Below are 114,368 nucleotides of genomic sequence, written 5' to 3' on the forward strand. Positions count from 1 at the left end.
TCTTGATGCAGCAACTCCAATGGCGCGAAGAGTTGGACGAGGCACGCTCTGCAGAGGACGCGAATGCCATGCACGCGCTGGCGGAGATGGTGGAGCAGGCGCGCGAGCAGGCATTGTCACGTTTGGCCGCGCTTCTCGACGCAGAGGGCGCTGGCCCGGCAACAGTCGTGCGGCAGGACCAAGCTACACGCGAGGCGGCAACGCTCGTGCGGGTGTTAATGTTTGTGGATAAATTCCGCCAAAGTCTGGCGCCGTTGCAGCCTCGAGCTGCAAGCCAGTCGTTTATATCGGCAACCTGAGTTGCCCATTCAACGCGCTCAGAAAGGGCGCTTTTTGCTGCATGCCTCTCCTCCAAATTTCTGAACCCGGCCAGTCCCCCGATCCGCATCAGAGGCGGGTGGCCATCGGCATTGATCTTGGCACCACGCATTCACTCGTCGCCGTCGTGCGCAGTGGTGTGGCTGAGTGCCTGCCTGATGCGCAGGGTCGCGTCTTGCTGCCATCGGCTGTGCGCTACCACGCAGAGGGTGCGCCCACGGTTGGCTGGGAGGCGCTGGCAGCAAAAACCGCGGACCCGCAGGGCACAGTCGTATCGGCAAAGCGGCTGATGGGCCGCAGTCTTGCCGATCTTAGCCCGGCCATGCATCTTCCCTATCGATTCGCCGAGCAGCCCGGGATGGTGGGAATCCAAACGGTCCGGGGGGTAAAGACACCGGTGGATGTCTCGGCCGATATCCTGCGCGTGCTCAGGCAGCGCGCTGAAGATGCGCTCGGCACTGATATCGTCGGAGCTGTGGTGACCGTGCCCGCGTATTTTGACGACGCGCAGCGTCAGGCAACCAAGGATGCCGCGCGCCTAGCCGGGATCAATGTGTTGCGCCTGATTAACGAGCCGACGGCAGCCGCCGTCGCCTATGGATTGGATGATGCTGCCGAGGGTGTGTACGCTGTATACGATCTGGGTGGCGGCACATTTGACATATCGGTTCTGCGCCTCACGCGCGGCGTCTTTGAAGTCATGGCTACCGGTGGCGACACCTTCCTGGGAGGGGACGACTACGACGCTTTGCTGGCAGCCGAGATTGCGACGAAGAGTGGCCTTTCAACCCTTGATCCTCATGCGCGAGCGGCACTGCTGAGCGTCGCGCGAAATGCCAAGGAGAAACTCAGCAGCCAGGACACGGTCCGCGTCGACGTGGGGCTGCCGTCCGGCGAACGTGTGGCCCAGACGATCACGCAAGAGGATTTCGCGCGGTGTACCCAAGGGCTGACAGAGCGCACGATTGCGCTGTTGCATCAGGTGTTAGGCGACGCTCAGGTTAGCCCCCCGGACATCGCGGGGATCGTGCTCGTGGGAGGTTCGACGCGGATGCCAGTGGTGCGCCAAGCCGTGCGCCGATTCTTTGGGCGCGAGCCCATGGTTGATCTCAATCCAGATGAGGTTGTGGCTGTGGGTGCGGCGCGCCAGGCACATGCGCTGGCTGGCAATCACAGCGAAGAAGACCCGCTGCTGCTTGACGTCATTCCGCTGTCGCTTTGCCTCGAAACAATGGGGGGGTTGGTCGAGCGCATCATTCCGCGTAACACCACGATCCCGACTGCGCGTGCGCAGGAGTTCACAACATTCAAGGATGGGCAGACAGCGATGTCCATTCACGTCGTGCAGGGGGAACGCGAGTTGGTCGCCGATTGCCGGTCGCTTGCGCGTTTTGAACTGCGCGGCATTCCACCAATGACGGCGGGCGCCGCACGGGTCCTCGTCACGTTTCAGGTCGACGCCGATGGGTTGTTGGAAGTCAGCGCACGCGAGCAAAGCACTGGTGTGCAGGCAAAGGTGGAGGTCAAGCCGAGTTATGGCTTGAGCGATGCGCAAATTGCTGACATGCTGCAAGCGAGCTTTGCCGCGGCGGGTCGGGATGCCGCACAGCGTGCGCTGCACGAGGAGCAAGTGGATGCCGAACGCTTGCTCGACGCCACCCGCAATGCCATGCGCGCCGACTCGGATTTGCTGAGCGCGGAGGAGCTGGATCGTATCCATGCGGCGATGGCGAGCGTCGCCCAAGCTTCCCGCGGCGAGGACCATCTTGCCATTCGCAGCGCGATCGAACAGCTGGCGCACGTGACCGAATCTTTCGCTGCGCAGCGCATGAACCGCAGTATCCGCCGCGCTTTAGCCGGGAAAAGCGTTTCCAGCTTGGCCGGTGAGACACACGCGCTTGACCAGGCGGCCCCTAACGAGCCTTAAATCCATGCCCGTGATCACCGTTTTGCCGCACCATGAGTATTGCCCAGAAGGCGCAAGGGTTGAGGCCGAGCGCGGCACCTCCGTGTGCGAGGCGCTGCTCGAGCACGATATTCCAATCGAGCATGCCTGCGAGATGTCGTGCGCCTGCACAACCTGTCATGTGATCGTTCGCGAGGGTTACGCCTCGTTGGGGGAGCCTGATGAGTGTGAGGACGATTTGCTGGACCGCGCTTGGGGTCTTGAGCCGACATCACGCCTATCGTGTCAGGCCATCCTGAGCGATAAGGACGTCACGATCGAAATTCCCAAGTACTCGATCAATCACGCCAAGGAGTAGGGCGCGGAGTGATCTGCACGCGTGCGTGTGGGCGCGGGAGCAATGCGGTTACTCGTCGACATCCGCGCGCGTTAGGTACCACGCATATGGCTGCAAGTCCAGGGTGAATTCCTTCGAGGTTGCGAGAATCATCGGTTGGCTGGAGTGTTCGCGTTCACGCAGCCCGGCACGGGTCAGAATCTTCACGGTTTCGGCTGGGCACATGAACTCCAGCGAGACGCTGCGATGGCCCTGGATCCGTGCCTCCCGCATCAGCGCGCGCAAGAGTATGGGCAGGTTTCGGCCTTCGGGGCCCGCCGCCAGAAGATCACGAACGTGCAACACTCCGCCATCAGATTCACACACCGCGTATCCGAGGATTTGGTCTGTTGCGGGTTTGCTCACCACGAAAAACCGGTAGCGGTGCCATGGTTTGGGTGCAAACCGCCACGCCAGAAAAGCGCGGTCGCGTATGCCCATGACTTGCCGGTCGTTGCCTGGTCGCGTCGCCCACAAAGCGTTGAAACGAGCATCGGGTTGGTCAACCCAAGCCGCCGAATATGACCCCGGCTGAAACAGTCGGGGCAGCAAGCCATGGCGTAAGCGCAGCAGCATATCGAGTGCTTGACCTGCCACCACGCGTGTGCCAGCGGGCAACCAGCGCGGAAGGTAGTCGCGGGTGCGCAGCACGCGAACGTAGCGCGACATTCCCCTCAACACCTCATAGCCGGCCCGCCTGACAACGGGCAGCGATTTGGGGTTTGGGAAACCATACAGCAGACCATATTGCCTCAGCCCTAGCTGCAATACGCTGCGTTGAAGGGTCAGAGCCGGAAACAGGGTGCGGTGGTGTGCGTCGACTGCGAAATCCGCCATGAGCCCCGCTTCGACCAGATGCTCGCCTATGCGAAGCTGTCGGCATGCGAGCCCCGTTACTCCGACGGCTCGCGGCTGGCACACGTCACGAAGCAGGAAGATTTCGGCACGGCGCACAGGGTTGCAACGATAGAACCAGTCGAGTTTGGTGGCACGGCGCTCGGGGTGCCCGAGATTGTCTGACCAGAGGCCGACGATCTCCTGGGCCTCCGCGTCGAGGTTTGCCGCCTCAACCCGGTAGCGCTCTTGCCCTGGCTGCTCAGGCACAGCTTGAAACGCTGGCATTTGCCGGCGTGCGCCGGCGGGCCATCAAGACGCGAATGTTGCCGTCTGTGTCGCAGACGGTGTCCACCCGGTCGAATTCGAAGTTCTTGCGCAGCAGTTGAAGCATGGCGGCGCCTTGGCCTAGGCCAACTTCCATACCCAACCAGCCGCCCGCGCGGAGCAATGCGGGGGATTCCCGCATCAGGCGCATCAAGATGCCGACGCCGAACGGGCCGCCGTCGAAGGCCAGAGTTGGTTCATAGCCAATGATCTCGGAAGGAAGGGTGTCCACCTTGGCCGTAGAGATGTATGGCGGAGCTGATATCACCATGTCGATGCGCCCATGGTAGTCGGGTGTATCGAACGGCGAAAGGAGGTCTCCATGGTGGAAGCTCACCTGTGGTGCCAGGCCCAGAAGCGAGGTGTTGTTGCGTGCGAGTTCCAATGCGTCCAACGAGAGATCGGCTGCATGCACATGCGCTCGCGGGTCCGCGTGCGCCAACGCGAGGGCGAGGTTGCCCGATCCGCAGCATACGTCGACGATGCGCACGCGGCCATTCATGGCGAGAAGTTCCCGTTGGCGGGCCAAAGCCGCCAGGCCCAGCATCTCGGTTTCTCGCCGGGGGATGAGTGCTTGCGGGCTTGCCAAAAGATCCAAGTTCATGAAGCGCTGGCGGCCGGTGATGTACGCCAATGGCATGCCCTGCAAGCGCTGGGTGATCAGCGCATCCAGGGTTGCCAATTGCTCGGAATTGAGGTTTGGCAAGCTGCGCTCCGTCGCCTGCGCTGCAGACAAGGCGGTTCCGGCTGCAAGATGCCATAGCGCACGCAAGGCCGCATTGGGGGTTTCCTCGGGTTTATCGGGCAGCGCGTGCAGCGCTTGCTCCAACTGCAAGTACCGCTCGGCGAAGCGCCTGCGGCTCTCATCTGACAGGTGCTCGCTCTCGGCCTGCGTGAGCATGGATGCTGGGGCGCTGATGTTCACGATGTGGAGTGCGTTGCCGAGGTGAGGATGGGCTCAACCAGTTGCGCGGGTTGGTGCAGGTAATGCGTGCTTCGCCGCTTGGCGTCGATGTCCGCGTAGATCTGTTCGGCCTGAACGGTCGACAATCCCAGTGCTTGCGCGAGTTGCCCCGCAGGCAGGCCTTCATTGCGGGCCCAAAGCGCCAAATCCATCCGCGCCCAAGGCAGGGCAAAATAAAATTCATCCTGGCCCTGCGGCAAGCTGTATGTATCCGTAGTGGGCGTGGCGGTGCACACGGACTCGGGCAGGCACAGATGCCGCGCAAGGGCGTAAATTTGGGTCTTGTAAAGGTGAGCAATGGGCTTGAGATCCGCCGCGCCATCGCCATTCTTCACGAAGAAACCCTGGTCGAATTCGAGTCGGTTGGGCGTACCCAGGACGGCGTAGTTGAGGCGGTCGGCATGGTAGTACTCGACCGTCTTGCGCACGCGCTGCTTGAAGTTGGTTGCAGCAACAATTTGAAGGTATTCACGCAGCGGCAGTCGCGCACGCGCCGTCACTCCTTCTGGATCCTGGACGACGAGATCAAAGAAATGGACCTTGCCGTCTTTGCTGCTTGCAATGACGATCTTGTTTTTCCAATCGGAGTCATACGCAGGAAACAAGGATCGGATCGCTTCGTCGCGCCGGGCATAACAGCCCAAGGCCGTCAACGCCGGTGCGATGTCTTCGGTTTCACAGCGAAGACCGAGGTGCGCGCCTACAGCGGCACCAAGACTTGTGCTCTGGCAACTGGAGTCTTGTTCCGGCATCAACAGGCCCAGCACCTTATTGGGACCGAGTGCGCGTGCAGCAAGCGCAGCGCACACGGAACTGTCCACCCCACCCGAAAGGCCCAGCACGACGCCGCGCTTGTGCATGCCTGCGAGGGCGCGCCGCATGAAAGCAGTGATGCGTTCGACCTCAAGCTCGTAGTCCAGATCAAATACGGCCGGGCTAATCGAGACCTGGCTCGGCGCCCCCTCGGTTTGAGCTGCAGCTGGCACTGAAGTGACCGCGCGCTTTGCGTCTTGGCACCCACGCTGGGGAAGTTGCCTGGTCATGCTGCAAGCTGCGCGTGGCGCTTACGCCCTACATAGGCGGCAATGGCTTCGAGACTGTCGAGGTTTTCCGGAACCATTTCCGCATCCTGCACCTGAATGCCAAAGCACTCCTCAAGGAACAGGATAAGTTCGAGGATGCCGGTGGAGTCGACGATGTGTAGATCGAGCAGCGAATCCGCATCCGAGAACTGCTCAGAGCCCGAACCCATGATGAAGTTGTCGTCGATATAGCGTCGGACCTGCTCTTTGACGTCGCTCATAGTTGTTTCTCCCAATCGTGGATCATTGCGCCTCGCTTGCCGCAAAGGCCTAGCGAAGTCCGATTTTCTTGATTTTTCCGGTGTTCGTGTGTGGCAGGCTATCCACGAACTCCACGCGCTTTGGGACCATGAAGCTCTCCAGGCGCGTGTGGCAATGCTTCAACACGTCGCGCTCGCTGTAGGTGCTACCAGGTACGAGGACGATGAAGGCTTTCACGGCTTGTCCAAGCAAGGCGTCGTCGACCCCCACCACAGCGACTTCAACTATGCCTGGCAATTCATAAAGAACGTTTTCAACCTCGCGTGGGCTAACTTTCTCGCCACGGCTCTTGATGATGTCGTCCCTACGCCCCACAAAATAGAGCCAGCCCTCTGCATCGGTGCGAAAGATGTCACCGGAGTACAGCACGGTCTCGAATGCACTAGGTCCGGGGCGCAGACGCTCAGCGGTCTCTGTGGGTTTGTTCCAATAGCCACGCATCACGTGGCTGCCTCGCACGACCAGTTCACCGGTGCTGCCATTGGGTAGCCGTGTGCCGGCCTCGTCCACCAGCCATACCTCTTCGTTTGGCATTCCGCGCCCGACACTTGTTGGGCGGATGTCAAGTTGTTCGGGGGGCAGGTAGGTCACCCGCTTGCATTCGGTCAAGCCGTACATTGAGTAAAGAAGGGCTTGCGGAAAGAGTGCGCGGATGCGGCGAATCTGGGTTTCGGACAGGGCGGCGGCGGTGTTTGTAATCAGGCGCAGGTGGGAGAGGTCAAAATCAGCCAGGTTGTCAAGCGCCATGAGCAACGCGAACATGGTGGGGACACCGGGGAACACCGTGACTCGCTCGCGCGCCATGGTCTGTAGCACATGCACAGGGTAAGTGAATGAGCGATCAAGGACCACGGTGGCGCCGAGCTTGAAGGCCATGAGGATCTGGTAAAGGCCGTAGTCGAATGCCAGAGGCAGCGCGCAGGCGATGACGTCGTTTTCCCGAAGGCCCAGATACTGGCTGACGGACTCCTGAGCAGACACCATGTTCAGGTGCGTAAGCATCACCCCCTTGGGGTGGCCAGTGGATCCAGAGGTGTAAATGATGGCGGCCAGATCCTGGTCGATCGTGTTGCGGTCAGGCGCGGGAAGGGCTTCGCCGGCCGGCAGCGCAGGAGGGTAGCTTAGGAGCTCGGTGCCGTTGAATGTGGATCTCTCTGCAGCACCAACCGTCCAGCATGCACGAACGCCGGGTGCGTGGGAAAGGGCATCACGCACGACCGGCGCTAGCGCGGTTTGCGTGATCAGCCCGCTTGCGCCAGCATCGTTCAGCATGTAGGCGAGCTTGTCAGCCTTGGTTAGCGTATTGACGGGCATGAACACGGCGCCAACCTGCAGTACGGCAAATATCGCCGCAACCATGTCCTCCGAGTTGTCGAGAAACAAGGCGACCCTGTCACCGCGCGACAGCCCTTGCGCACGCAGACTGACCATGAGACCTCCGGCCCGCGCAGCGATATCCGCGTAACTGCTGCGCCGGCCTTGGCACACGAGTGCCGTTTTCGCGGCAAGGCGCGCGGCGGTGGCTGAAAAAAAATCGTGGAGCAGCACAGGATGGAAGTCAACTGAAAACGTGGACTTCATATTATGCAAACGCGGCTATGACAGGGCGGGCATTTTTTCGTCCCGCGTTTGCGGGATCGACGTGTCCATAAATTGGCTGTGGAGAAGCATTGTTGACAGCACGCCGATGAAGGCCATGTTGTCGGCAAAGCCGATGGCGCGCCCGGCCCGGCATTTGGCAAACAGCTTATCTACCGCCTTGGGGTCGAAATAGCCGGCGTCGCTAATCGCCCTGGAGCTCATCAAATCGGCCACATAATCAACGGGCTCACCATTCTCGAAAAAACTCTGGCTGTCGGGCGCGCGGTAGGGCTGCTTTGTGCGGGTGCGGATCACCTCGGGAATGAGCCCGCGCACCGCGCGTTTGAGTAACCATTTTTCGGTCAGCCCCATGAGCTTGTAGCGCGGCGGCAACCGGTTGCCGAAGGCAATGAGCCGGTGGTCGAGGAACGGAAAACGCCCTTCGACAGAATGAGCCATGGCCATCCGGTCGCCCTGGGAGCACAGAAGGTAGCCACTCATCAGTGTGTGAGCCTCGATGTACTGATCTTGGGCCAACGGTTGCCAGCGCTGGAAATCCGGCGGGACCTGGGCCGCGATGGCGTGCAGTGCGCTCCAATCTCCCAGTTGCGCACGCACGTCGGGAGCAAGGAATTGCCAAGTGCGCTGCGTCGTGTTCCAGCGGGGCAGGTGGCCAAACCCTGGCTCGTCCAAATGTTCCGCACCGTCGGCAAAAAAGCGCTGTGCCAGCGTCCGGCTTGCCGCAGGGGAGTGACGCAGGTAGGGGTAGAGTCGTTCTAGCAGCGCCCCGCGCCAAGCCGATTGCGGCTTCCTGGCCATAAAGCGACGGACTCTTGCCTCCTTGAACAGGTCGTAGCCGCCGAACACTTCGTCGGCGCCCTCTCCGGTGAGGACCACCTTATAGCCGCTTGCACGGACATGCGCAGCCAGCAGCATCATGGGTACTGGGGCAGAGCGCAGGATGGGCGATTCCGCATGCCATACAGCTTGCGGCAGTGCTGCGGCAATATCCGCGCGCGTGCAGCGCAAGGTGGTGTGTTCACAGCCGAGGTGATCAACAAGGATGCGCTGCTCGGCGCTTTCATCGAACTCGGCGTCGTCGAAGGTGAGGGAAAAGGTGCGCAGGGGAGCGCCGGTAAACCGGCGCACAAGGGTGGCGACGATCGCTGAATCAAGTCCACCGCTGAGATACGCCCCAACGGGCACATCGGCTCGCAGTTGTAGGCGCACGCTGTCAATCAGCAGCTCGCGCAGCGCCTCGGCTGCGTGGTCGGCGCTGGCATAGGGCTCGACCCCGGACTCGCAGGGAAAGCTCCAATCCCAATAGCGCCAAGTGCGTGAACCTCCCGCATCGACTGCCATGCACTCACCGGGGCCCAGGTTGGACACGCCTTCGAAGATGGTGTTTGCTGGCAACGGTGCCCAGGTCGTGAAAATCTCGCCAAGGCCCTGCGCGTTTAACCGGCGTGGTACGCCCGGTAGGGCGAACAACGCCTTCACTTCTGAGGCAAAGGCGAGCTGACTCCCTGTGCGCGTGAAAAACAGTGGGCGAATGCCTACACGGTCACGCGCCAAAAGTAGGCGCTGACGATTTGCATCCCACAGCGCAAAGGCGAATTGGCCGTTGAGGTGGTGCACGCAGGAATCCCCATACGCCAGATAGGCCTGCACGATAACCTCGGTGTCCGAGCGCGTGGCAAAGCGATGCCCATGCCGCTCCAACGATGCGCGCAGCTCCACATGATTAAAAATCTCTCCGTTGAAGCTCACCCAGACCGCACCGTCGGCACTGGACATGGGCTGTGCGCCGCCATCCAAATCAATGATTGAAAGGCGCGCATGGCCAAGCGCGACGGGTCCCTCGGCGTGAAAGCCCTGTGCATCCGGACCGCGGTGGCGCAGGCGGGCGATCATGCTGCGTACGCGCTCCAAATCGGGCGGGTGTCGGAAGTTCAGTAGGCCTGCGATGCCGCACATTTGCGCGATGCTGTTGAAGGTGTGTAGGGTGATTTGCGCATCTTAGGGGCGTGGCTACGTCGCGACACCCCGCATTCAAGGTCTGACTGCAAAGTCTGGCCGATGCGTTTACCTTTGCTTACGATGCCAGCCCCTTGTCATGCGCGCACGCGGCCGCACAATCCAGGCATCACTTTCTCACGCTGTGAAGGCACCATGGATACCCAGACGATCGACCAGTTTTACCAGCAAGTGCAGGCACAGGATCAATCCATCGCGCAGGAACTGCAGGCCCTCGCAGGCAAGTTGCAGGCTGCGTCGCAAGGCGGCAACTCCGACGCACGCGAATGGCTGCTTGACCTGCGGGAGGTGGCGTTGACGGTCCAGGCCCAGCAGCAACAAATGACCCAGCTGCTTCAAGCCATTCACGCGATGTGGCAGAACCAGCAGACCCAGCTTCAGGCCATGCCAGCCGCTATGCAAGGTGGCTACGTGCCGCAGGCGATGGGGCAGAATGCCGCCCCGCCGGCCTTTGGTCGGCCTGGTGGAACGGGGGGACTGATGGGTGCCCTCAGCGGTTTTCTCGGATCCGGCTTTGGCCAAGCCATGGAAATGGGTGCGGGAATCGGACTGGGCGAAGACCTTATCAACAAGCTGTTTTGACCGTGTTGTGCCACGTCGGCACAGTTACACCAACCCCTCAAATGGCAGAAAGTCAACCATCTCGCCCGCTCGTACGCTGCCTTGATCGTGATGCAACACGAGGAATCCGTCGGCTTCGCTCATGGAGCGCAGAATTCCAGAGCCTTGGTCACCGGTGATGCGAGCGCTGTAGCGGCCGTCGGGCAGGGGGTGAATCACAGCGCGCTGGAATTCAGTTCGCCCGGGGCGCTTGCGCAAGTCGGCCTGTGCCACCACGGGTAGAAGCGGCAGACTTTTCGCCTTGGCGCCCATCATGTGAAGGAGAGCATCGCGAACGAAGTGATAGAACGTGACCATGACGGCCACTGGGTTTCCCGGAAGGCCGAAAAGCACCGCGTTATGGCCGCGGCTTGCGATGCGGCCAAAGGCCATTGGCCGGCCTGGGCGCATGGCGATGCGCCAGAATGCCACATCACCAAGTTTGGCCATGATTTGCCGCATGTAATCGGCCTCGCCCACGCTCACCCCTCCGGAGGTGATCACGGCGTCCGCATTTTCGGTTGCGAGACGCAGCGCGCTTTCCAGTAATGCGGGATCATCCCGCACCACGCCCAAGTCAAGGACCTCGCATCCCAAACGCTGGAGCATGGCCCACAGGGTATAGCGGTTGCTGTCGTAAACGCTGCCGGGCTCCTGTGGCTGGCCTATGGAGCGCAACTCGTCGCCGCTTGACAGAAAGGCTACGCGAAGTCGGCGCCACACCATGACCTCCGCTTGGCCGAGCGAGGCAATGAGACCGATATCGGCCGGGCGCAGAAGCCTTCCGCTGGACACCGAAGGTTGACCGGCGCGAAGGTCCTCTCCCCGTTTGCGGGCGTTGTCACCTTGCTTGAGTACGCCTGGCGGAATATGCACCGCATCGCCGACGACTTGGCAAAATTCCTGAGGCACGACGGTGTCACATCCACCCGGAAGCACGGCGCCGGTCATGATGCGAACACAGGTTCCGGCAGGCACAGCTCCCGTGAATTCGTGCCCTGCGAGCCCTTTGCCCACCACCCGCAGGACTGCGGCGCCATCGGCTCCGAGGTCGGCCCCGTGCAGCGCATAGCCGTCCATGCCCGAGTTGTCATGCGCAGGCACATCCATCGGAGCAACCACGTCCTCGGCCAACACGCGACCTAGGGCGGCGCGAAGATCCACGCGTTCGGCCACGCGCAAGGGCTGCACGAAGCGGCCGATAACTTCCTTTGCCATCGCTACGGGCAGGGCTTTGGGGTCGTAGCCGCCAACGCAACTGATGATTTGAGCAAGATCGGGTTCAAGGGCAGCGGCCGTGGGTGCGGAATCTTCGGTCATGGCGTTCGGCTCAGCGGGTCGCACCACGCGTGGGGAGCGTTGTCTGTTCCAAGGCGCGTAGCTCGGATATCGAGTTGACGTTTTCGAATGCTTCAGTGTCATCAAAATCGACCTGGACTGTGCGCAGGGTGGCGGTCCAGGCATCGATCTTCCTGCCGCCGGTATCGAGAAACGCAGTCAGATTCTCGAGGAGCGCCGCTTGCAATAGGCAGAACACCGGCTGCGTGCGCCCGCCGGCGCGTGCCATGGCGACCTGGGCCGAGGCAGCATTGAGGCCGTTGGCAAGGCCACGCGCGAGGCTCATCGGAAATTGTGGGCAATCGCAAGGCACGGTGAGCAAATAAGGCGTTTCACAGTGGGCAAGACCAGTAGAGAAACCAGCCAGCGGGCCCGCATACTCGCCCGGGTCCGCGTCGGGCCAGACCGGTACGCCGAAGGCTTCGTAGGCGGCAAGGTTGCGGTTGGCGTTAATCAGCACCGTGCCCACTTGCGGTTGCAGACGCAGCAGCGCATGCATCGCCAGCGGTAGTCCACGAAACGGCTGCAGCCCCTTGTCTTGGCCGCCCATGCGCGATCCGCGGCCGCCAGCGAGGATGAGACCAGTGATGGATGTCGGGGCGATCGGATCGGTCATGGTCGGCTCCGGGGCGGCGAACTGCGGCGCGGCTACGCGCTTCGCTGGCTATATTACGTCGGTTCTCAAGCGCGGCCGGCTGGGCGGCGATCGGCTGAATCAGCGCACGACGTCTCTTGGGAACAAGCAATGCAAGTCGAAAGGCTCACGGCGTCTCAAGCAGCGGGCGGCCGCATGGAGTCTGCATAACGTGGGCGCGCCTTCATCAGTGTGACGATTAGGCAGCCCAAAGCCACGGTGAACACGAATGTGGCGTCGAATAGGGCCAACCCCACGGCCATCAGATCCACGACTTGCAGCGACTTTTCCTGGGCCATATCCAAGGGCCCGGGGGCCCGTGTCAGGTGCATCCACAAGGCGCCGAAGGCGGGCAGTATGACACCAGCAAAATAGGCTGGAATCAGCCAGCGGGCGATCACAACCTCCAAGCCCGGCAGCACGGGGCGGAAGGGGTCCCTGGAGTGTTCACGATTACTCACGGCAGTGCGATCAAAACCTGGTGGCTGGCGTGGGGGTCAGCCCCCGATGTAGGACATTTCCACCCGGCGTTCCCCCCGCAAGGCTTCGGCAGCAGGTGTGCCCCGCAATTCCGAATAGCGGTCTTCGCGCACGCCCCAGACCTGGGCCACAGCCGCCGCCAGATTCTCATCACTCACCGCGACGATCCCCTGGGCGGCGTCGCCGCGCAGAAGTGCCCGCAGGTCATGACCGTGCGTGGCAAACAGGCAAAGATAAAGTTTGCCCTCCATCGACAATCTGGCGCGGTTGCAATCGCGGCAGAATGCGTGGGTCACGCTGGAGATGGCGCCAATTTCCAGACTTCCGTCATCGAGCATCCACCGCTCGGCGGTTTCTCCCTGCACACTGGGATCCAGTGCATGCATGGGATGACGCGCAGCGATACGCGCAAGCACTTCGCTTGAAGGCAGCACTTGGTCCATACGCCAGTGGTTGGTGTTGCCCACGTCCATAAACTCGATGAAGCGCAGCACCACGCCCTTCGACCGGAAATGATCGACCATGGGCAGGATCTGGTCATCATTGACGCCGCGCTGCACCACCATGTTGACCTTGACTGGGCGTAGCCCCGCGGCCTGAGCCGCGTCTATGCCGTCGAGAACCGCGCGCACAGGGAAGTCCATGTCATTCATGCGGCGAAAGACGGCATCATCCAGCGCGTCGAGACTGACCGTGATTCGGGAAAGCCCTGCCTGAGCCAGCGCCTGGGCCTTGCGAGCCAAGATGGAGCCGTTCGTGGTCATCGTCAGCTCCACGGGACTGCCACCCGGTGTGCGGATTTTCGCCAGCATTGCGACCAAATCCTCCACGCCCCTGCGCAACAGAGGCTCGCCTCCTGTGATGCGCAGCTTGCGCACTCCAAGATTCACGAAGATACGGGCGAGCCGGTCGATTTCCTCGAAACGCAGAAGCTCCGCGTGGCGCAGGAACTCATAGTGCGCGCTAAACACGTCCTTCGGCATGCAGTAGGTGCAGCGAAAGTTGCAGCGGTCTGTGATCGAGATGCGCAGGTCGTGTAACGGCCGCCCAAGTCTGTCGGCCAAAAGGCCCACGGGAGCCTTTTGATTCGCGGGTACGCGCGGTACGGTGGAGGCGTACCGATGGTCGAGGATGGGAATGGTGCGTTCGGACATGCTGCCATTATCGGCAAAGCGGAGCTTTGCGTGGGCATTCGGCATAAAAGCCGTACGAACGGCCGGCGCGAACTTCGCGTGGCGGCGTTGTTGCGGCGCCGCATCGCTCGTACCATGCACAGGATCGATCGCATTGCCGCCCATTCTCCGGCGGCGATAGACGCTCAACGGGAGGCACGACGCATGGCTTACACAATCGACTTATCAGGCCGGGTGGCCTTGGTCACGGGCGCATCCAGCGGCCTAGGTTGGCAATTTGCCCGCGCTTTGGCGCAGGCCGGCGCCGGCGTGGTGCTGGCGGCGCGGCGCACGGAGAGGTTGAAGGAGTTGCGCGCGCGTATCGAGGCCGAAGGCGGCGACGCTCACGTCGTACGGCTTGACGTGACGGATATCGCCAGCATCGGATCGGCCGTGGCGCACGCGGAGACCGAGATGGGCAACATCGACATTTTGGTCAACAACTCAGGCATGTCGGTGGCTCGCAAACTGACCGACATCACGCCGGACGACTACGACCGCATGTTCGATACCAATACGCGTGGGGCGTTCTTCGTCGCGCAGGAGATTGCCAAGCGCATGATCGCCCGCTCCCAGGGGGCTGCGCCTGGCACTTGGGCCGGGGGGCGCATCATCAACGTCGCCTCCATGGCGGGGCTGCGAGTGCTGCCGCAGATCGGCGTGTACGCGATGACCAAGGCCGCGGTGGTGCACATGACGCGCGCGATGGCTCTGGAATGGGGGCGTTTCGGCATCAACACCAACGCCATTTGCCCCGGGTACATCGACACCGAGATCAACCACAGCCATTGGCAGACCGACGCTGGCCAGAAGTTGATCCAGATGCTGCCGCGCAAGCGCGTGGGCAAACCCGAAGACCTCGACGCCGTGCTCTTGATGCTGGCCAGCGGGCAGAGTGACTTCGTTAACGGCGCGGTGATTGCTGCCGACGATGGCTTCGGTGCTTGAGGCTTGGTGGAGCGACTTCATGCGCCTAACCCTGCCCGAACACAAAAAGTGGGTCTTCGAGGCCACCGTTCCCATCCGCTGGGGCGACATGGACGCGATGGGCCACGTCAATAACACCGTGTACTTCCGCTACATGGAGATCGCCCGCCTGGATTGGTTGACCAGCCTAAGCTTGGGGGCGGCTCCGCAAGGGCAGGGACCAGTCGTGGTCAACGCTTTTTGCAACTTCCATCAAGAGTTGCGCCACCCAGGCAATGTTGCTGTGCGCATGTTTGTGGCCAACGCCGGGCGTAGCAGCTTTGACACGTATTACGAGCTTCGGCGCAGCGACGATCTCGCAACCGTGTACGCCAGTGGCGGCGCCAAAACGGTGTGGATTGATTACGCCCTTCGAAAAGGCGCACCACTTCCCGATTCACTGCGACGTCTGATCGCGGATTGACACCCATTCGGAGACCCACATGAATCCATCGGCCAGCAAGCAGCCCGCAGAGTTCGTGGAGATGAACGAGCCGCTTTGGAGGCCCGGCCCCGAGCGCATCGCATTCGCTCATGTCACGGCGTTTCGCGATTTTGTGAACAGACGCCACGGGTTGCAACTTGCAGACTATGAAGCGTTGTGGCAATGGTCCACCTCTAATCTGGGGGATTTCTGGGCTGCTGTGTGGGACACATCCGATGTCGTTGCCGAGACCCGCGGCGACCCGGTTTATGTGTCTGCGGCCAGCATGCCGGATGCGCGCTTTTTTCCCAACGCACGTTTGAACTTCGCACAGAATCTGCTACGCCGGCGTGACGACATGCCGGCCCTGCTTTTCTGGGGCGAGGACAAGGTGCGGCGTGAAATGACCTGGCGCCAGCTGCATGATGAAGTCTCGCGGATGCAGCAGTGGTTGGCCGGCCAGGGTGTGGGCCCCGGTGACCGAGTGGCAGCCTACCTGCCTAACATGCCCGAGGCTGTCATTACCATGCTCGCGGCTTCTTCGCTCGGGGCAGTATTCACTTCCGCTTCCCCCGACTTTGGTGCGCAAGGTCTATTGGACCGCTTCGGCCAGGTCCAACCGAAGGTGCTGGTGGCCTGCGATGGCTACTTTTATGGCGGCAAGACCGTGGATGTGCGAGACAAGCTCATGCAGGCCGTGCCGCAATTGACCAGCCTGAGCGCCGTGCTGGTCGTGCCTTATGTGGCTGCGGCACTCGACCTGCCGATCGATGTGTCGGCGGTGCCCAAGGCACAAACATGGAACCAAGCGCTGGCGCCGCTCGTAGCGGCGGAAGTTCTATTCGTGCAACTGCCCTTCGATCACCCTCTGTACATTCTTTACTCGAGTGGCACCACGGGCGTTCCCAAGTGCATCGTCCACCGCGCCGGTGGGGTCCTGCTCAAGCATCTCAGCGAAATGCGTCTGCATGCTGACGTGCATGCGGGCGACCGGGTTTTCTACTTCACCACCTGCGGTTGGATGATGTGGAACTGGCTGGTCTCGGCTCTCACCCAGAGCGCCACGCTTTGTCTGTACGACGGCTCGCCCTTTGCGGCGGAGGGCAACGTGCTCTTCGACTATGCGGATGCGGCCGGATTTACCCATTTCGGTACCTCGGCCAAGTACCTTGAGGCGCTGAACAAGGCATCCCTTTCCCCCGCGAAGACCCACAAGCTCGCAGCGCTGCGCAGTGTTTTTTCCACGGGCTCGCCTTTGGTGCCTGAAGGTTTCGACACGGTGTACGAACGCATCAAGCGCGATGTCTGCCTAAGTTCCATCTCTGGTGGCACTGATTTGGTGAGTTGCTTCACCTTCGGCACACCCACACATCCGGTGTGGCGCGGGGAAATCCAGGCAGCCGCGCTCGGTATGGCGGTGGCCGTCTACGGGGAAGATGGCAAACCCCTGCCTGAAGGTGAAAAAGGTGAGTTGGTGTGCACCCAGCCTTTCCCGACCATGCCGCTTGGCTTTTTGGTCGACGGAAGTCTGGAGAAGGGTCGAAGCCGATACCTTGACGCCTATTTCACGCGCATGCCAGGGGTGTGGCACCACGGCGACTACATCCAGCGCACGGTCCACCAAGGCTACATCATTTATGGGCGGTCCGATGCGACGCTCAACCCCGGAGGGGTGCGTATCGGTACTGCAGAAATTTACCGGCAGGTTGAAAAGCTTCCCGAAGTGATGGAGTCGCTGGTGATCGGCCAAAATTGGCCGCCCGGCACCTACAACGATGTGCGGGTGGTGCTGTTTGTCAGGTTGCGCGACGGACTCGTGCTTGATGACGCGCTGATCGAACGCATAAAGCAGACCATCCGCGTCAACACAACGCCTCGCCACGTTCCAGCGCGCGTCGTGCAGGTGCACGACATTCCGCGCACCAAGAGCAACAAGATCGTTGAACTTGCCGTGCGCAACCTGGTGCATGGAGAACCCGTGAAGAATCTCACCGCGCTGGCCAACCCGGAGGCGCTGGAAGAGTACCGGCAGATGAAGATCTCGCTTGAAGCCTCCTGACTGGAGGCGGCTGGCGTTCGCGGCATTTCACCGCGCCCATTGCGCCGTCCATGCCGCCCACAGCATGCGCGTCGGGGTAAGGCTCAGGCGCTGATTCAGCAGGGCATATTGATCGCGCTCCATCTCGCGCAGCAGGGCATGCGCCATGCGGGAAAGCGCAATGCCGGGCAGCGCCGCTTGACCCATGTCCCGCGGGCGTAGCGTGTCGGCCCTTACGAGGGCCGTGTGGGCCCTCGTTGCTGCGTGCGCCAGGAGCGCGCGAACCTCGCGGGTTTCGTCACAGGCGAGCAATTGGCGTGCCTTGACCCCAAGCGCAGCCAATTCGTCAACGGGAAAAAAAATCACGCCGCGTCGCGCGTCGCGCCCCACGTCGCGCACCATGGCTACTTGGGCGAGTGCTACGCCAAGCGCCGCGGCCCAGTCCAACGCAGCAGATGTCCCTTGGCCTGCGAGTTGGCACGACACGCGCGCGACTTGCCCCGGCCCGCAATCCAGATGGTTTTCAATGCCAATCCAGTCGAGCCAGCGGTTCTGTTGCAAGCTGGCCCGGACATGCGTGATCGCCTGAAGGAGTGCGCCAGGAGCCACGCAAGCCTCCAGCAGGGCCGGTTGCAGTTGGAGCAGCAGGGGATGGTCGGGCCGATCGTCCTGGCAAAGGCGTACCTGCGCTTCCCACCAAGCGAGCTTGGCCGCGGCCACGGAGGGTTCCGACACCGTGTAGGGGATGCTGCGCACCGCGCGCCACCAGGCCTGGAACAGCAGGAGATTTCGCCGTCGCGCAGCGGGTTGGTTCAGGGTGGCGTAGTACCAGGCCGTTCCCCGTGGCGCAAGACCTAGGTCCGATTGAAATTCAGGGGTCATGGGGCAGCGCGTGTGTGAATGGATGCCACTGAGTCAAGCGCGCGGCGGGGTACAGGATAAAATAATATGTTTGTCGGTGGCAGAACACGCCCCCATCGCCTGCCCTGAGTTGGCGGGCAAGGACGGGCGCGGGTAATCGGCGCAGCATGCGCATGGCCCCTGCGAGGGTGGCGAAATTGGTAGACGCACCAGGTTTAGGTCCTGACGCCTTCACAGGCGTGGGGGTTCGAGTCCCCCTCCTCGCACCACAGCATCCTCATTCATTTTCACGATCGGATTTCCCATGACAGCCGTAGAAACTTTGGATAAGTTGCAGCGCCGCATTACCGTCTCTGTGCCCAAGACCGAATTGCAGAGTGAGGTGTTGGCCCGCCTGAAAAATCTGTCACGCACGGCGCGTGTCTCCGGCTTTCGTCCGGGCAAGGTGCCCTTGTCGGTGATGCAAAAGCGCTACGGCTCTTCGGTCGAGGCCGAGGTGCTGCAAGACAAAGTTGGCAGCGTGTTCTATGAAGCCGTTAATGCGGCGCATGTGCGTGTCGCCGGGATGCCAGCATTCACGCCGCACGAGGCCACCGATGGTGCCGATGCATTCGCCTTTGATGCGGTCTTTGAAGTCTACCCTGACGTGATCCTGGGTGACCTCACCAGCTTGGAATTGGAACGTGCCACGTGTAGCGTGGACGATGCTGCCATTGACAAGACGATGGAAATCCTGAGGAAGCAACGTCGTACCTTTCAGGAGCGTGCCTCTGGCGATAACGCTGCGCGCGATGGTGACCAGTTGACCGTGAATTTTGTGGGCAAGATTGACGGAGTGGCCTTTCCCGGTGGCAGTGCCGATGACTTTGAATTCGTGTTGGGCGAAGGCCGCATGTTGCCCGAGTTTGAGGCCGCCGCCCGCGGTGCGCTGCCAGGTTCCACGGTGGAGTTCGATCTCCATTTCCCCGACGATTACCAAGGGCGCGAAGTGGCGGGAAAGACGGCGCGATTCTCGCTTGACGTGATCAAGGTCGAGGCGCCCGTATTGCCTGAACTCAACGGCGATTTCGCCAAGGCATTGGGGGTTCCCGACGGCGATATTCAAAGGCTTCGCGATGACATCCGCAAAAATCTTGAACGTGAAATTGCGACGCGGCTGACGGCGCGTAACAAGCGGACCGCAATGGATGGGCTGCTGAAGGTCAATAGCGTGGACCTGCCGTCGAGCGTGGTCAACAGTGAGATCGAGCAACTGATGCGCGCCGCGCGCCAGGATTTGCAGTCGCGCGGCATGAAGGACGTCGAGAAATTGCCGCTGTCTCCTGACATGTTCCGTGAGCAAGCTGAGCGTCGCGTACGCCTCGGGCTGATCGTGGCCGAACTTGTCAAGGAAAATGAACTGCACGCCAAGCCCGAACAGGTGCGTGGCCATGTGGAGGCGCTGGCCTCTAGCTACGAAACCCCGCAAGACGTGACGCGCTGGTACTACGGTGATCCGCAGCGCCTGTCCGAGGTGGAATCGATCGTTGTCGAGAATAACGTGGCCGAGTTCGTCTTTAGCCAGGCCAAGACGACGGAAAAGTCGCTGAGTTTCGACGAGGTTATGCAGACGGCTTGATCGCCGTCGAGATCCGGGACAAGCCGCCCGCTTGCCGCTTGAGCGGCGGTCGGGCGGTTTTTTGTTGCGCACGCATCACTTGACACCCCTTACCGACAGGTTTTGTGAGGCTTAGCATTGCGCTCGCCTGTGCCATGCTAACCTTGCCCCATTGCTTACCAATCTCGATCCATGAGCGCCATCGAAACCCAAAATCTTGGCATGGTTCCTATCGTCATCGAACAAAGCGGACGAGGGGAGCGGGCCTATGACATCTACTCGCGCCTGCTGCGCGAGCGCGTGATCTTTCTTGTTGGGCCAGTCAATGACCAGACCGCAAACCTCGTTGTGGCCCAATTGTTGTTTCTGGAGTCGGAAAACCCGGACAAGGACATTTCGCTCTACATCAACTCGCCGGGCGGCTCTGTGTCGGCGGGCATGGCGATCTACGACACGATGCAGTTCATCAAGCCAGACGTGTCCACGCTGTGCACAGGTATCGCTGCGAGCATGGGCGCTTTTCTTCTCGCTGCTGGCGCCAAGAGCAAGCGCTATTCCCTGCCCAATTCCCGTGTGATGATTCATCAGCCGCTGGGTGGCGCCCAAGGCCAAGCGACTGACATTGAAATCCAGGCGCGTGAAATTCTCTATTTGCGCGAGCGACTCAACGCCATTCTTGCCGAGCGCACCGGGCAATCGATCGAAAAAATCGCACAGGACACCGACCGGGACTTTTTCATGTCAGCGGATCAGGCCAAGGACTATGGCCTGATTGACGAGGTCATTGCCAAGCGCGCCTGAGCGCCGTCCCCCATCCAGATTTGCGAGTAGCGAGCCATGGCTGACAAGAAAACACCCGCAGGCGAGAAGATCCTCTACTGCTCCTTTTGCGGAAAGAGCCAGCATGAAGTAAAAAAGCTCATCGCGGGCCCATCGGTGTTTATCTGCGACGAGTGCATCGACTTGTGCAATGAGATCATCCGGGATGAGGCCGTAGGATCCGAGAAGGCAGATCGGCTTGGTAAGTCGGACCTGCCCATCCCCCAGGAAATCAAGGATATTCTCGACCAGTACGTGATCGGGCAGGAGTCCGCCAAGCGGATTCTGTCCGTGGCCGTGTATAACCATTACAAGCGCCTGCAGCATGCGGGAAAGCCTGGCGAGGTTGAACTGGCCAAGAGCAATATCTTGCTCATCGGACCAACCGGTTCGGGAAAAACGCTTTTGGCCCAGACCCTTGCGCGAGTGCTTAACGTGCCATTCGTGATTGCCGACGCCACCACCCTGACCGAGGCGGGCTACGTGGGCGAAGATGTCGAAAACATCATCCAGAAGTTGCTGCAGAGCTGCAATTACGAGATTGAAAAGGCTCAGCGCGGCATTGTTTATATTGACGAGATCGATAAAATCTCGCGCAAATCTGAAAATCCATCGATTACTCGTGATGTCTCGGGTGAGGGCGTGCAACAGGCGCTGCTCAAGCTGATCGAAGGTACGATGGCTTCTGTGCCACCGCAGGGTGGGCGCAAGCACCCCAATCAGGATTTCATTCAGGTCGATACCACGAATATCCTGTTTATCTGTGGTGGTGCCTTTGATGGGCTGGAAAAAATCATCCAGAATCGTTCGGAGAAGTCCGGGATCGGGTTTTCAGCCACGGTGCGATCCAAGACGCAGCAGAGTGTGTCCGAGACGTTCCAGCAAATCGAGCCTGAAGATCTCATCAAATTCGGCTTGATCCCCGAGTTGGTCGGACGACTGCCCGTGGCGGCGACACTTTCCGAACTTGACGAGGCGGCCCTTGTTCAAATCTTGACAGAGCCGCGTAACGCCCTGGTCAAACAGTACCAGAAGCTGTTCGAGATGGATGGCGTCAAGCTGGAGTTCCGACCATCGGCGCTTTCCGCAATCGCCCACAAGGCTCTGCAGCGGCGCACCGGCGCCCGTGGCCTGCGCTCGATTGTTGAGCAGTCATTGCTGGAGACCATGTTCGAGATCCCCAATCTCAAGGGTGTAACGAGTGTGATGGTGGATGAAAACACGGTCAATGTCGGTGGCAAGCCTCTGCTCACATTTGAAGATCCTCCCAAGGCGGCGGGTGCCTGAACGGTTTGCCCGTCGGAGCACGCGGGCTGTCTTGTAATTCGGGCAACTCGCCCCATTTGTTGACCATTACTTTCCAGGGTGCTCCCCATGGCTGAAACCCAAAATTCCCCGACCTTGGCCACTTCCGCGGTCCCGCTTCTGCCATTGCGTGACGTGGTCGTTTTCCCTCATATGGTCATCCCGCTGTTTGTGGGTCGACCCAAATCCATCAAGGCGCTGGAGTCGGCCATGGAGGCCGGCAAACAGATCATGTTGGTCGCGCAAAAGACAGCAGCCAAAGATGAACCGAAGCCCGAAGATCTGTTCGAGATGGGCTGCATGTCCACAATCCTGCAGATGCTCAAGCTGCCCGACGGCACCGTAAAGGTGTTGGTGGAGGGCGTGCAACGCGCCAAGGCCAGCCAGGTTGAGGACAACGGTGATTTTTTTGTGTGCGAAGTCGAATTGGTGGAAGCGCCAAGCGAGGCATCTGCAGAGTCGGAGGCACTTCGCCGCGCGGTCGTGACGCAGTTTGATCAGTATGTAAAGCTGAACAAGAAGATTCCGCCGGAAATTCTCACCTCCATTTCCGGCATTGACGATCCAGGTCGTCTGGCGGACACCATTGCTGCGCATCTGCCGCTCAAACTCGAACATAAACAGATGGTGCTCGAGTTTGCAGACATTCACGCCCGCTTGGAAAATCTCCTCGAGCAACTGGAGCGCGAGGTCGATATCCTGCAAGTTGAAAAGCGTATCCGCGGGCGAGTCAAGCGCCAGATGGAGAAGAGTCAGCGTGAGTATTACCTGAACGAACAGGTTAAGGCGATCCAAAAGGAGCTCGGTGAAGGCGAGGAAGGGGCCGACATCGAGGAACTGGAGAAGAAGATCAAGGCCGCGCATATGCCCAAAGAGGCGCGCAAGAAGGCCGATGCCGAGCTCAAAAAGCTGAAGCTTATGTCGCCGATGTCGGCAGAAGCGACAGTGGTGCGCAACTATTTGGATGTGCTTGTCAACCTGCCCTGGGCAAAGAAGTCGAAGGTGAAGCATGACCTTGCCTTCGCCCAGCAGGTGCTTGATGAAGATCATTATGGTCTTGAGCGCGTCAAGGAGCGCATTCTTGAATATCTTGCCGTTCAACAACGCGTGGACAAAGTCAAGGCGCCTATCCTGTGCCTGGTCGGGCCTCCTGGGGTGGGCAAGACATCCCTGGGTCAGTCTGTGGCGCGGGCAACGGGTCGCAAGTTCGTGCGCATGGCTTTGGGTGGCGTGCGTGATGAGGCCGAGATCCGCGGGCACCGTCGCACCTACATTGGATCCATGCCGGGTAAGATCCTTCAAAGCCTGAACAAGGTTGGGGTGCGCAATCCGCTATTCCTTCTCGATGAAGTGGACAAGCTTGGGATGGATTTCCGCGGCGATCCATCATCGGCGTTGCTCGAAGTGCTCGACCCCGAGCAAAACCATACGTTCAGTGACCATTACGTCGAGGTGGATTTCGACCTGTCTGACGTAATGTTCGTCGCGACCAGTAATTCGCTGAACATCCCGCCTGCGCTGCTCGACCGCATGGAGGTGATACGACTCTCGGGTTATACAGAGGATGAGAAGGTCAATATTGCTCAGCGGTATTTACTGCCCAAGCAGATGAAAAATAACGGGGTCGATGCGTCCGAGCTCGACGTCACCGAAGACGCGATCCGTGGAATCGTGCGCTACTACACCCGCGAGGCTGGCGTGCGTTCATTGGAGAGGGAGATCTCGAAGATCTGCCGCAAGGCTGTCAAGGGCCAGATGCTGAAAAAGTACGTCGGCAAGGTTGTTGTCACGGGCGAGAACTTGAATGAGTTCCTTTCCGTGCGACGCTTCAATTTCGGCCTCGCCGGTCGCGAAAACCAGGTGGGCCAAGTCGTTGGACTCGCGTGGACTGAAGTCGGAGGCGAACTGCTGACCGTTGAAGCGACGAAGATGCCTGGAAAGGGAGCGATCATCCGTACAGGTTCGCTTGGCGACGTCATGAAAGAGTCCGTTGAGGCGGCGCGTACAGTGGTACGTGTGCGCGCAAAGCGCCTGGGTATCAAGGATGAGGTCTTTGAGAAGTTTGACCTTCACATTCACGTCCCCGAAGGCGCTACGCCCAAGGATGGGCCAAGCGCGGGGGTGGCAATGACCACAGCTATCGTGTCGGCCCTGACGGGAATCCCGGTCCGCGCGGACGTCGCCATGACCGGCGAGATCACGCTGCGCGGCGAAGTGCTGGAAATCGGAGGCCTGAAGGAAAAGCTTTTGGCAGCGCATCGTGGCGGGATCAAGACCGTCTTGATCCCAGAGGAAAATGTCAAGGACTTGCAGGAGTTCCCTGAGAACATCAAGAGCAACTTGGAAATCATCCCAGTCAAATGGATCGATAAAGTGCTTGAGCTGGCTCTGGAACGCGCGCCAGCCCCCTTGCCGGAAGAACCTGTTCCTGCGGTGCCTGCGGCAACCGGTGCGGCCACAGATTCGCCTGTAGTGGTCGACGCTTCCACGCGGCATTGAGGGTCGAAGGCGCGTGAGCCCCACAATTTTCTGGCGGGTAGGGCTTGCGCGTTTACCGCTGCATGCCTTATGATTTCGCTCTTTGCTTGTGGGGGTATAGCTCAGCTGGGAGAGCGCTTGCATGGCATGCAAGAGGTCAGCGGTTCGATCCCGCTTACCTCCACCACTCAGCAGCAGTCGAAATTGAGTTGTACAAGTCCTGTCCCCTTCGTCTAGAGGCCTAGGACACCGCCCTTTCACGGCGATAACAGGGGTTCGAATCCCCTAGGGGACGCCAGCCCTAACAAGCTGAGCAGCAGTAATAGCAGTTGGAGTGGTAGTTCAGTTGGTTAGAATACCGGCCTGTCACGCCGGGGGTCGCGGGTTCGAGTCCCGTCCACTCCGCCAAAATTAAAGCCCAAGTCAATCAATGACTTGGGCTTTTTTATTTTGAGTCGCGGTAAAGATTCGGTGATGACGTCGGCAGCCGTTACCGACGCAGGATGGCTGCGTAGTCGGGACGCAGCGGGTACAGCCAGATGTCCTTGATGGGCAGCGCCTGTTGGTGCGAGAGGCTCTTCTTGCCGCGGCCGGTTGTTTTGCCCACGAGGACCCAGTTGGCGGCCTTGTAGCAGGTGCCTTTGTGCCTGGGGCTTTCGACGAAGGTCTCCAGCATCACGGGCGAGTAGCCGTAGCGCTGCTGCCAGTCTTTGGGCAGGCGACGCGCGGCGAGGGCCAGGATCTTCGAGGCAAGCCCTTTGGACTGCACCCACGGCAGGATCAGGAAACGCGTGTTGTTGACGACGCGCTGCAGGTTGTTCTGCCGCTGATCGTGATTCCAGCCGATGAATCGTTCGCGATCGGCCAGCTTCCAGGCGCTGGCGCCGAAGCTCAGCAAGGCAACGAGCCGGTCGCCAGCGTAGACGTTGTAACGGATCTGGCTGCCCGACATGGGCGTGTAGCCCAGGTAGTGGTAACGCGCCACATATTCGTTCCACAGCCTGGAGGCCGCGCCGACACCGGCGACCACCTCCAGGCGCAAGGCATCCAGAGCATGCACGGGCATGTCGATCGCACCTTGCGCATCGGTGGCCGGTGTGGGGTCGAACTGCGCCCGGCGCCGCGGGTGAGGCATCTGTGAGGGTGGCAGCGTGATCAAGCCGTCAGTCTGCATGCGCAGCATCGCCACGCGGCAACTCATGTCGCTGAGGCGTCCATCAGGGCGGCGCCAGTCGATCATCTCGCACACCCTGCGCGACAGCGGCGCGCGCTTGAGCTGGGGGTTTTGCGCCATCAGCCAGGCGATGGCGTCAAGCTCCTCCTGCGTGAACACGCGCCCGCAGTACCGTTTGTTCATGAGCTGTCGATTGTTGCGCAGGCCACGCCGCGCATCGCGCTCAGCCGGGCCTCATCCATCCGCCAGGGCAGGAAGCGGTCGAGGTCCGCCGGCATGCAGCCGCCCGCGTGTGCGCAGGCATGCAGATACGCGCTCAGCCAGGTGCGCGGATTGATCCCCCAGCACTTGAGCGTACCCAACACGCTCATCATCGTGGCGGCCAGCTGCCCCGACCACTGGCTGCCCGAACCATAGAAGTTCTTGCGCCCGACCACCGCGGGCCGCAGCGCGCGTTCGGCGGCGTTATTGTCCAGGTCGATGGCGGGATGATCCAGGAACAGGATCAGTCCCGCCCAGTACGTGCGCAGGGTACGCAGCACCTTGTGCGCCGCGCCTGCCAGTGCCGTGTCGGCCAACTCATCCAGGCAGCGCTGCTCCATCGAGGCCACCAGCGCGCGCGTCTCGGCATCGCTGTCCTTGAAGGCAGCGTCGCCATCCGCCCATTGTTGCCGCCGCCGGGCGTGCAAGGCGTACAGCTCGCCGATGAGCCCGACCCATCCCATGGCCCAGTCCCACAGCGCCGGATAATCATTGGCCGCGCGCAGGAAGTCGCGCCGCTGGTGCGCCCAGCAGATCGACAGCTTCACCCCCGGGTTCAACCGGGCGAACTTGCGGTACGAGGCGTAGCGGTCGACACTGAGAATCCCCTCGTCCACATGGTTGAGTGCGGCCGCCGGCACCGAGGCCGAGCGTGAAGGATCGAGCACAAAGCACACCGCAGTGGCCGACTGAAACACCCACAGGTACCAGCGATGCCCGACCTTGCCGGGCTCCTCCTCGAACACCTCCCAGCGTGTCTCGTCGGCATGCCAGTGCGAGCCACGTCGCAGCTCATCCAGGCCAGCCTCGGCCACCGGCCCCAGCAACGGCCACAGCATGCGCAGGCCCTCGGTGAGCGTGCCCTGCGCGATGTGCAGCCCATGATCGTCCCAGTCCTGCAGCAGCCTGTGGCTGGGCTGCCCATAGAGAAACTTCGACAGCAGTGCCTCCACCCAGACCGACACGCCCAGCTTGCCCCGTGGGATGAGTTGCGCCGGCGGCGGCGCCGTCACGATGCCGGGAAGTGCGCCGCAGCAGCACAGCGGCCGGTAGCGGTGCCGACGGACGATGCGGCGGTACGCCTTGACCTCGATCTCCAGAATCTCGGCATCCTGCGTGCCGGGAAACGCGCTCAGCCCCAGGCCGCAGCGTGGGCACGTCGTCTGCAGCGTCACCTCCTCAACCCTGGCCGGCAATCCGCCCAGGCGCGTGCGGCCGTGACCACGCCGCCCACGTTGCTGGCCCCGCGGCCGTGGAGGGCCAGCGCTGACCTGGCACACCGCATTGATCCGGCGCGACTGTTCCGTCTTGGCGCCAAACACGCGCAGGCGAAGATCGCGGATCTGCGCCTGCGCGGCCTCCAGCGCCGCCTTCAACTCGGCTTCACGCTGCGCAAATCGCGCCTTCTCGGCCTGATGCCGACGTTCCACGAATTCGATGCGCGCCACGGCTCGCGCATGCAGGGATCGGTATGAACTTGCCCGCTGCACCAACTCGATGTGCTCGCGCCTGGTCAGCGTGACCAACTCCTGGTCATAGGGTTTCGGCGTCGGCCGTCTTGCGTCGGGCACCGTCCCGATCGCCGAGTCCAGGTCTGCGGCTGTGTCGTTCACAGCAAACAGGGTACGGCGAAAAAACTTCTGTGTCCAGCACGTTCTGCTCGCGACTCGGTCAGCCTACGTCATCACCGAATCTTTACGAGTCGCGCTCGCTCTTACCCTGGCACTTACTGCATGACGCGGCTAGCGATGGTCAGTGCGTCTTGCGTACCAATGCATGCATGCAGCCATCTTCTGTGGCGAGAGCGTGCACTGCATAGCGAGAATACAGCAGGTAATAGCTGATGGCTGCTCGGAACCAGGAGTGCGCCTTGCCGCCGAACTCCATGCTGAAGTACGCAATCGGCTCTTGCATGGCGGCGCGCCCGAGGCATGGCTCCAACTTCAGCGCACATCGAGTGCCAGTTCGGCGAGCCGCCCGAGCCGCCCGAGTCGGGCGGGGAGGTCGCGGTCGAGATAACGCCTCACATCCATAGGCGGGGCTCCACATCCATGGGCTGCAATAGCGACGGAGGCGCTCAGGGCGGCGCTGGAGCGAGCAGTCTGACGTCGACGCCTGCCGCGAGCGCCTGCACCTCGGCGCCGTCGAACAACTCGGTGCCCGGTTGCGCTGCGGTCGCGCTGCCGCAGGCAAGTCCCAGCCGCAGCGCCTGCGCGGAACCGCCGCCTTGGGCGAACGCGGCGATCAGGCCGGCGACCATCGAGTCGCCCGCGCCAACGGTCGACTGGACGTCGACTTGCGGAGGCCAGGCATGGCGCACGCCTTGGGCGTCGGCTAGCACGGCGCCGTCGGCGCCGAGCGACACGCAGACATGCGTAACGCCCGTAGCCTGCAAGGCGCGCGCTTCGCGCTGCACGTCGTCGAGAGTCGGCAGGGCGCGGCCGACGAACTCCTCGAACTCGTAGCGATTGGGCTTGATGAGGAAGGGCTTGGCCTCGATCGCGCGGGCAAGCGCCTCACCCTGCATGTCGACGACGACGCGCACGCGCGGGCCGAGTGCGCGCATGATTCGGTTATAGGTTCCGGCGGAAGCGCCCGGCGGCAACGACCCGGTCAGCACGACGTAGCCGTCGTCGGCGAGGGCGACGACGTCCCCGACGATCGCATCGAGCGTTGTGTCGTCGATCGTCGGGCCCACGCCGATGACTTCGTACTGCGCGCGCGGATTACGCGCTTCGATGGTGACGTTGATCCGCGTCTCGCCGGCAATGTGCCGGCAATGCGGGTTTGCGATCTGCTTGGCGACCAGGTGCTCAAGCAGCGCGCCGGTCTCGCCGGCGGCGACGAAGAAGGCGTGCACCGCAATGTGCAGGCGAGTGAGCGCGCGCGCCACGTTGATGCCGTTGCCACCGGGGTCGAGCCGGTAGGCGGAGGCGTGGACCTTGCGGTCTTCGACAAGGCGGTCGATCTCATAGGAGATGTCGACGCTCGGATTGAGCGTCAGGGTGAGCACGCGCGGTGCAGGGGACGGGGTCATCGGATCGATCCGGCGGGCAGGGGTGTTCCACGCGGCTATTTTCATCGTTTTCCGGCCCTTCATGCGAACTGCGGACGCACGCCTGCCAAGCTGCGCAACCACCTGAAGTTGTAAGACGTCATGGTCAGGGTCAGACACTGATCGACCTTCTCCCGCGTGCCTACCATGACTCGGCGGAGCGTCCCGATCGTCTTGCCCCAGCCGAAACACTGCTCAATGCATTTGCACTGGCTCATTGCGTAGCCACCGTGCCGTGCTGTGCGCAGGTCGATCCCGCAGCAACCCGTGTGGCTGGTGCTTCTGGCGACTCGCCGCGTGACGTTCCTCTCGCGCACGCCTTGACCGAGCCGCAGGCGCTTACCCTGTTGGCGCCGTACTGCACAGAGCAGTCCCGCCGACCGGACACTGACCATCAGCGAGCGATGCAACGCGGTCACCAGACATAGGAACCTTGAGCCAGTCCTGAGCCTCCGAAAGTTGGCGCATGTCTGCCCAATTGCGCAATTTGTCGTCAGCGTCAAATGTCCGTGCGCCAGTACATCGCCCCGGTTGGCTGCACGGAGGTGAAGGCCATTGCCCTCGCGCAAGCGGTAGGGCCGCTCTTGTGGGCGAGCACGACGCAGCGCAGCGTCGGACAGGAGATTGAGTGCAATTCCAGTAACTCTCCAGAGAGGAGTTGTGTTACTGGCTAGCCTACTCGCAGCGGCGCTGACAACAGCAGCGATTCCGATTCCGTACGATTGCCTGAGAGCCTCAGAAATGTCGAACCGCTTGATTCCAAAGATTTCTTGCAATCAGCTGGACTGGTTGGCAATGTCGAGCAAGATGCTGATGGTGCCGGGAGGGGGACTCGAACCCCCACGCTTTTAAGGGCGGCGGATTTTGAGTCCGCTGCGTCTACCGATTCCGCCATCCCGGCAAAGTGGGCCATTATTCCATAATCGTGAGGTCAACGCCGCGGGGCGAGCTGTTTCTTGTTCCTCAGGTTGCCCGAGGAACATCGCGTCGGGCGCCGCCTCATCCTGTGTTGCGCAGGCCCGCAGCGATGCCATTGATACTCAGGTGGATGCCACGCTTTGTACGCTCGTCGGTCTGGCCATCCCGGAAGCGGCGCAGCAGCTCGACTTGCAGGTGGTTAAGGGGATCGATGTACGGAAAGCGGGCGCGGATGGAGCGCGCTAACGTGGGATTCGTTTCAAGAAAACCATTCCAACCGGTAATGAGTCGCATCGCCTGAACGCTTCGCTCCCACTCCTGTTCGATTGCAGCGAACACCTGCTTGCGCGTGCGCGCCTCCGGTACAAGCTGCGCGTAATGCGAGGCGACAGCCAGGTCGGTTTTGGCCAGCACCATGTCCATGTTCGAGAGCAAAGCGCGGAAGAACGGCCATTGCTTGTGCATACGTGCCAGCAGTTCAGCTCCGGTTTCTGGATGTTCCGCGATGAACGCTTCCACAGCAGAGCCAAACCCATACCACCCAGGCAGAGCAACCCGGCACTGCCCCCAGGAAAAGCTCCAGGGGATTGCACGCAGGTCCGCGATGCTCTGACTCGCCTTGCGCGATGCCGGTCGGCTGCCGATGTTAAGTCCCGCAATTTCACTGATGGGCGTGGCCGCATAAAAATAGTCCACGAATCGCACGTTGCCGTACACCAGTTCTCGGTAGGTTGTGATCGCCTGTTGCGACAGCGCGGCAGCCGCCTGCAGAAATACTTGCGGAGCGCCGGCTCGTACGCCTTGGCGCTGCTGTGGGGAATCGCTGCCCTTGGCGCGAGTGGAGAGCAGCGTCGCCTCAAGCGTGGCCGCGACCAGGGTTTCCAGGTTGTGGCGCCCAATTTCGGGATTGGCGTATTTGCTGGAAATCACCTCGCCTTGCTCAGTCAGGCGAATGCTGCCCCCCACTGTCCCCGCTGGCTGGGCCAGAATGGCCTCGTAACTTGGTCCACCGCCGCGCCCCACACTGCCTCCGCGACCATGGAAAAGGCGCAATCGGATGCCATGATTAGCTCCAAGCTGACCGAACAGCTCCGCGAGGGCCACCGATGCCTTGTGCAGTTCCCAATTGGAGGTGAAATAGCCGCCGTCCTTGTTGCTGTCGGAGTACCCCAGCATAATTTCCTGCAGGGCGTACGAATGCTGAACCAGTTCAGCCATACCCGGCAGCGCGAAGAAGCCACGCATGATGTCGGGTGCATTGCGAAGATCGTCGATTGTCTCGAACAGCGGCACAACCAGCAGCTCTGCATTGGCCCCGGGCCTGCCCAGGGTTCCATGGAACAGGCCGCATTCTTTCTGCAGAACAAGAACTTCAAGCAGGTCGCTGACGCTTTCCGTGTGAGAAATGATGGTCTGGCGGATGGCGTCCTCACCGAGCAGCAGGCGCGCGTCGCGCGCCTGCTCGAACACGGCAAGCTCAGAGCGTGTCCACTCCGAGTACCCGGCATCGGGCACGCGCAGCGGACGAGGGTCTTGGAGGGTGCGCAGTAACAGCTCAATGCGCTCGGGTTCATCCAGCCCGGAATAGTCGCTGCACAAATGCGCGGCTGCCAGAAGCTCGCGGACAACCTCCTCATGCTTGTCCGAGCTTTGGCGCAGGTCGATGCTGGCCAGATGAAAGCCGAACACCTCGACGGCACGAATCAGCGGATCGAGCCGGGGGCGCGCCAGAGCTTCGGCATGATGGCCAGCCAGCGAATCGCGCGCGATTCGCAAGTCGGTGGCGAATGCCTCAGCGGTTGGGTAGGGGTCCGCCTGGCCCACCTCGTGACGCAGCACCTCGGCTGCCCCGAGTTTTCGCAACGTGGCGGCAAGGCGCGCGTACACGCCAATGAGCGCACGTCGATACGGTTCATCCTTGCGATGTTCCGAGTTGTCGGGCGAGGCTTCAGCGAGTGCCAGCAGGGCGGGGCTCGCTGAAGCCAGCATGAGGGAGACGGAAAGCTCCGCCCCCAGTGCATGGACCTGGTTGATGTAGTACTCAAGAGCCGTCCGTGCTTGCAATCGCAGCGCATAGGCCAAGGTCTCAGCGGTTACGAAGGGGTTGCCGTCACGATCGCCGCCGATCCAGTGACCCATGCGAAAAAACGGCTGAAGCCTCCAGGGCCTGCCGTCCGGGCGGGGGAACAGCTCGTCAAGATCCTGCTCGAGTTCAATATACAGGCGCGGCACCTCGCTGAAGAATGTGCTGTCGTAATACGACAGGGCGTTCTTGATCTCGTCCGATACCCGCAGCTTCGTGTAACGCAGCAAGCGTGTCTGCCAGAGCTGGGTGATGCGCGCACGCAATTCGGCGTCGATGTCGCGCTGACGTCTGGGCGCAAGCGGTTGGTCGCGCTCGGCTAGCAGTCGGGCAATCACGCGCTCGGCGTCGAGAAGGCTCTTGCGCTGCACTTCGGTGGGGTGCGCAGTCAGAACTGGCGAGATCAGGGCATGCGCGAAAAACTCGTCGAGTTGTGCCGCGTCAAAACCGGCCTGGCGAAGCTTGTCCAGCGCGGCGCGGGTGCTCCCCGCTGGAGGTTTGTCGCCAGATAGTTCGTGTGCGTGGCGCCGGCGCAGGGCATGCCGATCTTCGGCAATGTTGGCAAGAATGGAGAAATAGCTGAAAGCACGAATCACGCTCACCGCTTGATCGCGCGACAAACCCTGCAGGAGCTTGTCGAGTGCGCGGCGCTGGCGGGTGTCGCCCTCACGATGGAACGCGACCGACAACTGCCGTACCTTTTCCACAGTGTCGTACATGGGTTGACCCTCCTGCTCGCGGATCACCTCGCCCAGCAGGCGGCCAAGATGGCGGATGTCGTCGAAGAGGGCGGTGTCGGAATGTGAATCGTTGGAGCGGGCGAGCATGGTATCGAGCATGGTGTGTCGAATAGACGCACGGAACGCAAAGCGTCATCGGAGGCAGCAAGAACCATGCTAGCAGCGGCTGGGCGTGTTTAGGACACGCTCGGAGGCGATCGCAATTCGAGATTGCGTCAGCACCCATTCGTAGCGCCGAGGCTGTGGCGTCGCTGCTACGATTCCATCATGTGTGCCGCGATCTCTCAATCTCCATCCGTCCCGCCCCGCCTTGTCATTGCCACACGCGAAAGCCGCTTGGCTTTGTGGCAGGCGCAGCATGTGCAAACACTATTGGGCAAGCTTTACCCCGGCTGCCAAATTTGCCTGAACGGGATGACTACACGCGGCGACCAGATTCTTGACCAGAGTCTATCCAAGGTTGGCGGTAAAGGCCTGTTTGTCAAGGAGCTGGAAGCGTCCATGCAGGCAGGGGAGGCCGACTTGGCGGTGCATTCCCTCAAAGACGTACCCATGGAGCTGCCTGACGGCTTCCTGTTAACTGTAGTCATGCAGCGTGAAGATCCAGCCGATGCCTGGGTATCCGCTCGAGCACCGCACTTTACCGCATTGCCGCAAGGGGGGGTGGTTGGCACCTCAAGCTTGCGCAGAGAGATGCAGATTCGCGCGTTACGGCCCGACCTGCGTGTGTTGCCGCTGCGGGGCAACCTGGATACGCGCCTTCGCAAACTTGACGAAGGACAGTACGACGGCATTGTGCTGGCGGCCGCTGGTTTGAAGCGCTTAGGGCTGGCCGGCCGCATCCGAGCGTTAATTGACACGTCCGAACTGCTGCCGGCCGTGGGGCAGGCGGCGCTTGGTATCGAAATCCCCAAGGGGCGCGCCGATTTGGCTGCAGTGCTTGCGCCGTTGAATCACCTGCCGACTTATCTGTGCGCCACCGCGGAACGCGCCGTCGCGCGTGCCTTGGGCGGTAACTGCAGTACACCGTTGGGCGCATACGCGCAGTGGTCTGGTCCCGTCATGCACCTGCGTGCCCTTCTCGGTCTGCCAGACGGCAGCCGCATGTTGCGTGCAGAGGCATCTGCTGCCGTGGACTCGGCCTCAGCGGCCGAAGCCTTGGGGCTGGAGGCCGTGCGGCAACTGCATGGGCAAGGTGCTCAAGCCGTGCTAGATCAGTTGCAGGTGGTCTGAGCAGGTTACCCAGGCGTGGCCCATACGAGTTCTGGCCATGCTTCCCCTTGTGATCACACGCCCCGCCGCCGATTTCGAGCTTGATGCGCGCGAGCGCGAACTGAGCGACGCAGGAATCGAGTTGCGTTGGTTCCCGCTGATCAAAATCATGCCTCCCCGTGACCCGGGGCCAGCGCGGCAGGCGCTGGCGGCACTGCACAGGTTCGATTGCGCCATTCCCGTCAGTCCCACCGCCGTGCGTGCCACCTTCCATATGCTGGAGGGGCCGTGGCCGGCGTCTTGCGCCGTAGGTCTCATCGGGCCCGGAAGTCGCGCAGTTTTCGAGCAGGCGCTGCGCTTGCGCAACCAGCAGCCGGAATCGGTGAGTTTGGTGTCTGCCCCAGCGGACGCGGCTGAATCTGAAGGCTTATGGATCCGATTGCAAGCACTGCGACCACAGGGCTGGGCAGGCGCCAAAGTGCTCCTGTTGCGCGGTGGCTCGGGGCGGCACTGGCTGGCCGACACGCTTGTGGCCGCAGGCGCCCTCGTGCAGTTTGTCGATGTTTACCGCCGGGAGGCACCACCGGCTGATGCCGTAACCCTCTCGGCGTTGCGCCGCTTGTTGACGGCGCCCTCAGCTTGGCTGCTCACTGCGTCGGAGGGCGTGCGCAACCTCCAAGGCCTTTTGGCCGCCGGTGGCTTGCGGGCCAAGGAGGTTCTTGCAACCCAAAGAGCCCTTGTCATTCATGCACGGATCGCGGAAGCGGCAGCCGCAGCAGGGTTTGGACGAGTTGATGTATGTTCACCAGAACCATCCGCCATCATCCATGCACTGGCATGAGTTAATCTCCGGGCGAGGGCTGGCTTTGCCCCACCCCGCCTGGCCTTCAACAGGGATCCAACACTTCGCTGCATTTCGAACCTCGGTCTTCCCTAGAATCAACTGCATGTCAGAGCCGAACCCGCAATTTCCCCAGGGCGCAGATGCCTCCCTTGAGCCGATGGCCGCTGGCGCGCAGACCTCTGCGGAGCCGACGTCCGACGACATTGCCGCTGCCGACCCGCAAAGACCCCCACTCGGCGTTCCACCCGGGCAGGATGCGCACCTGTTGGCCGCCGAACCGCAGGGGTTGGGAAAATTTTGGGTGGCACTCGTGGCTGTGGTCGTGCTGGTGGGCGTGGTGGCTTGGTGGCTGGACGGACGCCTGTACGCGACGCAGGCCGAGATTGCCAAGCGGCTGCAAGGGGCGAATACCGCATCGATCGAGGCTCGCACGCTGGCGAAGCAGTCTGCAGATATCGTGGGCGCGTTGAATGCACGCGTCGCCGTGCTGGAATCTCGTGAGCAGGATCTTGCGGCGCAGCGCATGGCGCTGCAACAGCTCTATCAGGACTTTGCCAAGAGCCGCGACGATGCCTTTCTGGGGCAGACGGCTGAGCTCATCGCGTTGGGGCAGCAGCAGGCTGAACTTACCGGAAGTCTGAGCCCACTGGTGAGCACGTTGGAATCCTCCGCGGTGAGGCTCAAGCGTGCCAACAGTCAGCGTGCCCAACTGGTGTTGCGCGCTGTGCAGGTGGACTTAAGCCGCCTCAAAAGCAGCGTGGCACCGGACATTCCCGCTGCCGCACAGCGTCTTGACGAGCTGGCGGCGTTGATCGACCAGTTGCAAACTCGCGCTTCAGCCGCGCCCCCGGAGGGCAACGCGGCGCAGCAGCAGGGAACCGCTCATGACCTCAGCCCCGTCGCGCGAGGCTGGGCGGCGTGGCTTGGACATTGGACGCAAGCTGGTTGGGAGCAGGTCCGCAGGCTTGTGAGCATCACTCGCATTGATCATCCTGAGGTGCTTCTGATGTCGCCGCAGCAGGCTGACTACCTGCGGGAAAACCTCAAGCTACAAGTGCTCAACGCGCGGTTGGATCTTTTATCGCGCAATGCCTCAGGTTACCGCGCTGACATGCGAGCGATCGTCTCCAATCTGCACAACTATTTCAATACCAACCAGGCGCGCGCACAAATGGCCCTGACGCTGGCACGGCAGGCCGAGCAGGTCGACCTCGCGGCGCAGCCTGCGGCCAATCTTGAATCGCTGGCGGCGCTGGCCAATCTCGGGCTTGGGAGCAACTGATGCGGTGGCTGGCATGGGTGGTCGCGCTGGCGTTGGCTGCTGCCCTGCTTGCGATGGCGGCAAGCGGCAGGCCTGGCAATGTGGCCATCCTGCTGCCGCCGTATCGCATCGATCTATCACTGAATCTGACGGTCTTGCTGCTGTTGGTCGGATTTGTGTTGTTCTACGTCGCTATACGAGCATTCAGTTTGCTTTTGGGTTTGCCGCGTGCTGCGGCATTGTTCCGTTCGCGGCGTCGCAAGGAGGTCGCGGCTAAAGCATTGCACGAGTCCGTCATGCACCTGCTGGGCGGCCGCTTCCGTCGCGCGGAGAGGGCAGCGGGCAAGGCCGCTGAGACTGACGCCTTCAAACCCGGTGCTCTTCTGACGGCGGCACAGGCGGCTCAGGCGATGCAGGCGTATGACAGGCGCGACGCTTACCTTGAAGCGCTGCCGCCGGCAGCGCGCGAAACCGGAATCCTGTTACAGGCGCAGTGGCAGGTTGAGGCTCGAGATGTCGAGGCTGCGCAAGCCGCGCTGCGCCGCCTGTCAGGCGGCATGCAGCGTCGTACGCAGACGATGCGCCTGGCATTGGCAGCTGCCCGTGCGCTCAAGGATCACGGCGAGGTTTTGCGATTGGCCACCACTCTGCGCAAGCACCATGGACTGCACCCGGCGGCTGCGCAGGCGATGCTCCACGTCGCCGCGCTCGGCCTTATTCGCCAAGCGAATCACGACGCCGAGGCTTTGCGTCCGTTGTGGAAATCCTTTGATCCAGCGTTGCGGCACGATCCGCAGATCGCAGCGGCGGCAGCTCGCGGGTTCTATGCGGCGGGCGAATCAGCCCAGGCGCGTAGCCTGCTGGTTGATGCCCTGCGTGCGTCCGACGCGGAGCCGGCTGCGCTAATGCCGGCACTGCGTAGCATGCTGTCGGGGATCGACGCAGGTTTTGTCGCTCAGGCGGAGGCCTGGATGGATCGCTGGCCGCAAGAGGCACAGGCCACCTTCCTTGCCGCGAGGGCCTGTGCGGAGCTCGAACTCTGGGGCAAAGCGCAGCAGTACCTGCACAAGGCGCTGGATCAGTGCCAGCCGGACGAGCGCAAGCTCCGCGGGCAGATTCACGCTGCTCTCGCTCGCCTGCAAGAGCGTATCGAAAGGGAAGGTCAAGCAGCACGGCACTGGCGCCTAGCCGCACAGGACTTGTCGACCGATGACGCCAGCGCAGGCGGCAGCATCTAGCCCGTGCTGAATTTTGAGCGCCTGGCCGTGATGCCGCATGGCATTTCCCGGCTATTCGCAGCCATCGTTCGGGAACGGTTGTTGTGGATGTTCGGCTTGTTGGCCATCGGCCTTGCGCTTCTCGACCCGCGTCCCTGGGCTCAGTATCGCCACTGGCTCGAACTGCCCACACTCCTGGGTTTGGTGGGGCTGCTGGTCACCATCGAAGGCATACGTGTCAGTGGTTATGTCCAACGCGTGGCTAAAGCAGTGGTCCACCGCACCCATAGCGTGCGAGCCCTGGCGCTGTGGTTGGTGCTGGCGGCAGCTTTATTGTCGATGGTGCTTACCAACGACGTGAGCTTGTTCCTTGTGGTGCCTCTCACCGTGGCGCTCGGTCATGAGAGCCCGCTGCCCGTGCGGCGGCTCGTGATATTTGAGGCCTTGGCCGTGAACGCAGGTTCCACTCTGAGTCCTATCGGCAATCCGCAGAACCTGCTGCTTTGGCGTCATTCGGGCCTGTCGCTTCCGGCCTTCGTGCGCCAAATGATGCCAAGTTTTTTGGTCATGCTTTCGCTGCTTTTGGTGCTGACCTGTTTCATGTTCGCATCCCGGCCGCTTCACGCGGAGGCCGGTCCGGAAGACGAAGGAGCGCGGCCATGGCCTGCGCTGGGCATTGTTTCGGCAGGGCTCCTTGTGGGGGTCGTCGGCCTACTGCAGTTGGGTTCCGCGGGAGTTGCTTGCGCCATGGTGCTGCTGGTTTTCGCGCTTGCCTTTCGCAGCGTTCTCATGCGGGTGGACTGGATGCTATTGGCCACCTTTGCCGTGATGTTTGTTGGTTTGGGGCATCTGGCGCAATGGTCGTTCGTGCATACGCTGGCGCAGGTTCCCGACTGGCGCCAACCCCTTGTCCTGTATCTTGGCGGCATTGTGCTTTCACAACTCGTGAGCAATGTACCGGCCACGGTTTTCCTGTCACACTACACGGCCAATACGATGGCGTTGGCCGTGGCGGTCAACGTCGGCGGCTTTGGACTCGGGATAGGATCTCTTGCCAACCTCATTGCGCTGAGGCTGGAGGGCAGCCCTGGTGGTTTGGCTGCCTTTCATCGCATCAGCGTGCCGTTCTTGCTTGCATGCGCGCCCCTGGTGTGGACAGCACAGTGTTGGCTGGCGTGAGCAAGGGGCTGGCTGCCATGTCAGAATTCGTGCAGGAGAGCGCTATGACCTACCTTACCCTTGAACAAACGATTGGCAACACTCCGCTCGTGCGCTTGCAGCGTATTCCGGGCGCGGAGAACGTGCGGCGCGGCAATGTGATTCTTGGCAAACTCGAAGGCAATAACCCCGCCGGGTCCGTGAAAGATCGGCCGGCCTTGTCGATGATTCGGCGCGCGGAGGAACGCACGCAGATCAAGCCTGGCGACACACTGATCGAGGCGACCTCGGGTAATACCGGGATCGCGCTGGCAATGGCTGCGGCAATTCTTGGCTACCGAATGGTATTGATCATGCCGGAGGATCTCTCCATTGAGCGTGCACAAACCATGAAGGCCTATGGGGCCGAGCTGATTCTCACGCCCAAGGACGGCGGTATGGAATACGCGCGGGATCTCGCTGAACAGATGCAGCGCGAGGGCAAGGGATTGGTGCTGGATCAGTTCGCCAACCTTGACAATCCGCGCGCACATTATGAGACGACTGGCCCAGAAATCTGGCGCGACACCGAGGGCCGCGTCACCCATTTCGTTTCGGCGATGGGCACAACGGGCACCATCACCGGCGTATCGAAATACCTTAAGGCCCAAAACGATGCCGTGCAGATCGTGGGTGCCCAGCCGGAGGAAGGCTCGCGCATACCGGGAATCCGCAAATGGCCACAAGAATATCTGCCGAAGATTTATGAACCCCAGCGCGTCGACCGGATTGAGTATGTCAGCCAGGCTGCTGCCGAGAATATGGCTCGCAGACTCGCTCGCGAGGAGGGGCTGTTCGGCGGCATCAGCGCAGCGGGCGCTTGCGAGGTGGCGCTACGCATTGCTCGTGAAGTGGACAACGCGACCATCGTATTCATTGTCTGCGACCGGGGCGACCGCTATCTGAGTACCGGCGTGTTTCCGGCCTGAGGGAAGCCCGCCAAGTGTGGTGCCTGCGACTGATTCGCAGGGAATAAGGGCGAAGCGAAGCGCGCGCGGCGCAACCCGGGAGTGTGCGCTTTGCTCTTGTTGCGTGGCACACCTGCCGATCCAGGGAATGCCGACGGTCTTTCACAAGCGTGGCCCGCCATTTGTGTGCCTCGGATTTCATGCCGGAAGATCAAGGCCGCGTTCGTGCGCTCATGGGTATGGCCAGCGAGCGAGGCAAAGTCCGTCACGGCGCGAGCAGGGCCACGCGTGGGTAGCCATTTCCTCCTGGGTGTGCCGTTGGATTGAGCAATTCCACCGCGCATCCCGCGATACAGCGCGCAAGCGCTTAGTCGCGGGAGCATTCACCTTTTACAATTGTCAATGGAACGAGACACTTACGAAGGATTCCCATGAGCAACGGCGCGGCGGTGGACAAGGTGGACGTGGAGGTCGACGCGCGTGGCTTAAATTGCCCATTGCCCATACTGAAGGCGAAGAAGGCGTTGGCTGGCATGCAAAGCGGCCAGTTGCTTCGCGTGCTGGCCACCGACCCCGGGTCGGTGCGAGACTTCCAAGCCTTCGCGAAGCAAACGGGTAACGAACTCGTGGAGCAGAGCCAGGGGCCTGGAACCTTTGCTCACGTAATGCGTCGACGGTAAGCAGCGGCCTGGCCGCCTTAGGCGCTCGGCACGACGTCGCTAAAGTTCAGACACACAAATTCAAGCCTTTGAGAAAGGCGGCGAAGGCCGGGCCGGTCTCGGGGTGGTCGAGGCCAAGCTGAACTGTCGCCTCGAGATAACCCGCCTTGCTGCCGCAGTCGAAACGGCGGCCGACGTATCGATAGGCATAGACCGCCTCTTCACCAAGCAACGCGGCAATGCCGTCGGTGAGCTGGATTTCACCGCCCGCTCCCGGTTGGGCATGGCGCAAGTGGTGAAACACCCGCGGGCTCAGAATGTAGCGGCCCACGACCGCCTGGGTGGTCGGTGCGACCTCGGGCGCAGGTTTCTCCACGATTCCGGTGATCGAGGTCAGCCCTGGCAGGATTTCCTGCCCGCTGACGATACCGTAGCGACGCGTCTGTTCGCGAGGGACATCCTCGGTGGCCAAGATGCTTCGTCCGTGGCGGCCATGAAGCTCAACCATCTGGGCCATCACAGGCGGGCTTCCCACCAAGAGATCATCGGCCAGGAGCACGGCGAACGGCTCATTGCCCACGAGGCGCTCGGCGCATAGCACCGCGGCCCCCAAGCCATTGGCCACGGGCTGTCGCACGAACACGCATTGCACGTCTGCCGGCTTGACGCTGCGTACCAGATCCAGAAGTGCCTGCTTGTTCGCCGCAGCGAGTTCGTTTTCCAACTCATACGCTGTATCGAAATGATCCTCGATCGCCCGCTTGTGGCGCCCCGTGACGAAGATCATCTCCGTGATCCCGGCCGCATAGGCCTCCTCGACTGCGTACTGGATGAGCGGTTTATCCACGACAGGCATCATTTCCTTCGGCGTGGCTTTCGTGGCGGGCAGGAAGCGGGTGCCGAGACCGGCAACAGGGAAGACAGCTTTGGTGATGGCTTGTGACATGGTCAGATGGTTTGAGAGGGATGGCCGCAGGATAGCTCCGGCATGTGAAGCTCAAGATTCCAAGCAGATCAGGCCGCGGCCAGCGGCACGCGGTCGAGTTGTTCCTGCACTTTGGCAAGAAGGTCATGAAAGTCGCTCAAGCGCCTGCGCTCTTGCTCAACGACCGCCGCTGGCGCGCGTTCGACAAAGCTGGCATTGCCGAGCTTGCTTTGTGCCTTGGCAATTTCGGTTTGCAGTCGCGCGACTTCCTTGGACAGACGTTCACGCTCGGCCGCCATGTCGACTTCGACGAACAGGGCCAACCTGCTTTGGCCTACGACCATGGTCGGCGCCGCCTGCACCGCGTCGGCCCAGGAATTTTCATCGGTGAAAAGGCGAAGCTCCGAAAGCTTGCCAAGGGCCATGACCGCGGCACGGTGGCGTTCAACGAGCGAGGTGTCGCCACACGCCAAAAGGGGTAGCCTTTTCGCTGGCGACACGCCCAGTTCCCCACGCAGATTGCGGCAGGCATCAACCACCTGCTTGAGTGCTGCGATTTCCGCCTCCGCCGCAGCATCGATTTTCTCCGGTTGGGCCTGCGGGTAAGACGCAATGCAGATTGAAGGACCCTCACGCCCGGCCAGCGGGGCTACCGTTTGCCAGAGTTCCTCGGTCATGAAGGGCATGAACGGATGGGCCAGGCGCAATACAGCCTCAAGCGTGCGCACCAGCGTGCGACGTGCCGCGCGTTGCTGCGCGGGTGTTCCAGTCGTGATCTGTACCTTGGCAATCTCGACGTACCAGTCGCAATACTCGTCCCATACGAACTGGTAAATGGCCTGTGCTGCAAAGTCCAGACGGTAGTCGGCGAAACCTTGCGCGACCTGTTGTTCGGCGCGCTGCAGGATCGAGGCGATCCAGCGGTCAGCCGCTGAGAAATGCATGTAGCCTTCGGGTCCACAGGAGTCGTTGCACACCCCCAAGCCACGGTCAAAATCCGACAGTCCCTGCACTTGCATCAGCACAAAGCGGGAAGCATTCCACAGCTTGTTGCAGAAATTGCGGTAACCCTCGCAACGCTTGGCATCGAAATTGATGTTGCGCCCGAGGGTGGCCATCGAAGCAAAGGTAAAACGTAGTGCGTCTGCACCAAAGGCCGGAATGCCTTCAGGAAATTCCTTTTCCGTGGCTTTGCGCACGGCTGGTGCCGTCTCAGGCCGGCGTAGGCCAGTCGTACGCTTTTCAAGCAGAGGTTCAAGCGCGATGCCATCCATGAGGTCCACGGGGTCTAGCACATTGCCCTCGGACTTGCTCATCTTCTTGCCGTGTGCGTCCAAAACCAGGCCATGGATATAGACATGGCGAAACGGGACCTTGCCTGTGAAATGGGTGGTCATCATGATCATGCGTGCCACCCAGAAAAAAATGATGTCATAGCCCGTGACCAATACCGAGGATGGCAGAAACAGGTCCATTTCCTGCGTTTGGGCGGGCCAGCCCATTGTGGAGAATGGCACGAGTGCTGATGAGTACCACGTGTCAAGAACGTCCGGATCGCGCCTGAGAGGGCCTGTGTATCCGGCGGCCTCGGCCTTGGCGTGCGCATCTTCCTCGCTGCGCGCCACAAATATCTCGCCACCATCGCCATACCACGCGGGAATCTGGTGGCCCCACCAGAGCTGGCGCGATATGCACCAATCCTGGATATTGCGCATCCACTGGTTATATGTGTTGACCCAGTTCTCGGGCACGAATTTCACCTCGCCGCTCTCGACTACATCGATGGCCTTTTGCGCGATACTCGTTCCGTCGGGCCCCGGTTTCGTTGTGGCGACGAACCACTGGTCGGTGAGCATGGGCTCGACGATCTGCCCAGTGCGTGTGCAGCGCGGCACCATCAGCTTGTGCTTTTTCACTTCCCCCAGCAGTCCCTCAGCCTCGAACGCCGCAACGATCCTTTTGCGGGCCTCGAAGCGGTCAAGGCCGCGGAACGCGGCGGGTGCCTGGTCATTGATGGTCGCATCCAGATTCAAAACCGAAATCGTGGGCAAATCATGCCGTTGCCCCACCATGTAATCGTTGAAATCATGCGCCGGAGTGACTTTCACGACTCCAGTGCCGAAGTCCTTGTCGACATAGGCGTCGGCAATGATGGGCACCAGTCGCCCAGTGATGGGAAGCCTGACGTGCTTGCCGATCAGATTGCGGTAACGCGCATCGTCCGGGTGGACCATCACTGCGGTGTCGCCAAGCATCGTCTCGGGCCGAGTGGTGGCTACGAGGAGCGAGCCCGAACCGTCCGCCAGGGGGTAACGCAAATGCCAGAGAAAGCCATCTTCTTCCGCGCTTTCCACTTCCAGGTCACTTACCGCGCTGCGCAACACCGGATCCCAATTCACCAGGCGCTTGCCGCGGTAGATCAGGCCCTGTTCGTGTAGCTGAACGAAGGTCTCCACTACCGCCTTGGACAACTTGTCATCCATGGTGAAGTACTGATGGGACCAGCTTACCGAGTCACCCATGCGGCGCATTTGGCTCGTAATGGTGTCGCCCGATTGCTCCTTCCATTCCCAAATCTTGCGCACGAATGCGTCCCGCCCAAGTTCGTGCCGGGTCGTGCTGTTTTGCTGCAGTTGTCGCTCCACAACGATCTGCGTGGCGATGCCGGCATGGTCAGTTCCGGGCACCCAAAGGGTGTTGAATCCCCGCATGCGGTGGTAGCGCGTAAGCGCATCCATCACCGTTTGATTAAACGCGTGCCCCATGTGAAGCGTGCCGGTCACGTTGGGTGGGGGAAGCTGGATGCAGAAGGAAGGGCGTGTGGCATCCAGCGTGGGCTCAAACCAGCCGCGCTGCTCCCATTGCGCGCTCCAGCGCGCTTCGATGTCTTTGGGCTCGAACGATTTAGCGAGTTCTGTCATTGATGGGATCGATACAAAGTGGTCGATTAATCCGCAGGCGCGCGTTACATCAAAAGATGCTCGCCTGCATTATTCTGACCGAGGATGACGTAATTCACCTTGCGGATATCTGCCAACTGCGTCCCTCCCGCGTAGGAGATGGAGCTTTGCAGGTCTTCTTCCATCTCCCTGAGCGTATCGGCAAGCCGGCCCTTGATTGGCTCCAGGATGCGCTTGCCCTCGACGTTGCGCCGTTGGCCCTTGTTGAACTCCGAGGCGCTTCCAAAGTACTCCTTGTAGAGCTGGCCATCGACTTCCACTGTCTGCCCCGGAGATTCCTCGTGCCCGGCCAGCATGGATCCGATCATGACCATCGAGGCGCCGAATCTCACGCTCTTGGCAATATCGCCGTGCTCCCGGATACCGCCATCCGCAATAATTGGTTTGGTCGCCACGCGTGCACACCACTTCAACGCCGAGAGCTGCCAGCCGCCGGTGCCGAACCCGGTTTTCATCCGCGTGATGCACACCTTGCCCGGACCAATGCCCACCTTGGTTGCGTCCGCGCCCCAGCCTTCCAGGTCAATCACTGACTCTGGCGTGCCAATGTTGCCGGCAATGATGAAAGTTCGCGGAAGGCGATGCTTGATATGGGCGATCATGTGCTGCACGCTGTCAGCATGGCCGTGAGCGATATCAATGGTGATGAAGTCAGCGCCAAGGCCCTCGGCAGCAAGCTTGTCGACGACGTCCCGGTCCGAAGGCTTGACCCCCAGCGAGATGGATGTGAACAGATTCGCTTCGTGCATCTGCCGCGCAAACGCCACGGCGTCAACGTCGAAGCGGTGCATGATGTAAAAGTAACCTTGAGCGGCCAGCCAGCGCGCAATGTGTGCATCGATCACGGTCTTCATGTTTGCGGGCACGATAGGCAGCCGGAACTTGCGCCCACCAAAGGTCAGGGACGGGTCGCACTCAGCCCGGCTCCCCACGCGACAACGCCTGGGAAGCAGCAAAATATTCTCATAATCGAAGATGTCCACGGTGCACTCCGATGCAAGCCCCGTTTCGGGCGCTTGCGCACGCAAAAAACCGGGCGCGCGCAGAAAAGATCGGGCGCAACCCGGGTGAGACATTGTAGGCTCCGCCAACCTTGCTGCGCAGGCCTGTGCAGCGGCCAGACGCGGACCGCGCCACCTAGAATGGCGGCATGTCCGATCTATTGGCTCACCTCAATCCAGAGCAGCTTGCTGCTGTCACGCTGCCACCGGAAAACGCGCTAATTTTGGCGGGTGCCGGAAGCGGGAAAACACGTGTCCTGACCACCCGTATTGCTTGGCTCATCTCAACCGGGCAGGTGTCGCCGGCCGGGATCCTGGCGGTGACGTTTACCAACAAGGCGGCAAAGGAGATGCTTGCGCGGCTGTCGGCCATGTTGCCCATGCCCGTGCGTGGCATGTGGGTGGGGACATTTCACGGCCTATGCAATCGGTTTTTGCGGGCGCATTGGAAAGCGGCTGGTCTGTCGCAGACGTTCCAGATTCTTGACGCGCAGGATCAACTCTCGGCTGTCAAGCGACTGCTGAAAAGCCTGAACGTGGATGAGCAGCGCGCGCCGCCCAAGCAGGTGGCTTGGTTCATCAACGACTGCAAGGAAAATGGCATGCGCGCGAAGGACTGCGATGTGCGCGATGCCCAGAGCCGCCTGTTGGCAGAGATCTACGCAGCCTACGAGGCGCAGTGTCAGCGCGAGGGTGTGGTGGACTTCGCCGAGCTGCTGCTGCGCACATACGAGGTGCTTCGCGATCACGCTGACATCCGCCAGCATTATCGGACCCGTTTCCGCCATGTCCTGGTCGATGAGTTCCAGGACACGAACCGTCTGCAGTACCAGTGGCTTAAGCTGCTGGCCGGGCCGGGGGACAAGCAAGCGAGCAGCGTGGTAGCCGTGGGTGATGACGACCAAAGTATCTACGCCTTTCGCGGGGCGAATGTGGGCAACATGGATGACTACCAGCGCGAGTTCCATGTGCACCGCATTATCAAGCTCGAGCATAACTACCGTTCGCACGCCAACATTCTTGATGCTGCGAACTACCTCATTGCGCACAACGCCCGCCGCTTAGGTAAGAACCTGAGGACCGATGCCGGCGCAGGCGAGTTGGTCCGAGTGATCGAGCAGCCCACGGATCAGCAGGAAGCAGCTTGGCTCGTCGAGGAGATCCGTCTGCTGCTGCGCGACGGATTTTCGCGTGACCAGATCGCCATTCTCTATCGCTCCAACGCGCAGTCACGTGTGATTGAAGGGGCGCTGTTCAATGCAGCGATTCCCTACCGTGTCTACGGTGGCCTGCGCTTTTTCGAACGCGCAGAAGTCAAGCATGCGCTTGCCTACCTGCGCCTGCTCGACAATGCCCAGGACGACAACGCATTTTTGCGTGTGGTGAACTTTCCTCCGCGCGGAATTGGCGCACGTACCCTGGAGCAGTTGCAGGATGCCGCTCGATTGCGCCAGGTGCCCCTTGTCGATGCCATCTCTGCGCTCGGTGGGCGGGGCGCCGCGAGCCTCCAGGCTTTTGTCGAGATGTTGGCTAGAGCTCGCGCGGACTGCGCAGCATTGTCCCTTCCGAATCTTGTGCGCCATGCGCTGGAACTCTCGGGGCTGCTCGCGCATTACCGCAGCGAGCGCGATGGGCAGGACAGGGTGGAAAACCTCGAGGAACTGGTCAACGCTGCTGCTGCTTTCGTCACGCAGGAGGGCTTCGGGCTGGACGCGGAGGCACTTACGCTGCAGCCGCTGTCGGAGCAGGCGCTGAGCAACCTTCAGGCCGTTGATCCCGCCACGGGTGAGACGCTGTCTCCGCTGAGCGCTTTTCTCACCCATGCCGCGTTGGAAGCGGGTGACAATCAGGCGCAGGCCGGACAAGACGCAGTGCAGATGATGACTGTGCATGCCGCCAAGGGTCTGGAGTTTGACGTTGTTTTCATTACGGGACTCGAAGAGGGTTTGTTTCCTCATGAAAACGCGATGAACGAGGCCGATGGCATCGAGGAGGAGCGAAGACTGATGTATGTAGCCATCACCCGCGCGCGCAAGCGCCTTTACCTGAGCCATGCGCAAAGCCGAATCTTGCATGGCCAGACGCGGTACAACCTGCGCAGCCGCTTCTTGGAGGAACTGCCCGAAGGCACGCTCAAGTGGCTTTCAGGCCGGGCCGTGGGTGGTGGATTCGGCCCATCCATTGGATTGAGCATTCGCTCGCCATGGCAGGATGCACCGGCCGCGCCGTTCACACCGGCGGAGAATTTTCAACCGCAATCGACGCCCGGCTTGCGCGTCGGTCAGTCGGTATTCCACACCAAGTTCGGTGAGGGTGTCATCCTGACACTTGAAGGTCGTGGGGCGGACGCCCGCGCCCAGGTGCGCTTCAATCGGCACGGCCCGAAGTGGCTGGCGCTCAGCATTGCCAAGCTCACAGTGGTCAATTGACTCGTGACCCTTGGCAGGTCAGCTTCGTCTCAACGCTTGACCACGACTGGGGAATCCGGCAATTCATTTCGCTTGGCGCCGCCCGAATTCGGCGCATGCTCGGCAAGCAGTGTGGTCAGCCCGGCGATGCCACGGAGAACAGCTTCCAGGTGCCGGCCCGCGCTGAGTTGCTCTTCCATGTCTTGGCATACGGACTGCCATTGTGCGGGGGCGACCTTCGACGTGAGGCGGCGGTCGCACACGATTTCCACTGCGTGCTCAGCGAGTAGAAGGTAGATCAACACCCCGTCGTTGTGTTCGGTATCCCACACCCGCAACAGCGAGAACAGTTCGACTGCGCGCTGGCGGGGCGTGACCCCGCGTAGCAATTCGGGCCAGTCCAGCGTGCCCTCGATCGCCACGCGGATTTCGCCTCCGTGCAGGCGTTCGGCGTCATGCACGGCCTGCGTGATGGCCTGCATTGCGCGGCGGGGGAACAGCACGTGTACCCTCGCGGCGGGAAAGAATGCGTGGCGCGCAAAGCGTGCCAGATCGCTACTTACCATCGTCCCGATGCGCCGCCGCCGCCAAAGCCCCCGCCGCCGCCGGAATAGCCCCCGCCAAGACCTCCCCCGCCCCCGCCAAAACCGCCTCCGCCGAAGCCTCCGGGCCAGCCGCCAATGCGGATGCCGCTGAATACGACAACAAACGCAATCAGAGCGGCCAACAGCCCCAACAAACCTGAGCCGGCGAGCAACCACCCAGTTACGCCAGCAACAGCAGCTGAGGCGCCTGCACCCAGCAGCCGGCCGAGCGCGGCGCTGAGCGCATGGCCGAGGATGATGGCGCCGAATATGATGAACAGGCCGAGTTCGATGGGTGACCCCTGCTGTGAATGCGCCCGCTGCACTTGGGCCGGCGCTGGCGGAAGCGCTTCGCCTTCGATCAGTTGCATCAGCCGCGCTACCCCAGCCTGGATTCCTCCGTCATAGTCGCCAAGGCGAAATCGCGGCGTGATGTCCTCGGCGATGATGCGCTTGGCACTGGCGTCTGGAATCGTCCCCTCCAGTCCGTAGCCCACCTCAATGCGCACTGCATGGTCATCCTTGGCGACCAGCACCAGCACGCCGTCGTCGACGCCTTTCCGGCCCAGCTTCCAGATGCCGGTGACGCGAATTGAGTATTGCTCGATGCTCTCCGGTCGCGTGGTGGGCACGATAAGTACCGCGATCTGGCTCCCTTTGCGCGCCGAGAACCCCACGAGTTGTGCATCCAACTGCTGAACCTGTTGCGTGCTCAAGGTCCTTGTGAGATCAGTCACCGGTGCGGTGAGGGGCGGAACGGCAACCAGAGCCCACGCAGGTACCAGCGACGAAAGCCATAGGAGCGCGCCCCATAGCAAGCGGGAGGCAGTATGCCGCATCATGATCGAACTCGGGCGGAGCAAGGCCGCCCTCAATTCGATGCTGCGGGCTTAGGTCTTGGCGCAACAGTGCCAAAATCGACCTTGGGGGGTGTGGCGATCACGCTTTCGTTGTCGACCGTGAAGCTTGGCTTGGTCTTATAGCCGAGCGCCGTGGCCGTGAGGTTGCTCGGGAACTGACGTACCGTGTTGTTGTAGGCCTGCACCGCCTCGATATAGCGCATGCGGGCAACGGTGATGCGGTTTTCCGTGCCCTCGAGCTGCGCTTGCAGGTCGCGAAACGATGCGTCGGCCTTGAGTTGCGGATAGTTCTCGGACACAGCGATGAGGCGCGACAGGGCACTGGTCATCTGTTGTTGAGCCGCCTGAAATTTGGCAAAGGCTTGCGGGTCGTTCACGAGTTCAGGCGTGGCGCTGACCGAACCGACGGACGCGCGCGCCTCTGTCACGGCCGTAAGAACTTCCTTTTCATGGCTGGCGTATCCCTTGACCGTTGCGACCAGGTTCGGTACGAGATCGGCTCGGCGCTGGTATTGGTTGAGTACCTCAGCCCACGAGGCTTTGACCTGCTCGTCCTGCCGCTGCAGAGCGTTGTAGCCGCAACCACTGAGACTTGAAGCAAGCAGAAGCAGGGCGGCAATTAGACGGAGTGGTCGCATGATGGGCCTCGCTGTTCGGCACGGATTTGTGACATACCGAAGCATACGGTGTCATTTTGCGTCGCGCTCAGTTTGGCTCTTGCGCAGTGCTTGGAGGTGGCGCCGCGACGTCTGGACCAGGGCCAGGAATCAGGCTGCGCACGCTTGCATAGAAAGAAAGAATGAAGGCGAGAAACAAGAACAGCGCCACGGGCAGGCTTAGTAACGTGGCGGCTTCCGCGCTGGCTCCGGCTAACTGGGCCAAAAGCACGATGATGATGGGGACGGCGGAAAAGAGCAGGAACCACTGGATGCTATAGAGCATGAACGCGCGCAGGTTGCCTAGCACGATGATGAAGCTTGTGAAGAGCGCCTGCCACGGGCCCATGCCCCACCAACTCACCAAGGGCGGGGCGAACCAGAACGCCATGGACACCGGCACATAGGCCAGCGTTGCCAGTAATGCCGCGATGCGCAAGGCCCCGCTCTTGACTAGCGCGGCAGACGGCATGGCGCCAAACAGTAGCAGTCGCAACAGCGCGCCGCCGTCCACCCAGGATGCAAGCGCTAGAACGCCAACGACGGCCGCCGTATAGAGTACGCCGAGCATGAGCAAGGCGCGGACACGTGGGCGAGCCGTGCGTAACCCAGCCAATAGGACTGTGGGCCACACCGTTTCGCCCACGGCGATTTTTCGAGAGGCAAGCATGAAGCCCAAAGTGGCAATCTGCACAACCAGGAGTGGAACCAGCCCGCCGAGCACCGGTAGCATGGAGAACAGGCCCACCGCGAGGATGTAGCTACTCATCATGAGCAGCACGCTCCAAGGTTGGCGCAGTAGCCAGATGAAACCCAGCTTGACCCAGCTCAGGCCCTCGCGGGCGGGGACGGTACGCAGTTGCATGGTGGTTGGGGGTGATATGGTGAACCCGGGCGCAGCGGGCGGCGCCTGGCTCAGACTGGCGCGTGTTTGGCCTGCGCCGCTCGCACTCGCTGGCGCAGCACGCGCTCGAAATGAGCGGGATCGTGGGGTTTGAGCAGGTGAGCATCGCGCGGAAGATAAAAGTCCGCCAGACGAGAGGCCCAAAAGCGCAGCGCTGCAGCGCGCAGAGCAGCGGGAAGAAGGGCGATCTCTTCGGGGCGCAGGCGACGGACCTGTTCGTAGGCGCTGATCATGGCCTGGGTGCGCTCAGCATCCAGGACGCCGGAAGGCTGGACAATGCACCAGTCGTTCAAGGCGACTGCCAAGTCAAATACCCATGTATCGCATCCCGCGAAATACCAGTCGAAAACGCCTGACAGTACGCCATTGTCGAACAGCGCGTTATCGCGGAACAGGTCGGCATGCACCGCGCTGCGCGGCAGGCGGCTGTACGCGGGGTCCTCTGCGAGTGCGATCTGATAGGCAAGTTCCGCCTCCAGCAAAGCTCGCTGTTCGGTGTTCAGGTAAGGCACGATCCGCGGAACGGTTTCACGTTGCCAGGCCAACCCGCGCAGGTTGGGTTGTTGCAAGGGAAAATCCACGGCTGCCAAGTGCATGCGGGCCAAACAGGTGCCGATCTGGGCACAATGCGTGGGGTCCGGCTGCAATTCGCTGCGGCCGGGAAGGCGCGTGACCAAGGCAGCTGGTTTGTGCTTGATTTCATGCAGGATGCGGCCTTCACGGTCAGCCATCGGGTCCGGCACGGGAATGGTGTGTGTGGCCAGATGGTGCATCAACCGCAGATAAAACGGAAGCTGTTCGGAGCGCAGGCGCTCGAAAAGCGTAAGGACAAAGCATCCGCGTGTAGTCGTGACGAAGTAATTGGTGTTCTCAATACCGCTCGCTATTCCTTGCAGTTCGGTAAGTGAGCCGAGATCAAAGCCAGCCAGGAAGGCTCGGACGTCGTTTGCCTCGAGTGGAGTGAAGACAGCCATGGACGAAGTCAGGACAGGCGCAACGCGTGTGGTGCGCAGGCCGCGCAGTGCACTGGCGCATGGGTATGACGTGGGAGGCGGCCCTGCGGGCGGGCCAAGATCATTTGAACGTGCCGATGGTCCACTGCGCGCGGCCCTGCATGTTTGCGGGGTCTGTGCTGGACGAAACATCGGGCGGCACGACGTTGTAGGCAGCGCCTCCGTGAAGCGGTTGCACATGAATCACGGTGGTCGCGCCACGGACCTGCCGCTCTTGGATGCGCATTGCACGATCCTGCGTCACTTGGTTGCGCACGACAGGTTCGGGATATTTGGATTTGGGCTGCGTGTCGGCCAAGCCGCTCTTGGGCGAAGGGCGAACAGGCGAGTCAACCTGCGCCCACGCGTCGCTCCATGCAAGAGAGACGGTCAGGACCAAGCATGCGGCACGGCGTATGGATCGAGCACAGTTCATGGAGTGAATTTTAACGGCGCGCCAAGGCAGCACTGTCGCTCGCGGCCGGAGTGCGTCCCACCAAAGGTCCGGCCATGCGCTGATAATCCTACCCATGACGCACCAATCCGACAACGCTCCGACTTTGCTGCTGGTCGACGGCTCCAGCTACCTCTACCGCGCTTTTCACGCAATGCCCGATCTGCGCGGCCCACAGGGTGAACCCACCGGCGCGCTTTACGGCATGGTTGCCATGTTGCGGCGCCTGCGCGAACAGTACCCTCCCACCAAGGGTTATCGCCTGGCGGGGTGCGTTTTTGATTCCAAGGGCCCCACCTTTCGCAACGCCATGTACGCCGATTACAAGGCCCAGCGCGCGCCGATGCCTGAGGAATTGGTGCAGCAGATCGAACCGATACACGAAGCGGTGCGCCTCATGGGGTGGCCGCTGCTCGAAGTGCCGCACGTCGAGGCTGACGACGTAATTGGCACGCTGGCGGTGCGCGCGCATGCCAGGCGTGTGCGCACCCTTATTTCCACGGGGGACAAGGATCTTGCACAGTTGGTGAACGACCACATCAGTCTGGTGAACACGATGAGCAACGAGGTTTTGGACGAGCAGGGCGTGCTGACCAAATTCGGCGTTCCGCCGAGGATGATTGTCGACTACCTCGCACTGGTGGGTGACAGCGTGGACAACGTGCCTGGGGTCCGCAATGTCGGCCCCAAGACAGCCGTGAAGTGGTTAAGTCAATATGGCTCGTTGGAGGGCGTGGTCGCCCATGCCGAAGAAATCCCAGGTGCGGTAGGGAAAAACCTGCGAGAGGCACTTGCGTGGCTGCCTACGGCGCGCAAGCTCGTGACCATCGCTACGGATTGCAGCCTCGATGGTTACGTGCAGGATTTCGACGCCGATCTGTGTCCGCAACCCGAAGATGCTGCCGCGCTCATCCCATTTTTTCAGCGCTACGGACTCAAGAAGTTCTTGCACGAGTTGCAAGCTCAGCGACCCTCGCGGCAGGGCTCTCTTCTTGCTGACAGCGGGCTGAACCATGAGGGCGCCGCCGATTTGCCCGCCCAACCCGCGCAACGCGCCGGGCACTATGAGACGGTGTGCACGTGGGGGCAATTTGAGGCATGGTTGGCGCTCGTTGATAGCGCCCCGCTCACGGCTTTGGACACGGAGACAGACTCGCTCGAGCCTATGCGCGCGCGGCTGGTGGGGCTGTCGATATGTGTCGAACCAGGACACGCGGCCTACATTCCGCTCGCGCATGCTTACCCTGGGGCGCCTGCCCAGTTGCCCCTTGATGCAGTCCTCCAGCGTCTCAAGCCCTGGCTGGAAAGCGCTGCAAAGCCCAAGTTGGGCCAAAACAGCAAATACGATCGCCATGTGCTGCAAAATGCCGGCATCAACGTGCGTGGTTACGTCCATGACACGCTTCTGCAAAGCTACGTGCTTGAGGCGCACAAGACGCACAGCTTGGACAGCCTGGTGGTGCGGCACCTCGGGCGTAACGACACCTTGAGCTATGAGCAGGTCTGCGGCAAGGGTGCTAGCGCGATTACTTTTGACCAAGTCGCGCTTGACCTTGCGACCCGGTACAGCGGTGAGGACGCTGACCTGTGCATGCAGGTCCACCGCACTTTGTTCCCGCGTATCGAGGCCGACGCCGGGTTGGCACGCATCTACGAACTGGAGATCCAGGTCAGCCGCGTGTTGCAACGGATGGAGCGTACCGGGGTCTTAATCGATGCAGCGGCGCTGCATGTGCAAAGCGCGGAATTGGCCGCCAAAATGCACGATCTTGAAACCCGTGCCTACGCTCTGGCCGGTGGGCCGTTCAATTTGGCCAGCCCCAAGCAGATCGGCGAGATTCTTTTTGATCGGTTGCAACTGCCGGTGCAGAAAAAGACGGCATCGGGTACGCCGTCCACGGACGAGGAGGTCTTGGAAAAGTTATCTGAAAATTACCCATTACCGCGCGTCATCCTTGACCATCGCGGCCTTTCTAAGCTCAAGAGCACGTATACCGAAAAGCTGCCCCTTATGGTCAATGAGACAACCGGGCGCGTGCACACCAATTACTCGCAAGCCACTGCTGTGACCGGCCGGTTGGCGTCGAACGAGCCGAACCTGCAGAACATTCCGGTGCGCACGACCGAAGGTCGGCGTATTCGCGAGGCCTTCATTGCCCCAGAAGGCTGGTTGATTGCATCGAGTGATTATTCCCAAATTGAGTTGCGCATCATGGCGCACCTGTCCCAGGATAAGGGGTTGTTGGCAGCATTCGCGGCCGGCGAGGACATTCATCGCGCCACGGCTTCAGAGATTTTTGGCGTTACGCCCATCGAGGTTAATGCTGAGCAGCGCCGGATGGCCAAGGTGATCAATTTCGGGTTGATCTACGGCATGAGCGCATTCGGTCTTGCGCGTAATCTGGGGCTGGAACGCGATGCGGCCAAGCTCTACATCGACCGCTACTTCGCGCGCTACCCCGGGGTTGCGGCCTATATGGAACGCACACGTGCTCAAGCCAAGGCCACGGGCTTTGTGGAGACGGTGTTTGGCCGTCGCCTTTGGTTGCCCGAGATCAACTCTCCAAATGGCCCTCGGCGTGCCGCCGCCGAGCGTGCCGCGATCAATGCGCCGATGCAGGGGACCGCGGCAGACCTTATCAAGATGGCGATGGTTGCGGTGGACAGCGCATTGGCGCGCGAAGGATTGCAGACCCGCATGGTGATGCAGGTTCACGACGAGCTCGTGCTTGAAGTCCCGCTCGACGAAACCGAGTGGGTGCGCACCGAGATTCCTCGGTTGATGGCCGGCGTGGCCAGACTTGATGTTCATCTCTTGGCAGAGCTCGGCATGGGCAGAAACTGGGAATTGGCGCATTGATCATTTGCTCGCCCATTCCCCTGCCTCGCCCGGCCCGACGCACAGCGTCGCATCGGCGAAGCCGTCCGGGCGGGAGGGGGCAAGCGGGCGGTTTTCGCTTGTTGTCCTGCGTTTAGCTGGATCAACTCACAGGATTGCAACGCCGCAAAGTCACGCTCAAGCTCAACCCCAACGCCGCGCAGCTTGCGGCGTGGACGCCACTGCACCTGAGCGATACGCGCCAGCTCAAATCGTCGCAGCGCTGCTCGGCGTGCTGGGAGCTCGTTCCCAAGACGCTCAGCCAGCGGACGCAGTGTGCCCGCACTGCGGGCACGTCATGCCGCGCGACCGCAACAGCGCGTTGGTCGTTCTCATCGACGCGCATGCAGCGCAGCAAATCCCTTTTCGGGACACGCCTGGAACAGGCGTGGCGGCGAGACCCAAACCTCGACCCCGGCAACGGGCCAAGTCGAAATCCTTGGCCCACGAAACCCCCTCGACAGCGCCATGCATCGAGCGGCGGGAGAGTTCATCCTCGACACCTCGATCTTGGTACATCGATGCATCTCAGGAACGGGGAAGACCCTTTGTCCAACGGACCGCTTCGGCGAGCGCTGAACTCATTCGTTAGGCCGCATGCCGCATGCCGCATGCCGTACGCGGTCCGTGTGTATTGCCGTAGTCACTCTTGTAGGAGAACAGCGATGACACTTATCGGCGCGCTCAAGGAGTCACCAGCCAATCTCACGGCCGCCTCGAAATTCACCTCAGCCTGCCGCCTTGTGTACCTGGCATCAGGTTCGTTGCTCCTGTTGTGGCCAGCGGCAGTTCAGAAGCTCTTTCTTGATCCGGCATTCGTGGAAAACGAGGCCACGCTCACGCGCCTCCTTGGAATGACCGTGGCCATGATTGGATGGCTCTATATCTTCGTGGGCCGGTCTGGCGGCAGGCAGGTCGTCGCGGCGTCAATTCTTGATCGCATTGTCCTCGTGCCGCTCGTCCTCATATCTGCTGCAGTCAATGGCGTCTTTCCCCACACGCTGCTGATGTTTGCCGTGCTGGATCCCGCGCTGGCGCTTGTCGCATGGCGCTTGCTATCACGAGACGGCTCTCGGACCGCGCGGTCATGACTGACGCGGTACCCGGCCTAGAACTTCGCAAGTCAGTGACATTGAGATCTCACCGCCTTTGACTTTCGCCACCGCGTGCGCGCAAAGGTCGGGGATTCCCACGGCGCTCACCCCGGCATCGAGCCGCGGTGGGCCACTTCGGTGGGTTCCTGCGGCCGGCGGCATGGCTGCACCTCTGAATTCGCAGGCGATCCGGGCGTGTTCCGCCTTCAATCCAGGTTCAATCGAAAGCATTGAGCAGACCGACCGCAAGCCCCTCAACGATGTCTGCGACGTCCGCGCCATTCTTCCCCGCCCCGGGCGGCTGGGCTTGTCCTGCATCTGGTCAGCGCACCACCAGCACCGGTATTTTTGTGTGCGAGAGTACGCGCGCGGTCTGGCTCCCCAGCAGAGCAGAGGTCAACCCTCCGCGGCCGTGGGAGGACATTACGATCAGGTCGCAGTGCTCGCGCTCAGCGACCGCGAGCAGACCGCGCCAAGCCAGCGTGTCTTCCTGCACGGCAGTGTTGCAGGCGATGCCGGCGGCTTTGGCCGCATCCGCAACCTTTTGCACAGCTGCATCAGCCTGAGCGCGGATGGCTTCCTGCCAACCCTCGATGCCGGTGGGCATGACTTCAATGGCGCCGATATAGGGATAGAGATCTACGACCGAAACGGCCGTCACCTTGGCTCCATTCGCCTTCGCTTGTTCAATGGCAATGGGAATAGCTCGCTCAGCAAACTCCGAGCCGTCTGTCGTAATGAGGATGTGTTTGAACATGAAAATCTCCAAAGATCAGGGAAAACCGGCGAAGCTGGCAGAGTGACACAGTGCCGACGAAAAGGCAGCGGCGTTTAACGCTCAGCGCACCACTAGGACCGGCAATTGGGAGTGAGTAAGAAGCTTTTGTGTCTCGCTGCCGAGGAGCACGGCCTGGACGCCGCGTCTCCCGTGCGATGCCATGACCACCAAATCGCATCCTTTCTCGTTAGCCGCCTCAAGGACAGCCTTCCACGGGTGGATGTCCTCGGAAACAACGCATTCACAGCCCACGCCCGCTGTCTTGCAGGCGTCCACCAACGGTTGAAGCGCTGCCTCGGCGGCCTTCGTGGTGCTAGCTCGGTATTCGTCGGCCGTGATCGGCACGGATTCGGCCAGACCTGAGTAAGGATAGGGGTCAGTCACCGTCACGCCCACCACAGCCGCGCCGCATTGCTTGGCGAGTTGCACGGCCGGCGCAATGGCCTTGGTTGCTGTCTCTGAGCCGTCGGTGGGGACCAGAATCTTCCTGTACATCACATTCTCCTTGGTTGGCGAAAGATCAAGACGAGAGAATATCTTGCGTCTAGCGGCCCTGTCGGGCTTTGATCTGATGCAACGTTTGCGCGTGAAACACGATTAAGTGTGGGCCGATTGCCCGATTAGGCCGCCGGATCCTCGATTTGTGTGCCACTTACCATGGGGCGATCACGGTCCGCGCACCATTCGCTCCAAGAACCAGGATAGAGCAAAGAGCCTCCCAGCCCGACGTGATCCAGAGCCAGGATGTTGAGGCAAGCGGATACGCCCGACCCGCACTGGTTGACGATCTCATGGGGTTTGCGCTTGCCCAGCACAGCCAGCCATTCGGTGCGCAGGGCGTCGACAGGCTTGAAACGTCCGTCACTCTGCAAATTATTTCGGAAAAAGCGGCACACAGCGCCGGGAATATGGCCAGCCCTGGGGTCAAGGGTTTCGCCTTGCCCGGCATAGCGCTCTGGCGAGCGGGCGTCCACGAGCAGACGCTGGCCATGGCGCAGGTTGGCCAGTACATCGCCCACCTGAACGAATCCAACAAGCGCGGGTCGGGCCTGAAAATCCCCAACGGGTCGCGGAGCAGGCGTTTCGGTCTGGGACGTTCCGCCTGCTGCGATCCACGCCTGCCAGCCGCCGTCGAGCACGGCGACCCGCTCATGACCCAGCCAGCGCAGCAGCCACCACAGGCGTGCTGCGTAAGGCCCCTGTGCGCGATCGTAGGCGATCACCTGTTGCCCATCGCGTAGGCCCCGTGCACGCAGCAAAGCAGCGAAGGCGTCCCGGTCGGGGAGCGGATGACGACCGTTGTGCCGGCCAGGCGAAGACGACAAATCGCGATCCAGATGAAAGTGAACCGCGCCCGGAATATGGCCACTGGCGTAGTCGTGTGCCCCGGCAGCAGGGTCGCTGAGCTCGTGACTGCAGTCGGCGACAAACGCCTCTGAGAGAATCTCCTGCAGCTGCGACGCGGAAATCAGAGTGTGATGGTAGGTCATGGAAGGGTGGCACCGGTCAGGAGTCCTTGATTATGCCTTCGCGAAAGGTATCTGGATTCCTCGGTCGCAGGCTTCGGCCCATTCCATGCGCTCTGTCTTTGAGCCGGAGCCCCAAATCTTCTCTGGATAGAGGTTTTCCCATCCCCTCGATCGGAACGTCCGCGATCCGCAGCTCATGACGCGCGCATGGCTTATGGCGCCTTCAGGGCGGACAGGGGGTTCTCGGGAGCTTCGGGCATGGTTGCCATTCCGACTGCACATTCCGCCAACAACTCCATGGCCGTGCCGGCATTGCGAGTGAAGGCACGACGTTGCGCATGACCGTCTTGGCCTGGCGTGCCGATGCGCTGTTGCCGCCACGTCAATGGTCAATGCGTCGTCGTGTTGGCCGTACTCTCGTTTATAGAGGTGCATGAACCGCTGCGGGTGTTGCGTTTTGCCGTCGCCGTCGCGGGTTTGGCTTCGAGCCGCTGCGGCCCCGCGTGAGCCTTTTACCGGCGTCGCTGGGCTCGACCGGCGAGTACCGTTCAGGATCACGCGCTGGCGTTGTTGATGAGTCACGGCGCAGCCGGGTCGATGCCCCCTTGGCTGGGCTTCCTCAATGCGCGCTGCCGTGCGCGGCCCGGTCTCGCCAGGGCGATGGACCGCCGGTGCCAGGCCCAAGCAGGACGAGCAGGGGCGCTGGCAGCGCAACGGCGAATCCGCCAAATCGGAGCTCAATGCCGCGACCCTGCGCTCAGCGTTGGGCAAGACGAACGCCTTTTCGACATGCAAGGCGCTGCGAGCGGGCAAGCGGTGCCTGACCGTGTCGGCGCAACACAGCTCGCAGGACTGTGCGGCGTACGGCCATTTTTATCGGGACAGCCGGCCCACGCAGGCCGCTTTGGTCTGTCCGCGCTGCGGGTATCAGGACAGCGCCGACGCCAACGCATCCCGCGTGATTGCGCAGCGTGGCGTGGATGAGGTCCTCGCCGGATCGTGCCGGGAGCGCGATCGCTAGCGCACGATGCGCCTACGGTTCAAGGTCCAACCCGGGTTGGAACGATCCGAAGTCACGCCCATGGAGACCACGGTCAGTCCGGACGTCCGCCATGCCGTCCCGCCCGGGTCGGTGAAGTGTGAAACCCCCGCGAAAACGCCATGCGTTGTCGCGGGGGAGAGCTCAATGTACAGGCCTTGCCCTCAAAGCGGCTTCATGCAACCGTGCCCACCTTGTTGCGGTACCACTCGTGGAAATGACGCATGCCGTCTTCCATAGGGGTCTGGTAGGGGCCGGCTTGATCATCACCCCGTTCCATCAAGGCGCGGCGTCCAGCATCCATGCGTTCCGCGATCTCATCGTCTTCCGTGCAGGTTTCCATGTAGGCCGCGCGTTCAGCCTCGATGAATTCGCGTTCGAAGGCAACGATTTCCTCGGGGTAGTAGAACTCAACCACATTCAGCGTCTTCTGGGGGCCCTGCGGATACAAGGCCGACACCACGAGTACATGTGGGTACCACTCCACCATGATGTTGGGATACAGCGTAAGCCAGATCGCACCATGTTCGGGCGGCACACCTTGGCGGAAATTGAGTACGGCCTGGTGCCATTTCGCGTAAACCTTGCTTCCGGCCTTGCTCAATGCGTTGTTGATGCCCACGGTCTGCACGCTGAAAGCAGTCCCGAACTGCCAGCGCAAATCATCGCAGCTCACGAACTGCCCTAACCCGGGGTGGAAGGGGGCGACGTGGTAGTCCTCCAGATACACCTCGATGAAGGTCTTCCAGTTGTAGTCGCATTGGTGCATCTCGACGTGGTCAAGCACATAACCATTGAAGTCGAGGTACGCGCCAGCCTGCAAGCCCGCTAATGCTTGTGCCACATCGAAGCCGTTGCGTTCGAAAAGGAGCCCGTTCCAACTTTGTGGCTGGGCGTAGCGCTGTAAATGCAAGCAGGGGTCTTCGTTGAAATGGGGCGCCCCAATCAATTCGCCATCGAGCTTGTAGGTCCAGCGATGCAGAGGGCAAACAATATTGCGGCCGGTTTGACCGCGTCCCTTGAGCATGACGGCCTGGCGGTGACGGCACACGTTGGAGAGCAGGTCAACCGATCCTGCAGCATTGCGCAGTAGCACGCGACCGTCGCCTTCGTGGGGCAGCGCATAGTAATCACCGGCGTTCGGCACGGCGAGTTCATGCCCGAGATAGCGTGGCCCGCCATCGAAGATGAGCTGTTTCTCCTTCGCATAAAGCTCGGCGTCAAAATATGCCGTGACCGGCAGTTGGGTTTTGCTCGGGGCCAGATGCACGCTCAAATCCGACATGATGGGCTTCAAATCTCCTGAAAAATCAAATAAATAACGCAAGTCAATTGTAGACCGCCCCGGCTATTCCGAGGTTGGCTATGGCTGGCAGTGTGGCTTACGCCCTAGCCGATAAAATGCCGTATCACCTTTTCCCTTGATTGAGCCAGCCCTGCCGCATCTGTTGATTCGGTTTACGGCGGCATTCCCGCTACAGCCATGAATGCAAGCACGCGCAAACAGACCCTGGTCGATGTACAGCCGGCCAGTTACGAGGACGCCACGGCGGAGCTGGAGCAACTCGTGCAACAACTCGAGTCCGGTCAGATGAGCCTTGATGACACACTGAAGTCGTACCAGCGCGGAGCCGGCCTGTTGCGTTTTTGCCGCGAGAAGCTCCAAGCGGTGGAGCAGCAGATCCAGATGCTGGATGGAACAGAGCTCAAGCCATATGCAAATGACCGCGCCCCCGGCAATTGATGGCATGCCGGATTCTGATGCGCCTGGCGCAAGGCTTTCAATGATGCGAGACTGGGATCATTCGGAAGCCCCATTGCAGGATGCGGAGCCTGCGTTCGACGCCTGGGTGCATACACATGTTGCGCGAATTCAGTCGCTGATTGAGCATCATGTTCCCGGGTGCTCTGCGGCCAGCCCCGCTTTGGCCGAGGCAATGCACTATGCGGCGGCCCTTGGGGGCAAGCGTATACGGCCCCTGTTGGTGTGGGCGGCGGGCGAATGCTTTGATGGTGAACCCGCGGCGCTGGACGCGGCGGCATGCGCGGTCGAACTCGTTCATGCCTACTCCTTAGTGCACGATGATTTGCCCTGCATGGACAACGACATCCTTCGCCGTGGGTTGCCTACGGTACACGTGCAATTCGGGCAAGCCATGGCACTATTGGCTGGCGATGCGCTGCAAAGCCGCGCATTTGAGGTGCTTACGTCCAACCCAGCGGTGCCGCCCGCGGTACAAGCGCGCCTTTGCGCCTTGCTGGCAGGGGCCATTGGTGCCGATGGCATGGCAGGCGGGCAGGCTATTGATTTGGCCGCGACTGGGCATGTGCTTGGCGCGAACGCGCTGACCGACATGCATCGGCGCAAGACGGGCGCGTTGGTCAAGGCAAGCCTGCTGATGGGACTGGCATGCGGGAGCAGCGAGATCCTCATCGACCCTGTCACCGCGCATTGTGAGCAATTGCTCAGGCGCTACGCCGATGCAATTGGCCTGGCTTTCCAAGTTGTGGACGACGTGCTCGACGCCAGTAGCGATTCGGCCACGCTGGGCAAAACCGCTGGCAAAGACGCGCAGCAGGGCAAGGCCACCTTCGTGACACTTTTGGGCTTGGAGCCGGCTTGGGCCCTGGCTCGGCAACTGCTGGGCGAGGCGCTAGGTGCGATTGATGCGCTGCCACCAGCCCAGCGCGCACGTGCTGGGCATCTAACTGCACTTGCACAGCGCATTGTGTCCAGGAATCATTAAACATGGAACTACTCAACCGTATCCAGGATCCGCACGACTTGCGCCGGCTCAAACCCGACCAATTGCCGCAACTGGCGCAGCAATTGCGGCAGTTTATTCTTGACACGGTCTCGCGTACTGGCGGGCATTTGTCATCAAATCTGGGCACTGTGGAGCTGACGGTAGCTCTGCACTACGTGTTCGATACGCCGCAGGACCGCTTGGTGTGGGACGTAGGACATCAGACCTATGCGCACAAAATTCTGACGGGTCGGCGCGAGCAGATGGGAACATTGCGGCAGTATGGCGGCATTTCCGGGTTTCCGCGCCGCGAAGAGTCTCCCTATGACACGTTTGGCACAGCGCACTCATCCACGTCGATCTCGGCAGCGCTTGGCATGGCGCTGGCTGCGCATAGCAAAGGCGAGCGACGCAAGGTGGTGGCCGTGATCGGCGACGGCGCGTTGACGGGTGGCATGGCATTCGAGGCGTTGAACAATGCCGGCGTGCACCCAGAGGCGGACCTGCTGGTGGTGCTCAATGACAATGACATGTCGATCTCGGCTCCGGTAGGAGCGCTTAATCGCTATCTGGCGCGCCTGCTGTCGGGCCGCTTTTACGCAAGCGCGCGAGATGCGGCCAAACAAGTTCTGAAAGTTGCGCCTCCGCCCCTGTTCGAGCTGGCACGACGACTGGAAGAGCATGCCAAGGGCCTGGTGGTGCCCGGCACACTGTTCGAGGAGTTCGGCTTCGACTATATCGGCCCAATCGATGGCCACGACTTGAGCGCACTTGTGCCCACGCTGCAAAACCTGCGCGAGCGTAGCGGACCGCGGTTGCTCCACGTTGTGACCAAGAAAGGCTACGGCTACAAGTTGGCCGAGGCTGACCCCATCACGTACCACGGCCCAGGCCGATTCAACCCGGTTGAGGGGATCAAGCCGCCCGCTGTGGCACCCAAGCCGACTTACGCGCAGGTTTTCGGGCAATGGCTTTGCGACATCGCGGTCAAGGATGATCGCTTGGTCGCCATCACTCCGGCGATGTGCGAGGGGTCCGGCCTCGTTGAGTTCTCCCAGAAGTACCCCGGCCGCTATCACGACGTGGGCATTGCCGAGCAGCATGCTGTCACCTTCGCAGCGGGTCTGGCGTGCGAGGGACTCAAACCGGTCGTTGCTATTTACTCCACCTTCCTTCAGAGAGCCTACGACCAGGTTATCCATGATGTCGCCATACAAAACTTGCCCGTCCTTTTCGCAATCGACCGCGCCGGGGTGGTGGGGGCTGATGGCGCAACGCACACTGGCGCATTTGACATACCGGCACTGCGCTGCCTGCCTAATGTCACACTGATGGCGCCAGCTGACGAAGCGGAATGCCGGCAGATGCTTTGTACCGGGTACAGCCTGAACGGACCTTCGGCTGTGCGTTATCCGCGTGGTGCCGGGGTGGGGGCGCAGGTTAACCGCGCCGATATGGGCGTGCTGACTGTTGGCCGCGCGCAGTTGCGGCGAGCATCACAGGCGCCGAGCGGCCGGCGCATTGCCATACTCGCTTTTGGACCAGTTCTGTATACGGCCTTGAGAGTTGCCGAGTCACTGGATGCTTCAGTGGTGAACATGCGATTCATCAAACCACTGGATGTCGAGTTGTTACACCACATGGCGCAGACCCATGACGCCCTCGTGACGGTGGAGGAGGGCGCTGTACTTGGGGGCGCAGGTTCAGCTTGTATTGGGGCATTGCAGGCGCGGGATTCGCACACGCCCGTACTAAGCCTGGGTTTGCCGGACGCCTGGCTCGAGCATGGTGACCCTGTCCAAATTACGGCCGCAATCGGCCTCGACGCGGCGGGTCTCCTGCACAGCATCCACGCCCGATTCCCTGACATCGTGGGCGACCTACCTGGACCACTTCAACGCGCGGCCAATGCTTAAGGCTCGTGTGAACGTGGCTTACTCGCCGGCAAGCGAAGGAATAGGGTTGGCCACGATAATTGGTCAAAACTCAGTCAACCAATTCGTCGTCCATGCCTGAGCGGACGAGACCTGTCCCGACCATGAACAAACCTCTCGAACTTATCCCCGATATTCAGAGCGGCACAGATGACCGTCGTATCGCCATCCAGCGTGTAGGGGTCAAAAGCCTGCGCTATCCACTGGTCGTGCGTATGGTTGACGGAAGCGCGCAGGCAACGGTAGCCATGGTCGATGCCGATGTGGCCTTGCCGGCTAATAAGAAAGGCACACACATGTCGCGCTTCGTCGAAGTGCTCGAGGGGTTGGTCGAACCGCTGGACCATGCCGGGTTGGTTGCTTTGGCGCAGACGATGCGCCAACGTTTGCAGGCAGACGCAGGGCAGATTGCATTTCGTTTTCCCCTGTTCATACGCAAAACCGCTCCCGTGAGCAAGGTACAAAGCTTGATGGATTACGAGGCGGTCTGGATCGCACGCGTCGATGGCCCAAAGACACAAATCACCGCAAGCGTGCAGGTTCCGGTGAAGGCGCTGTGCCCCTGTTCGAAGGAAATCTCGGATTACGGTGCGCACAACCAGCGGTCACACATCACCATCGCGGTTGACCTTCTGGAGCCACTGGCTTTTGAGCGGCTGATTCGCATCGCAGAGGAAGAAGCGTCGTGCGAAATCTGGGGCCTTCTCAAGCGGCCCGACGAAAAATACGTTACCGAGCGTGCCTACGAAAACCCCAAGTTCGTCGAGGATTTGGTGCGCGACGTCGCAGCACGCGTGCAAAAGGATCTGCGCATCGAGCATTTTGTGGTCGAAGCGGAGAACTTCGAGTCGATCCACAACCACTCGGCTTACGCTCGAATCGAGGGGTGATGCGCGTAGGGCAGCTCTGCGCTGAGGTTGATTAGGCCTGTCCGAGAAGAGCTTTGGCGCGTGCCGATGCCTGTGCCATATCGGCCCGTCCAGCCAGGCGAGACTTGAGGATGCCCATCACCTTGCCCAATTCCTGTGGGCCTTTCGCGCCAGTGTCTTTGATCGCGGCGCGAATTTCCCCATCGAGCGCATCTTCGCTCAAACGCTCAGGCAAATAGGGCTCCAGCACCGCGATTTCAGCACCTTCCTTCGCGGCGAGATCGGACCGGTTGCCAGCTTCAAATTGCGTGATCGCGTCTCGCCGTTGTTTGATCATCTTGTCGATGATGGAAACGATGGCGGGATCGTCCAACTCCACGCGCTCGTCGACTTCCCTTTGCTTCATCGCGGCCAGCAGCATGCGTATCGTGCCCAGACGCTCAGCATCCTTGGCCCGCATTGCCGCCTTCATGTCGTCTTGAATGCGTGTCTTGAGGTTCATGATGAGAAAAAGCCCGCAGACATGCATGATTTGCGGGCAAGATGGACAAACGATGTTTGCATGGCGTCACTCACGATGGCGAGCAAAAGATAAAGCCCCTCGTGATCTCACGCAGAGCCGGTTGTGCCCGGCCCGAGAAGAATCAGTACAGGCGCTTGGGGAGCATGTGGCTGCGAATGCGCTTGTAATGGCGCTTGACCGCAGCGGCTTTCTTGCGCTTGCGCTCGGCGGTGGGCTTTTCATAAAACTGGCGTGCGCGCAGATCCGTCAACAGGCCGAGTTTTTCAATCGTGCGCTTGAAGCGGCGCAGGGCAACATCGAAGGGTTCGTTTTCTTTGATGCGAATCGTGGTCATTGCAAACAGCTACCTTTCAGCGAAGTCTGGGCGCGGACTACTGAACTACAAGTCTCGGCGTAATCAGGAGAGGGTGAAAAAACCGGTAAAGTATACCAATATCCATCCAGTAGACGTTGAACTAATTCCGGCGACCACGTCAATGCTGGTACGACTCATACCAATGTCTCCAGAGCACAACAACAAATTGGCTTCGTCCCACGCACCTCTTTGCATCTTAGGGCTCGAAACTTCATGTGATGAAACCGGCGTTGCGGTCTACCACAGCGAGCGCGGTCTGCTCGCACATGCTTTGCATTCGCAAGTGGCCATGCACCGGCTCTATGGTGGTGTCGTACCAGAGCTGGCATCGCGCGACCATATCGCGCGCACGCTGCCGTTGATTGAGCACACACTCACAGAGGCGGATTGCACGCTGGCAGACCTTGATGCCATTGCCTACACGCGTGGTCCCGGGTTGGCAGGGGCACTGCTGGTGGGGGCGGGGCTCGCCACCGCCTTGGCGATGGCGGCGGACAAGCCCCTCATTGGCATCCACCATCTCGAAGGTCATCTGTTGTCGCCCTTGCTGTCGGATTCCGGGTTGACCTTTCCTTTCGTGGCCTTGCTGGTGTCGGGTGGCCATACCATGTTGCTGGACGTGATTGCGCTTGGCGATTACCGGCTCTTGGGGGAAACGGTGGACGACGCTGCGGGCGAGGCGTTCGACAAATCAGCCATGCTTCTCGGTCTGGGCTATCCGGGTGGGCCAGAGCTGGCCCGTATGGCATCTTTCGGAAATCCGCAAGCTTTCGCGTTACCCAGGCCCAAGTTGCATAGTGGCGACCTGGACTTTTCCTTCGCGGGGCTAAAAACCGCGGTGCTGACCAAAGTCAGGCAATTGGGTACCAATAGTTGTGAACAGAGCCGCGCAGACCTCGCGGCCGCCACCCAGGAGGCAATCACCGACGTCCTGGTGAGCAAGGCGATGGAGGCGACGCGGCTCACGAACCGGTCGACTTTGGTGGTGGCAGGGGGCGTCGGGGCAAATCGTCGTTTGCGGGAAAAGCTCGATCAGGCTTGCATGAAGGCCGGGAAGCATGTGTACTACCCTGATCTGCAGTGGTGCACTGACAATGGACCGATGATCGCATACGCTGCTTGCCGTAGGTTGCAAGCTGGATTGGCGAGCGCGAGCCGGGATTACGCCTTTGATGTTCGCCCGCGCTGGGACCTGGCAGAGTTGGTTTCCACCGCCAGCTTTGAGCATCGTGCAACCGCAAACTGAGTGGGGGCGCTCGTCTGGGCGATGGTCAGACTTCCCACACGCCCAAGGGCTTAAAATCGTAATCTTCGCCACTGCTGGCGTGGCCACGCGCGTTGCAGATCACGCGGGTGCTGCCTGTCTGGTAGTCATGTCGGCAATGCAAGTGGCCGTGAATCCATAGGTGGCAACGTTCAATAAGGTCATCGTAGGCGTTGCAGAAGCTGGCTGTGGCGCCGTTCACCGGATACCGAGAATCCGTGCTGCGCAGGCTTGGCGCAAAATGGGTGACGACGACGGTCCTGTCATACACGCCAGCCACGCTGGGTGGTGCTTGCAGCGCATTCGTTAGCCATTCTTTATTGCGCAGGCCTTCTTGGCGCAGGGCTTCAGCGTCCATTGGCAGCCCGTATCGCGAGGAGCGCTGGACTTCCTCGATGAAATACCGAGCGGCGCGCATGCAACGCTGACGTTCTGCAGCGCCAAAAAGGTCGAAGTCGTTCCACAGCGTAGTGCCGACGAAACGCACCAGCTGCTCACCGAAGCGCATGACCACGGTTTCGCGCTCGAGCATCGTGATGCCGAGCCGTTCGCAGCGCGTGCGCAGAGCTTTCAGCGTGGAGTCGAAATCCTTGTTGTCGAACTCATGATTGCCGGCGACGAACAGGACGGGCACAGGCCAGTTGGCGAACAACTCCAAGCCGTCGTGATGGGCGTCAATGTCTCCAGCCAGGATCAGCGCGTCCGCAGTGGGCGCCGGCGTAGGCGCGAAGGTTTGCGTTTCAAGGTGGAGGTCAGAGAGAAGTTGAAGGCGCATGTCCGGAGCGCGGATCGGCGTGGTTGGATTGGGCAGGCTTTCGATCGCCGCCAATGTACCCGCAAATGGCCGGCAATGGCAGGGGATGCGGCGGGGCCTCGCTCGAAATGAGGCGATGGTGTGAAGTTGTTCACATGACGCCAGGAAAATGTGTCTTCTTCCCGCTTTGTCTTTGTCCTTTGTGTAAATCACGGCGCTTGCAGCGTGCGCGCTATCCTTCCTCGGCCTGAACAAATGCCCGCGCGTTCCCCTTCCTCGCCCGGCCCGACGCACAGCGTCGCTCAGGCGAAGCCGACCGGGCAGGAGGGGGTCAAGCGGGCGGGTTTCGCTTGTTGTTCGGTCTTTGGCTGGATAAAATACCAGTATGCAACGGCGCAAAGTCACGCTCAAGCTGTATCCCAATGCCGCGCAAGCTGCGCGGCTGGAGGCGTGGACGCGGCTGCACTGCGAGTTGTACAACGCGGCACTGGAAGAGCGCATCGACGCCTGGCACAAGGCCAGGAAGTCCATCTCTTACTACGAGCAGCAAAACGCGCTGCCACAGATCAAGGCGGATCGGCCTGAGTTCGTGGAGCTCGGCAGTCATGCCTTGCAGCAGACGCTGCGGCGGCTGGATCTCGCCTTCCAGTCGTTCTTTCGCCGGGTCAAAGCTGGTCAAACGCCCGGATTCCCTCGGTTCAAATCCGCGAAGCGGTTCGCGGGCTTTGCCTATCCCGACCCGGCTGGCTGGAAGCTCATGCAGCACGGCGGCCGTGGTGCCACGCTTCGGTTGGGAAGCGGCGATGCGGCCCTGTCTATCCGGGCGCGCGGGCGTCACCGCTTTGGGGTTGAGGCCAAACCCAACGACATCACCCTCACGCGCAAAGGTGGTGGGTGGTTCGTGTCGGTGACGCTGCGCGTGCCCGAGTCGGCCTGTGCGCGGCAGCGCGCGGATGATCAGCGCCGTGGCGTGGACTTCGGTGTCACCCACTGGGCGACATTCGACGATGGACGGACCATCGATAACCCGCGCTGGGTGCGCGAGGAACTGCCGCACCTTGCCGCGCTGCAGCGGCAGCGCGCCAGGAAGAAGAAGGGATCGCTGCGCTTCAAACGGCTCGGGCGTCGCATCGCACAACTGCACGACCGGATTTCCAATCTGCGCCGGGACTTCGTGCAGAAGGAAACAACCAGGATGGTGCGGCAATGCGCCGTCCTGGCGACCGAGCAATTGGCCCCGAAGACCATGAGCCGCAGCGCGAAGGGCACGGCGGATGCACCGGGCCGTCGCGTGCAGCAGAAGGCCGGACTCAACCGGGAAATTCTCTCGGCCGCGTTCGGCATGGCGCATCCGATGCTCGCGTACAAAGCGGAAGAAGCTGGTACGCGACTGCATCTGAGCAATACGCGCCAGATCAAACCGTCGCAGCGGTGCTCCGCCTGTTGGGAGATCGTGCCCAAGACGCTGAGCCAACGCATGCATGTGTGCCCGTGCGGGCACACGGCGCCGCGCGACCAGAACAGCGCAATGGTGGTGCTCATCGACGCATTCAACACGCAGGACACGTCTGGGACGGGCGTGGCGGCGAGACCGAAACCTCTGCCACGGCAACGTGGCAAGTCCAAGTCTGTGACCCGCGAAACCCCCACTACAACGCTATGCGTTTAGCGGCGGGAGAGTTCATGCGACTTCCCGTCATCAGGTAGACTTATGGTTTTCACGGCGCGGAACGGTTTCTTCTGCGTTCGCTAGTCTTTTTACAGGAAACTTTGCAGATGAGTCTCGACAAGAGCAACACGGCGCAAATCGTCGCCGACAACGCGCGTGCGCCCAAGGACACGGGATCCCCGGAGGTCCAGGTGGCACTGCTTACAGCCCGCATCAATGAATTGACCGGGCATTTCAAAACCCATGCGAAAGACCACCACGGGCGCCGTGGGCTGCTCAGGATGGTGAGCCGTCGTCGCAAGCTCCTGGATTACCTCAAGTCCAAAGATGCGGAGCGTTACAAGGCGCTGATCGTCAAGCTGAGCCTGCGCAAGTAAGGTGGTGGATGAGCCTGGGCGCCTGCGTTGAGTTTTCGACCCAGGCGCCCTGTTGTTGTTCGGGGCGCATGGCGTTCATGCGCCGTTTTGATGAGGGAGGTACTGCTGTGTCATTCCAGGACAGCTTTTCGCCAAATTGCACGGATGAAGAGTTGCGCTGGAATGGCATTGTGCTTCCCGCCTGGCCTAGCCCCTCAAAGGTTGGGTGCTGAATGGGGTGCGGGAATTGTCCCCTGCCTATGAAATGGAGTTCACGATGTTCAACAAAATAACCAAGACTTTTCAGTGGGGTGCGCATACGGTCACCCTCGAGACCGGCGAAATTGCTCGGCAGGCGGGCGGTGCGGTATTGCTGAATATGGACGACACCGTGGTGCTCGCTACTGTGGTCGCGGCAAAGACGGCGAAGCCGGGGCAGGATTTTTTCCCGCTCACGGTCGATTACATCGAAAAGACCTACGCGGCAGGCAAGATCCCCGGTGGGTTTTTCAAGCGAGAGGGGCGACTGAGTGAAAGTGAGACGCTGACGTCGCGCTTGATCGATCGCCCGATCCGCCCGCTGTTCCCTGAGGGCTTTTACAACGAGGTGCAGGTGGTCATCCACGTCCTGTCACTCAACCCTGAGGTCGAGGCGGACATTCCGGCGATGATCGCGGCAAGCGCCGCACTGTCTGTTTCGGGTATTCCATTTGACGGCCCGATCGGTGCGGCTCGCGTGGGCTATATCAACGGTGCGTATGTGCTTAATCCAAGCAAGGCGCAAATGGCCGAGTCGCGGCTTGACCTCGTCGTTGCGGGCACCGAGGCAGCCGTGCTGATGGTGGAATCCGAGGCCGAGCAGCTTGCGGAAGATGTCATGCTTGAAGCGGTGATGTACGGCCACCAGCAGATGCAGTTGGCGATTGACGCCATCCATGATCTCGTGCGTGAAGGTGGCAAGCCGGCATGGGACTGGAAGCCCGAGGCGCGCGACGAGGCACTGATCGCCCGGATTGACACAGTCGCGGGCGAGGGGCTGCGTTCCGCCTATAAGATCACGCAGAAGCAGGCGCGAACCGATGCGCTGCGCCAAGTTTATGCTCAGGTGCACGAGGCCTTGGCTGCCGACGGGGCCGTGGTGGATGCCGCCAAGGTGGAGTCCATTCTTTTTGACATGGAGGCGCGCATTGTGCGCGGCCAGATCCTCAACGGCGATCCGCGCATCGACGGTCGTGATACACGCACCGTACGCCCGATCACGATTCGTACCGGGGTGTTGCCGCGTACACACGGCAGCGCGTTGTTCACCCGGGGCGAAACGCAGGCATTGGTCGTCGCGACCCTAGGTACCGATCAGGATTCCCAGATCATCGATGCCCTTGGGGGCGAATACCGTGATCGTTTCCTCCTTCACTACAACATGCCTCCGTTTGCCACGGGCGAAACGGGCCGCATGGGCTCACCCAAGCGCCGCGAAATCGGGCACGGTCGTTTGGCAAAGCGCGCGCTGCTCGCCGTGCTGCCCAAGAAGGAGGATTTCGCCTACACGATGCGCCTGGTCTCGGAAATTACCGAGTCCAACGGCTCCTCGTCGATGGCGTCCGTCTGCGGTGGGTGCCTAAGCCTGCTTGATGCGGGCGTCCCGTTGAAGGCACACGTGGCTGGCATCGCAATGGGTCTCATCAAGGATGGCAACCGTTTTGCGGTCCTCACGGATATCCTCGGCGACGAAGACCATTTGGGAGATATGGACTTCAAGGTGGCCGGGTCGGCCATCGGAATCACCGCGCTGCAGATGGACATCAAGATTCAGGGCATCACCCGCGAGATCATGCAGGTGGCACTGGCGCAGGCGCGCGAGGGCCGTATGCACATTTTGGGCTTGATGCAGCAAGCCGTGGGTGGTGCGCGCGCCGAGGTCTCGCCCTACGCGCCGCGCCTCTACACCATGAAGATCAATCCTGAACGCATCCGCGACGTAATTGGTAAGGGCGGCGCCGTGATTCGCGCGCTCACCGAAGAAACGGGCACGCAAATTGATATCGCCGAAGATGGCACCATTACCGTGGCCGCTACCGATGCGCAGCAGGCCAAGGAAGCCATGCGCCGGATTGGCGAACTTACGGCCGAGGTTGAAATCGGCCAGATTTATGAAGGCACTGTGGTCAAGCTGCTCGATTTCGGTGCGCTGGTTAACGTGCTTCCCGGCAAGGATGGCCTGCTGCACATTTCGCAGATTGCCAATGAGCGCGTCAACAAAGTCTCCGATTATCTGCAGGAGGGGCAGAAGGTGCGCGTCAAGGTCATCGAGACGGATGACAAGGGCCGTTTTCGTTTGTCGATCAAGGCATTGTTGGGGGATGGCGAACCAGCTCCGCAGCCCGCGAGCGTCGAGCCTCAGCAATCCTGAGATTCAGTAGCGTGTGGATAGCCACTTAGCGCGCTTGCCATGAACATGCTCGTTGCCGAAATTACTAAACCTGGGCCACCCGATGTGTTGCGCTGGGTGGATCGCGCTGTGCCCGAGCCGGGGCCTGGGGAGGTTTTGTTGCGCGTGCGTGCGTTCGGGATCAATCGTCCCGATATTCTTCAGCGCAAAGGGCTTTATCCGCCACCGCCTGGAGCTTCGGATATCCCGGGTCTAGAAGTCTGCGGCGAGGTGATCAAGGGTGATCTCGCCGGGTCCGATCTGTACGCAGGCCAGAAGGTGTGCGCATTGCTCACAGGGGGAGGCTACGCCGAATTTTGCGTTGCCCCTGTTGGGCAATGTCTGCCCGTACCCGAAGGGCTGAGTGACGCCGAAGCCGCTGCCATACCCGAGACCTTCTTTACCGTTTGGCACAACGTGTTTGAGCGCGGCGCGCTCAAACCCGCCGAGCTGATTTTGGTGCAAGGGGGGGCAAGCGGCATTGGCACGACAGCGATTCAACTGGCTCGCGCCATGGGTTCTCGAGTCTGGGCTACCGCGGGCTCCGATGAGAAGTGCAAGGCTTGCCTGGAGCTGGGTGCCGAGCGAGCGATTAATTATCGTTCGCAGGATTTCGCCGAGCAGGTGCGCGAGCACACTGATGGACGAGGGGCCGATGTTGTGCTCGACATGGTCGGTGGCGATTATGTTGCCCGTGAGGTCGGTTGTCTGGCCGAGGACGGCCGCTTGGTCATCATCGCGGTTCAGGGTGGGGCGACAGCTGCGTTCGACGCCTCGCTGCTCATGCGCCGCCGCTTAACCATCACGGGCTCCACGCTGCGCGCGCGTAGCGTGGCGTTCAAAGCTGGCGTGGCAAGGGCGCTCCGCGAGAGGGTTTGGCCGTTGATTGCTGCTGGGCGCGTCCGGCCCCGCGTACATGCGGTGATGCCGGCCGAACGGATCGCCGAGGCCCATGCATTGATGGAAAGTGGTCAGCACATCGGCAAGATCGTGCTGACTTGGCCCTAATAGACACAAGCCGTCAAAAGGAAACAATACGACATGCGTCGCAAGATGGTTGCTGGAAACTGGAAGATGCACGGCTCGCTCGCTGCCAATGAGGTTCTCCTCGGCGATCTCACTGCGGCGTCTGCACGGCTCACTTGCGATGTCGTGGTCTGCGTGCCTTTTCCCTATCTGGCACAAGCGCAGCGAAGGCTTGCAGGCAGCGCGATCGGACTTGGCGCACAAGACTGCTCGGTGCACGAGCAGGGCGCCTACACCGGGGAAGTCTCAGTCGCAATGTTGCACGAATTCAGCTGTGGCCACGTCATCGTGGGCCATTCTGAGCGCCGGGCGTATCACGGGGAAACTGACTCCGCTGTAGCGGCCAAGGCGCAGCGTGTGCTTGCAAGCGGGATGACGCCGATTGTCTGTGTGGGTGAGACCTTGCAGCAACGCGAGCGAGACGAAACTGAAGCCGTGGTGGGTATGCAGCTTGATGCCATCCTGCATCTCCTGGGCGATCGTATGCACGATCTGATCCTTGCTTATGAACCGGTTTGGGCCATAGGCACGGGGCGCACAGCAAGCCCCCAACAAGCTCAGGATGTCCACGCATTCATCCGCCAGCGAGCTCAAAGGCATTGCCAAGGCGCGGCCCGAACGCGCATCCTCTATGGCGGCAGCGTCAAGTCTGCCAACGCCGTCGAGCTCTTTGCGCAGCCTGATATCGACGGAGGCTTGATTGGAGGAGCGTCACTCAACGCCGTCGAGTTTCTCGCCATTGCTGACGCGGCAAGCGCTGCAACCTGAGGTTGGACACGGTCCTTCACCTGATTTTCATCATGCATATCGTTCTCAATCTAATTCTTATCGTTCAAATTCTCGCGGCGCTGACCATGGTCGGCCTGATTTTGATGCAACACGGCAAAGGCGCTGACATGGGGGCGTCGTTCGGTTCCGGTTCCTCAGGCAGCCTGTTTGGTGCCACCGGCTCGGCGAACTTCCTCAGCCGCAGTACTGCAGTCGCCGCTACGGTGTTTTTCGCGTGCACCCTCGCGCTGGCGTATTTCGGAAATCTACCGGGCGATAGTGGCGGGTTGATGAGCAAACTTGCAGGGGCGGGGAGGCCGTTGGTTTCCGCGTCTGCTCCTGCTGGGGCCGGGCCATCGGCCGCCAGTGCGCCCGCGGGCATTGCCCAGATCCCTGGCGCCGGCGAGGTTCCAGCTGCGGGCAAGGCACCGGCGGCGCGCGCAAGCGACGTCAAGCAACCTTGATGGTGCAATGCACAACACGTTTTTTGCGGGGTGTCAACCCCTCGCAGGCTGGAAACTTGCCATCGCGCAAATGAATCAGAACAGACGTTGCCTGAACCTTCCCAAGGCCGTTAAAATATTGAGTTTGGTCGCATAAGTGCCCGGTTACATACGATTTATGCGATTGCGTCTTGCCGACGTGGTGAAATTGGTAGACACGCTATCTTGAGGGGGTAGTGGCGAAAGCTGTGCGAGTTCGAGTCTCGCCGTCGGCACCAAGTTTGTTGCAGTACATCAAAGAAAGAACAACGGATCCCGCGTATGGTGTACCGGGAGTGAGTGGGTGGGTTGGTCGCGAAACGCCGGCCAGCTTGAATCAACGAAGCCACAAGGAGGAGAGCCTGATGTTTCTCGAGCAGTACTTGCCGGTTTTGCTCTTCATCCTGGTTGGTATCGGCGTGGGCATCGGTCCCTTAGCGCTGGGCCGTCTTCTGGGTCCGAGTCGCCCCGATAGTGCAAAGAACGCCCCCTACGAATGCGGGTTCGAGGCGTTTGAGGACGCCCGTATGAAATTTGACGTGCGTTACTACTTGGTCGCCATTCTTTTTATCCTGTTCGACCTCGAGATTGCCTTCCTTTTTCCCTGGGCTGTCGTCATCAAGCAGGTAGGTCCCATGGGTTTTTGGGCGATGATGATCTTCCTGTCCATTCTGGTGGTGGGCTTTATCTACGAGTGGAAGAAAGGAGCGCTGGACTGGGAGTAATCTGAGCCAGCAGCCAAGGACCAATTATGAGCATTGAGGGTGTACTGAACGAGGGCTTCATCACTACCTCGGCTGACAAGCTGATCAACTGGACACGCACAGGCTCGCTCTGGCCCATGACCTTCGGGCTTGCCTGCTGCGCAGTTGAGATGATGCATGCAGGTGCGGCACGCTATGACCTGGATCGCTTCGGCATCGTGTTTCGCCCGAGTCCACGGCAGTCTGATCTGATGATTGTCGCCGGCACGTTGTGTAACAAGATGGCGCCCGCACTGCGCAAGGTCTACGACCAGATGGCAGAGCCGCGGTGGGTTCTCAGCATGGGGTCGTGCGCCAATGGTGGCGGCTACTACCACTACTCGTACTCAGTTGTGCGCGGGTGCGACCGAATCGTGCCGGTGGACGTCTATGTGCCCGGTTGTCCACCAACGGCCGAGGCGCTTCTGTACGGTTTGATTCAGTTGCAGAACAAGATTCGCCGCACGAACACCATTGCGCGCTGAGCGCAGTCTTTCGCATCACGACCGCCACTGCCCGATGCCCAGCAAACTCGAACAGCTTCAGCTCGATCTCCAACAGCAATTGGGCGCGCGCATTGCGTCCTTGTCTGTGGGGAAGGGCGAAATGACAGTCGATTTACATCACGCTACCTATCTGGAGGCATGCAACATCCTCCGCGACCATGAGGCCCTGCTGTTCAAGCAGCTCATTGATCTCTGCGCGGTGGATTACCAAGGTTACGCGAATAGCGCTTGGTCAGGGCCGCGCTTCTGCGTGGTGTTGCACCTCCTTTCCATCGATCACAACAAACGCGTACGGGTGCGTTTATGGTGCGCTGATGACAGCCTTCCCGTGGTGCCTTCGGTTTGCGACATCTGGAGCAGCGCCAACTGGTACGAGCGCGAGGCTTTTGACCTGTATGGTGTCATCTTTGACGGGCATAACGACCTACGCCGTATCCTGACCGATTATGGTTTTATCGGCCATCCGTTCCGCAAGGATTTCCCGATCAGCGGCACTGTGGAAATGCGGTACGACCCTGAGCAGAGGCGCGTCATCTATCAGCCCGTGAGCATTGAACCGCGTGAAATTGTCCCGCGCATCGTGCGCGAGGCCGGTTATGGTGGTATGGGCTCCGCTAAACCGGCAGCCTCCACGACCTGAACGCCATGGCTGAAATCAAGAATTACACCCTCAATTTCGGACCCCAGCACCCCGCCGCGCATGGCGTGCTGCGGCTGGTCTTGGAACTTGACGGCGAGGTCATACAGCGTGCGGACCCGCATATCGGGCTTTTGCATCGGGCGACCGAAAAGCTGGCCGAAACACGCACCTACATCCAGGCGTTGCCTTATATGGACCGTCTCGATTACGTGTCCATGATGTGTAACGAGCATGCGTATGTGCTGGCTATCGAGAAGCTGCTGGGCGTGGACGTGCCGATTCGTGCGCAATACATCCGAGTGATGTTTGCTGAGATCACGCGTCTGCTGAATCATTTGCTCTGGCTTGGCGCGCATGGCCTCGACTGCGGCGCGATGACGATCTTCCTGTACGCGTTCCGCGAGCGTGAGGATCTGTTCGATATGTATGAGGCTGCCTCAGGTGCGCGCATGCACGCTGCCTATTTCAGACCCGGTGGCGTGTACCGTGATTTGCCTGAGCAAATGCCGCAATACCGTGAGTCAAGTGTGCACGGTCCTCGTGATGTGAAGGCCTTGAACGCGAACCGGCAAGGTTCCTTGCTCGACTTCATCGACGATTTCACGCAGCGCTTTCCCAAATACGTTGATGAATACGAAACCCTCCTGACCGACAACCGCATCTGGAAGCAGCGCACGGTGGGTATTGGCGTGGTGTCCCCAGAGCGCGCCCTGCAGATGGGTTTCACCGGCCCCATGCTGCGTGGCTCCGGCATTTTGTGGGATCTGCGCAAGCACCAGCCCTACGATGTCTACGATCGTGTCGATTTCGATATTCCAGTGGGCAAGGGCGGCGATTGCTATGACCGATATCTCGTGCGCATGGAAGAGATGCGGCAGTCGAACCGAATCATTCAGCAATGTGTCACCTGGTTGCGTGCAAACCCGGGTCCAGTCATCACCGACAACCACAAGGTGGCGCCCCCATCGCGCGTTGAGATGAAGACCAGCATGGAGGATCTCATTCACCACTTCAAGCTGTTTTCCGAGGGGTTCCATGTGCCAGAGGGACAGGCCTACGCTGCGGTGGAACATCCCAAGGGCGAGTTTGGCATCTACATCGTGTCGGATGGCGCGAATAAGCCCTTCCGTCTGAAAATCCGTGCTCCCGGTTTCCCGCATCTGGCGGCCATGGACGAAATGTCGCGCGGCCACATGATCGCGGATGCCGTGGCCATCATTGGCACGATGGATATCGTGTTTGGCGAAATCGATCGGTAAACCTCATGCTGTCAGAACCCACCCGCCAGCGCATCGACCGCGAACTGGCCAAGTATCCCGCAGACCAGCGGCAGTCGGCGGTCATTGCGGCACTTTCCATCTTGCAGCAGGAGCGCGGATGGATTTCACCGGACACCGAGAGCGAACTTGCCGCGTATATCGGGATGCCACCAATTGCCGTGCACGAGGTGGTGACCTTTTACAACATGTTCAACACGAAGCCGGTCGGGCGCTACAAGCTCAACGTTTGTACCAATCTGCCGTGCCAGTTGGGCGGCGGTGCGCGGGCCATGCAGTACCTCAGTGCAAAGCTGGGGATCGCTCCTGGAGAGACCACCAACGACGGCATGTTCACGCTGCAGGAAAGCGAGTGTCTGGGTGCCTGTGGCGATGCTCCAGTGGCCCTTGTCAACGATCGCCGGATGTGCAGTTTTCTCAGCAATGAGCAAATTGACCGCTTAATTGAATCGCTGTGCCACGAAGCCAAGCAAGGGGGCGTGGCATGAAATTCGGGACCTCTACCGGCCTTGAAACCTGCTTTCACGGTCGCCATGTCGAGCCACAAATCTTGCGGGGACTGAATGGCAAGAACTGGGCTCTGCACGATTATGCGGAGCGGGACGGCTACAAGGCTTTGCGCAAAGTCCTCGGCGTGGACGGCCACCCTGGCATGACGCCAGAGCAGGTGATCGCTGAGGTGAAGCTCTCAGCCCTGCGGGGTCGCGGTGGCGCTGGCTTTCCAACAGGGCTGAAGTGGAGCTTTATGCCCCGACAGTTCCCGGGCCAGAAGTACTTGGTGTGCAATTCGGATGAAGGGGAGCCTGGCACCTTTAAGGATCGCGATATTCTGCGATTCAACCCGCATATCGTCATTGAAGGCATGGCCATTGCAGCCTATGCGATGGGAATCAGCGTCGGCTATAACTACATTCACGGCGAGATTTTTGAGGACTACGAGCGCTTCGCGGAGGCGCTCGAAGAAGCACGTGCCGCTGGATATCTCGGCAACAAAATTCTTGGTACGGACTTCAGCTTTGAGCTCCACGCCTCGCATGGATTCGGGGCCTACATCTGCGGCGAGGAAACCGCGCTGCTCGAATCGCTTGAGGGCAAGAAGGGGCAGCCCCGCTTTAAGCCACCGTTTCCGGCCAGCTTTGGTCTGTACGGCAAGCCGACCACCATTAACAATACCGAAACCTTCGCGGCGGTGCCTTGGATCATCCGCAATGGCGGCCAGGCATATCTCGATGTAGGCAAACCCAATAACGGTGGTACCAAGATTTATTCAGTTTCGGGAGATGTGGCCAATCCCGGCAACTACGAAGTGCCCATGGGCATGCCATTTGCAAAGCTGTTGGCTCTGGCTGGCGGTATGCGCGAGGGCAGGGCGCTGAAGGCGGTCATTCCTGGCGGCTCGTCGGCACCGGTGCTTCCGTCAAGCATCGTGATGGACTGCACCATGGACTACGACTCAATCGCAAAAGCCGGCTCCATGTTGGGGTCGGGGGCGGTCATCGTGCTCAACGATACGCGCTGCATGGTCAAGTCGCTCGAGCGACTGTCGTACTTCTACCAGCATGAATCCTGCGGCCAGTGCACGCCTTGTCGCGAAGGCACGGGCTGGCTTTATCGAATGGTTCACCGAATCGAACATGGCCAGGGCCGGCCCGAAGATCTCGATGTGCTGAACTCGGTTTCTGACAACATCGCTGGACGCACCATCTGTGCCCTTGGGGATGCGGCGGCCATGCCCGTGAAATCGTTCATCAAGCATTTTCGAGCTGAGTTCGAACATCACATTGAACACAAGACCTGCATGGTGCACGAGCATGTTTAAGAACGGGACGGAAATCCTGATTGCCCTGCCGCATCGTATGCACACGAGGTTGATACGACATGGTTGAATTGGAAATCGATGGTCGAAAGGTCGAGGTGCCCGAGGGCTCCATGGTTATGGAGGCGGCGCACAAGCTTGACATCTATGTTCCTCATTTCTGCTATCACCCCAAGCTGTCCATCGCGGCCAACTGCCGTATGTGCTTGGTGGATATCGAGAAGGCGCCCAAGCCACTCCCCGCTTGCGCCACGCCGGTCGCGCAGGGCATGATCGTTCGCACCCATTCCGACAAGGCTCTGCAGGCGCAGAAGGGTGTGATGGAGTTGCTGCTGATTAACCACCCCTTGGATTGCCCCATTTGTGACCAGGGCGGTGAATGCCAATTACAGGACTTGGCCGTGGGCTACGGGGCATCGACGTCTCGCTACCACGAGGACAAGCGCGTGGTGTTCCACAAGAACGCTGGCCCGCTTATCGCCATGGAGGAAATGACCCGCTGCATTCATTGCACCCGATGCGTGCGCTTTGGTCAGGAAGTGGCCGGCGTGATGGAACTGGGTATGGCCATGCGCGGTGAGCATTCTGAGATCACCACATTCCTTGAAGGCTCCATCGACTCGGAGCTTTCAGGCAACATGATCGACATTTGTCCTGTGGGCGCACTAACCAGCAAGCCCTTTCGATTTGCGGCCCGGACGTGGGAGCTCACCCGGCGCGCGTCGGTCAGTCCGCACGATAGCCTCGGCACGAATCTCGTCATGCAGGTGAAGAACAACCGCGTGATGCGCGTGGTGCCGCAGGAAAACGAGAACATCAACGAGTGCTGGATTTCGGATCGCGACCGGTTCAGCTACGAAGGTTTGAACAGCTCCGAGCGACTCACCCAGCCGATGATCCGCGACGGCGATCAATGGCGGGACGTGGATTGGCCCACAGCCCTATCCTATGTGGCCAATGGTCTCAAGCGCATCATTGATGCGGGCGGGCCGGGGCAGCTGGGCGCGCTGGCGTCCCCTGTCAGCACGGTCGAGGAGCTTTTTCTGGTTAGCAAGTTGGTGCGCGCGCTTGGTAGCGAAAGCGTCGACTTCCGTCTGCGTCAGTCCGACTTCTCGCAGGATGGAGACAGTGACGACCGCATTCCCTCTTTGGGCCTACCGGTCGCCGATGTGCGCCATCTTCAGTCGGCGTTGATCGTTGGATCGTTGCTGCGCAAGGACCATCCCCTGCTTGCCGCCAAGCTGCGGCGCGCGAGCAAATCCGGCGGCAAGATCAGCGTGGTGCATGCTGCTGACGACGATCTCCTGATGCCACTGCACGCCCGACTCATCGCGCCGCCGAGTGCATGGGTCAACCGGCTTGCTGAGGTGGCTGCGTGCGTGGCGGACCAGGCCGGCGTCGCTCGTCCTCAAGTTCTTGAGGGAATGCAGCCATCCGAGGATGCGCAACGCATCGCGCAGAGTCTGCTATCTGGCGAACGCAAGGCGGTTCTGCTTGGGAACGCGGCGGCCCAGCATCCGCATGCACGTGATTTGGACATCCTGGGGCGCTGGATCGCCGAGCACACCGGTGCAAGCTTCGGCTACACGGTGGAAGCGGCGAACACCGTGGGGGCATATTTAGTCGGCGCCAAACCCGGGTCCGGCGGCCTGAATGTGGCGCAAATGGTGCAAAAACCCCCGGCGGCCATGCTTCTTTTGGGCGTCGAGCCCGAGTTCGACATGCAGGACGGCGCTGCCGCAGCAGCAGCAATGCGCGCGTGCGGTTTTGTTGTGGCGCTATCCGCCTACCGTGGCACGGTCGCCGATTACGCCCAGGTCCTGTTGCCGATTGCGCCCTTCAGCGAAACCGCGGGCGCGATCGTCAACTGTGAAGGGAGTTTGCAGACGTACAGCCCGGTCGTTGGACCGGTCGGACAGTCGCGGCCTGCGTGGAAGGTGCTGCGCGTCTTGGCCGATCAGCTCGGCTTGCCGGGTTTTGAGTACGACACCGTGGAAGCCGTGCGCGATGCCGCTTTGCATGGCGTGAACATTGCAGAGCGCCTTCAGTCGCACACCGGAACGGAATTGCCCGCCTCCCTTGCCTTGCAGGGCGAGGCGCGAGGTTTGAGCGATTTTGAGCGCCTTGCTGAAGTGCCGATCTATTTCAGCGATGCAATCGTAAGGCGCGCCGCTTCGCTGCAGCAAACCCGCGATGCACGCTTGGCAGGGCAGATCGCGCTCGCCCCTGATGCATGGCAGCGGCTCGGGCTGCAGTCCGGGGACCGTGTGAAGGTGCAGCAGGGAGCCGCCACCACCGAGTTATCGGTGAGGTTGGACAATGGCTTGGCGACGGGCGTGGTACGTATTGCCGCGGCGCACCCCGCCACCGTTGGCCTCGGCCCCATGTTCGGCGCAGTTTCTGTGCACAAGGCCTGACCCATGCTTGAAGCCTTCAACTCCGGTGGATTGAACCTGCTCGGCCCAGTCGCGTGGCCCGTGATTTGGACCATCATCAAGATCGTTGCTATCGTGCTGCCGCTGTTCATCGCGGTCGCCTACCTCACGTTGTGGGAGCGCAAGCTCATCGGGTGGATTCAGGTTCGAATCGGTCCTAACCGCGTCGGACCCTACGGACTTTTGCAGCCGATAGCCGACGGACTGAAGTTCATATTCAAGGAAATCATCGTACCCACGCAGGCAAGCCAGTTTTTGTTCATTCTGGGACCCATCATGACGATCATGCCGGCGCTGGCTGCATGGTCCGTCATGCCTTTCGGGCCGGATGTGGCGCTGGCTAACGTAAACGCCGGGCTCTTGTTGCTCATGGCCGTGACCTCGCTGGAGGTCTACGGTGTCATCATCGCGGGGTGGGCGTCCAATTCAAAGTACGCGTTCCTGGGCGCCATGCGTGCGTCGGCGCAGATGGTCAGCTACGAGATCGCCATGGGCTTTTGCCTGGTTGTCGTATTGATGGTGTCTGGCAGCCTCAACCTCACGCAGATCGTGGTTGGGCAGGAGCAGGGCCGTTTCGCCCTCATGGGACTGAATTTTCTTTCGTGGAATTGGCTGCCGCTGTTGCCTATCTTTGTTGTTTACCTCATTTCTGGGATTGCGGAGACCAATCGCCACCCATTTGATGTGGTCGAGGGTGAGTCGGAAATCGTGGCCGGCCACATGGTCGAATATTCCGGCATGTCGTTCGCGCTGTTCTTCCTTGCGGAATACGCGAACATGATCCTTGTTTCGTTCCTCGCCACGATCATGTTTCTTGGCGGGTGGGACGCGCCACTGTCGTTCCTCGGTTTCGTCCCAGGATGGATCTGGCTCGGCATCAAGGCCTTTCTCGTAGTGTCCATCTTTCTGTGGGTGCGTGCGACGTTTCCGCGTTACCGCTACGACCAGATCATGCGTCTGGGCTGGAAAATCTTCATCCCCGTCACCTTGGTGTGGCTGGTGCTGATCGGCGCGTGGATGCAAACCCCTTGGTCGATTTGGCACTGAACGGAGTACGAACATGGCCGCCGTGCGCGACACCTTCAACAGCTTTTTCCTGGTCGAACTCTTCAAGGGGCTTGCCCTCACCGGCAAGCACGCCTTCCGACGCAAAATCACGGTGCAATATCCCGAAGAGAAGACGCCGATGTCACCCCGGTTTCGCGGCCTGCACGCGCTGCGCCGCTACCCGAATGGCGAAGAACGTTGCATTGCGTGCAAGTTGTGCGAGGCTGTGTGCCCAGCGCTGGCGATCACGATCGAAAGTGACCAGCGCGCTGACGGCACGCGCCGCACCACTCGATATGACATTGACCTGACCAAGTGCATTTTCTGTGGCTTCTGCGAGGAGAGTTGCCCCGTGGATTCCATCGTGGAGACCCACATCTTTGAATATCACGGCGAACAGCGCGGCGACCTGTACTTCACGAAGGAGATGCTGCTGGCTGTAGGTGACCGTTACGAACACGAAATCGCGCCCAACAAGGAGGCCGACGCCCAATATCGCTGAAGGCTCTCGGGGCCGTCCGGGATGCCGCGCCTTCTCACGCGCCAGGCTCCCGACCGCGCTCTTGCCTCGCATGCGGCCCTGTCTGCGGTGTCGAACTCCCTACTTGCTATGACCATCCAAACCGCGTTGTTTTACATCTTCGCCGCAGTTCTTCTTTTTGCCGCGTTCCGCGTCATTACGTCGCGCAACCCGGTTCACTCGGCGCTGTATCTGGTCTTGGCATTCTTCCAGGCGTCCACAATCTGGATCCTGCTGAGAGCGGAATTCCTTGCGATCGTGCTCGTCCTGGTTTACGTGGGCGCCGTCATGGTGCTGTTTTTGTTCGTGGTCATGATGCTCGACATCAACCTCGACCGATTGCGACAGGGCTTTTGGCGATTCTTCCCAGTTGCCGCCTTGGTCGGCGTTTTCATCGTGCTGGAAATGGCTGCAGTGCTGATGCAAGCGTTCCAGATCGGGGGGCAGACTGCGGCGGCGCAAATCGGCGGACAGCCCGCTTCAGCAGCGGCGCACGCCCTTGCACAGATGCCCAACACGAACGCGCTTGGGCTGGTTGTATACACGCATTACCTGTACCCGCTCGAGATTGCAGCGGTCATTCTCTTGGTGGCCATCATCGCCGCCATTTCCCTGACTCTGCGCCGTCGCAAGGATACGAAGAGCATTCAAGTCTCCGAGCAGCTCAAAGTGCGGCGACAAGACCGCGTGCGTTTGGTCCAGATGAAGCCAGAGGGCAAGGAGTAAGCCATGTTGGGATCACTTAGTCTCGCGCATTACCTGGTGCTCGGCGCCATCCTCTTTGCCATCTCGGTGGTTGGTATCTTTCTCAACCGGCGCAACCTCATTGTCCTCTTGATGGCCATCGAGTTGATGCTTTTGGCGGTGAACCTCAATTTCATCGCCTTTTCGCACTACCTGCAGGACATGGCCGGTCAGGTGTTCGTGTTCTTCATTCTCACCGTCGCAGCGGCCGAGTCGGCCATTGGCTTGGCCATTCTGGTGGTGTTATTTCGCAATCTGTCCACGATCAACGTGGATGAACTCGACCATCTCAAGGGCTAAGGCATGGCAGGCACGCTCAATCCCACGCTTTTGCTCGTCATCGCGCTGGCGCCGCTGGCGAGTGCGATCATCGCCGGTCTATTCGGCAAGGCAATCGGCCGCGCTGGTGCACACACGGTCACCACAGGTAGCGTGGCGATTTCTTTCGCCCTTTCGGCCTGGGTCCTGATACAGGTGGTGGGCGGTGCCCACTACAACGGGACGGTCTACACATGGATGCAGGTTGGCTCGCTCAAGATGGATGTTGGATTCTTGATCGACAGCCTCTCGGCGTTGATGATGGTAGTCGTGACCTTTGTCTCGCTGTGCGTGCATGTCTACACCATTGGCTACATGGCCGATGACCCCGGATATCAGCGCTTTTTCTCCTACATCAGCCTGTTCACCTTCAGCATGCTGATGCTGGTCATGAGCAACAACATGCTTCAACTGTTCTTCGGCTGGGAAGCCGTGGGGCTCGTGTCCTATCTTCTGATCGGCTTCTGGTACACGCGGCCATCTGCGGTGTTCGCCAACATGAAGGCCTTCATCGTTAACCGCGTGGGTGACTTTGGATTCATACTCGGCATCGGTCTGGCGCTGGCCTACACCGGTAGCCTGAACTACAACGACATCTTCGCCAAGGCGCCAGAGCTTGCCAAACTTCATTTCCCGGGCACGGACTGGATGCTCATGACCGTGATGTGCATCAGCCTGTTCGTGGGAGCAATGGGAAAAAGTGCGCAATTCCCGTTACACGTGTGGCTCCCCGACTCCATGGAGGGTCCCACCCCCATATCCGCGCTGATTCATGCCGCCACGATGGTGACTGCCGGCATCTTTATGGTGGCGCGCATGTCGCCGCTGTTTGAGTTGTCTGATACGGCGCTGTCCTTCATCTTGGTGATTGGCGCAATCACGGCGCTGTTCATGGGCTTCCTGGGGGTCATCCAGAACGACATCAAACGGGTGATCGCATACTCAACGCTTTCGCAGCTGGGTTACATGACTGTGGCCTTGGGCGCCTCAGCCTACTCGGTGGCCATCTTCCACCTCATGACCCACGCCTTCTTCAAGGCGCTGCTGTTTCTGGCTGCGGGCTCCGTCATCATCGGCATGCATCACGATCAGGATATCCGCCACATGGGCGGCCTGCGTAAGTACATGCCCATTACCTGGATCACGTTCCTCATTGGATCGCTGGCGCTGATCGGAACACCATTTTTCGCCGGCTTCTATTCGAAGGACAGCATCATCGATGCGGTTGCGGCCAGCCATCTGTCTGGATCCGGATTCGCCACGTTTTCCGTGACGGCCAGCGTGTTTGTCACGGCGCTTTACTCATTCAGGCTGTATTTCCTAGTCTTCCATGGTGAAGAGCGCTTCCGCCACGTGCCTGGACATGACGAGCACGGCGGGCAGGATCATGCCCACGGCCACGGCTCCCTGGAGCCGCGCGAGTCTCCATGGGTCATTACGCTTCCGCTCATCCTTTTGGCGATCCCTTCAGCAGTAATCGGCTACGTGACGATTCAGCCTCTGCTGTACGGCGGGTTTTTCAATGGAGCCATTGTGGTGAACGCGGCAGCGCATCCGGCCATGACCGATTTGCGCGAGCATTTCCACGGTCCCCTACAGATGGCACTGCATGCGGTGAGCACGTTGCCGCTTTGGTTGGCAATTGCAGGTGTGGCCGTTGCGTGGTACGCATACATGGTGAATCTGGCCTTTCCAGCCGCGGTGCAGCGCATGTTTAAGCCCGTCTACATTTTGCTTGATCACAAGTATTACATGGACTGGATCAATGAGCACGTCATTGCCGCAGGGACCCGGCTGGTCGGCAAGGGGCTGTGGAAGGGCGCTGACGCAGGCTTTATCGACGGTCTTGTGGTCAACGGTACGGCGCGCATGATCGATGTCGCCGCCGGTCTGATTCGGCAGTTGCAAACCGGCTTCCTTTACTACTACGCATTGGCCATGGTGGCGGGCGTGGTCGTATTCATGTGGCTATTCGTTCCGGGCAAGCTGCTGTCCGGCTGGTTCATCCGATAAATCCAACAGGGCCCGCGGCTTCGTTCAACCTTATGCAATCGCTACCCTTGCTGAGCCTGTCCATCTGGACGCCCATCGCCTTTGGCATCCTGATATTGCTGCTCGGGCGGGATTCCAACGCTCCGGCTATGCGCTCATTGGCGCTTGCCGGAAGCATTTTGAGTTTCCTGGTCACAATTCCGCTGGTCACGAACTTCAACCTGGCCGACGCAGGCATGCAGTTTGTCGAGCGTGCGCCGTGGATCGAGCCGTTTAACATTCACTACCACCTCGGGATCGACGGTATTTCGCTATGGTTTGTCCCGCTTACCGCCTTCATCACGGTCATTACGGTGATCGCAGGCTGGGAAATCATCACCGAGCGCGTAGCGCTCTACATGGCCTCATTCCTGATTCTTTCCGGGTTGATGGTTGGCGTGTTTTGTGCACTCGATGGCATTTTGTTCTACGTGTTCTTCGAGGCAACTCTGATCCCGATGTACCTGATCATAGGAATCTGGGGAGGACCACGCCGCGTGTATGCAGCGTTCAAGTTCTTTCTCTATACGCTCCTTGGATCGCTGCTGATGCTTGTGGCGCTCATCTATCTTTACTTCCAGTCCGGCGGTAGTTTCAACATTCTTGACTGGTACACGGTTCCGCTATCCAGCGTGGCGCAGGTCCTGCTTTTCGTGGCCTTCTTTTTCGCATTCGCGGTGAAGATCCCGATGTGGCCGGTGCATACGTGGTTGCCCGATGCGCACGTGGAAGCCCCCACGGGTGGCTCCATCGTCCTTGCCGCCGTCATGCTCAAGCTTGGCGCCTACGGTTTCGTGCGGTTTGTGTTGCCCATCGTGCCCGACGCAAGCCACGAACTGGCTCCGATCATCATCACGCTATCCATCATTGCGGTCATTTATATCGGCCTGGTGGCCATGGTGCAAACGGACATGAAGAAGCTGGTCGCCTATTCGTCCATCGCGCACATGGGTTTCGTCACGCTTGGCTTTTTCCTGTTCTCCAACCTTGGCGTGCAGGGCGGCTTGATGCAGATGATCTCGCACGGCTTTGTCTCGGGTGCGATGTTCATGAGCATTGGAGTGTTGTATGACCGCATGCACACTCGTGCAATTGCCGAGTATGGAGGCGTCACGACGGTCATGCCCCACTTTGCCGCATTTGCCGTGCTGTTCGCGATGGCCAACGCTGGATTGCCTGGCACAAGTGGTTTCGTCGGCGAATGGATGGTGATTCTTGCCGCTGTGAAGGGCAATTTCTGGCTCGGCATGTTGGCTGCCACGACCTTGATCCTCGGCGCCAGTTACACGCTGTGGATGGTCAAGCGCGTGTTCTTTGGTCCCGTCCGCAACGACCACGTGGCTGCGCTGAAGGACATCGGATCGCGTGAGTTCGTCATCTTGGCTCTGCTCGCTGCTGCGGTCCTGTGGTTCGGCTTGTACCCCAAATTCTTCACCGACCCCATGCAAGCCAGCGTCACCCAACTCCTGCAGCATGTGGCTGCCTCCAAACTGCAGTAAACCGCCTACCTGATGATGAACTGGATTGCGATCTACCCCGAGATCTACCTGCTAGTCATGGCCTGCGTGGTCATGCTCGCCGACCTGTTTTTCAAGGACGCAGACCATCGCGTGGCATACGGGCTCACGCTCCTTACACTGCTCGTGCTGGCTGTCATGAGCGGCGCCTATTACGCATCGGGCCTTGAGGTATTCGCCATGCAGCGCATGGTCATCGTCGATCCGATGGCCATGTTGCTCAAGTTGTTTACAACTGTGGCCACTGGCATCAGCCTGATCTACGCGCGACGCTATGCGCTGGACCGCGGCATGTGGGGTGGCGAACTCTTTAGCCTTTCGCTGTTTGCGCTGCTGGGTCAGTTCGTCATGATCTCCGGCAATAACCTGTTGATGATCTATCTGGGCCTTGAGCTATTGTCGCTCGCGCTATATGCACTCGTGGCGCTGCGGCGCGATTCGGCCCTGGCGACCGAAGCAGCAATGAAGTACTTCGTGCTGGGGGCATTGGCCTCCGGTTTCTTGCTCTACGGTATGAGCATGATCTATGGCGCTACCGGGTCCCTGGATTTGGGCGTGGCGTTCAAGACGATTGCCATGGAGCCGATCAATCGTGCCGCGCTGGTCATGGGGCTCGTGTTCATCGTCGCCGGCGTTGCCTTCAAGTTCGGCGCAGTGCCCTTTCACATGTGGATTCCCGACGTGTACCAAGGTGCGCCCACGGCTATCGTTCTACTGGTGGGCGGGGCGCCCAAACTGGCGGCCTTTGCGATGGCCATACGCTTGCTGGTCGAAGGCATGTTCCCGCTGGCCGTAGACTGGCAGCAGATGCTGATGGTACTGGCGCTGCTTTCCATCGTCGTGGGGAACTTTGCGGCTATTGCGCAGACCAATCTCAAGCGCATGCTGGCATATTCGACGATTGCGCAGATCGGATTTATGCTGCTAGGCCTGATGTCTGGCATGATTAATGGCAACGGCATATCCGCATCAGTCGCCTATGGTGCGGCAATGTTTTATCTGGTCATTTATGTGCTCACGACACTGGGGACCTTCGGAGTCATCATGTTCATGGCCCATCAGGGTTTTGAAGCCGAAGATCTGAAGGATTTTGCCGGGCTTGGCAAGAGCCACCCGTGGCTCGCCGGCGTCATGGCGTTTTTGATGTTCTCGCTTGCCGGGTTGCCCCCCTTTGCGGGTTTTTACGCGAAATTTGAAGTTCTTTCCGTGCTCCTGGCCACTGGCCGTGTCTGGTTGGTGGTCGTAGCCGTGGTGCTCTCGGTGATTGGCGCTTTTTACTATCTGCGCATGGTCAAGACCATGTATTTCGACGCGCCAACGCGCGAGCACCGCGTTCAGGCTTCGCCCGTCGCTTGGGCTCTGATGTCGCTTAACGGGTTGGCTGTGTTGGGCCTGGGTATCCTGCCGGGCGGCCTGATGACCTTGTGCTATCAAGCCATCGCCAACACACTGCATTAAACGCAGACGTCACTGGAATTTCTTGCTTATGCAATCCTCTGCTGTTTGGCTCGTCCTGGTGCTTGCAATTATTGGTGCCAACCTTCCATTCCTTTCCAACCAGTTTTTCCTGGTATTCCCCCTGAAAAGGCCGAAAGGTTGGCTCCTGCGCGTGGCCGAGGTCGTGGTGCTGTATTTCGTCGTTGGGGGCTTATCGTTGAGCCTGGAGTCTCGTCTGGGACAGATCTACCCTCAGCATTGGGAGTTCTACGCCGTATCAGCCTCGATGTTCCTGGTCTTGGCTTTCCCAGGCTATGTGCTGCGCTATCTGATGCGGCGCGTGGAAAGCTAGCCTGGGGCGAGATCCTCAAATCGACGTGAGTCAAACTGAGCCGTCCCATCTTAAGGAAACCCAGGTCTCCACGGAGCGGGTGTTTGATGGGCAGTTTCTTCATGTCCGGCGCGACACCGTGCGTCTGCCCGACGGTGTGCTCGCGACGCGGGAATACATCAAGCATTCGGGCGCGGTGATGGTCATTCCGCTGCTGGACAATGGACGCGTCTTGATGGAGCGGCAGTGGCGTACCCCGATGGGCCGTGTGATGGTTGAGTTTCCTGCAGGCAAGCTTGATGCCGGCGAGTGTTGGCAGTTCTGTGCCCAGCGTGAACTGCGAGAAGAGACCGGGTACAGTGCGGCACAATGGGCTTATATTGGCGCCATTAACAATGCGATTTCCTACTCGGACGAGGCGATTCATTTGACATTCGCGCGTGGCCTCAAAGCGGGCAGGCAGCAGCTTGACGCGCACGAGTTTCTGGAAGTGTTCGAGGCTGAGCCGGCGGACTTGCTCAGCTGGGTTCGAGATGGAACGGTGACCGACGTTAAAACTGTCATCGGGGCGTTTTGGCTGGACAAACTGCTCAGCGGACAATGGGAGTTGGCTTGGCAGAGTCTGGACGCCGCGGCGACGACGTGAGGGCCTGGCCGGGTTGAAGGCGTGCGCACTAGCTGTGCGCCCGCCCCGTCGCAAGCCAACGTGCCCAGTCCTGAAACCCAGCTGCGCTTGCCTTGGTCACGGCTGCATCCCAGTCATAATCAATCGCAATCAGTGCTGCGCTCCAGCGCCCCGCACGACGTTCGCAAAGGGCATAGCGCGCGTGCGCTCCGCCAGTTTCGATGATATGGATGCCGCCGTGGTCATCGTCGAAAGCTGGAAGGCCGACGCTACCCGGATTGACGATCAGAGTGGTTCCCTGATTCACGACACGAGGCTGGTGGCTGTGGCCGCAGAGCAAAAGGGCCGGTGCCTCGAAGCCCGCCAGCCGCTCGGCGATTTCGCGCTGCGTTGCCATGCGTGCACCGAGTGCTCCTGCGTCAGGCGTGACCGTTTCCAGCAAATAGTCAACATCGCTGCCAGGCCTTCCATGCACCATGCGTACATCATCCGCGGGTGCCGAGGTTGCTGGAAGGCGGGCGAGCCAATCGCGTTGTGGCTGGGTAAGCGCGTCAAAGGCGTACCGGTCGGCGGCGTCGCCAGGTAAGTGAGCGCAGGCGAGCAATTGCCGCTCGTGGTTGCCAGTGATGGTCGGCCAATTGTGGTGCATCAGCAGTTCCGCTGTTTCGCTTGGCCACAAAGGGCCGCTCACCAAGTCGCCACAATTGACAACGATGTCCGCACCACGCCGCGCCACGTCGAGGAGCACAGCCTGGAGCGCAGGCAGGTTTCCGTGAATATCAGATACCACGGCAATGCGCAGAGTAGGACTCATGGGCGGCGAAAATGTGGGTAAGGGGTGCGCTGATTGTGGCATGGCACTGCCGTGGTTGCACAGGCGGTCACCGCAGCGAAGGTCCGCCAATAGGCTGGCAATGCGAAGGTCATCATGTGTCCGGCTTCCCAGTCGATGCCGTCCATGGGCCGTCCGCGAGCCAAGGCGTGGACACCAACCGCTTCTCGCAGGGGCGCCTGGGCTTCATGGCCCATGAAGGCAGCCGCCGTGCGGCAAAGTGAGCCGAACCAGGCGCAGAGGCGTGATTGGGATGCGCATTGCAGATGGCGAGGCCCCGTGGCTGCATGCGGAGCAAGGGCGGATGGTCTGGTCTGTTCGATGAGATCACGAATCGAGCACCGGCTGCGGATTGTGCATGGCCGCAGCACGATTTGCGCGCGCTTGAAATAATGTGGGCATGCGAACCCACCACACATTGAATTTCAACACCCTCGTCTTGCTCGTCTTGCCACCATTCTTCTGGGCGGGCAACGCCGTTGTCGGTCGATTGATGGTGGGACAAATCCCGCCGCTTGCACTTAGCTTTTACCGCTGGTTTTTTGCGTTTATTGTGGCTGTGCTCTTTACTGCCGTGCCGCTGTGGCGCAGCCGCACGATTTTGCGACGGCAATGGGTTGCGTTGGCAAGGATGGGTTTTCTTGGTGTGGCCTGCTACAACTCGTTGCAGTACGTCGCCCTGCATACCAGCACGCCGCTCAATGTGTCATTGATCACGTCCGCAGCTCCCGTGTTTATTTTGCTCATTGGCGCTCTGTTCTACCGAGAGCCGATTGGGGCCGAATCGTGGTGGGGGGCTGCACTGTCGATCGCAGGGGTCGGTGTAGTGGTTACGAAAGGGCATCTGGCACACTTGCTGCAACTGCATTTGGCAGCCGGCGACATCATCATGTTGGTCGCCGTATTCTTATGGGGCTTTTACACTTGGGAACTGCGCCGCCGTCCGCTGGGTTTATCGCCATTCGTCTCGCTGACCGCACAGATGGCCTGGGGCACGCTATTCATTGCGCCGTTTGCGGCGTTCGAGCATTGGGGGTTGGGGGAAAGCACGCAGTGGGGGCTGTCGGTGGCGCTGGCGATCGCCTACGTGGCCGTTCTGGCCTCGCTCCTAGCCTACGTGTGCTGGGGCACGGCGGTGGCGCGCACAGGAGCACAGATTCCAGCGTATTTCGGCAATCTGGCCCCAATTTTTGCGGCGTTTCTGTCCTACGTGTTCCTACATGAGGGTATCGCGCTCTATCATCTTTTCGGTGCCGCACTGATCTTTGCTGGCATTCACGTGGCGTTGCGAGCGCGACCGCGAATGTCGCCGGCACGCTGACCATCATGGCCAGGCCGAGCTGCGTGTGGATGCCACCAATCCCTTTCGTCCCAAGACGGTAGACATCTCTGCCCGTTTCCTGCGGGCGGCAGCGCGCGCAAGGCCGCAAAAATATCAGGGGCTCTCTGCGCCGAGTCTCGCGCCGTGCTGCGGGCGCTGACTTGGCTGATGCGGTCCCTCATCCTTCTTGCGACGCCAGCGACCCTGAGACGGATGCATTTCACCGGGGTTTGGATGGTGGGAAGGCGCAGTTGATGGGCTTTGGAATCCGCGCTTGCGCCCGCTTGCGCCCGCTTGCGCCCCTATGCTCGGCGATGACTCGCGTGTCAAGGGTCAATCACCGCTGCGCAGACGTCCGTAGGAGCCGCGGCGACATGGCCGACGACTGGAATCATCTTGATGCCCGCCGATGCTACGCGGCATGGGGCAGCCATCACACCGCAGCCTGACAGAGCGGCTGTGGCCATCAGCACGGCAATCGTCATTTTGACATTGGGGCTATACGTCATGGTTAGATCCATTTCAGGTGTTTGGTGCCTATGCGTCGCAGATCGCTCATGCCTGCGCCGCAGCCACTGCAGCGTTGCCGAGTTCGATGACTGCCAGAGCGTAGAGCGCAGAGTGGTTGTAACGAGTCACAACGTAGAAGTTATCGGTTCCCAGAATGTAGTCAGGTTCGCCATCTGCATTGGGTAATTGCACCACGGAGAGCTTGCCCCCATAATCCAGAGCGCGGGGTGGGAGGGGCAGGCCTGCGGCCTGCAATTGTGGCGCGCTGAAGCTCGGAATGATGTCAGGCTCGAGAAGCCGTGCCAGTGTGTCGGGTGCAATGGAGTGCGGCATCACAAGCGGAAAATGCGTGGGTTTGTCCCGTTGCCAGCCGTGTTCCGCCAGAAAGTTGCCCACGCTGCCAATTGCGTCGGCGGGGTTTTCGATGATGTCAATCTTGCTGCCGCCATCAAAATTCAGCGCGTAGCGAAGGATATTTCCCGGCATGAACTGCGGCATGCCAATGGCGCCCGCATACGAGCCCTTCACCTCGGCGGCGTCAAAGTCATTCTGGTGGCACCAAAGCAGATAGTCGCCGAGCTGAGCACTGAAATAGCCGCTGCGGTCTCTGGGCGCAGTGGTCGGAAAGTCCAGTGACAGCGTCGTTAGAGCGTCCAGGACGCGAAAACTGCCCATGTTGCGACCGTAGATCGTTTCGACCCCGAGGATCCCGGTGACGATGGCGGGGGGCACGCCGAAGCGGCTGTCCGCCTTGCGTAGCCACACGCTGAATTCCTGAATGAAGTCCGACCCAGCACGAATGCGCATGGCGTCAACAAAGTGGCTGCGGTACACGGCCCAGTTCTTCTGCTGTGGTTTGCCGGGGATGATGAGACGCACCACTTCTGGCTGGAATCGTGCCCGGCCGAGTTGGCTGGCGATCCACTTTCGGTCCAACTCGGTTTGTTGCGCCAGCCGTGCGGCCAGTTGTGGCACGCGCGGCGAATCGGCATAGCTCGGCGTCGACGCAATGTCGGCTTCACTCGCGGGAGAATCAGAGCCCTGTGCAAACGCCATCCTCGGAAGCCAAGTGGCAGTCAGGAGGGCCAAGGCACAGCGCAGCGCGTGACGGCGCTGGAGGCAGCGTGAGGCAGGGGGTTGAGAGCGATCCATGACGACGGGAGCCGGACGTATGAGTGTAATCAGCCACCATCGCCGTTTGGCACCCCGCTCGGATGCCAAAGGCTGTCGCGCGCTTTATTAGGATGCGACTCCGAAGCGAATTTCTTCGCGAGATCAGGAGAATGCGCAAGCTGCAAAATAGATCGCACCGACTTGGCGATTCGAAAGATAGCCTCGCCGGGGCAGGGTTGGAAATTTTCGGTTGACTGTTTCTTCCACTTTTCTCAGCGCCGACTCTTTGCCTCGATCTGCTTCAGTGTTTTCCGGTACAGATCTGGGTGCGGCTTGCCGATCCGGATAGCCTCGGCGATGGTGCCCTGCGCGGCCGGAAAGTCCCCTGCGGCGAGCAGGGCTTGGGCGAGATTGTTCAGTGGGTCGCCATCATCCGGATGGGCGCGGGAGGCTTGGGCGAAATACACGGCGGCCTTGGCATAGTCTTTTTGGGCATAGGCCAGATTGCCCAACCCCATCATTGCAATCCACGCTTTGGGCCAGCGCTCAAGTGCGGCGTGATAGGCCTCGCGTGCTGCCTCGGGTGCCACGCCCTCCAGCGTTGACGCGGCGTTGAGATAATCGAATTCAGTCACATTGGCCGGGAACTGTCCGGGCCGAAGAACAACGAAGGCCCAGCGCCCCCCTGGTGCCCACGACCGATCGAACTGCCCGATTGACAGCACCAAGTTGCGCGCGGTGCTCGAATGCAAAGTCACGGTGTCGGCAGCAAGGTCGTACCCTGTTACGACCGCGAAATGCCAATCCTGCGCACCGATACCCACCTTCTGCAACGCGACGACCGGGATCCCGGCAGCGACTTGTGCGAATAGTGCTGCGAGCTTGCCAGGCAGGACGTAAGCCAATCGACCCGCGCGGCGTGTCGCGCCGAGCATGTCAAATTGCAGTGTGCCATCCAGCTTCGGTGTGTAAAGCTGAGGGAGCAACTGCTCAGGCGAGGTCTTCACGCCTGAGTACCCGAGTGCCGCTGCCAAAGTCGCGGGACCGCAGTAGTTACGGTCGTCGGCATAGAAAGGAACCCCTTCGACACGCGCGCTGCGCGGCAGACCAGGGGAAGCCTCAACCAGACTGCCGTTCAAGTACTGCGCCTTGTAGGGCTCTGCGCCGGGCGGCAGCGCGCACCCGCCGATCATGCAGCATCCGAGCACGGCGACCGCAAGCGCCCCCCGTGGAATCAGGCTGGCGTGTGGACGTGCGAATTGCAAGGCGTTTGGTTCGCAGGCTGCATTCACACCGCCAGCACCACCAAGATGGCAACCAGCAGAATGATCACCATTTCCTGAAAACCGAGAGCACCCGCAGCAGGCATGGTCTTGATCTTTCCGGCAAGCTCCGCGACCTCGCGATCGCTCAGCGCTGCCAAGCGCTGCTGCGTGACCTCGCGGCTCAAGCCCATTTGCTCAAGCTTTTTCTGCACATCTGCCCGGGCCAGGAAGACGTTTAGTGTCTGGCGATCCTGCGCCAGGGTCGAATCGGGAGCCCCCGCCGCTTGCTGAGCAAGTTGTTGCGTACTGATGAGTTCGGCCTTTGCGGCGGGTGCGGCGGCGAGCAGACCCACGCTGAGCAGGGCAATGACAACGTGGCTGGACAGGCGTTTGGTGTTCATGGCGGGATCTCCGGGAAGAAAAGCATGAAACAAATCACATGACACACATCACGATGTGAAGTTTACGGCAGACCAAGGACACCTGTGTCGGCTTCGCCTGCGCTCGCCGCACCCGCAACCTGCCGGTTTAACGGATGCATCGTCCTGCGACCCCCTCCGGGCGCCGGCTTGGATCCACCCCGAAGCCATGAGCACCTTCGCGCAATTTATTGATCGCAGTTGACGTCCTTGGGCGGAGATGTGGGAGGCTCCGGCCGTGGCATGCCAAGCGCTCTTCACGGTCTTGCGAAGAGCGCTCCTTATGCCTGCGCCGAAGAACTGCGGCAGGTCACGGCAGTCGGAGTCGACGGATCGCCAGCCGCAGCTCAACAAGCCTGCGCGCATGGCGCTTGCCGTTGTCGTCCGGGGGCTTGGCGTAGCGCCAGAGCTCAAGCGCGTTGAGCAGGTTGCAGGCGTCGGTAATGGCGGCGGGCGACAGGCCGCTTTGGCGAAGGCGCGCCCCCAGGCTTTCAGGCGTGTCGGCGGCGGTGCTCTTAATGCCCATTTGTGCAAGCCGTTTGCGCAGGGCAGCATAGGCGGCATCCCAAGGATGCACTTTGCGGCGTTCCCATACGAGAAACAGGCCCGTGAGGCTTACGGCCGCACTAAGCGCGGCGATTGCCAGTGCCGAGAGCTGGCGCCAATCAGGCTGGCCCATGCCGAGGTTGCGCAGCAGAGCACTTTGGCGGCTTTGGCTGTAGTCCAGCACCCATTGGTTCCATGCATTGTTGAATGCGTCTGACAAATTCCTCAGGCGCAGCAGCAGCGCCGTATCGCGCGGGCCGAGGGCAACGATGCCCAGCAGCGGTTCACGCGCGGCCAAGGTGAAGCCACTGCGGTCCACGCGCGAGGGATCGACCATCGCAGTGGGGTCGGCACGCAGCCAGCCTCGGCCGGCGATCCAGTATTCGGCCCAGGCATGGGCGTCGCTCTGCCGCACGACCCAAGTGTGGTCGATCGGGTTTTCGCGCCCGCCTTGGTAGCCCGTGACGATGCGCGCCGGAATGCCCGCTGCGCGCATGAGCACGACGAAGGCCTGGGCATAGTGCTCGCAAAAGCCTATCCGGCGATCGAACAGAAAGTGGTCGATCTGATTGGGCCCGCGATAAACACCGGGCTCAAGGCTGTAGCGGAATGGCTCGCTCCGAAACATCTGAAGAACGGCTTGTGCAACTTGGAGTTTGGTGCCGCCTTCACGTTGAATCGTGCGCGCGACGTGCTCACCAAAGGCCAGGGTGTGCGGATTGTCCCCGCGTGGCAGTTGGATGTCGGCCTTGAGGCCTGTCGTCCGGACGTCCTTCCCATAGGCGAAGCGGGGGTAAGAGGTCAGATCGTAACGGGTGAGCTGGGAGATTGGCCGGCTTGCCACCAGATCCAAGGTGGGAAGCTGCACCACATGGGCTTGAATCGGGCCTTTCAATACAGGTGCCCTCTTGGGCGCATCCAATGCGAACACGAAAGGCCGCTGGGACGGTTCCAGCGTGACTGTGTAATGCACGGCGGGTCCATCCGCGAGGAAGTCATGGGGACCGTCGGGCCGGGGCGCAGTTTGGGGCAGGGTGGCGTGTTGCGCGCTCCATTGCCGGCCATTGAACTCCGTGAGAACTGGACCGCGCCAGTACAACTCCCGCTGGGGCGGGCGCACGCCGTGAAACTGCACACGGAAGGCCACGCTGTCATTGCTCGCCAACTTGGCGATCGAGCCCGCGTCCATGCTGTCAGACAGGCCAGCCACGCTTTGAGCAGGGTCCGGTAGCGCCCACAGAGGGCCTGAGAAACGCGGAAAAAGGACAAAAAGCAGGACCATCGTGGGTGTCCCCAGAGCCAGCAGCTTTGCTGTGAGCAATAGACGCTGGGTCAACGGCGGCTGGCCCACGGGCAAGTTTGCATTGATGAGCGCAGTGACCCATCCCGATGTTGCCACCACCATCCAAGCCGCAGAAAGTGCGGATTGCGAGTACAGAAAATTCACCACCACGGCGAAAAAGCCGAGGTAGAAGAGCACATAAGTATCGCGGCGGTTGCGTGTCTCCAGAGCCTTGAGACCAAGTAGAAGGCTGATAAGTGTGACGCCGGGATCGCGCCCGAAAATCGTGTGGAACTGCAACATCGCACCGCCCAGGGCGAGCATCAAAACCAGCGCCAGCAACCATCGTGGCGGCAAAGGACGGTTGCGCCACGCCAAGAATGCGCGCCAGGCAAGAAGCCCGGCCGAGCCAGCAATCGCCCACGCCGGCATGTGGGCGCCCAGCGGCATCAAAGTGATCGTTGCCACCACAATCAGAAACAGCGTATCGCGCGCGCCACGGGGCAGGCTGCGAAGATCGGCGATCCAATGGTCACGACGGCCACGCGAGGGCGTTGCTAGCATGCTTTGACAACTGCAAAGCCGGCCAGCGCACACAGGCACCGCCGCGTGTGGGCGGCACCATTGGCGGGCGGGATGATGCAGCCCGGTAGGCGAAGACCATAAGGGTGCGGCGCCAGCGAGGCGGTTAATACCCAGGCGCAAAGGCGTGACAAACGCGCTTCGACGGTCAGCGCGGCGGGCAGATCAGCCCACTCCAGCCAGTTTTCCAGCTGGGTTGCGGAAGGAATCGCCGCGCGCACAATCAGATCCTCGGTGGCCCCCCTTTTCCAAACCACATGGTTCAGTGGGTCTCCGCGCCGGTACGGGCGCAGTTCGTCAAGTTCGTCGCCCGCCATCGGCCGCGCTGGCGTTTGGGCGCTCGCAGGCGCGGGCTTTGGCGCCGGCACGGGTGGAGCGGGGCTCTCCGGCGCGGGATAGACGCAAAGCGATCCAGTGGGCCGCCACAAGCTCCAGGCACGCCACAGGCCGAGCGGATAGCGACTTTCGATCGTCAACATCGGCCAAGCTTGGATCCCCCGTCGGGCCGGTGTCCAGGGCAGCGTGAAGCGCGTCATTGCATCGCCCCCCAGGTCGATCGCGTGCCAGCCCTGCTGGTCGGCGGCGAGCTGCACGCCCCAACGCTGTCGTCCCGGGCTGGACAGTTGCAGGCGCAATGCACCGGGATGGCCCACATGGAGGTGGGCATTATCGGGCATGTGCGCGGCAAGTTCGAGTCCACGCAGATTGTTGTGCGTGATCTGCAGGGATGCCAGAGCGCTGCCAGCGAGCAGAAAGGTGAGCAGATAGCCGAGATTGAGTTGGTAGTTAATGGATGCCACCAGCAGCACCAGTAGGGTGAGCCCGAAGAACCATCCGGCGGGCGTCGGTAGGATGTAAACGTTGCGGTGTGCGAGAACGGTCTGGGCCCCTGGGGGGTGCCGGGTTTGCGCCCAGCGGGCAAAGCGTTCGCGCAACCATCCAGTGAGTCTTGGGAACACCGTGTGTATGCCGTGCATGACTCGAATGCGCGCTGCGTAATCAGATCGGAACCTGCTGCAGCAGCTCCGCGATCTGACCCTGCACTGCCTCGCGCGAGCCTGCAGAGTCGACGGTGGGCTGCAGACGGTGAGTGGCCACGGCGGGCAGAACAGCCCGCACGTCCTCGGGGCTGCAATAGTCACGTCCATGCAGCAAAGCATGCGCGCGGGATGCACGAAGCAGAGCAAGTCCGGCACGGGGACTCAAGCCGATGGCGAAACGACGTGGAGCGCGCGTGGCAGCAAGAAGGCGTTGCACGTAATCCACCAGAGCCTCTGCTACATGCACAGCCTGCACCTGCCGCTGCAAAGCCGAGAGGCTCTGCACATCGAGCAGTGCCGGAAGGCGGGCTAGCAGGGTGCGGCGGTCTTCGCCCAAAAGCAGGGAGCGCTCTGCGGCACTATCCGGGTAGCCAAGAGACAGGCACATGAGGAAGCGGTCGAGCTGCGATTCCGGTAATGCATAGGTCCCGCGTTGATCGTGCGGGTTTTGTGTCGCCAGCACGAAAAACGGGGATGGCAGCGCACGAGTGACGCCATCGATGCTAACTTGCCGCTCTTCCATTGCCTCAAGCAGTGCACTTTGCGTCTTGGGCGGAGCGCGATTGATTTCGTCCGCCAGCAACAGTTGGGTAAATATCGGTCCGGCGTGGAAGCTGAAAGCGCTGCTGTTGCGGTCATAGACTGTTACGCCAAGCAGGTCCCCTGGCAACAAATCGGACGTGAATTGCACACGCGAGAAATCCAGTCCAAACGTATGGGCCAGGGTGTGGGCCAGAGTTGTCTTGCCTACACCGGGTACGTCTTCGATGAGCAGATGGCCGCCTGCGAGAAGGCAGCACACGGCGAGTTGGGCCTGTGTGCTCTTGCCGACAAGCACGCAGTCGATCTGCGCGACCAAGGCACCAAGTTGAGGGTTCATTGAGGGATCGAGCGGTGCAAAGCGCGCTGTAGCACAATAAATCAAGATTGTGCCTATCTGTTCCGAGGGTATCGCGGGACAGGGCATTGGGAAAAGAGCCGAAGAACGAGGAGACGCCATGCGCACTGGGTATTACACCCACCCCGATTGCAGCCTGCACGAGATGGGGCCGCATCACCCAGAATGTCCGGCCCGGCTTGCCGCCATTGAAGACAGGCTGCTTGCAGCAGGGCTGGATTGGACACTCGCGCGTCCCGAGGTGCCCTTGGCTGACGAATCGGCACTTGAATTGGCGCATAGTGCGCTGCACATCGCCGAATTGCGTGAAAAAGGGCTCACATGCGACGGCTATGCCTGGATCGATCCCGACACCATCATGAATCCCCATACTTGGCAGGCAGCGAGGCGCGCGGCTGGAGCGGCCATCGCCGCCACCGACGCCGTGCTTGGAGGCACTCTGGACAACGCATTCTGCGCCGTGCGCCCGCCTGGTCACCACGCGATGCGGGACCAATCCATGGGGTTTTGCTTCCTCAATAATGTGGCGGTGGGCGCTCGCCATGCGCTGGACGTGCACGGCCTGCAGCGCGTGGCCATTGTTGATTTTGACGTCCACCACGGCAATGGCACGGAAGACATCTTCGCGGGGGATGAGCGGGTACTCATGGTCAGCTTTTTTCAGCATCCCTTTTACCCGTTTACCGGTACTGACCACCCAGCCTCAAATATGCTCAATGTGCCCGTGCCGGCATACTCGGGAGGAGCGCAGGTTCGTGAGATCGTCCAGCACACGTGGTTGCCACGCTTGCGCAGCTTCGCGCCGCAGATGCTTTTCGTCTCGGCGGGATTTGACGCACACCGCGAAGACGATATGGGACAGATGGGCTTAGTCGAGGCCGACTATGCATGGATCACCCGCGCGCTTCGGAGTCTTGCGGCCGAGGTGTGCCAAGGGCGTATCGTGTCGTGTCTCGAGGGAGGCTACAACCTCAGCGCCTTGGGGCGAAGCGTGACCGAGCACATTCGCGTGCTGGCCGGATTGGATGAATAGCATCGCGTGCCTGCAAGATTGCAGCAAGGCTGGCAGCGCAGCATGCGAGCACCAATGGATGTAGGAGACAGGCATGAATGATGCCGATTTGGTCCCGAATGCGGCAAACCACGCGCCGTTGAGCCCGCTGATTTTTCTTGGCCGCGCGGCTGCCGTTTACCCGCACCGCATTGCCATTGTTCATGGAGGCCTGCGCCAGACCTGGAAACAGACAGAGGAGCGTTGCCGCAGGCTAGCTTCGGCCTTGATTCGTCATGGATTGCGGCCCGGTGATGTCGTGGCGGCGATGTTGCCCAACGTGCCGGCCATGGTGGAGGCGCACTTTGGCGTGCCACTGGCGGGCCTCGTGTTGAATGCGCTAAACACACGGTTGGATGCTGAGGCGTTGGCGTACATGCTGGTGAACGGCGAAGCCAAAGTGGTGATGGTGGATCCGGAGTTCGCGGTGGTCATGCGTCGCGCCATTGCTCTTGCCGTGCAGCAGGGTTTGGCTCCTCCACTGGTTGTGGACGCTGTCGATGCACAGTTCAATATGCCGACCGAGCGCATCGGCAGCATTGAGTATGCAGGGCTTCTCGATCGGGGCGACCCGGCTGAAACGTTGCCCGGTGTGGGTGAGGAATGGGCTCCCATTGCGCTCAACTACACCTCAGGCACCACGGGCCAACCAAAGGGTGTCGTGTATTCGCATCGCGGGGCTTATGTGAACGCGGTATCCAATATCCTTGAGTGGGATATGCCCAAGCACCCGGTATATCTGTGGACCTTGCCGATGTTCCACTGCAATGGTTGGTGCTTCCCGTGGACGGTGGCGGCCCGCGCCGGAGTTAACGTGTGTCTGCGAAAGGTCGAGGCACAGGCGATCTTCGACAGCATCCGGGAGGAAAAGGTCACGCACTACTGCGGTGCGCCTATCGTTCACAATTTGCTCGTCAATGCGCCGCCGGCCATGAAAGCCGGCATCACAAACCAGGTGAGGGCCATGGTGGCAGGCGCGGCACCACCTGCGGCCCTGATTGAGGGCATGGAGGCCATGGGCTTTGACCTTACGCATGTCTATGGCCTGACCGAGGTCTACGGACCAGCGACCGTGTGCGCCAAACAGGCCGATTGGGACAGCTCGCCACTTTCCGAGCGTGCTCGCCTGAATGCGCGCCAAGGTGTGCGCTACCACCTGCAAGATGGAGCCACCGTTCGCGACCCTGAAACAATGGCCGAAGTTCCGCATGACGGAAGGACCATGGGCGAGGTGATGTTCAAAGGCAACATCATGATGAAGGGCTACCTGGGCAATCCACAGGCCACCATGCAAGCATTCCTCGGCGGGTGGTTCCACACGGGCGACCTGGCTGTTGTTGACCCTGATGGTTACATCAAAATCAAGGATCGCAGCAAAGACATCATCATTTCTGGCGGTGAGAACATTTCCAGCATCGAGGTGGAGGACGTGCTGTACCGTCATCCTGCAGTAATGGTGGCCGCCGTGGTGGCGATGCCTGATCCGAAGTGGGGTGAGTCGCCGTGCGCGTTCATTGAGCTCAAGGCCGGTGCGCACGCCAGCGTGGAGGACATCATCGCGTTTTGCAAAGCGCATCTGGCCGGTTTTAAGGTTCCCAAAAAGGTGGTCTTTGGCGAGGTTCCGAAGACGTCCACAGGCAAAATTCAGAAATACGCGCTACGCGAATTGGCGCATTCGCGCGATGCCATTGATCTCTGAGCACCATGTGCCAAGGGCAGCTCCAAGCCAAAGCCCGGCAGTCTAGACAAACCCGATTCGAGGAGACACCATGTCAACCACGGTGCAAACGGCAGAAGCCCCTTTGGTGATCAATGCCCGCGATGCGCGCGGCGTGGTCACGTTGACGCTCAACCGACCGCAGGCATTCAACGCCTTGTCAGATGCCTTGTTAGCGGCGCTACAGGTGGAGCTCGATGCGTTGCGCGGCGACCCGTCCGCGCGTGTGGTGATCGTGCAGGGCGCTGGTCGCGCCTTTTGCGCCGGGCACGATCTTAAGGAAATGCGTGCCGACCCTAGCCACGAAAAGTGCAATGAGTTGTTCGAGCGCTGCAGCAAAGTGATGCTGGGATTGCTGGCGTTGCCACAGCCAGTGATCGCCCGTGTGCACGGCATTGCCACCGCTGCGGGTTGTCAACTGGTGGCGCAGTGTGATTTGGCCGTGGCCACAAGCGACGCGCGCTTTGCAGTATCAGGCATCAATGTAGGCCTATTCTGCTCGACCCCTAGCGTGCCGCTGGCGCGTAATGTGCCACGCAAAGTGGCGATGGAAATGCTTTTGACGGGGGACTTTATCGACGCTGTGACCGCGCAGAAGTGGGGCTTGGTCAACCGCGTGGCGGCGCCCGATGCGTTGGATGGCGAGGTTGAGCGCCTCGTACAAAGCATCTTGGCCAAGCCCGCTGCAGCCATCGCAATGGGAAAGGCTCAGTTTTACCGCCAGATCGAAATGGGTATTGCCGCCGCCTATCAACTGGCTGGGCAGACCATGGCCTGTAATTTCATGACCGACGAGGCACTTGAAGGCGTGCAGGCGTTCATCGAAAAGCGGCCACCGGTTTGGCGCAGCGATTTCTGACCTGGACGCGTCCGAGCCTGCAAAGCCCTGGCGGACCCGAGCGCGTCGTCGTGCCTGATCGCAGGCTCTCGGATCCTCCCCGTCGCTGCTGAACGCGACCGTGCGTCACCGCCTGCTGCGCTTTGTGCAAGCCAGTCCTGTGCTCCGGCGTTCGGTCGGCGACCAAATCTGGTGGCGTGAAGGCAGCTGCTGGCGAACTTCGCCGAAGCGCCGATCGGCATCGGGGGAGGTTCCGGGCAAGCCCATGCGTGGGTTTTCATTAATCGCCGTGGGGGCACGCTGAGGCTGCGCCGTCGCGCGACCGAAGGCTGCAAACAAGGGCTGCGGCAAGCCCGTTGCGCCACGCACCCATCATCCACACATGGGTGCTGTGGACGGCGCGGTTGGCTGTGTCGATAGCATTCAGGTTTGAACCCCACCCGCCACGTGTATGGAATCCCCCCTACTTCACGCCGTGCTGCACCATCCCTGGGAGCAGTTGCGTTGGCAACTATTCGTTATCGCGGGGACCCTCATTCTGGCACTGCTGGCGGGCGTATGGCTGGAGCGCCCATCAAGGCAGGCCGATGGTTGGCGTGGCGCGATTCGGGCAGCGCTCGGGCGCGGCGTGGGCCTTCCGGCGGTAGCCGTGCTGCTGCTGCAGTTGGTGCGCCATGGCTCTCCCGTCTTGCTCAAGGCGCCATTGCTCAAATTGACGCTCCCCGTGCTCGCCGTGTGGCTGCTGGTACGCGTGGCCTCGCGCGTTGCCTATCGCATGTTCCCGGGCAACGAAGCGATGCGCCTGTTGGCACGCGGAATGAACTGGCTGGCCTGGATCGGTTTGCTGTTGTACCTGACTGGCGCCTTACCGGAAATCATCGAGGCCTTGGATGCATTCTCCGTGCACATCGGAAGCCAGCGACTTACAGGGTGGACGATGCTACGCGGTGCCGTCTCCATCACGATTACGCTCGTGCTGGCGTTGTGGTTATCGTCCCGATTGGAAGGGCGGTTGCTTGCTTCGCCGCTGGAGATCAATCTGCGATTGGTGCTGTCGCGTCTGATCCGCGCCGGCATCTTTTTGGTCGCGCTGCTGGTTGCGCTCCAGATGGTCGGCATCGACCTGACAGTGCTGGGTGTGTTTGGGGGTGCTCTGGGTGTGGGCCTCGGGCTGGGCTTGCAGCGCATCGCGGCAAATTATGTGTCGGGCTTTGTCATTTTGCTCGAGCGCAGCCTGCGCGTGGGTGATAACGTGCGGCTTGATACCTTTCAGGGCAAGATCCTGGACATCAAGACGCGTTATACGTTGGTGCGCAGCAGCGGTGGCACCGAATCCATCGTTCCCAACGAGATGCTGATCTCGAATCGCATCGAGAACCTGTCATACACGGATCCAAACGTGTGGTTGTCCACGACCGTATCAGTGGGGTATGGCAGTGACCTGGACGCCGTATTGACCCAGATTCGGGATACGGTGCTCACCGTGCCGCGTGTACTGCATGAGCCGGCGCCCAGCGCCGTCCTCAGCAATTTTGGTGCTGATGGCTTGGAGATCACGATTGGCTACTGGATCGCGGACCCTGAGAACGGCACGCTCAACATTCGCGGTGCGATCAACTTGGCGGTGTGGCATGCTTTGAAAGCCGCCAACGTAGAAATTCCCTTCCCGCAACGTGTCCTGCATTGGGGGCCTGAGCAAGGGCCGAACGGGGCCGGTGCCAAGGGAGGGCAGCCATTGCCGGAGACGTTGATTCCGGGCGGGGCGGAAATTTCGCATACCGAGGGGACTTGATTCAGCAAGGCATGTGTCGATACACTCTAAAAAAAGAACGACCGTTCGATTTGAGGTCATTTACGACATAATCCCTGGAGCGCCCATGTAACCAGGCGCGAACCCCCGCCCCGGTCCGCTGGGCGGGCACGCGCGGCGGACATGGGGCCCTGCCTATACTCGGACAAAGACGAGTCCATCAACAGGAGTTTTGGATGAAAGTGCTGGTCGCAGTCAAGCGCGTGGTTGACTACAACGTCAAGGTTCGGGTGAAGTCCGACGGGACGGGGATGGATATCGCCGGGGTCAAGATGAGCATGAATCCGTTTGACGAGATCGCCGTGGAAGAGGCGGTGCGTCTGAAGGAAAAGGGTCTGGCCACCGAAGTGGTTGCAGTGAGTTGTGGTGTGGCTGCGTGTGGCGAAACGCTGCGCACGGCGATGGCCATTGGAGCCGACCGCGGGTTGCTCGTGGAAACAGACGCGGAGTTGCAGCCGCTGGCGGTAGCCAAGTTGCTCAAGGCCATCGTGGAGCGTGAGCAGCCAGGGCTGGTCATCCTGGGCAAACAGGCCATCGACGACGACGCCAACCAGACGGGCCAGATGCTCGCTGCCCTCCTGGGATGGCCCCAAGCGACCTTTGCATCCAAGCTCGAGTTCGAAGGTGAAGGGGCCCGTGTGACCCGCGAGGTGGATGGGGGGCTGGAGACCATTGGGATCAATCTGCCGGCGGTGGTGACAACGGATTTGCGCTTGAACGAACCCCGTTATGTCACATTGCCGAACATCATGAAGGCTAAAAAGAAGTCGCTTGACACCCTCAAGCCCGGGGATCTCGGTGTGGATGTGGCTCCGCGGCTTCAGACGCTGAAGATTTCTGAACCACCCAGGCGAGGCGCTGGCGTGAAGGTGCCCGACGTCGCGACCCTGGTGTCGCGTTTGAAGACCGAAGCCAAGGTCATTTGAACCACATACCCGAAGGATCTGACATGACCGCGCTCGTCATTGCCGAACACGACAATCACGGCATCAAGCCGTCGACTTTGAATACCGTTGCAGCGGCAGTCGCCTGCAACAACGATGTGCACGTTCTCGTTGCAGGCCGCGACTGCGAAGCCGCTGTCCAGGCGGCTGCGCAGATTGTTGGCGTGGCCAAGGTGCTGCACGCCGACGCTCCCTATCTTGGCGACGCGCTGGCCGAGAATCTGATGGCGCAAGTCTTTGCCATTGCCCGTTCTTACACACACATCCTTGCGCCGGCCACTGCCTTTGGCAAGAACGTGATGCCGCGCGTGGCTGCTTTGCTGGACGTGATGCAGATTTCCGACGTGATCCACGTACTGGGCCCGGACACGTTCGACCGGCCGATCTATGCCGGTAACGCGATTGCCACCGTGCGCAGCATCGATCCCATCAAGGTCATCACCGTGCGCACAACGGGTTTCGACCCTGTCGCCGCAAGTGGCGGCAGCGCAACCGTGGAAGCCCTGGTTGCCGTGGCTGAGACGGGTTTGTCCCGTTTGGTCGGGCGCGAGAGCACCAAGAGCGAGCGCCCCGAGCTGACTGCAGCCAAAATCATCGTCTCTGGCGGGCGAGGGCTTGGCAGCAAGGAAAATTTCGAGGCGGTAATGACGCCGCTGGCCGATAAACTCGGCGCGGCAATGGGCGCAAGTCGCGCTGCGGTCGACGCCGGCTACGCACCGAATGACTGGCAGGTGGGCCAGACGGGCAAGATCGTTGCTCCCCAGCTCTACGTGGCGGTGGGCATCTCGGGCGCCATCCAGCACTTGGCTGGCATGAAGGACAGCAAAGTCATCGTGGCCATCAACAAGGACGAGGAAGCACCGATTTTTGGTGTCGCCGATTACGGCTTGGTCGCCGATCTGTTCACGGCCGTGCCGGAGATGGTCAAGCAACTTTGAGGGCGCGTCCCATCTCGCGCAAGCCCGTTCATACCATACAACAACGCCTTCCTAGCTGGCCGCTTCGGCGCGTCCGACGCCCCCATGGCACTTCTTATGCCATGTCGTGCCGGGTTGGGGATCAAGACAGGAGACACGCATGAGCTACATCGCCCCCGTCAAGGACATGATGTTTTGCCTAGAGCATTTGGCTGGACTGGACATGCTTGTCAAACTGCCCGGACACGAAGAGGCGACGCCCGATACAGCCCGAGCCGTACTGCAAGAATGCGCACGGTTCACTGAAGATGCGATTGCCCCTTTGAACTGGGCTGGCGATCAGAACCCGAGCAGTTGGAATGCGGGCCAAGTGACCACCACTCCAGGTTTCAAGCAAGCCTTCCGGCAATTCGTTGACGGTGGATGGCAGGGCTTACAGCACCCCGCCGATTTTGGTGGCCAAGGCTTGCCAAAGTGCATCGCCGCCGCCTGTACTGAAATGCTCAACAGCGCAAACCTGAGTTTCGCATTGTGTCCGCTACTGTCGGATGGCGCGATTGAGGCTTTGCTCACCGCTGGCAGTGAAGAGCAAAAGCATCGCTACATCCCGCAGCTGATTTCCGGGGAATGGACCGGAACCATGAATCTCACGGAGCCGCAGGCGGGGTCCGATCTGTCCTTGGTCCGAGCGCGCGCGGTGCCGCAAGATGGTGGAGGCTACCGGTTGTTCGGGCAAAAGATTTTCATTACTTATGGTGAGCACGACATGGCCGATAACATCGTCCATCTCGTGCTCGCTCGCCTGCCTGATGCGCCTGCTGGCGTAAAGGGCATCTCCTTGTTCATTGTGCCCAAGGTGCTTCCCGACGGACGTCGCAACGACGTGTGGTGCGCTTCAATCGAGCACAAGCTTGGGATTAAAGCCAGTCCCACTGCGGTGCTGGTGTATGGGGACGGCAAGGGGGAGGTCGGCGAGGGCGCCATCGGTGAAATCGTTGGCGAACCCAGCCGGGGCCTCGAGTACATGTTCATCATGATGAATGCTGCACGCTTCGCGGTCGGTACGCAGGGCATTGCTGTGGCTGAGCGCGCTTACCAAAAGGCGGCAAACTATGCACGGGACCGGGTACAGTCGCGCCCCGTGGATGGGAGCGCTCAAGAGTCAGTGGCTATCGTCCATCATCCGGACGTGCGTCGCATGCTCATGACCATGCGAGCACTCACCGAAGGCTCGCGGGCGCTGGCGCTCGTGGGTGCGAGCTTGCATGACGTCGGTCGTGCACATCCCGATGAAGTTCAGCGGGCGACGCACGAGGCGGCCTACGAATTTCTCGTCCCGATCATCAAGGGGTTTTCCACCGAGATGAGCATCGAGGTGGCCAGCCTCGGCGTACAGGTGCACGGCGGTATGGGTTTCATCGAGGAAACCGGTGCCGCGCAGTTCTACCGTGACGCACGCATCCTCACCATCTATGAAGGTACCACGGCCGTTCAGGCGAACGACTTGGTGGGGCGCAAGACGGTGCGTGACGGCGGGGCTCTGGCGCTGAGTTTCGCCCGCCGCGCCGCAGACGTGGAAAACAGACTGCTGGCCAGTGGTCACGCCCAAGCAATGGCCATGGCCAGCCAGATAGTGCAAGCGCGCGCGGCCTATGAGCAAGTCGTGGCGTTCATCGTTGCTAACGGCAAACCCCGACCGAATGCGGCCTACGCAGGTAGCGTGCCCTACCTGATGCTTTCGGGATACCTGTTGGCGGGCTGGCAGATGGGTGAGGCTTGGCTGGCCGCGGATGCGCTGACGCAGGCAGACGGGTCCTTCGCCCAGGCCAAGCGCGTAACGTGCGCCTTCTTTTGCGCCCACATGCTGCCACGTTGTGCCAGCCTGCGCGATTCGATTCTGCAAGGCGCCGATAGTGTCATGGCGCTACCGGTCGAGATGTTCTGATCGCCCGAACGCCACGTGTTCCAGTGTGAGGATGAAACTGCCGGAATGACGAGCGAGAGTACCGATGACGCCAGGCCGCTTGCATGTCGTTATGGACGCCTTTGATCGCGGTCGGTAGTCGTCATTTTCCGATTGTTTGCAGTGCCCCTAGTCGAAGCAGACCTTTTCTGATTTTGCCATCGCGGACTCTTTCCATGCCCCTGCCCAGTGCTCTGTCTCGTCTGCGCTTGCCCATCATTGGCTCGCCGCTGTTCATCATCTCGAACCCCAAGTTGGTGATCGCCCAGTGCACAGCGGGAATCGTCGGCAGCTTTCCGGCACTCAACGCGCGACCCGCGTCGCAACTTGATGAATGGTTGGCAGAGATCACGGACGCGCTGGCGAGATGGGACCAGGCTCATCCCAATCAACTAGCAGCGCCCTTCGCGGTCAATCAGATCGTGCACAAAAGCAACGATCGGTTAGAGCAGGACATGTTGATTTGCGCGAAGTACAAGGTGCCCATCGTGATCACCTCGCTCGGCGCCCGGCCCGAGGTTAATCAGGCGGTGCATGCGTGGGGTGGCATTGTTCTGCACGACATCATCAACGATCGGTTTGCGCATAAGGCGGTGGAGAAAGGTGCCGACGGCCTGATTGCCGTGGCGACTGGTGCCGGTGGACACGCTGGAACCCTATCCCCGTTCGCGCTTGTGCAGGAAATTCGCCAATGGTTCGAAGGGCCTCTTGTGCTCTCGGGTGCGATCGCCCGCGGTGATGCGGTGTTGGCGGCGCAGGCGATGGGGGCCGATCTGGCTTACATCGGTAGCGCCTTTATCGCGACCGAGGAGGCAAGAGCGGTCGATGCGTACAAGCAAATGATTGCCGCGAGCAGCGCTGAAGACATTGTTTATACCAACTTGTTCACTGGTGTACATGGCAACTACCTGCGTGGGTCCATCGTCGCCGCAGGCCTTGATCCGGAGCATCTGCCGCAAGGCGACCCCAGCAAGATGGACTTTGCCGCCGCCGTAAGCGGTGCCAAAGCCTGGAAGGATATATGGGGTTGCGGCCAGGGGATCGGCGCCGTTGACCAGGTGCTTCCGGCCGCCGGGTTGGTTGAGCGACTTGGTCGCGAGTACCAGGCAGCACGTCAGCGGCTATGCAGCGCCACGCAGTGGGCACCGGTCGACGTGTAAGTGGAGCACAATTGGCAACTGGGATTGCCGAATTGAGACACCGGGCCGCGGCGACGGATCGCAACCGATGCTGGCCGCACGTTTGAAGTCCGCATTCAGGATGGAGGAAGTTGCCATGCGCGCACGGCATCAGCCAGGGGCAATCGACACGGCGCGGGCCAGAAGTCCGCGTCCCGACGCCGTGCGGTTGGCGCATTGCAAGACGTTCGCAGAGTTTTATCCCCTTTACTTGGCCGAGCACAGCAATGCAACCTGCAGGCGCCTGCACTTTGCGGGGTCAACGTTGGCACTGCTCTGCCTGTTTTTCCTGGTGTTTACAGGCAATGTCTGGTTGTTGGCTATGGCGGCGTTTTGCGGCTATGCATTCGCTTGGGCGGGGCACTATTTCTTCGAACACAACCGTCCCGCCACCTTCACCAGACCCTTCTACAGCCTCATGGGTGATTGGATGATGTGGTGGCAATTGCTGAGCGGGCGTCTGGCGTGTTAGCCCCCAGCGGCGGCGTTCGACGCCTTGCTCAAGCTACGATGGAGAGCCTTGGCTCTTTTGCGCTTGACCGCGCTGCACAACCACACGAGCTATGACTACATCCCGAGACCCTGATTATTCGCTGATTTTCAATAACAACCAACGCTGGGTCGCACGCGTCAACGAGACGCGACCAGGTTTTTTTGAGGCCTTGGCACGGCAGCAGGCACCCAAATATTTCTGGATCGGTTGCGCGGACTCACGCGTGCCTGCCAACGAGGTCATCGATCTTGCGCCGGGTGAAGTGTTCGTGCACCGTAACGTGGCTAACGTCGTTCCGCATTCAGATCTCAATGCGTTATCCACGTTGCAGTTCGCGGTCGACGTGCTCGGAGTGCAGCACATTCTTGTGGTGGGACACTATGGATGTGGTGGAATCAAAGCCGTATTGGACAACGCCCGTGTAGGGCTTGCTGACAACTGGCTCGGTCACGTCGGCGACGTCATGGAACGCCATCTCATCGAGCTTGACGCCCTTCCGGGCATGCAGGCACGGCATGACCGATTGTGCGAACTCAACGCACTGGAGCAGGCAAACAATGTATGCCGCACGACTGTGCTCCAAGACGCGTGGGCGCGTGGCCAACGCGTGACGGTGCATGCTTGCGTCTACGGCCTGAAGGATGGCCTGCTGCGTGACCTCAATTTCAACGTGCAGGACTCAAAGTCCGTAGCGTCGCAATTCGTCGCCGCGTTGAACGCCTTGCGCGGCGGCTAAGCGTTGGGACGCAAGGCGTCCGCCGGCGGGTGCCAATGGATTATGCCGTTGCTACGGGCGTGATGCGCTCTTGTCCCTCGGGATCGTCGCCAGCAGGCATGAAAGCAGGAATCTGCGGCAGATAGCTGCGTGCCATCGCCTGACTTTCTGTCCGCAAAAAGTCCAAGAAAGTCTGCGCGACAACCGACAGTTGCTTTTCCGCAGGGTGCAACACATACCATTGGCGGCGGATCGGAAAGCCTTGCACATCGAGGACCGTGATCTCGTCGCTGTTCTTTTCAAGCGCCAGCGTATGGGCCGAAAGCACTGCGAGCCCCAACCCTCCAGCCACAGCCAACTTGATGGCTTCGTTGCTGCCCAGCTCCATACGCACCTTCAGGTCAAGTCCCATGTCCTTGAAATGATTTTCAGCAGCGAGGCGGGTACCCGAGCCGGGCTCGCGGATAAGGAAATATTCCTCGGCCAATCGTGGCAGGGCGATATGCCGTTGCCCAGCCAGCGGGTGGTCGTGCGGAGCCACCACCACCAAGGGGTTGTCAAGGAATGACTCGGCTTGAACATCCATGTGCTCGGGCGGCTGGCCCAGGACATAGAGGTCATCGGCGTTGTCTGCAAGTCGCTGCAGCACCTTGCCGCGGTTGGTGACTTCCAGCGCAACTTCGATGCCGGGGTAACGCTCGAAAAAGCGGCCAAGCAGCCGCGGAATGAAATATTGCGCAGTGGTGATGACAGACAGGCGGAGGCGCCCGGCCTTGGTTCCCTTCAAGTCCGACACCACCATCTCGAATCTTGCGAGCTGCTCGAAGATCACCCCGCATGTCTTGAGCAACTCCTGACCCGCCTGGGTGAGGTAAAGCTTCTTGCCAACCTGCTCCAAAAGAGGCAGGCCAACCATGTCACTGAGTTGCTTGAGCTGGATCGATACGGTGGGCTGGGTGAGGTGCAATTCCTCGGCTGCCCGCGTCACACTGCGCAGCCGTCCGATGGCTTCGAAGACCTTCAACTGGCGCAATGTCGCGTGGCGCATAGATCGATTTGCTGCAATGCAATATCAAACATAGATGGCAATCTATGATAGCAAGTCAAAAAAACAATTATTTTTTGTCTAGGAAGGAGACTACATTTCCTCTGCTCGTTCGGGCGCCACGCCATCTCAACACTGTCGGGACGGCCCTCGTTTCAATCATGCAAGGAGTTTTTAATGGCCACTAAAACCTACAACGCCGGTGTTAAAGAGTACCGGCAGACTTACTGGGAACCGAATTACACCCCGAAGGACACCGATATTCTGGCGTGCTTCAAGATCACCCCGCAGCCAGGTGTGGACCGCGAGGAGGTGGCCGCTGCGGTGGCTGCCGAGTCGTCAACCGGCACCTGGACTACGGTGTGGACGGATCTGTTGACGGATCTCGACTATTACAAGGGACGTGCCTATCGCATCGAGGACGTGCCCGGCGACGACACCTGCTTCTACGCCTTTGTGGCTTACCCGGTCGACTTGTTCGAAGAGGGCTCTGTGGTTAACGTGCTGACCTCTCTGGTTGGTAACGTGTTTGGCTTTAAGGCGCTGCGCGCCCTGCGCCTGGAAGACGTTCGTTTCCCCATCGCCTATGTGAAGACTTGTGGGGGCCCACCCAACGGTATCCAGGTTGAGCGCGACAAGATGAACAAGTATGGTCGTCCGCTTCTGGGCTGCACCATCAAGCCCAAGCTCGGCCTGTCTGCCAAGAACTATGGTCGCGCTGTGTATGAATGCCTGCGCGGCGGCTTGGACTTCACGAAGGATGACGAAAACGTCAACAGCCAGCCATTCATGCGATGGCGCGACCGCTTCGCATTCGTGCAAGAAGCGACGCTGAAAGCACAGCGTGAAACTGGCGAGCGTAAGGGTCACTACCTGAACGTGACGGCCCCCACCCCCGAGGAAATGTACAAGCGCGCGGAGTTTGCCAAGGAAATTGGCGCGCCCATCATCATGCACGATTACCTGACCGGCGGCCTTACGGCCAACACCGGGCTGGCCAACTGGTGCCGTGACAACGGCATGTTGCTGCATATTCACCGTGCGATGCACGCCGTGCTCGACCGCAATCCGCATCACGGCATTCACTTCCGCGTGCTGACCAAGGTGCTGCGTCTGTCGGGTGGAGACCACCTGCACTCGGGTACGGTCGTGGGCAAGCTCGAGGGCGACCGCGAAGCGACTCTTGGCTGGATCGACATCATGCGCGACGAGTTCATCAAGGAAGACCGCAGTCGCGGCATCTTCTTCGACCAGGACTGGGGCTCCATGCCGGGCGTGATGCCGGTGGCTTCCGGCGGCATTCACGTCTGGCACATGCCGGCGCTGGTCACGATCTTCGGTGACGACTCCGTGCTGCAGTTTGGCGGGGGTACGCTGGGCCATCCCTGGGGTAACGCTGCTGGAGCCGCGGCCAATCGCGTCGCGCTGGAAGCGTGCGTGGAAGCGCGCAACCAGGGCCGTGCCGTAGAGAAAGAGGGCAAGGACATCCTGACCGCGGCAGCGGCCCATAGCCCCGAACTCAAGATCGCCATGGAAACATGGAAGGAGATCAAGTTCGAATTCGACACTGTGGACAAACTGGACGTCGCCCACAAGTAAGAGCACACGTTGCGCGGACGTGTGCGCCGCGATGCGAGGCCATTCGGGCTCTCGCCTCCGGGTGTACGTTTCGCGAGCGGGAAACCATTGAGGAACAAACATGAGTGAAATGCAAGACTACAAGTCGCGCCTGAGCGACCCCGCAAGCCGCAAGTTCGAGACCTTCTCCTATCTTCCGGCGATGAAGGCAGAGGACATC

General features: G+C 60.7%; 103 protein-coding genes, 6 tRNA genes and 1 pseudogene (2 of these 110 cut by a window edge). 67 read left to right on the forward strand and 43 right to left on the reverse strand.

Annotated elements, in window-relative coordinates:
• The 3 genes in view from hscB to fdx are tightly spaced (at most 41 nt apart) and all read left to right on the forward strand, a layout consistent with a single transcriptional unit that may run on beyond the window.
• Positions 1-299, forward strand: partial view of a Fe-S protein assembly co-chaperone HscB gene (gene hscB, locus CD04_RS0100845; RefSeq protein ID WP_051848832.1) — the final stretch only. Its footprint begins 319 nt before the window's first position; the window shows 299 of its 618 coding nt (coding positions 320-618); its start codon lies off the left edge, out of view; it ends in the stop codon at positions 297-299.
• Positions 300-340: 41 nt separating this feature from the next.
• Positions 341-2,245, forward strand: a complete 1,905-nt coding sequence (hscA, locus tag CD04_RS0100850) for a Fe-S protein assembly chaperone HscA (RefSeq protein WP_051848833.1) — start codon at positions 341-343, stop codon at positions 2,243-2,245.
• 4 nt (positions 2,246-2,249) lie between these two features.
• A complete protein-coding gene (fdx, locus tag CD04_RS0100855) occupies positions 2,250-2,582 on the forward strand; it encodes an ISC system 2Fe-2S type ferredoxin (protein ID WP_031403942.1) in 333 nt (110 codons plus the stop codon).
• 48 nt (positions 2,583-2,630) lie between these two features.
• Here the strand turns inward: fdx and CD04_RS0100860 are convergent, their stop codons facing one another.
• The 6 genes from CD04_RS0100860 to asnB are packed head-to-tail and all read right to left on the reverse strand — an operon-like array spanning position 2,631 to position 9,626.
• Positions 2,631-3,722, reverse strand: a complete 1,092-nt coding sequence (locus CD04_RS0100860) for a hypothetical protein (RefSeq protein ID WP_051848834.1) — start codon at positions 3,720-3,722, stop codon at positions 2,631-2,633.
• Positions 3,697-4,686 (reverse strand): peptide chain release factor N(5)-glutamine methyltransferase, encoded by a 990-nt coding sequence (gene prmC / locus CD04_RS0100865; RefSeq protein WP_231480413.1) that lies wholly within the window; start codon positions 4,684-4,686, stop codon positions 3,697-3,699. Before prmC ends, CD04_RS0100860 begins: the two co-directional genes overlap by 26 nt.
• Positions 4,683-5,768, reverse strand: a complete 1,086-nt coding sequence (gene nadE, locus CD04_RS0100870) for an NAD(+) synthase (protein ID WP_081857740.1) — start codon at positions 5,766-5,768, stop codon at positions 4,683-4,685. The genes prmC and nadE overlap by 4 nt, the downstream gene beginning before the upstream one ends.
• Positions 5,765-6,028: an acyl carrier protein gene (locus CD04_RS0100875; RefSeq protein ID WP_031403946.1), complete on the reverse strand. Its 264-nt coding sequence runs from the start codon at positions 6,026-6,028 to the stop codon at positions 5,765-5,767. Before CD04_RS0100875 ends, nadE begins: the two co-directional genes overlap by 4 nt.
• Positions 6,029-6,077: 49 nt before the next feature.
• A complete protein-coding gene (locus tag CD04_RS0100880) occupies positions 6,078-7,649 on the reverse strand; it encodes a class I adenylate-forming enzyme family protein (RefSeq protein ID WP_231480414.1) in 1,572 nt (523 codons plus the stop codon).
• Between the two features lie 15 nt (positions 7,650-7,664).
• Positions 7,665-9,626, reverse strand: a complete 1,962-nt coding sequence (gene asnB / locus CD04_RS0100885; protein ID WP_038167376.1) for an asparagine synthase (glutamine-hydrolyzing) — start codon at positions 9,624-9,626, stop codon at positions 7,665-7,667.
• Between the two features lie 195 nt (positions 9,627-9,821).
• Here asnB and CD04_RS0100890 point away from each other — a divergent pair, with 195 nt between their 5' ends.
• On the forward strand, positions 9,822-10,268 hold the full coding sequence (locus CD04_RS0100890) for a hypothetical protein (protein WP_031403949.1): 447 nt from the start codon (positions 9,822-9,824) through the stop codon (positions 10,266-10,268).
• A gap of 24 nt (positions 10,269-10,292) precedes the next feature.
• Here the strand turns inward: CD04_RS0100890 and glp are convergent, their stop codons facing one another.
• The 4 genes from glp to moaA all read right to left on the reverse strand — a co-directional run bounded on the left by glp (position 10,293) and on the right by moaA (position 13,892).
• The gene (gene glp / locus CD04_RS0100895; RefSeq protein WP_031403950.1) at positions 10,293-11,606 is read right to left on the reverse strand and encodes a gephyrin-like molybdotransferase Glp; all 1,314 of its coding nucleotides are present in this window, start codon (positions 11,604-11,606) and stop codon (positions 10,293-10,295) included.
• Positions 11,607-11,616: 10 nt separating this feature from the next.
• Positions 11,617-12,240, reverse strand: coding sequence for a molybdenum cofactor guanylyltransferase MobA (gene mobA / locus CD04_RS0100900; RefSeq protein ID WP_031403951.1), 624 nt, complete (start codon positions 12,238-12,240; stop codon positions 11,617-11,619).
• 155 nt (positions 12,241-12,395) lie between these two features.
• Positions 12,396-12,719 carry a hypothetical protein gene (locus CD04_RS0100905; RefSeq protein ID WP_156030012.1) on the reverse strand — a complete coding sequence of 108 codons (324 nt, stop codon included), beginning with the start codon at positions 12,717-12,719 and terminating at the stop codon, positions 12,396-12,398.
• Between the two features lie 36 nt (positions 12,720-12,755).
• Positions 12,756-13,892 (reverse strand): GTP 3',8-cyclase MoaA, encoded by a 1,137-nt coding sequence (gene moaA / locus CD04_RS0100910; protein ID WP_031403953.1) that lies wholly within the window; start codon positions 13,890-13,892, stop codon positions 12,756-12,758.
• A gap of 183 nt (positions 13,893-14,075) precedes the next feature.
• On the opposite strand from moaA, the gene CD04_RS0100915 reads away from it, so the two are divergent.
• The 3 genes from CD04_RS0100915 to CD04_RS0100925 are packed head-to-tail and all read left to right on the forward strand — an operon-like array spanning position 14,076 to position 17,359.
• Positions 14,076-14,858 carry an SDR family oxidoreductase gene (locus CD04_RS0100915; RefSeq protein ID WP_031403954.1) on the forward strand — a complete coding sequence of 261 codons (783 nt, stop codon included), beginning with the start codon at positions 14,076-14,078 and terminating at the stop codon, positions 14,856-14,858.
• Entirely contained in the window at positions 14,842-15,300 is a 459-nt protein-coding gene (locus CD04_RS0100920) for an acyl-CoA thioesterase (RefSeq protein WP_369792760.1), read from the forward strand. The genes CD04_RS0100915 and CD04_RS0100920 overlap by 17 nt, the downstream gene beginning before the upstream one ends.
• 19 nt (positions 15,301-15,319) lie before the next feature.
• Complete coding sequence (locus CD04_RS0100925) at positions 15,320-17,359, forward strand: acetoacetate--CoA ligase (RefSeq protein ID WP_197032988.1); 2,040 nt, start codon at positions 15,320-15,322, stop codon at positions 17,357-17,359.
• Between the two features lie 27 nt (positions 17,360-17,386).
• Here CD04_RS0100925 and CD04_RS0100930 read toward each other — a convergent pair whose 3' ends face one another.
• On the reverse strand, positions 17,387-18,220 hold the full coding sequence (locus CD04_RS0100930; protein WP_051848836.1) for a squalene/phytoene synthase family protein: 834 nt from the start codon (positions 18,218-18,220) through the stop codon (positions 17,387-17,389).
• Between the two features lie 161 nt (positions 18,221-18,381).
• Here CD04_RS0100930 and CD04_RS0100935 point away from each other — a divergent pair.
• The 8 genes from CD04_RS0100935 (at position 18,382) to CD04_RS0100970 (ending at position 24,806) form a co-directional block, all read left to right on the forward strand.
• Positions 18,382-18,468: transfer RNA gene (locus CD04_RS0100935), tRNA-Leu, on the forward strand.
• Between the two features lie 35 nt (positions 18,469-18,503).
• A complete protein-coding gene (gene tig, locus CD04_RS0100940; RefSeq protein ID WP_031403958.1) occupies positions 18,504-19,817 on the forward strand; it encodes a trigger factor in 1,314 nt (437 codons plus the stop codon).
• Between the two features lie 171 nt (positions 19,818-19,988).
• The gene (clpP, locus tag CD04_RS0100945; RefSeq protein ID WP_031403959.1) at positions 19,989-20,597 is read left to right on the forward strand and encodes an ATP-dependent Clp endopeptidase proteolytic subunit ClpP; all 609 of its coding nucleotides are present in this window, start codon (positions 19,989-19,991) and stop codon (positions 20,595-20,597) included.
• 36 nt (positions 20,598-20,633) lie between these two features.
• Entirely contained in the window at positions 20,634-21,902 is a 1,269-nt protein-coding gene (gene clpX / locus CD04_RS0100950) for an ATP-dependent Clp protease ATP-binding subunit ClpX (protein WP_031403960.1), read from the forward strand.
• An 87-nt stretch (positions 21,903-21,989) separates the two neighbouring features.
• The gene (gene lon / locus CD04_RS0100955; RefSeq protein WP_031403961.1) at positions 21,990-24,419 is read left to right on the forward strand and encodes an endopeptidase La; all 2,430 of its coding nucleotides are present in this window, start codon (positions 21,990-21,992) and stop codon (positions 24,417-24,419) included.
• A gap of 90 nt (positions 24,420-24,509) precedes the next feature.
• Positions 24,510-24,585: transfer RNA gene (locus CD04_RS0100960), tRNA-Ala, on the forward strand.
• A 35-nt stretch (positions 24,586-24,620) separates the two neighbouring features.
• Positions 24,621-24,696, forward strand: a tRNA-Glu gene (locus CD04_RS0100965).
• 33 nt (positions 24,697-24,729) lie between these two features.
• Positions 24,730-24,806: transfer RNA gene (locus CD04_RS0100970), tRNA-Asp, on the forward strand.
• 82 nt (positions 24,807-24,888) lie between these two features.
• On the opposite strand, the gene CD04_RS0100975 is transcribed toward CD04_RS0100970, so the two are convergent.
• The 7 genes and pseudogenes from CD04_RS0100975 to ppc all read right to left on the reverse strand — a co-directional run bounded on the left by CD04_RS0100975 (position 24,889) and on the right by ppc (position 32,716).
• Positions 24,889-25,755 (reverse strand): Druantia anti-phage system protein DruA, encoded by an 867-nt coding sequence (locus CD04_RS0100975; RefSeq protein WP_031403962.1) that lies wholly within the window; start codon positions 25,753-25,755, stop codon positions 24,889-24,891.
• On the reverse strand, positions 25,752-27,446 hold the full coding sequence (locus tag CD04_RS0100980; protein WP_031403963.1) for an IS66 family transposase: 1,695 nt from the start codon (positions 27,444-27,446) through the stop codon (positions 25,752-25,754). The genes CD04_RS0100975 and CD04_RS0100980 overlap by 4 nt, the downstream gene beginning before the upstream one ends.
• A gap of 139 nt (positions 27,447-27,585) precedes the next feature.
• Positions 27,586-27,747 (reverse strand): hypothetical protein, encoded by a 162-nt coding sequence (locus tag CD04_RS23490; RefSeq protein ID WP_156030015.1) that lies wholly within the window; start codon positions 27,745-27,747, stop codon positions 27,586-27,588.
• 163 nt (positions 27,748-27,910) lie between these two features.
• Positions 27,911-28,933 (reverse strand): 1-phosphofructokinase family hexose kinase, encoded by a 1,023-nt coding sequence (locus CD04_RS0100990; RefSeq protein WP_231480416.1) that lies wholly within the window; start codon positions 28,931-28,933, stop codon positions 27,911-27,913.
• A pseudogene (locus tag CD04_RS24290) lies at positions 28,930-29,267 on the reverse strand (IS5/IS1182 family transposase); the annotation flags it as partial. The pseudogene CD04_RS24290 and the gene CD04_RS0100990, both read right to left, overlap by 4 nt.
• A gap of 435 nt (positions 29,268-29,702) precedes the next feature.
• Positions 29,703-29,789: transfer RNA gene (locus CD04_RS0101005), tRNA-Leu, on the reverse strand.
• 98 nt (positions 29,790-29,887) lie between these two features.
• Entirely contained in the window at positions 29,888-32,716 is a 2,829-nt protein-coding gene (gene ppc / locus CD04_RS0101010; RefSeq protein WP_038167863.1) for a phosphoenolpyruvate carboxylase, read from the reverse strand.
• A gap of 180 nt (positions 32,717-32,896) precedes the next feature.
• Here ppc and hemC point away from each other — a divergent pair, with 180 nt between their 5' ends.
• The 7 genes from hemC to CD04_RS0101045 all read left to right on the forward strand — a co-directional run bounded on the left by hemC (position 32,897) and on the right by CD04_RS0101045 (position 39,948).
• Complete coding sequence (hemC, locus tag CD04_RS0101015; RefSeq protein ID WP_031403966.1) at positions 32,897-33,862, forward strand: hydroxymethylbilane synthase; 966 nt, start codon at positions 32,897-32,899, stop codon at positions 33,860-33,862.
• A gap of 37 nt (positions 33,863-33,899) precedes the next feature.
• Complete coding sequence (locus CD04_RS0101020; RefSeq protein WP_051848837.1) at positions 33,900-34,682, forward strand: uroporphyrinogen-III synthase; 783 nt, start codon at positions 33,900-33,902, stop codon at positions 34,680-34,682.
• A 106-nt stretch (positions 34,683-34,788) separates the two neighbouring features.
• Positions 34,789-35,967 carry a uroporphyrinogen-III C-methyltransferase gene (locus tag CD04_RS0101025; protein ID WP_038167377.1) on the forward strand — a complete coding sequence of 393 codons (1,179 nt, stop codon included), beginning with the start codon at positions 34,789-34,791 and terminating at the stop codon, positions 35,965-35,967.
• Positions 35,967-37,184, forward strand: a complete 1,218-nt coding sequence (locus tag CD04_RS0101030) for a heme biosynthesis HemY N-terminal domain-containing protein (RefSeq protein ID WP_031403969.1) — start codon at positions 35,967-35,969, stop codon at positions 37,182-37,184. The genes CD04_RS0101025 and CD04_RS0101030 overlap by 1 nt, the downstream gene beginning before the upstream one ends.
• 3 nt (positions 37,185-37,187) lie before the next feature.
• Complete coding sequence (locus tag CD04_RS0101035; protein ID WP_197032989.1) at positions 37,188-38,342, forward strand: SLC13 family permease; 1,155 nt, start codon at positions 37,188-37,190, stop codon at positions 38,340-38,342.
• 44 nt (positions 38,343-38,386) lie between these two features.
• Positions 38,387-39,289 (forward strand): cysteine synthase CysM, encoded by a 903-nt coding sequence (gene cysM / locus CD04_RS0101040; RefSeq protein ID WP_031403971.1) that lies wholly within the window; start codon positions 38,387-38,389, stop codon positions 39,287-39,289.
• A gap of 410 nt (positions 39,290-39,699) precedes the next feature.
• Positions 39,700-39,948 (forward strand): sulfurtransferase TusA family protein, encoded by a 249-nt coding sequence (locus CD04_RS0101045; protein WP_031403972.1) that lies wholly within the window; start codon positions 39,700-39,702, stop codon positions 39,946-39,948.
• 46 nt (positions 39,949-39,994) lie between these two features.
• Here the strand turns inward: CD04_RS0101045 and galU are convergent, their stop codons facing one another.
• From galU to CD04_RS0101060, 3 genes are all read right to left on the reverse strand, one after another.
• Complete coding sequence (gene galU / locus CD04_RS0101050) at positions 39,995-40,873, reverse strand: UTP--glucose-1-phosphate uridylyltransferase GalU (protein ID WP_031403973.1); 879 nt, start codon at positions 40,871-40,873, stop codon at positions 39,995-39,997.
• Positions 40,874-40,941: 68 nt separating this feature from the next.
• Positions 40,942-43,773 (reverse strand): valine--tRNA ligase, encoded by a 2,832-nt coding sequence (locus CD04_RS0101055; RefSeq protein WP_031403974.1) that lies wholly within the window; start codon positions 43,771-43,773, stop codon positions 40,942-40,944.
• Positions 43,774-43,817: 44 nt separating this feature from the next.
• Entirely contained in the window at positions 43,818-44,795 is a 978-nt protein-coding gene (locus tag CD04_RS0101060; protein WP_031403975.1) for a GMP reductase, read from the reverse strand.
• A 167-nt stretch (positions 44,796-44,962) separates the two neighbouring features.
• Here CD04_RS0101060 and CD04_RS0101065 point away from each other — a divergent pair, with 167 nt between their 5' ends.
• Positions 44,963-47,242 (forward strand): UvrD-helicase domain-containing protein, encoded by a 2,280-nt coding sequence (locus tag CD04_RS0101065; RefSeq protein WP_031403976.1) that lies wholly within the window; start codon positions 44,963-44,965, stop codon positions 47,240-47,242.
• 29 nt (positions 47,243-47,271) lie between these two features.
• Here CD04_RS0101065 and CD04_RS0101070 read toward each other — a convergent pair whose 3' ends face one another.
• The 6 genes from CD04_RS0101070 to CD04_RS0101095 form a co-directional block, all read right to left on the reverse strand.
• Entirely contained in the window at positions 47,272-47,787 is a 516-nt protein-coding gene (locus CD04_RS0101070) for a TPM domain-containing protein (RefSeq protein ID WP_031403977.1), read from the reverse strand.
• A complete protein-coding gene (locus tag CD04_RS0101075) occupies positions 47,781-48,647 on the reverse strand; it encodes a YgcG family protein (protein ID WP_197032990.1) in 867 nt (288 codons plus the stop codon). The genes CD04_RS0101070 and CD04_RS0101075 overlap by 7 nt, the downstream gene beginning before the upstream one ends.
• Positions 48,648-48,676: 29 nt before the next feature.
• On the reverse strand, positions 48,677-49,303 hold the full coding sequence (locus CD04_RS0101080) for a LemA family protein (RefSeq protein ID WP_038167380.1): 627 nt from the start codon (positions 49,301-49,303) through the stop codon (positions 48,677-48,679).
• Positions 49,304-49,370: 67 nt separating this feature from the next.
• Positions 49,371-50,186 carry a BPSS1780 family membrane protein gene (locus CD04_RS0101085; RefSeq protein WP_051848838.1) on the reverse strand — a complete coding sequence of 272 codons (816 nt, stop codon included), beginning with the start codon at positions 50,184-50,186 and terminating at the stop codon, positions 49,371-49,373.
• A gap of 50 nt (positions 50,187-50,236) precedes the next feature.
• Entirely contained in the window at positions 50,237-51,199 is a 963-nt protein-coding gene (locus CD04_RS0101090) for a homoserine kinase (protein ID WP_031403981.1), read from the reverse strand.
• A gap of 100 nt (positions 51,200-51,299) precedes the next feature.
• Positions 51,300-51,653, reverse strand: coding sequence for a hypothetical protein (locus tag CD04_RS0101095; RefSeq protein WP_231480417.1), 354 nt, complete (start codon positions 51,651-51,653; stop codon positions 51,300-51,302).
• 94 nt (positions 51,654-51,747) lie between these two features.
• On the opposite strand from CD04_RS0101095, the gene polA reads away from it, so the two are divergent.
• Both polA and CD04_RS0101110 read left to right on the forward strand, forming a co-directional pair.
• A complete protein-coding gene (gene polA, locus CD04_RS0101100) occupies positions 51,748-54,531 on the forward strand; it encodes a DNA polymerase I (RefSeq protein WP_031403983.1) in 2,784 nt (927 codons plus the stop codon).
• 683 nt (positions 54,532-55,214) lie between these two features.
• Positions 55,215-55,640, forward strand: a complete 426-nt coding sequence (locus tag CD04_RS0101110) for a hypothetical protein (RefSeq protein WP_038167384.1) — start codon at positions 55,215-55,217, stop codon at positions 55,638-55,640.
• Between the two features lie 325 nt (positions 55,641-55,965).
• Here the strand turns inward: CD04_RS0101110 and CD04_RS0101115 are convergent, their stop codons facing one another.
• From CD04_RS0101115 to CD04_RS0101125, 3 genes are all read right to left on the reverse strand, one after another.
• Positions 55,966-56,400 carry a universal stress protein gene (locus CD04_RS0101115; protein ID WP_031403986.1) on the reverse strand — a complete coding sequence of 145 codons (435 nt, stop codon included), beginning with the start codon at positions 56,398-56,400 and terminating at the stop codon, positions 55,966-55,968.
• Positions 56,401-56,481: 81 nt separating this feature from the next.
• Entirely contained in the window at positions 56,482-56,916 is a 435-nt protein-coding gene (locus tag CD04_RS0101120) for a universal stress protein (protein WP_031403987.1), read from the reverse strand.
• A 125-nt stretch (positions 56,917-57,041) separates the two neighbouring features.
• Entirely contained in the window at positions 57,042-57,911 is an 870-nt protein-coding gene (locus CD04_RS0101125) for a sulfurtransferase (protein ID WP_031403988.1), read from the reverse strand.
• A gap of 601 nt (positions 57,912-58,512) precedes the next feature.
• On the opposite strand from CD04_RS0101125, the gene CD04_RS21235 reads away from it, so the two are divergent.
• Entirely contained in the window at positions 58,513-58,911 is a 399-nt protein-coding gene (locus tag CD04_RS21235; RefSeq protein WP_038167386.1) for a zinc ribbon domain-containing protein, read from the forward strand.
• A 193-nt stretch (positions 58,912-59,104) separates the two neighbouring features.
• Here CD04_RS21235 and CD04_RS0101140 read toward each other — a convergent pair whose 3' ends face one another.
• A complete protein-coding gene (locus tag CD04_RS0101140) occupies positions 59,105-60,214 on the reverse strand; it encodes an aromatic ring-hydroxylating dioxygenase subunit alpha (protein ID WP_031403989.1) in 1,110 nt (369 codons plus the stop codon).
• A gap of 198 nt (positions 60,215-60,412) precedes the next feature.
• Between CD04_RS0101140 and CD04_RS0101145 the strand changes: the two genes are divergently transcribed.
• The 4 genes from CD04_RS0101145 to folE2 all read left to right on the forward strand — a co-directional run bounded on the left by CD04_RS0101145 (position 60,413) and on the right by folE2 (position 64,500).
• Positions 60,413-60,673: an exodeoxyribonuclease VII small subunit gene (locus CD04_RS0101145; protein ID WP_051848839.1), complete on the forward strand. Its 261-nt coding sequence runs from the start codon at positions 60,413-60,415 to the stop codon at positions 60,671-60,673.
• Between the two features lie 43 nt (positions 60,674-60,716).
• Positions 60,717-61,676, forward strand: coding sequence for a polyprenyl synthetase family protein (locus CD04_RS0101150; protein WP_231480593.1), 960 nt, complete (start codon positions 60,717-60,719; stop codon positions 61,674-61,676).
• A 2-nt stretch (positions 61,677-61,678) separates the two neighbouring features.
• Positions 61,679-63,592 (forward strand): 1-deoxy-D-xylulose-5-phosphate synthase, encoded by a 1,914-nt coding sequence (dxs, locus tag CD04_RS0101155; protein WP_031403992.1) that lies wholly within the window; start codon positions 61,679-61,681, stop codon positions 63,590-63,592.
• Between the two features lie 122 nt (positions 63,593-63,714).
• A complete protein-coding gene (folE2, locus tag CD04_RS0101160; RefSeq protein WP_031403993.1) occupies positions 63,715-64,500 on the forward strand; it encodes a GTP cyclohydrolase FolE2 in 786 nt (261 codons plus the stop codon).
• Positions 64,501-64,531: 31 nt separating this feature from the next.
• Here folE2 and CD04_RS0101165 read toward each other — a convergent pair whose 3' ends face one another.
• Together CD04_RS0101165 and rpsU are read right to left on the reverse strand one after the other, a co-directional pair.
• Positions 64,532-64,981 carry a GatB/YqeY domain-containing protein gene (locus tag CD04_RS0101165; protein ID WP_031403994.1) on the reverse strand — a complete coding sequence of 150 codons (450 nt, stop codon included), beginning with the start codon at positions 64,979-64,981 and terminating at the stop codon, positions 64,532-64,534.
• Positions 64,982-65,123: 142 nt separating this feature from the next.
• Positions 65,124-65,336: a 30S ribosomal protein S21 gene (gene rpsU / locus CD04_RS0101170; protein ID WP_018913976.1), complete on the reverse strand. Its 213-nt coding sequence runs from the start codon at positions 65,334-65,336 to the stop codon at positions 65,124-65,126.
• Between the two features lie 163 nt (positions 65,337-65,499).
• Here rpsU and tsaD point away from each other — a divergent pair, with 163 nt between their 5' ends.
• Complete coding sequence (tsaD, locus tag CD04_RS0101175; protein WP_051848840.1) at positions 65,500-66,603, forward strand: tRNA (adenosine(37)-N6)-threonylcarbamoyltransferase complex transferase subunit TsaD; 1,104 nt, start codon at positions 65,500-65,502, stop codon at positions 66,601-66,603.
• A gap of 25 nt (positions 66,604-66,628) precedes the next feature.
• On the opposite strand, the gene CD04_RS0101180 is transcribed toward tsaD, so the two are convergent.
• A complete protein-coding gene (locus CD04_RS0101180; RefSeq protein WP_031403996.1) occupies positions 66,629-67,396 on the reverse strand; it encodes a metallophosphoesterase in 768 nt (255 codons plus the stop codon).
• 364 nt (positions 67,397-67,760) lie between these two features.
• Between CD04_RS0101180 and CD04_RS0101185 the strand changes: the two genes are divergently transcribed.
• From CD04_RS0101185 to CD04_RS0101295, 23 genes are all read left to right on the forward strand, one after another.
• Complete coding sequence (locus CD04_RS0101185) at positions 67,761-69,044, forward strand: RNA-guided endonuclease TnpB family protein (RefSeq protein WP_031403997.1); 1,284 nt, start codon at positions 67,761-67,763, stop codon at positions 69,042-69,044.
• Positions 69,045-69,151: 107 nt separating this feature from the next.
• Positions 69,152-69,421 (forward strand): 30S ribosomal protein S15, encoded by a 270-nt coding sequence (gene rpsO, locus CD04_RS0101190; protein ID WP_031403998.1) that lies wholly within the window; start codon positions 69,152-69,154, stop codon positions 69,419-69,421.
• 256 nt (positions 69,422-69,677) lie between these two features.
• A complete protein-coding gene (pnp, locus tag CD04_RS0101195) occupies positions 69,678-71,810 on the forward strand; it encodes a polyribonucleotide nucleotidyltransferase (RefSeq protein ID WP_031403999.1) in 2,133 nt (710 codons plus the stop codon).
• 45 nt (positions 71,811-71,855) lie between these two features.
• Complete coding sequence (locus CD04_RS0101200) at positions 71,856-72,836, forward strand: NAD(P)H-quinone oxidoreductase (protein WP_031404000.1); 981 nt, start codon at positions 71,856-71,858, stop codon at positions 72,834-72,836.
• A gap of 33 nt (positions 72,837-72,869) precedes the next feature.
• Positions 72,870-73,622, forward strand: coding sequence for a triose-phosphate isomerase (gene tpiA / locus CD04_RS0101205; protein ID WP_031404001.1), 753 nt, complete (start codon positions 72,870-72,872; stop codon positions 73,620-73,622).
• 32 nt (positions 73,623-73,654) lie between these two features.
• Positions 73,655-74,086, forward strand: a complete 432-nt coding sequence (secG, locus tag CD04_RS0101210; RefSeq protein WP_031404002.1) for a preprotein translocase subunit SecG — start codon at positions 73,655-73,657, stop codon at positions 74,084-74,086.
• A gap of 172 nt (positions 74,087-74,258) precedes the next feature.
• Positions 74,259-74,343 (forward strand) — tRNA-Leu (locus CD04_RS0101215).
• A 126-nt stretch (positions 74,344-74,469) separates the two neighbouring features.
• Complete coding sequence (locus tag CD04_RS0101220; RefSeq protein ID WP_031404003.1) at positions 74,470-74,829, forward strand: NADH-quinone oxidoreductase subunit A; 360 nt, start codon at positions 74,470-74,472, stop codon at positions 74,827-74,829.
• Positions 74,830-74,855: 26 nt separating this feature from the next.
• Positions 74,856-75,332 (forward strand): NADH-quinone oxidoreductase subunit B family protein, encoded by a 477-nt coding sequence (locus CD04_RS0101225; RefSeq protein ID WP_031404004.1) that lies wholly within the window; start codon positions 74,856-74,858, stop codon positions 75,330-75,332.
• A 34-nt stretch (positions 75,333-75,366) separates the two neighbouring features.
• Positions 75,367-75,993: an NADH-quinone oxidoreductase subunit C gene (locus CD04_RS0101230; protein ID WP_031404005.1), complete on the forward strand. Its 627-nt coding sequence runs from the start codon at positions 75,367-75,369 to the stop codon at positions 75,991-75,993.
• Positions 75,994-75,998: 5 nt separating this feature from the next.
• The gene (locus CD04_RS0101235) at positions 75,999-77,252 is read left to right on the forward strand and encodes an NADH-quinone oxidoreductase subunit D (protein WP_031404006.1); all 1,254 of its coding nucleotides are present in this window, start codon (positions 75,999-76,001) and stop codon (positions 77,250-77,252) included.
• Between the two features lie 5 nt (positions 77,253-77,257).
• Positions 77,258-77,758 (forward strand): NADH-quinone oxidoreductase subunit NuoE, encoded by a 501-nt coding sequence (gene nuoE / locus CD04_RS0101240; protein WP_031404007.1) that lies wholly within the window; start codon positions 77,258-77,260, stop codon positions 77,756-77,758.
• A complete protein-coding gene (nuoF, locus tag CD04_RS0101245; protein ID WP_031404008.1) occupies positions 77,755-79,089 on the forward strand; it encodes an NADH-quinone oxidoreductase subunit NuoF in 1,335 nt (444 codons plus the stop codon). The genes nuoE and nuoF overlap by 4 nt, the downstream gene beginning before the upstream one ends.
• 59 nt (positions 79,090-79,148) lie before the next feature.
• Positions 79,149-81,503 (forward strand): NADH-quinone oxidoreductase subunit NuoG, encoded by a 2,355-nt coding sequence (gene nuoG / locus CD04_RS0101250; protein ID WP_031404009.1) that lies wholly within the window; start codon positions 79,149-79,151, stop codon positions 81,501-81,503.
• Between the two features lie 3 nt (positions 81,504-81,506).
• Entirely contained in the window at positions 81,507-82,568 is a 1,062-nt protein-coding gene (gene nuoH / locus CD04_RS0101255; protein WP_031404010.1) for an NADH-quinone oxidoreductase subunit NuoH, read from the forward strand.
• 13 nt (positions 82,569-82,581) lie between these two features.
• Entirely contained in the window at positions 82,582-83,070 is a 489-nt protein-coding gene (nuoI, locus tag CD04_RS0101260; protein WP_031404011.1) for an NADH-quinone oxidoreductase subunit NuoI, read from the forward strand.
• 108 nt (positions 83,071-83,178) lie between these two features.
• Positions 83,179-83,814 (forward strand): NADH-quinone oxidoreductase subunit J, encoded by a 636-nt coding sequence (locus CD04_RS0101265; RefSeq protein WP_031404012.1) that lies wholly within the window; start codon positions 83,179-83,181, stop codon positions 83,812-83,814.
• Positions 83,815-83,817: 3 nt separating this feature from the next.
• On the forward strand, positions 83,818-84,132 hold the full coding sequence (gene nuoK / locus CD04_RS0101270) for an NADH-quinone oxidoreductase subunit NuoK (RefSeq protein WP_031404013.1): 315 nt from the start codon (positions 83,818-83,820) through the stop codon (positions 84,130-84,132).
• Positions 84,133-84,135: 3 nt separating this feature from the next.
• Entirely contained in the window at positions 84,136-86,163 is a 2,028-nt protein-coding gene (gene nuoL / locus CD04_RS0101275; RefSeq protein ID WP_031404014.1) for an NADH-quinone oxidoreductase subunit L, read from the forward strand.
• Positions 86,164-86,195: 32 nt separating this feature from the next.
• Entirely contained in the window at positions 86,196-87,680 is a 1,485-nt protein-coding gene (locus tag CD04_RS0101280) for an NADH-quinone oxidoreductase subunit M (protein ID WP_031404015.1), read from the forward strand.
• Between the two features lie 15 nt (positions 87,681-87,695).
• Positions 87,696-89,156: an NADH-quinone oxidoreductase subunit NuoN gene (gene nuoN, locus CD04_RS0101285; protein WP_031404016.1), complete on the forward strand. Its 1,461-nt coding sequence runs from the start codon at positions 87,696-87,698 to the stop codon at positions 89,154-89,156.
• Positions 89,157-89,184: 28 nt separating this feature from the next.
• A complete protein-coding gene (locus tag CD04_RS0101290) occupies positions 89,185-89,487 on the forward strand; it encodes a DUF2818 family protein (protein ID WP_031404017.1) in 303 nt (100 codons plus the stop codon).
• Between the two features lie 19 nt (positions 89,488-89,506).
• The gene (locus CD04_RS0101295; RefSeq protein ID WP_038167390.1) at positions 89,507-90,112 is read left to right on the forward strand and encodes an NUDIX hydrolase; all 606 of its coding nucleotides are present in this window, start codon (positions 89,507-89,509) and stop codon (positions 90,110-90,112) included.
• Positions 90,113-90,140: 28 nt separating this feature from the next.
• Here the strand turns inward: CD04_RS0101295 and CD04_RS0101300 are convergent, their stop codons facing one another.
• Positions 90,141-90,893, reverse strand: coding sequence for a metallophosphoesterase family protein (locus CD04_RS0101300; RefSeq protein ID WP_031404019.1), 753 nt, complete (start codon positions 90,891-90,893; stop codon positions 90,141-90,143).
• 430 nt (positions 90,894-91,323) lie between these two features.
• On the opposite strand from CD04_RS0101300, the gene CD04_RS0101310 reads away from it, so the two are divergent.
• Positions 91,324-92,244 (forward strand): DMT family transporter, encoded by a 921-nt coding sequence (locus CD04_RS0101310; RefSeq protein WP_031404021.1) that lies wholly within the window; start codon positions 91,324-91,326, stop codon positions 92,242-92,244.
• Positions 92,245-92,570: 326 nt separating this feature from the next.
• Here CD04_RS0101310 and CD04_RS0101315 read toward each other — a convergent pair whose 3' ends face one another.
• The 7 genes from CD04_RS0101315 to CD04_RS0101345 all read right to left on the reverse strand — a co-directional run bounded on the left by CD04_RS0101315 (position 92,571) and on the right by CD04_RS0101345 (position 99,881).
• Positions 92,571-92,753 (reverse strand): DUF6726 family protein, encoded by a 183-nt coding sequence (locus CD04_RS0101315; RefSeq protein WP_051849189.1) that lies wholly within the window; start codon positions 92,751-92,753, stop codon positions 92,571-92,573.
• A gap of 46 nt (positions 92,754-92,799) precedes the next feature.
• Entirely contained in the window at positions 92,800-93,810 is a 1,011-nt protein-coding gene (gene mltB / locus CD04_RS0101320) for a lytic murein transglycosylase B (RefSeq protein ID WP_051848841.1), read from the reverse strand.
• A 329-nt stretch (positions 93,811-94,139) separates the two neighbouring features.
• On the reverse strand, positions 94,140-95,132 hold the full coding sequence (locus CD04_RS0101325; protein ID WP_231480419.1) for a PA2778 family cysteine peptidase: 993 nt from the start codon (positions 95,130-95,132) through the stop codon (positions 94,140-94,142).
• A gap of 23 nt (positions 95,133-95,155) precedes the next feature.
• Complete coding sequence (locus CD04_RS0101330) at positions 95,156-95,533, reverse strand: PA2779 family protein (protein WP_031404025.1); 378 nt, start codon at positions 95,531-95,533, stop codon at positions 95,156-95,158.
• Between the two features lie 328 nt (positions 95,534-95,861).
• Positions 95,862-97,943 carry a DUF3488 and transglutaminase-like domain-containing protein gene (locus CD04_RS0101335; RefSeq protein WP_038167392.1) on the reverse strand — a complete coding sequence of 694 codons (2,082 nt, stop codon included), beginning with the start codon at positions 97,941-97,943 and terminating at the stop codon, positions 95,862-95,864.
• On the reverse strand, positions 97,937-98,938 hold the full coding sequence (locus CD04_RS0101340) for a DUF58 domain-containing protein (protein WP_051848842.1): 1,002 nt from the start codon (positions 98,936-98,938) through the stop codon (positions 97,937-97,939). Before CD04_RS0101340 ends, CD04_RS0101335 begins: the two co-directional genes overlap by 7 nt.
• A 22-nt stretch (positions 98,939-98,960) precedes the next feature.
• Positions 98,961-99,881, reverse strand: a complete 921-nt coding sequence (locus CD04_RS0101345) for a MoxR family ATPase (protein ID WP_031404028.1) — start codon at positions 99,879-99,881, stop codon at positions 98,961-98,963.
• Between the two features lie 118 nt (positions 99,882-99,999).
• Between CD04_RS0101345 and CD04_RS0101350 the strand changes: the two genes are divergently transcribed.
• From CD04_RS0101350 to can, 10 genes are all read left to right on the forward strand, one after another.
• Positions 100,000-100,932 (forward strand): histone deacetylase family protein, encoded by a 933-nt coding sequence (locus CD04_RS0101350; protein ID WP_031404029.1) that lies wholly within the window; start codon positions 100,000-100,002, stop codon positions 100,930-100,932.
• Positions 100,933-101,005: 73 nt separating this feature from the next.
• Positions 101,006-102,649 carry an acyl-CoA synthetase gene (locus CD04_RS0101355; RefSeq protein ID WP_031404030.1) on the forward strand — a complete coding sequence of 548 codons (1,644 nt, stop codon included), beginning with the start codon at positions 101,006-101,008 and terminating at the stop codon, positions 102,647-102,649.
• 70 nt (positions 102,650-102,719) lie between these two features.
• Complete coding sequence (locus CD04_RS0101360; RefSeq protein WP_031404031.1) at positions 102,720-103,526, forward strand: enoyl-CoA hydratase; 807 nt, start codon at positions 102,720-102,722, stop codon at positions 103,524-103,526.
• A 430-nt stretch (positions 103,527-103,956) separates the two neighbouring features.
• Positions 103,957-105,297: a mechanosensitive ion channel family protein gene (locus CD04_RS0101365; protein ID WP_081857743.1), complete on the forward strand. Its 1,341-nt coding sequence runs from the start codon at positions 103,957-103,959 to the stop codon at positions 105,295-105,297.
• Positions 105,298-105,491: 194 nt separating this feature from the next.
• Positions 105,492-106,241 (forward strand): electron transfer flavoprotein subunit beta/FixA family protein, encoded by a 750-nt coding sequence (locus tag CD04_RS0101370; protein ID WP_031404033.1) that lies wholly within the window; start codon positions 105,492-105,494, stop codon positions 106,239-106,241.
• Between the two features lie 23 nt (positions 106,242-106,264).
• Positions 106,265-107,197, forward strand: a complete 933-nt coding sequence (locus CD04_RS0101375) for an electron transfer flavoprotein subunit alpha/FixB family protein (RefSeq protein ID WP_031404034.1) — start codon at positions 106,265-106,267, stop codon at positions 107,195-107,197.
• A gap of 139 nt (positions 107,198-107,336) precedes the next feature.
• Entirely contained in the window at positions 107,337-109,121 is a 1,785-nt protein-coding gene (locus CD04_RS0101380) for an acyl-CoA dehydrogenase (RefSeq protein WP_031404035.1), read from the forward strand.
• A 194-nt stretch (positions 109,122-109,315) separates the two neighbouring features.
• Entirely contained in the window at positions 109,316-110,299 is a 984-nt protein-coding gene (locus CD04_RS0101385) for a nitronate monooxygenase family protein (RefSeq protein ID WP_031404036.1), read from the forward strand.
• Between the two features lie 115 nt (positions 110,300-110,414).
• Entirely contained in the window at positions 110,415-110,789 is a 375-nt protein-coding gene (locus CD04_RS0101390) for a DUF962 domain-containing protein (protein WP_051849190.1), read from the forward strand.
• 91 nt (positions 110,790-110,880) lie between these two features.
• Positions 110,881-111,546, forward strand: a complete 666-nt coding sequence (gene can / locus CD04_RS0101395) for a carbonate dehydratase (protein WP_031404038.1) — start codon at positions 110,881-110,883, stop codon at positions 111,544-111,546.
• Positions 111,547-111,586: 40 nt separating this feature from the next.
• Here can and CD04_RS0101400 read toward each other — a convergent pair whose 3' ends face one another.
• Entirely contained in the window at positions 111,587-112,573 is a 987-nt protein-coding gene (locus tag CD04_RS0101400; RefSeq protein ID WP_038167395.1) for a LysR family transcriptional regulator, read from the reverse strand.
• A gap of 174 nt (positions 112,574-112,747) precedes the next feature.
• On the opposite strand from CD04_RS0101400, the gene CD04_RS0101405 reads away from it, so the two are divergent.
• Together CD04_RS0101405 and CD04_RS0101410 are read left to right on the forward strand one after the other, a co-directional pair.
• Positions 112,748-114,169 carry a form I ribulose bisphosphate carboxylase large subunit gene (locus tag CD04_RS0101405; RefSeq protein WP_031404040.1) on the forward strand — a complete coding sequence of 474 codons (1,422 nt, stop codon included), beginning with the start codon at positions 112,748-112,750 and terminating at the stop codon, positions 114,167-114,169.
• A gap of 100 nt (positions 114,170-114,269) precedes the next feature.
• A protein-coding gene (locus tag CD04_RS0101410) for a ribulose bisphosphate carboxylase small subunit (protein ID WP_031404041.1) crosses the window boundary here: on the forward strand, positions 114,270-114,368 show its 5' portion. It continues 258 nt past the right edge of the window; 99 of the gene's 357 nt are visible here — the first part of the coding sequence; its start codon is at positions 114,270-114,272; its stop codon lies off the right edge, out of view.

Source organism: Thiomonas sp. FB-Cd (assembly GCF_000733775.1).
In the GTDB taxonomy this organism is placed as follows: Bacteria; Pseudomonadota; Gammaproteobacteria; order Burkholderiales; family Burkholderiaceae_C; genus Thiomonas_A.

Excerpts from the sequence above, each read along its gene's own strand:
- hscA (WP_051848833.1), top strand. The coding sequence starts at position 341 with ATGCCTCTCCTCCAAATTTCTGAACCCGGCCAGTCCCCCGATCCGCAT.
- fdx (WP_031403942.1), top strand. The coding sequence starts at position 2,250 with ATGCCCGTGATCACCGTTTTGCCGCACCATGAGTATTGCCCAGAAGGC.
- CD04_RS0100860 (WP_051848834.1), bottom strand. The coding sequence starts at position 3,722 with ATGCCAGCGTTTCAAGCTGTGCCTGAGCAGCCAGGGCAAGAGCGCTAC.
- nadE (WP_081857740.1), bottom strand. The coding sequence starts at position 5,768 with ATGACCAGGCAACTTCCCCAGCGTGGGTGCCAAGACGCAAAGCGCGCG.
- CD04_RS0100875 (WP_031403946.1), bottom strand. The coding sequence starts at position 6,028 with ATGAGCGACGTCAAAGAGCAGGTCCGACGCTATATCGACGACAACTTC.
- CD04_RS0100880 (WP_231480414.1), bottom strand. The coding sequence starts at position 7,649 with ATGAAGTCCACGTTTTCAGTTGACTTCCATCCTGTGCTGCTCCACGAT.
- asnB (WP_038167376.1), bottom strand. The coding sequence starts at position 9,626 with ATGTGCGGCATCGCAGGCCTACTGAACTTCCGACACCCGCCCGATTTG.
- CD04_RS0100890 (WP_031403949.1), top strand. The coding sequence starts at position 9,822 with ATGGATACCCAGACGATCGACCAGTTTTACCAGCAAGTGCAGGCACAG.
- glp (WP_031403950.1), bottom strand. The coding sequence starts at position 11,606 with ATGACCGAAGATTCCGCACCCACGGCCGCTGCCCTTGAACCCGATCTT.
- mobA (WP_031403951.1), bottom strand. The coding sequence starts at position 12,240 with ATGACCGATCCGATCGCCCCGACATCCATCACTGGTCTCATCCTCGCT.
- moaA (WP_031403953.1), bottom strand. The coding sequence starts at position 13,892 with ATGTCCGAACGCACCATTCCCATCCTCGACCATCGGTACGCCTCCACC.
- CD04_RS0100915 (WP_031403954.1), top strand. The coding sequence starts at position 14,076 with ATGGCTTACACAATCGACTTATCAGGCCGGGTGGCCTTGGTCACGGGC.
- CD04_RS0100920 (WP_369792760.1), top strand. The coding sequence starts at position 14,842 with ATGGCTTCGGTGCTTGAGGCTTGGTGGAGCGACTTCATGCGCCTAACC.
- CD04_RS0100925 (WP_197032988.1), top strand. The coding sequence starts at position 15,320 with ATGAATCCATCGGCCAGCAAGCAGCCCGCAGAGTTCGTGGAGATGAAC.
- CD04_RS0100930 (WP_051848836.1), bottom strand. The coding sequence starts at position 18,220 with ATGACCCCTGAATTTCAATCGGACCTAGGTCTTGCGCCACGGGGAACG.
- tig (WP_031403958.1), top strand. The coding sequence starts at position 18,504 with ATGACAGCCGTAGAAACTTTGGATAAGTTGCAGCGCCGCATTACCGTC.
- clpP (WP_031403959.1), top strand. The coding sequence starts at position 19,989 with ATGAGCGCCATCGAAACCCAAAATCTTGGCATGGTTCCTATCGTCATC.
- clpX (WP_031403960.1), top strand. The coding sequence starts at position 20,634 with ATGGCTGACAAGAAAACACCCGCAGGCGAGAAGATCCTCTACTGCTCC.
- lon (WP_031403961.1), top strand. The coding sequence starts at position 21,990 with ATGGCTGAAACCCAAAATTCCCCGACCTTGGCCACTTCCGCGGTCCCG.
- CD04_RS0100975 (WP_031403962.1), bottom strand. The coding sequence starts at position 25,755 with ATGAACAAACGGTACTGCGGGCGCGTGTTCACGCAGGAGGAGCTTGAC.
- CD04_RS23490 (WP_156030015.1), bottom strand. The coding sequence starts at position 27,747 with ATGCAAGAGCCGATTGCGTACTTCAGCATGGAGTTCGGCGGCAAGGCG.
- CD04_RS0100990 (WP_231480416.1), bottom strand. The coding sequence starts at position 28,933 with ATGAAGGGCCGGAAAACGATGAAAATAGCCGCGTGGAACACCCCTGCC.
- ppc (WP_038167863.1), bottom strand. The coding sequence starts at position 32,716 with ATGCTCGCCCGCTCCAACGATTCACATTCCGACACCGCCCTCTTCGAC.
- hemC (WP_031403966.1), top strand. The coding sequence starts at position 32,897 with ATGTGTGCCGCGATCTCTCAATCTCCATCCGTCCCGCCCCGCCTTGTC.
- CD04_RS0101020 (WP_051848837.1), top strand. The coding sequence starts at position 33,900 with ATGCTTCCCCTTGTGATCACACGCCCCGCCGCCGATTTCGAGCTTGAT.
- CD04_RS0101025 (WP_038167377.1), top strand. The coding sequence starts at position 34,789 with ATGTCAGAGCCGAACCCGCAATTTCCCCAGGGCGCAGATGCCTCCCTT.
- CD04_RS0101030 (WP_031403969.1), top strand. The coding sequence starts at position 35,967 with ATGCGGTGGCTGGCATGGGTGGTCGCGCTGGCGTTGGCTGCTGCCCTG.
- cysM (WP_031403971.1), top strand. The coding sequence starts at position 38,387 with ATGACCTACCTTACCCTTGAACAAACGATTGGCAACACTCCGCTCGTG.
- CD04_RS0101045 (WP_031403972.1), top strand. The coding sequence starts at position 39,700 with ATGAGCAACGGCGCGGCGGTGGACAAGGTGGACGTGGAGGTCGACGCG.
- galU (WP_031403973.1), bottom strand. The coding sequence starts at position 40,873 with ATGTCACAAGCCATCACCAAAGCTGTCTTCCCTGTTGCCGGTCTCGGC.
- CD04_RS0101055 (WP_031403974.1), bottom strand. The coding sequence starts at position 43,773 with ATGACAGAACTCGCTAAATCGTTCGAGCCCAAAGACATCGAAGCGCGC.
- CD04_RS0101065 (WP_031403976.1), top strand. The coding sequence starts at position 44,963 with ATGTCCGATCTATTGGCTCACCTCAATCCAGAGCAGCTTGCTGCTGTC.
- CD04_RS0101070 (WP_031403977.1), bottom strand. The coding sequence starts at position 47,787 with ATGGTAAGTAGCGATCTGGCACGCTTTGCGCGCCACGCATTCTTTCCC.
- CD04_RS0101075 (WP_197032990.1), bottom strand. The coding sequence starts at position 48,647 with ATGATGCGGCATACTGCCTCCCGCTTGCTATGGGGCGCGCTCCTATGG.
- CD04_RS0101080 (WP_038167380.1), bottom strand. The coding sequence starts at position 49,303 with ATGCGACCACTCCGTCTAATTGCCGCCCTGCTTCTGCTTGCTTCAAGT.
- CD04_RS0101085 (WP_051848838.1), bottom strand. The coding sequence starts at position 50,186 with ATGCAACTGCGTACCGTCCCCGCCCGCGAGGGCCTGAGCTGGGTCAAG.
- CD04_RS0101090 (WP_031403981.1), bottom strand. The coding sequence starts at position 51,199 with ATGGCTGTCTTCACTCCACTCGAGGCAAACGACGTCCGAGCCTTCCTG.
- CD04_RS0101095 (WP_231480417.1), bottom strand. The coding sequence starts at position 51,653 with ATGAACTGTGCTCGATCCATACGCCGTGCCGCATGCTTGGTCCTGACC.
- polA (WP_031403983.1), top strand. The coding sequence starts at position 51,748 with ATGACGCACCAATCCGACAACGCTCCGACTTTGCTGCTGGTCGACGGC.
- CD04_RS0101110 (WP_038167384.1), top strand. The coding sequence starts at position 55,215 with ATGACACTTATCGGCGCGCTCAAGGAGTCACCAGCCAATCTCACGGCC.
- CD04_RS0101115 (WP_031403986.1), bottom strand. The coding sequence starts at position 56,400 with ATGTTCAAACACATCCTCATTACGACAGACGGCTCGGAGTTTGCTGAG.
- CD04_RS0101120 (WP_031403987.1), bottom strand. The coding sequence starts at position 56,916 with ATGTACAGGAAGATTCTGGTCCCCACCGACGGCTCAGAGACAGCAACC.
- CD04_RS0101125 (WP_031403988.1), bottom strand. The coding sequence starts at position 57,911 with ATGACCTACCATCACACTCTGATTTCCGCGTCGCAGCTGCAGGAGATT.
- CD04_RS21235 (WP_038167386.1), top strand. The coding sequence starts at position 58,513 with ATGCGCGCTGCCGTGCGCGGCCCGGTCTCGCCAGGGCGATGGACCGCC.
- CD04_RS0101140 (WP_031403989.1), bottom strand. The coding sequence starts at position 60,214 with ATGTCGGATTTGAGCGTGCATCTGGCCCCGAGCAAAACCCAACTGCCG.
- CD04_RS0101145 (WP_051848839.1), top strand. The coding sequence starts at position 60,413 with ATGAATGCAAGCACGCGCAAACAGACCCTGGTCGATGTACAGCCGGCC.
- CD04_RS0101150 (WP_231480593.1), top strand. The coding sequence starts at position 60,717 with ATGCGAGACTGGGATCATTCGGAAGCCCCATTGCAGGATGCGGAGCCT.
- dxs (WP_031403992.1), top strand. The coding sequence starts at position 61,679 with ATGGAACTACTCAACCGTATCCAGGATCCGCACGACTTGCGCCGGCTC.
- folE2 (WP_031403993.1), top strand. The coding sequence starts at position 63,715 with ATGAACAAACCTCTCGAACTTATCCCCGATATTCAGAGCGGCACAGAT.
- CD04_RS0101165 (WP_031403994.1), bottom strand. The coding sequence starts at position 64,981 with ATGAACCTCAAGACACGCATTCAAGACGACATGAAGGCGGCAATGCGG.
- rpsU (WP_018913976.1), bottom strand. The coding sequence starts at position 65,336 with ATGACCACGATTCGCATCAAAGAAAACGAACCCTTCGATGTTGCCCTG.
- tsaD (WP_051848840.1), top strand. The coding sequence starts at position 65,500 with ATGTCTCCAGAGCACAACAACAAATTGGCTTCGTCCCACGCACCTCTT.
- CD04_RS0101180 (WP_031403996.1), bottom strand. The coding sequence starts at position 67,396 with ATGCGCCTTCAACTTCTCTCTGACCTCCACCTTGAAACGCAAACCTTC.
- CD04_RS0101185 (WP_031403997.1), top strand. The coding sequence starts at position 67,761 with ATGCAACGGCGCAAAGTCACGCTCAAGCTGTATCCCAATGCCGCGCAA.
- rpsO (WP_031403998.1), top strand. The coding sequence starts at position 69,152 with ATGAGTCTCGACAAGAGCAACACGGCGCAAATCGTCGCCGACAACGCG.
- pnp (WP_031403999.1), top strand. The coding sequence starts at position 69,678 with ATGTTCAACAAAATAACCAAGACTTTTCAGTGGGGTGCGCATACGGTC.
- CD04_RS0101200 (WP_031404000.1), top strand. The coding sequence starts at position 71,856 with ATGCTCGTTGCCGAAATTACTAAACCTGGGCCACCCGATGTGTTGCGC.
- tpiA (WP_031404001.1), top strand. The coding sequence starts at position 72,870 with ATGCGTCGCAAGATGGTTGCTGGAAACTGGAAGATGCACGGCTCGCTC.
- secG (WP_031404002.1), top strand. The coding sequence starts at position 73,655 with ATGCATATCGTTCTCAATCTAATTCTTATCGTTCAAATTCTCGCGGCG.
- CD04_RS0101220 (WP_031404003.1), top strand. The coding sequence starts at position 74,470 with ATGTTTCTCGAGCAGTACTTGCCGGTTTTGCTCTTCATCCTGGTTGGT.
- CD04_RS0101225 (WP_031404004.1), top strand. The coding sequence starts at position 74,856 with ATGAGCATTGAGGGTGTACTGAACGAGGGCTTCATCACTACCTCGGCT.
- CD04_RS0101230 (WP_031404005.1), top strand. The coding sequence starts at position 75,367 with ATGCCCAGCAAACTCGAACAGCTTCAGCTCGATCTCCAACAGCAATTG.
- CD04_RS0101235 (WP_031404006.1), top strand. The coding sequence starts at position 75,999 with ATGGCTGAAATCAAGAATTACACCCTCAATTTCGGACCCCAGCACCCC.
- nuoE (WP_031404007.1), top strand. The coding sequence starts at position 77,258 with ATGCTGTCAGAACCCACCCGCCAGCGCATCGACCGCGAACTGGCCAAG.
- nuoF (WP_031404008.1), top strand. The coding sequence starts at position 77,755 with ATGAAATTCGGGACCTCTACCGGCCTTGAAACCTGCTTTCACGGTCGC.
- nuoG (WP_031404009.1), top strand. The coding sequence starts at position 79,149 with ATGGTTGAATTGGAAATCGATGGTCGAAAGGTCGAGGTGCCCGAGGGC.
- nuoH (WP_031404010.1), top strand. The coding sequence starts at position 81,507 with ATGCTTGAAGCCTTCAACTCCGGTGGATTGAACCTGCTCGGCCCAGTC.
- nuoI (WP_031404011.1), top strand. The coding sequence starts at position 82,582 with ATGGCCGCCGTGCGCGACACCTTCAACAGCTTTTTCCTGGTCGAACTC.
- CD04_RS0101265 (WP_031404012.1), top strand. The coding sequence starts at position 83,179 with ATGACCATCCAAACCGCGTTGTTTTACATCTTCGCCGCAGTTCTTCTT.
- nuoK (WP_031404013.1), top strand. The coding sequence starts at position 83,818 with ATGTTGGGATCACTTAGTCTCGCGCATTACCTGGTGCTCGGCGCCATC.
- nuoL (WP_031404014.1), top strand. The coding sequence starts at position 84,136 with ATGGCAGGCACGCTCAATCCCACGCTTTTGCTCGTCATCGCGCTGGCG.
- CD04_RS0101280 (WP_031404015.1), top strand. The coding sequence starts at position 86,196 with ATGCAATCGCTACCCTTGCTGAGCCTGTCCATCTGGACGCCCATCGCC.
- nuoN (WP_031404016.1), top strand. The coding sequence starts at position 87,696 with ATGAACTGGATTGCGATCTACCCCGAGATCTACCTGCTAGTCATGGCC.
- CD04_RS0101290 (WP_031404017.1), top strand. The coding sequence starts at position 89,185 with ATGCAATCCTCTGCTGTTTGGCTCGTCCTGGTGCTTGCAATTATTGGT.
- CD04_RS0101310 (WP_031404021.1), top strand. The coding sequence starts at position 91,324 with ATGCGAACCCACCACACATTGAATTTCAACACCCTCGTCTTGCTCGTC.
- CD04_RS0101315 (WP_051849189.1), bottom strand. The coding sequence starts at position 92,753 with ATGACGTATAGCCCCAATGTCAAAATGACGATTGCCGTGCTGATGGCC.
- mltB (WP_051848841.1), bottom strand. The coding sequence starts at position 93,810 with ATGGCGTTTGCACAGGGCTCTGATTCTCCCGCGAGTGAAGCCGACATT.
- CD04_RS0101330 (WP_031404025.1), bottom strand. The coding sequence starts at position 95,533 with ATGAACACCAAACGCCTGTCCAGCCACGTTGTCATTGCCCTGCTCAGC.
- CD04_RS0101335 (WP_038167392.1), bottom strand. The coding sequence starts at position 97,943 with ATGCTAGCAACGCCCTCGCGTGGCCGTCGTGACCATTGGATCGCCGAT.
- CD04_RS0101340 (WP_051848842.1), bottom strand. The coding sequence starts at position 98,938 with ATGCACGGCATACACACGGTGTTCCCAAGACTCACTGGATGGTTGCGC.
- CD04_RS0101345 (WP_031404028.1), bottom strand. The coding sequence starts at position 99,881 with ATGAACCCTCAACTTGGTGCCTTGGTCGCGCAGATCGACTGCGTGCTT.
- CD04_RS0101350 (WP_031404029.1), top strand. The coding sequence starts at position 100,000 with ATGCGCACTGGGTATTACACCCACCCCGATTGCAGCCTGCACGAGATG.
- CD04_RS0101355 (WP_031404030.1), top strand. The coding sequence starts at position 101,006 with ATGAATGATGCCGATTTGGTCCCGAATGCGGCAAACCACGCGCCGTTG.
- CD04_RS0101360 (WP_031404031.1), top strand. The coding sequence starts at position 102,720 with ATGTCAACCACGGTGCAAACGGCAGAAGCCCCTTTGGTGATCAATGCC.
- CD04_RS0101365 (WP_081857743.1), top strand. The coding sequence starts at position 103,957 with ATGGAATCCCCCCTACTTCACGCCGTGCTGCACCATCCCTGGGAGCAG.
- CD04_RS0101370 (WP_031404033.1), top strand. The coding sequence starts at position 105,492 with ATGAAAGTGCTGGTCGCAGTCAAGCGCGTGGTTGACTACAACGTCAAG.
- CD04_RS0101375 (WP_031404034.1), top strand. The coding sequence starts at position 106,265 with ATGACCGCGCTCGTCATTGCCGAACACGACAATCACGGCATCAAGCCG.
- CD04_RS0101380 (WP_031404035.1), top strand. The coding sequence starts at position 107,337 with ATGAGCTACATCGCCCCCGTCAAGGACATGATGTTTTGCCTAGAGCAT.
- CD04_RS0101385 (WP_031404036.1), top strand. The coding sequence starts at position 109,316 with ATGCCCCTGCCCAGTGCTCTGTCTCGTCTGCGCTTGCCCATCATTGGC.
- CD04_RS0101390 (WP_051849190.1), top strand. The coding sequence starts at position 110,415 with ATGCGCGCACGGCATCAGCCAGGGGCAATCGACACGGCGCGGGCCAGA.
- can (WP_031404038.1), top strand. The coding sequence starts at position 110,881 with ATGACTACATCCCGAGACCCTGATTATTCGCTGATTTTCAATAACAAC.
- CD04_RS0101400 (WP_038167395.1), bottom strand. The coding sequence starts at position 112,573 with ATGCGCCACGCGACATTGCGCCAGTTGAAGGTCTTCGAAGCCATCGGA.
- CD04_RS0101405 (WP_031404040.1), top strand. The coding sequence starts at position 112,748 with ATGGCCACTAAAACCTACAACGCCGGTGTTAAAGAGTACCGGCAGACT.